Below are 114560 nucleotides of genomic sequence, written 5' to 3'. Positions count from 1 at the left end.
TGTCTTTAAGTGGGTCCCGTTGGAGAAGTTAGATGATTATGTGTTGTATCCCAGAGTGGTGAAGGAAAAGTTGAAAGAAGGTTCATTAGAGCCAGACTATTTCTTAGTAGACCAATCTAGATGAGTTGGTATGCGTCCTTAACAGAAGCGTGAAAATAAGGTGAGCAGCGAGGTTAACATGTGTTTAACCTTACGCTGCTTACCTTGTTTTTTACCCTAATCAGATTCTTCCTCACTGCTGTTCTTGTTGTAAGCTAATCCACAAGAGCAGCGACAATCACCGAACAATAGATGATAAGCAGCTGGGAACTCCTGATTGACTAGCTGTACGCCGCGTGCAAATTCTTTTACGTCAGTAGGTACACGGGGGAGTGCATCGGCTTTCTTTTGAGAATCAATATAGGCTCCAGGCGGGACGAACCGATTCTTCCGAATATGCACTCCGTTCGTAACTACTGCATTGTAGGAAATAAAGCTTCCTTTCTCCACTGTAGCGTTATAAACGATTGCCTTAAAGCCTACGAATACTTTTTCTCCAATAAAACACGGTCCGTGAACGAGTGCTCCATGCGCGACAGAGACTTCATTGTCGATATAAATGGAATACTTTCTACCATCTATTTTGACGAACTGATTTGTTAATCCATGAAGAATGACGCCATCTTGGAGATTTGTGTTAGATCCGATGTAAAATGGCGTTCCTTCATCTGCGCGAATACTCACGAGTGGTGCGACATATACGTTCTCTTTAATTCTTACATCACCGATTACACTTGTAAATGGACTGAGAAATGAACTTTGATCAATAGTTGGTGCGATCTGAATTGGATTAAATGTCGTCTTAGGATTAGGGCTAACAAAAGGTTGAAATCCCTCTCCGCAATCATTGTGTTTCAAAACTACCCACCCCTTACTTTTTATCTTCTCAGCGTATGCAGAGAAGAAAGAAGTGGAAACCACTTCTATAGACCAATCTCTTTGTTTGAATAATAGTTATATGTCCACCCCACTTGTACATAGTGGGGGTTTTGTATTTGTGTGGGGTCAGACCCCACTACGCCTCGAGGCTTATCTAAAGATACAGCTACGGCCAGTTTTGAGAAAATGCTGAGGGAGGTAAGCTAAAGATACGAAAGGAGGAAGCCAAATGAAAAAATTAGGCTTGCTTGTAGTTGGAGGAATTGCAGCAATCGTTTTGATCGCAAATCTTGGCCCGATGGTAGGTCTTGCAATCGGTCTGGCCGTCATGTATTACGCATTTAAGAAGGCGATGGCTGCAAACAGTGGAGGAAAGAAATTTTGGTGGGGTGCTCTATCGGTAGTCGGGCTTTGTGTATCCGTTAGCAACCTGCCTGCGATATTAGGTGCTGTCGCGATCTATGTTCTCTACGTGGTTTATAAGAAATGGAATCAATCAGCTGTACTAGATGAGAACGACAGTAATGACCCTTTCACCAACTTTGAAAGAGAATGGGCAAAACTTAAAAATAGCTAAAAACAAACGCAAAAAGGAGCGAATCATTATGAATTTATTTGAACGTATCAAAAACTCAATCTCAGCAGATGTACATGAGCTTTTAGATCAAAAAGAGGAAAAGAATCCGTTATCTCTTCTGAACCAATATTTGAGACAGTGTGAGTTAGAGGTGAACAAAGCTCATAAGCTAGTTGAGCGTCAGCAGCTGTTAAAAGACCAGTTCGTACGAGAGATGGAAGAAGCAGAGGCAAAAGCAGCTAAGCGTGCTCATCAGGCAGAAATCGCTCAACAAGCGAATGAACAAGAGCTGTATCAGTTCGCACTCCAAGAAAAAGAACAACATGCATTACGTGCAGCGAATTTAAAAGAATCTACGCTGCAAGCAGAAAAAGATCTTGTAGAGCTCGAGCAAAAATACGAACAGATGAAACATAAGCTAAAAGATATGCAGATCAAACGTATGGAATTGATGGGTCGTGAAAATGTAGCACGTGCTCACCAGAAAATGGACCGTGTGATCGACCCGACTCACTCCATAAAAAAATCGGCTTTCCGTTTTGATGAGCTAGAAAGCTATATGGATCGTCTTGAGCAGAAAGTTAACGCTGATTATCATGCAAGTTCGATGGAAGCGAAGCTAGCTAAACTTGAAAAAGATTGGAAAAAAGAAGAATCATCTACTACTGTTTAAGGCAGTATGTGATACGATAAAATAAGTGACAAGGCGCAAATTGCTGCGCCTTTTACCTCGTTTATGACAGAAAGTGAGTGAGTGCAGATGCTGAATCGGAAAAGAAGTGATTTCATAAGTTGGGGGCTTTTATTAGCGGTTGTTTTGGTATTATTAGAAGCTACCTTGAACGGAGGAGGAATCTTATTTTCTCTCTTATTTAGTGCTGCACTCTTGTTTTTTGGACGAAAACGAATGCCGAAGCGCTCCGGCAAGGTCATGTTTTGGCTAGGTGTTTTTATCGCAGTCATGAACGTTTTAAGCATGTTCACCTTTAAGCTTTTATTAGTAGCATTCGTTATCTATGTGATATATGAATTTTATCAATCTAAACAAAATCCAGTTTTCGTGACGCCTCAGTTCGCACAGGTTCCAACTATGTCACAAGACGATGTATACAGAAAAGAAACGCTGTTAAAAAATATCCTACTAGGCACTCAACAAACACCAGAGCATGTGTATGAATGGAACGATATTAACATCCAATGTGGTCCTGGTGATACGATCATTGATTTGAACCAAACGATTTTACCTGACGGGGAATCCGTTATTTTGATCCGTGGTACGATCGGAAATATCACGATCTATGTCCCTTATGAGATGGAGGCGGCAGTCAGCCATTCTATGATCATGGGGAATTCAAGAATTTTTGACCGAAGTGAATCTAAGCTGTTCAATCAGACGCTTTTTTACCGAACGAAAGGGTATGGAGAGGCTGAGAAAAAAATAAAAATCGTTACAAGTATGTTTGCCGGCAGTCTGGAGGTGAAACGGGTATGAGTACTGTTTTACGTCATATGTTCTCCGGTATCGTAGCTGCATTTGCTGTAGCAATTCTTTTAGGCTCAATCGTTTACACAACATTTCCGATCGATAACTGGGACTTTTTATTACAGAAAAACTTACTTGATATCCCTTTAGCTTTTGTTTTGCCTTTTTTCGTGTTTATCATGGGCGCTTTCTTTGGCTTAAATTCAGGAATCACCTCTCGTAAACAATTAAACTCCATCAATCGTACACTGAAGTCCATTGAAGACGGCAGGCAAGTAGACATGAAAGAAGTCAGGAGTCTTGAATTACGAACGATTGCCAAGCGTATGGAGGGCATACAAAAGCAATTAGGGGAAAAGATTCGTCAGTCTCAAAAGATGGCTACGGAAAAAGCAGTAGATCAAGAGAAGCGCATTCAAGAGATTATTTCCCAAGAAAGAAATCGTTTGGCGAGAGAACTGCATGATTCTGTGTCTCAGCAGCTTTTTGCTGCAAGCATGATCATGTCTGCGGTAAATGAAACGCGTTCAGAAGATGACACACGTGAATCTAAACAGTTAAAACTAGTTGAAGAAACGATTCATCAGACACAGCTTGAGATGAGAGCACTTCTTCTGCACCTTCGTCCAGCAGCATTAAACGGAAAATCATTGCAGAAAGGGATGGAAGAGCTTTTACAAGAGCTTCTGCAAAAAGTGCCGATCGAACTGAAATGGAAGATTGAAACGATTCCTCTTGCTAAAGGAGTCGAAGATCACCTGTTTCGTATTCTTCAAGAATCGGTGTCTAACATTCTAAGGCATGCACAGGCAAATAAAGCGCAAATCTTGCTCGTCCAAAGAGATGATCTGATTATCCTTCGCATTGAAGATGATGGTGTTGGCTTTAAGATGGATCAGGAAAAAACAGGTTCCTATGGTCTACAAAACATGCATGAACGTGCATTAGAAATTGGCGGCACACTGAAGATTGTGAGTTTGCCAGGTGAAGGAACGCGGCTTGAAGTAAAAGTACCTATTTTGAAAGCGGGAGATGAGGGTAATGATCAAAGTATTATTAGTGGATGATCATGAGATGGTGCGTATTGGGGTATCGGCTTACCTTTCTGCGCAGCCTGATATAGAAGTAACGGATGAAGCGGAGAACGGAAAAGTAGCCATAGAAAAGGCACTAGCGCTGAAACCGGATATTATATTAATGGATCTTGTTATGGATGAGATGGATGGAATTGAAGCAACGCGGGAGATAACAACGGCATGGCCAGAAGCGAAAATCATCGTTGTTACCAGTTTTCTTGATGATGAGAAAGTATATCCGGCTCTAGAGGCGGGTGCTTCTAGCTATATGTTAAAAACGTCAAAAGCAAGTGATATCGCCCAAGCTGTTCGCGATACATATCACGGGAAATCTGTTCTTGAACCGGAAGTAACAGGAAAGATGATGAGCAAGATGCGTAAAAAGCAAACGCGCGAGCCACATGAAGAGCTGACTGCGCGCGAGATGGAGATTCTTTTATTGATGACGAAAGGGAAGACAAACCAGGAGATTGCCGACGATCTGTTCATCGCTTTAAAAACAGTCAAAGTGCATGTAAGTAATATTTTGAGCAAGTTGGATGTCCAAGACCGTACGCAAGCTGTTATCTATGCCTTTAACCATTCACTCGTGTAACACTTTATTCTGCCTGCACAGGGATATGCTGAAAGATTTTGAAATCAAAGAGACCGAGATCTGTCAGCTTGATTTCCGGAATTACAGGAAGTGTTAAGAAGGATAGGGTCAGAAACGGATCAAAATCTCCGTTGAATCCAATCTCCTTTAACTTTTTCTTTAAATGGATGATCTGTTGATTGACTTCTGTAAAGGGGCGATCTGACATCAATCCCGAGATCGAAAGCGGGACAGACGCGAGCACAGCACCGTTTTTCACGATTACATAGCCGCCTTGCATCTCGCGGATCGCCTCTATCGCGACCAGTATATCTTCATCATTCGTTCCGGCAACGACTAGATTATGTGAATCATGCGCAACAGTTGAAGCAATCGCACCGTTCTGGATCAGAAGGCCATTTACCACGCCTAGACCAATATTTTCAGTCTTATTGTGGCGTTCGATCACAGCCATTTTTAATAAATCGTTCGTGGTAGAGGGTGTGAATTTTCCGTTTTCTGCTGTTGCCGCTACAATCTTCTTTTTTGTAACAATTTGGTTCGGGATGATTTCGATCACATGCATGGGCTTACCATCACTTAAAGGAATAGAGAGCTTTTCAGAATCTATCTTCGTCATGTTTACAGACTGAGTTAGCGCGACTGGTGGCTGCGAACTACTTGTTTCTGAGCCTTTATACTTCCCGTTCTGAGCAACCAATTTTCCTCCTACAAAAACATCGGAAATGGCAATGGAATTCAAATCATCGAGCAAAAGAAAGTCTGCTTTATACCCTGGAGCGACAGCACCTTTTTCTTTTAAACCATAACATTCAGCGGCGTTCAACGTTGCGAGCTGGATCGCTTGTAGAGGATCCATCCCTTCCTGAATAGCGAGCCTTACGTTATGATCCACACTTCCTTCTGCGACAAGATCATCTAGGTGCTTATCATCTGTACAGAATAAAAAGCGACGAGCGTTATTTGGTGTTACTGCTTTTGTAAGTGCTCTTAAATTTTTGGCAACAGACCCTTCGCGTATCAACACGTACATTCCTCGAGAGATTCGATCTCGTGCTTCTTCCACTGTCGTACATTCGTGGTCCGTCGTGATCATTGAGGAGCGATACACATTGATTCCATTAGCGTCTAGTCCTGCCGCATGGCCGTCGATCATCCCGTTTTGATCAGCTGCAGCAATGATTTTTTGAAGCATATCACCATCTCCTCTAAAGACAGCCGGAAAATCCATCACTTCCGCTAAACCGAGGACACGAGGATGAGCTAAGAAAGATTCTAGGTCAGATGCTTTTAAAACAGCACCTGCATTCTCAAAAGGGGTTGCAGGAACAGATGAAGGAAGCATCACCCGTACGTCCAGAGAAAGCCCTTCAGACTCATTCAACATAAAAGAGATTCCTTCAGTTCCTGAAACGTTACCGATCTCATGAGGGTCCGTTATGACCGTTGTAACGCCATGAGCGAGCAGGACTTTGCTGAATTCTCCTGGCGTCACCATAGATGACTCGATGTGCACATGACCGTCGATGAAGGCAGGGGAGATAAATTTACCCGCTGCATCAATAATTTCATGTCCTTCGTACTCACCAATTCCGGCAATATAGCCATCAACGATCGCAACATCACCTTCAATGACTTCAAGATTAAACACATCAATAATTTTTCCGTTCTTCACTACAACATCTGCTGGCAATCTTTTTGTACTCACATCAATTCGTTTCTTTAAAGCATCTATATTCATGAAGTGATCTCCTTTTAAGAAAAATCTACCAACTAGTATACGGATAACCCATGTATTACATGTAAAGTAAAAACGGTCCCGAGTAGGTGACCGTTTTTTGTGTTATGCATTCAAAATGTCGATGACTCGTCCAACTTGACCGTCTTCAAGGCGCACCTTGATGCCGTGTGGATGAGTAGGTGAGTTCGTTAAGATATCTTTTACGATACCTTTTGTTTTCTTACCTGAACGCTGATCTGCTTTTAAGATCACGTTCACGGGTAGACCAGGGGTGATATTTGCTCGCTTACGATGCATTAAACACCTGTTCTCCGCGCTTGGTTGTTTGCTTTTTTGGTTTGTTGGTTTTTAAGCTGGTTAGCCACTTTAACTGGCCCCTTGCTGAATGATCCGCCTGATTGCTGTGCTTTCTTTTCAGCTAAGCGCTGTTTCGCGATTTCTTGAAAGCTTAACTTCTTTTTCTCCTCAGCCATCTTAGTCACCTCTATTTTTTCTTTTTAAAATCTGCTTCTTTTAAATAACCTTCTGCTTCTGCATATGTTTCAAATGCAGCTTCTAGTGCATCATCTTCATCAAAGATGAACCACATGCCATCTTCTCCTACGAGACGAATTTCCTCGTGGCTGTGGCTGTACCAGTGTTCTTCTTTACGCTCTTCGTCATCAGAGCGATCTTTCTTCGGCTGCTGCCAACCATGTTTTTTTGATAGAAACTCCATGGATTCTTGGATTAGAGCGATCAGTTCTTCCGCTTCGTAGTCACGGATGTTCACGTAGCCTTTTTCGTTTTTTACGCTTTGTGGCAGGTGTCCGCCATAAACGAAGCCATTTCCGTTCGGGTGAAGGTGGTACACGACGATTTTTTTGTCTTGTACACTTTCTTCGAAGTGGAAGTTCAAGCGGCCAAGGGATACCTCGTGCATGTCGAGCTCTGGGAAGTTTTCTTCGATTAAGGCAATTTTATCTTCAAATGAAAGCATGTTTATACTCTCCGTTTCTTTGTTGTGATTGGTTGATTATATCACACTGAGGGGTGAAAACGAAAAGGTCTCTTGTGGGAAATTATGTGTTGTGGTTGGGGGAGTTGATCTCCGTTTCAGGTGCTTCGCTTTCCGCGGGGCAGGCGGTGAGCCCCTTGCCGCTTTGCGCCATTAAGGGTCTCACCTGACCGCTTGTCCCGCAGGAGTCTCGCACCTTCCACTTCAATCAACTTGCAAGGGTGTCTAATAATCAAAGAACAAATTCAAAACACACGCCATGTTTCAATCCGAGTAAAAAAGCTGACAAGATTTCTTTCCTGTCAGCTTCATCTGTTTTATTTTGTTGTTGTTTCTTTTTGGATGGATTTTTCGAGTTCGAACCAGTAGTCTGCTAGTGTTTCCATGCCTTTGTCGAAGTTTTCGAGATGGAAGTGCTCGTTTGGTGCATGGAAGTTTTCTGTTGATAGTCCGAAGCCCATCAATACGACTGGGATGTTCAGCATTTGATCGAACGTTGCTACGATTGGAATCGATCCGCCGCCACGTGTGAACGCTGTTGGTACACCGTACACTTTTTCATAAGAACGTGCAGCCGCTTGGATGGCTGGGTGATCGAACGGCGTTACGTATGGAGCTCCTTTATCAAACAGAGTAACCTTCACATCAATGCCTGCGGGCTTATGCTTTTCAATGTGCGCTTTTACTTTTTCAATGATTTCATCTGGCTCTTGGTTTGGTACGAGTCGGCAGCTGATCTTTGCGTGTGCTTTCGCCGGGATAACGGTCTTGATGCCTTCACCTTGGAAGCCTCCCCAAACGCCGTTTAACTCTAATGTTGGGCGGGCCCATGTGCGTTCAATATGACTGTATCCTTCTTCACCTGTGAGCTCTGTCACCCCAAGCTGATTCTTAAGAGCTTCTTCTGTTAGAGGAAGAGCGCGGAACGCTTCTCTTTCTTCTTCCGTTAATTCTTGTACATTATCATAAAATCCATCTACTAAAATACGTCCGTTCTCATCACGGAACGATTGAAGAAGCTCTGTGATCGCGTGTAATGGGTTCTGGACAGCTCCACCATAAAGACCGGAATGCAGGTCACTGTTTGGTCCTGTAACATCTATTTGCATCGCACACATGCCGCGAAGTCCGTAACAGATTGCTGGTTTTCCGCGATCTAGCATACCTGTATCAGAAATGACGATAACGTCTGCTGCTAGCAAGTCTTTATTTTCCTCAATGAACTTCGGAAGACTTGGACTGCCGATCTCTTCTTCACCTTCGATACAGAACTTGAAGTTAAGAGGCAGTGTACCTTCTGATTTTAGTATGGCTTGTAGTACTTTTACGTGCATGAACGTTTGGCCTTTGTCGTCTGATGCTCCACGTGCATAAAGTTTGTTATCGCGGATGGTAGCTTCATAAGGCGGAGATTCCCATAGCTCAATCGGATCAACAGGCTGAACATCGTAATGACCATAAACGAGTACAGTTGGTTTGCCTTCTGCTTTTAACCAGTCTCCATAAACAACAGGGTGTCCGTCTGTTTCATAGATTTTTACGTTTTCCATGCCGGCATTCGTAAGGCTATCTGCGATCCACTCTGCCCCTTTTCGAACGTCTTCTTTGTGCTCAGGAAGTGCACTCACACTGGGAACAGCAAGCCAGTCAGTTAATTCTTTTAGATGCGTATCACGGTTTTCTTTTAAGTAGTTTACGATTTTATCTGTCATATCAAAATCCTCCTTATGTACGTTATGCTCTACATCCTAGTTTAATGGAGTTCAGCTCGGAAATGAAATATTCTTTTTTACTAGCCCTTATTTGAGTGTTAACCTCTCCATCCATTTCACACGCCTTATGTATTTGTGGTTTACTAAAGGTAAAGCTATCGGTATGAGTATTCTGTAAAAGTGAACATTTCCCTTTATAAAAAATAGAAAGAAGTGCATATAGTATGGAGAAAAAAATAGGTTTTATCGGGTTTGGAAAGATGGCGCAGGCTATGGCAGGAGGTATGATCAGTTCAGGTTTGATCAGTCCTGACCAGATCATCGCGAGCATGCGAACGGAAAAGACTCGTCTTTGTGTCGAGAAGCAATTTGGTATCCACACATTCTCGTCAAACAGTGACGTTGCAAAAGCGGTTGACGTGCTGTTTCTTGCTGTAGCGCCATATTCCTATCTTGAAGTGATTGAAGAGGTAAAGGAATTCGTAAAATCTGATGCGATCATCGTAACGATTGCAGCGGGGATAACAACAGAAGACGTGGAGCAGGCTTTCGGCAAACAAGTGAAAGTGGTACGTACGATGCCGAACACGCCATCACTTGTCGGAGCGGGTATGACGGCTGTTTCTGTTAATGATGAGATAAAGGATGACGAATTACAGACGGTTGAGGAGTTGCTGGGCAGCTTCGGTAAAGTAGAGGTGATCGTAGAATCTCAGATGGATGCGATTCCTGCGATCAGTGGTTCTTCGCCTGCTTACGTGTACATGATGATTGAAGCGATGGCAGACGGAGGAGTCGTACAAGGCTTGTCACGCGATCAATCCTATCGTTTAGCCGCACAAGCTGTTTTAGGAGCAGCGCAGATGGTGCTTGAAACAGGAAAACATCCTGGCGAGTTAAAAGATCAAGTAACGTCTCCAGGTGGAGCAACGATTGCGGCCGTCGCAACGCTCGAGCAAGAACGCTTTCGTGGTGCAGTGTTAGCGGCGATGGAAAGCTGCACAGAAAAAGTAAAGAAATTGGGGAAAAAGTAATGGGCTTTAAAGAACTAGGCATTCATGATGAATTTATAGATATATTGTTGCAAAACGGAATTGGTGAACCAACGCCTATTCAAAAGGAAACGATTCCTGTCATCTTAGAAGGTAAAGACGTTGTGGGACAAGCTCAAACGGGTACGGGAAAGACACTTGCTTTCGTGCTTCCTCTTCTGCAAAAAGTTGATGCTGAACGTGATGCGGTTCAAGGGTTGATCGTCGCCCCGACGCGCGAGCTTGCTATTCAGATTACAGCTGAAGTACGTAAACTTACAGAAGCTCTTGGTGAGATTAACGTGCTTGCTGTCTACGGTGGGCAGGACGTGATCGCGCAGATGCACAAGCTAGAGAGCAAGGTACATGTTGTTGTCGCAACACCTGGAAGGCTGCTCGATCATATTCGACGAGAGACGATCGACTTATCTCATGTTTCAACGTTCGTGCTAGATGAGGCGGATCAGATGCTTCATATCGGATTTTTAGATGATATAGAAGACATCATGTATGAGGTGCCAGAGGATCGCCAAACGTTACTTTTTTCTGCGACAATGCCTGATGAAGTAAAGAAGCTGGCTGAAACGTATACAAACGATCCTCAAGATATTCATGTGAAAACGAAACAAATAACGTTAAAGGAAATCCGCCAGCGAATTGTGGAAACTACAGATAGAGGGAAGCAGAACGACCTTGTTCAAACGATCAGACTGCTGCGTCCTTATCTAGCGATCATTTTTTGCCGAACGAAAAGAAGAGCTAGCAAGTTGAACGAATCTCTGCAAAATATGGGATACAATTCTGATGAACTGCATGGCGACCTTTCGCAAGCGAAGAGGGAAGACGTGATGCGGCGCTTTCGTGAAGGAGAGATTCAATACCTTGTAGCAACGGATGTGGCGGCACGTGGACTTGATGTTGACGGAGTCACGCATGTTTTTAATTACGACATCGCGCTCGATGCCGAAAGCTACATTCACCGAATCGGAAGAACTGGGCGTGCTGGCGGAAAGGGACTAGCTGTGACCTTTGTTGCACAAAAAGACCGTCGTTTGCTGCAGATTATCGAACGAGAGACAGATCAAAAGTTGAATGTTTTAAAACTTGAATATATGTAAGGTTATTTCTTTAGAAAGTGGGCTATCCTTCAGGATGGCTCCTTTTTTTTGTGGGTACATAATACCAACTGTTATTACCAGGTAACAAAAATAGTTGCTTCATAAAACAAACCTTGTTACGATTGTATTGTACGAGAATTCGAAAGAGTCAGATTAGAGGAGTTGAGCAAATGAAAGATCTACAATCGTTTGGCTGGTATGCAGCAAAAATCGCTCCAAAGCTGCCGAAAGAAGCCTTTAAGCCAGTGCCTTCAAGATTATGGGGTGGGCTTGTTTACTTACTGATCGCAATCGCCGGTATTTTAGTTATCGGGTTATTAAATAATTTACACCCTTGGTTAGGGATTGGAATCGCCGTTATATTAGGAACGTGTTTTGCGGGTATGGGCTTCTTAGGCCATGAGATTCTGCACGGAACAGTGATCCGAAAGCCGTGGCTTCGTGACTTTTTAGGAGCGGTAGCTTTTTGGCCGTTAAGCGTTGGACCAAAGCTATGGCGTAAGTGGCACAATACGACGCATCACGTTCACACTCAGCATGACGGGAAAGACCCGGATGCGTGGCCGACATTAGAGAACTTGTCTCACAAACCATTGCTTCAAAAAGTGTACAAGCTTCCGATGTGGATGCGTTCGATCGTAAGCTTTGCTTTTTTATCTGTTTCGTTTACGCTGCACGGACTTTTCATGTTCAAACGATTTATTAAAGAATTCAAACCGAGTAAGCGTCCTTCCGTGTGGATTCAGTTGCTATTGCCGTGGGCGATGTGGCTAGGATTGCTCGCGTGGCTAGGACCTGTTAAATGGTTCTTTGCGGTATTGCTGCCATTATTGATCGCCAACGCAATCGTAATGAGTTATATCTCAACTAACCACCGCTTGAACCCAATGACAGACGTGAACGATCCGTTAGCAAACAGCTTAACGGTTACGGTTCCAAAATGGATCGATGTGATTCATTTTAACTTCTCTTACCATACGGAGCATCATTTGTTTCCTGGGATGAGTCCGAAATATTACCCGCTCGTGAAAAAGCACATTAAAGAGATGTGGCCAGAGCGCTATCACGAGATGCCGCACTGGAAAGCACTTGTTGCTCTATGGAAGACACCGCACGTGTACTTTAATCAAACTCAGTTTGTTGATCCAGCACCGGGGAATTTGTATCCTTCGCTTGGACATGGGATGAATGAGACCGTGGACGAGCAGAAGCGGGAACGAAAGCCAGTGAGCCGCACGTCGAAAAGCATCCATTAATTTGGATGTTTTTTTGTTTGGGTAGAAGTGGGTTTTGAGATTGGACAGATTAATTGCTGAATTGGACAGATTATATTCAAGATTGGACAGATTGTGGCCCCAATCGGACAGATTAAATATGCAATCGGACAGATTCCCCACTCAATTGGACAGATTCTTATTTCTGAAGGTCTTTTAGTAAGCTTAAATCGTATGTTCGCCCTTTTGTTGCACCTGTATAGGGCAGTTGCATGGATACTAAGAGCTTTGATGCTATCGAAATAGAAGAAAGCTTCAGAAAATCACGTGCTTGCTGGTTGGTTATCATAGTTTGGATGAAAAGAGAGTAATCTTTGAGCGCTCTTATGTGGGGATTCCTGCTTGAATGTGAACAATGCGGACAATTCCATGTACGATAGCCTTTTTTCATATCGAAAGCCAAACACCCCGTACACTGCACCCCCTTAATAATCATCTCTTTACTAATCTTATAACGCTCCATTACATTCACATCCCGTGGAGTGTGTTCCTTGGTCAACTTCCTAGTCATCTTATTCATCACATCTCTCGAAACAACCACATGCTGTTTATATTTTCTTTGAAGCTGCCGGATACGGTCTAGCAGTTGGACACTATGAATCACTTTTTTCGATATGCGGCTCGACACATCGTTCGTTTTCAAGACAGATTGAGAATGAGTCATAACTACGAGAGTCTCGATGGGAACGGTGGGAAATTTATTTTTCCTAAGCCAGTGTTCAAGCTGGTATTTTTGGCGTTCAACTTGTGGGATTGGGTCTTGAAAGGGTTCTTCTATACCGTTTTTGGTGCGCAATAGTTGGTTGAAGGTATGATCGAAAAAAAGGTTTCCGGAGATGTTCTTTACTTCAATAATGAGAAAGTAATTAGGATTCAAAATAAGTGTGTCGATTTGAAAAAAAGTAGATTCATGGGGAATTCGGAGGTCGTGCAGCACGTGGCATTCTTTCTTGTTCGGAAGCATGTTCAAAAAATAGTTGATAGAGTCTTCACCGCGAAAACCGGCCGTCATCTTACCGATTTCTAATTCAAGACTCTGTTTAACAAGATCGTCCTCTAAACGGTTCATCAAGAGTTGAAGTTTATTCATATAGATTGGCTTCAACCTTACCTTTTTTTATCATAGCATCACTCCTCACGTTAAAATTCTCCTTTCATCGCAAAAAGTCCTTTTAAAAAGCTATAGCATTGATTAAAGGATTGGTAGAATGGAGGGAGAGTGATTTGCTAATGAAGGAGAAGAAATGATGAAAAAAGAACTAAACTGTGATAGCTGTTTGATGCCGATCAAACAAAGAGACGAGCTGCGTACGGTGTGGGCCTTTTTTAAGTTGCGACCGTATCATAGATCGTGTTATGAAAATTCCTTAAGAGGGGCGGGGCTTGTAGGAACTCAGCCGATCAATGGATTTTCAGGGAATTTTACAGCGCTTGTTGCGTTTATTTTAGCGTGGTTACCTCTATTCACGAATATATCGCCCGTTTTAACGATCGTCGGGACGTTGATTGTCCTTCTCAGACTGTATTCTTTTATTCGTTTTGAAAAAAGACTGCCACATTAAAAAAGCGTGCTCTCCCTAATCGGATAGCACGCTTTTGTTTGTTAAGCTTTCACGCGATATACGCGCGCTTCATACGGCTGTAATGTTAAGCTTGTCACATCGTCATGATGTACAACTTCTTTGTTCGCTAACAACAATCCATTAGCGTTCAGCTTCAATTCAGATTCAAACTTCGCTTCAGTTTTAGAAAGGTTCGTGATCACAACGACTTTTTCATCACCAAGTGTACGTGTATACGCATAGATCTGTTCATCTTCTTCAAGGATCAGATCATACACACCGTATGTGAAGACTTCGTTCTTTTTCTTTAATGCGATCATTTTCTTATAAAAGCTTAAAATGGAGTGCTCGTCTTGTTCTTGCTTTTCCACGTTGATCTCTGTGAAGTTCGGATTTACTTTCATCCAAGGAGTACCCGTTGTGAATCCAGCGTTCTCATCGCTGTTCCATTGCATCGGAGTACGGCTGTTGTCACGAGAAGATGCCCAGATCACAGACATGATATCTTCGTGTGAAACGCCTTCTTCGCGCTTGATGCGGTAACGGTTTTTGTCAGCGACATCATCATAGTCTTCGATTGAGTCAAACTGTACGTTCGTCATACCAATCTCTTGACCTTGATAGATGAACGGTGTTCCTTGCATCAAGAAGTACATCGCACCGAAGCTTGTTGCACTTTCATACCAAAACTCATCATCATTGCCCCAAGTAGAAACAACGCGAGGTTTGTCATGATTCTCGATGAACAGTGCGTTCCAGCCTTCTTTTTCAAGACCTTTCTGCCAGCGAGTTAACACTTTTTTCAGTTCAACGATATCTACTTCCGGATTGGTTTCCGCATCCCAAAGGCCAAGGTGTTCGAATTGAAAGATCATGTCCATCTTTCCGTTTTCTTTTCCTACCCAAAGGTCCGCTTCGTCAATCTTAACGCCGTTTGCTTCACCAACCGTCATTACATCATAGTTTGCGTATGTGCGGTCTTTGAACTCTTGTAAAAACGTATGAATTCCTTTTTGGTTCATATGCATGTCGAAGGAAGACACGTACTTTTCGTTCTTCGGGTTCGGCATGTCAGGGAAGCCATCACGCTTTTTAATGTGACTGATCGCATCGATACGGAAACCGTCGATTCCTTTATCTAACCACCAGTTGACCGTATCATAAAGAGCTTCACGCACTTCAGGGTTTTCCCAGTTCACATCTGGTTGTTTGGTCGAGAAAACATGGAGGTAATATTGATCTGTCTTTTCATCATATTGCCAAGCAGACCCGGAGAAAATACTTTCCCAGTTGTTTGGCTCTTTGCCATCTTTACCGTCTCTCCAAATGTACCAATCGCGCTTTGGATTTTCTTTAGATGAACGAGACTCGATGAACCATTGGTGCTCGTCACTCGTATGGTTAAGAACTAGGTCAATGATCAGCTTCATATCACGCTTATGAACTTCCTCCATCAGGAGATCAAAGTCTTCCATCGTTCCAAAGTCGTCCATGATATCTTGATAATCGGAAATGTCGTAACCATTATCGTCATTTGGCGATTTGTACATTGGGCAGATCCAGATCACGTCGATACCAAGGTCTTTAATATAATCTAAACGTTGAATGATCCCTTTTAGATCGCCGATTCCGTCTCCATTAGAATCTTGGAAACTGCGAGGGTAAATTTGATAGCCAACGGCTTCTTTCCACCAAACTTTTTCCATAATGTTACCTCCATGTTTTTCTCTTTAACAACACGCCAGGGGATACCGAAAAACGGCTCCCCATGGTTTGTTTGATTTCTTTATTGTCTTTATAAAATAATGCTGCTTTCTGATCGGTTTATTGTTTATGCATCACTGAAAAAGTTGATTGGAGTGCAAGGTGCGAGACTCCTGCGGGACAAGCGGTCAGGTGAGACCCTTAAGGGCGCAAAGCGGCAAGGGGCTCACCGCCTGCCCCGCGGAAAGCGAAGCACCTGAAACGGAAATCAACACTTTCAAGAGAGCAACAAAGCCTAAATCTTAACCGTAACAGCCACACCTGCATGATCGGAGACCACCGGTGTTTCTTTTCCGTTAAAACGTACAGATGATTGAAGAACGTCAACGGGCTTGCTGCTTAAAATATAATCGATTCTGCGGCCAGCTTCGTTGTTGTCCCAGCCAGCAATAGATCCGATGATCGTTAAACCGTCATCTTTCTCTGCAGCCAGTTCGTACGTATCGTAAAGCCCTTTTTCTTTTACGTAGTCAAAGCCTTCGCGACAAACGTTCGCATCGTTGTTTAAGTCACCCATGATAAAAGAAAGACCTTCTTCAGGAATGTACTGCATCAAACGATCGAACTGACCTTTAAAGGGTTCGATGTCATCTTCCCACCAGCCAAAGTGCCCGGAGAAGAATTGAATATCTTGTCCTTCATAAGAGATGGTTGCTTTTACGATTTTGCGTGTTTTCCAGTTGTGCATATCTTGTAGATCAGAAACAAAAAAGCTTTCATGAGACGTAATTGGATGGCGGCTGATGATCGCCAATCCTTCTTCGTACGTTACATAGCCATAGTGGGCCATGTCCCAGACAAAGTCATAATCTTCAACGCCAAGTTTCTTCAATAGCTCTAAAAGAACAAGGGCATAATTATCTTTTTTGATGTTATCTTTGACAAGAGAAGAGTCGATCGACTGCATGACCTCTTGAAGTGCGATAACATCATAACGCTCACTCGCGATATCGCGAGCAAGCATCTCTAATTTCTCCATCTGGTTCTCTTCTTGCCAAGCATGAACGTTTAACGTTAATAGCTTCATGAATTACATCCCCAAACGATCTTGAATATCAGATTTTAATACGTCTGCTTTTGGTCCGTAAATCGCTTGAACACCTTTATCTTTGATAATCAGACCAAGTGCTCCGTTCTCTTTCCACTCTTTTTCTGTGCCAACGCCAGTTGCATCTTTAACCGTTACACGAAGGCGAGTCATACATGCGTCAACGTCTTCAATGTTGTCAGCTCCACCTAAAAGCGTGATGATCGCTGAAGCTTGAGAGTTGTCGGATCCTGTTGCTGCCTCGTTTTTAGCAGGTGCAGCATCAGCTTCTGTTGTTTCAATATAGTTACCTGCACGACCTGGAGTAGGCAGGTTGAACTTTTTGATCAATACGTAGAAGATCGAGAAGTTTAATCCAAAGAATACGATACACGTTACAGCAAAGTTGATTAAGTCACGTGTTAATCCTGCTTTTACAAGCAATGGTGTACGAGTCAACAATTCGATAAAACCGAATGCGTGAACACGTACGTGGATTAGATCCGCTACTGCGAACGCAAGTCCAGTTGTGATTGCGTAAACAACATAAAGAAGTGGAGCAGCAAACATGAACATGAATTCGATCGGCTCTGTTACACCTGTTAAGAATACAGCGAGTGCTGCAGATAAGAACATAGACTTGTACTTTTTGCGCTTGTCTTTATCAACGTTCATGTACATCGCAAGTGCGATCGCTACAAGTGATGCTGTTGAAAGAACAACTTGCCCCATTTTAAAACGAGCTGGTACTACATCATTTAAAAGTGCTTGATACGCTTTTGTATCTCCAGCAGCTAAGAAGTTGTTAAGATCGTTGATCCAAGCCAACCATAGTGGGTCTTGTCCAGCTACAGAAGATCCTGCTCCTGAACCTGTCATAATCTGATATGTTCCACCGAGCTCCGTATAGTTGATCGGAACCGTTAACATATGGTGAAGACCAAATGGTAACAATAAACGCTCTAGTGTACCGAACACGAAAGGCGCGATAACTGGAGCCGTGTTACGTGATGTTGCGATCCATTTCCCAAAGTCATTAAGTAGAGATTGGATAAACGGCCAAATTAAAGCTAGTAGTAAAGCTGTTACCACTGACCATAAAATAACGGCGAATGGTACAAAACGTTTTCCGTTAAAAAATGCTAATGCATTTGGAAGCTTGTTGTAGTTGTAGTACTTGTTAAATAGAACAGCACCTAGGAAACCGGAAATGATTCCGACGAATACTCCCATGTTTAGAGCAGGAGCACCTAGAATAGATGTGAAATAGTCACCAACAACGAGTTCGCTGCCAAAAAGTGATTTTACTTTTGCGCCTTCTTCAAGCATCATCGCGCTGTTAACGCCGAAGATCGCTCCTGTGATACGGTTGATTAGGATGAACGCGATTACGGCTGCAAATGCACCACCCGCACGTTCCTTCGCCCAAGATCCACCGATCGCTACCGCAAATAAGATATGCAGATTTGTTATAATTGCCCATCCGATGTCTTCCATAACACGAGCAATCGTTTGCACTAATGTCATGTCGCCACCGAACATAGCAATAACTTTACCTAGTGATATCATCAAACCGGCAGCCGGCATAACCGCTACTACTACAAGAAGCGCTTTACCTAGCTTTTGCCAGAAATCAAATGAAATGAGTTTTCCACGTTGTTTCAAAACGATTTCCTCCTTAAAGTATATATCTTTCGTTGCATTTTTGAAATCGCATTCAATAGATTGCGAAAAAAAGTTGAATCGCTTACAAATTTGTATATGCACGTTGGTGCAATCGTTTGCATTAGTGATTGTAAAATAAAACGGTTTCATTTACAAGTAATATTACTAAAAAAGTGAGTAAAAAAATTTTTCCAGAGGGTTTGTAATGTTTTTCGTAGGGTAGCCAAGAACAGTTCGACCTTTATAAAATTTTGTAGAGTAGCAGGTTATATAAGGAATTGGAAGAAAGAGGTATATAGAATAAACAAAGCAAGGGGAGAAGGATATGAGTAAATCATTTATTGAGCAAGTACATTATATTAGAATTCCTGTAAAGAATTTAGAACGATCAGCACATTGGTATAGAGATGTATTAGGGCTCCAGTTATTAAATAGTACAGAGGAGCTGGCAATTATAAAAATAAATGAAGGACCTTTCTTACTTATCTTAGTTCTCACCGAAGATGAAACTTTTGCTCATTTTACAATTAACAATGAACAAGAGTTTAGCATTGGCTTTACGAGTCCGGAATTATCTCAATTTCATCAACACTTAATTGATAATCAAGTTAAGGTCGAGGATATCAAAGAAGATAATGGTCATGCATTTTTTCACTTTTATGATCCAAATGGTAATAAGTTTCAAGTACACTGGTAAGATTTCAGTATGATGACCGTATTGAAGTTTATTAAAGGGGGTTAGTCAAAATAAAAACTTTAGTCGTTCCATATAAACAAAGTTGCCTCGTTATTACGAGCCAACTTTGTTAAACGTTCTCAAATTCTTTTTAACCGTTTCTACCTTTCGCATACCGATCATCGTGGACAAAATACCAGGGGTTTTTAAAACAAACGACATCAGCTCATCTACATTCTTGTGTTGATGATTAGTAAGCCTGCCACAATCTAATGGAGCACTTGTTGTAACATGAAGCCCTAACTCTTCTGCAGCTTGAAGCAGCGTTCTCCATTTACCATTAACTTGCTGGTTCAGATCTGTTGCAGCTATCTGATTCAAGTGGTTGAACGGGGTTTGAATAAAACTAAAATGATGAGACTGACCGGCAACAGAGTGGGCAACATTCATTACTTTCTCTAAAGAAATATAACCAGATGTCTCGGGAGACTCTGTAAAAGCTGCCCAGACAGCTAAGCCGTAATATCGGATCAAACCTCTATCCACTTGTTGTTCATAAAACGCAAACAGTTTTTGGAGCTTATGATCAAAGGCTTCCTCACCTAAAACGATCAAAGAGACCTCTGGGTTATGAATGTAATGGACGTCTATGAAATCTACATGCATGTGTTTTAAACTTTGTTCAATAGCAAACTCATAATAAGAAGGTTCCATAACGTGTTTGTGATGGTCGATAATCTGTATATCAGAACGTTGCAGGATTCCTTTTCCTACCAAAATTCCTGCAGGTAGTTATCAGGACGAAGTTGAGCATCAATATCACCTGGTATGATGCCTGCTTTCGTAGACAAAAAAATATTTTCTCTGTCGATCTGCTTTTTCTTTTGAATGAGTTTTGATAAAACACTTCCAATATCGCGCTCAGAGCGCATGCCTCGATAATTAAGAGCGGTATCAATAAAATTGATTCCATGGAACAGCGCAAATTCAATCGATTCTTGATAGGAAAGCGAATCTTCATCATTCATTTCTCCTAGATGTGTGCCGATGGCTATTCTCGAGACCTCACCATTATCCAAATTATAACATTATTTATCCTTATATATTTATGAACGGTTCTTAATAAGAATAAAGAACTATGAATATTTACTCATTTATTTTTCTTTGCATTTTTTATAGAGGTATCTAAAAGGTGCTATTGAATATTAGTTCTGGTGAAATGATTCTCAAAAATAGATTGAATAAAAATTCATAGTTTAGTATAATTATTTTGTTTTTTTGGATTAAGGAAGGGGAGAAACAATATGTTAAAAAAACATTGGGTAGCCGGTGTTATGAGTTTGAGTTTATTGACATCAATGCCTTTTGCCGTAACAGCAGAAGCGCCTCAAAAGAAGTGGACGAACGTTAATAACTTTGAAGAGGCTGATGGAAGTCCGTTCAACTCTGAGCATTATGATTTTGTGAAGTATTCAAAGATTGGTTCAGTCTTAAAGAAGATTGATAGAGAAAGCCAACGAGTAACCCTTGAACAAACAGGGGTTTCATCTAAAGGGTATCCGATGTATGTGGTCACGATCTCTAATACTGGGGATAAGGCTAAGTATGGACATTATAAGAAACTCCGAAAGGAAATGTTCAAAAATCCTCAAAAAGCTCAAGATTGGATCGCTGAAAATCCTGATTTTAAAGTACCGGTGATGATCAATGGATCCATTCATGGAACTGAATACATAGGATCTGATGCTGTTCTTCAGCTGATCGATCGTTTTGCGTATGATGATGACGCAGAAACAAAAGAGATTCTAAACAGCAACATACTTATCTTTAATGTGGTAGCGAATCCTGATGGTCGTGTTGACGGTACTCGTTTTAACGGAAACGGTATCGATCTGAACCGTGACTTCATCACACTTTCGCAAGAGGAAACAAAACAAACCGTTGATCTGATCACAGAGTGGAATCCGATGGTCTTCTTAGATCTTCACGGCTATGTGAACAGTGATGATGGAAAGCCTGGGTTGATTGAGCCATGTACGCCGCCTCATAATCCGAACTATGAATATGATCTGTTCTCTAAATGGGCGTTAGATCAAGCAAAAGCGATGGAAGCAGAAATCGTGGGTAATAAAGCAAACTATGAAACAGATCTCTATAAAAATATGACGGGTACTTATATTCCGCAGCGAGATGATAGTGCGGGTTGGGACGATTATCCACCGATCTTCACACCGATGTATGCGATGTATCATGGGGCATACGGCTACACGTTAGAAGCACCAACAAACAACTGGGATGGTGTGAGATGGGCAAACGATGCTGTGATGGGAGCATTGAAGTTTGCTGTTCAGAACAAACAAGGAATGCTTACCGATCAAATTGAGATCTTTGAACGTGGCATCAACTTTGATCATCCGTATCACGAGGAAGGATTCTTCCCGAATGCTTATGTGCTGCCTGTAGATGAAAAGGATCCGACTGTTACCGAAAAAGCGGTAAACCATCTTATTGAAAATGACATTTCTGTAGAGAAAGCGGTCAAACCTTTTTCTGCTAACGGACAAGCTTATCCGGCGGGTACGTACATCGTCGATATGAGCCAGGCCAAAGCCGGACTTGCAAACACGATGCTGTGGGATGGCGAGGATATCACGAACGATACGCCTGCGATGTATGACATTTCAGCCTGGAGTCTACCAGAATTATGGGGCTTTGAAGCGATAGAAGTGGATGAAAAAGTGAATGCGAAAACAAAGCCTGTTAAAGAGGCTGAATATGAAGGCTCCTTACAAGGGAAAGGGCCATATGTATTTTCCAACAGCTCTGTCCAAGCGGTAAAGCTAGTGAACGATCTTATGAAAAAAGGTGAGCGTGTTTATAAAGACGATGCAGGAAATTTCTATATCGAAAACCTCTCATCAAAAAATAAAAAGCTGGTAAAAGAATCCGGAATCAAGCTGCAAGCAGCAAAACTTCCAGCACAAAAAGAAAAGCTATCTGCACTGAATGTAGCTGTATTAAAAGATGGTGGCATAAATAAAGCGCAAAGTCATGCAGGTACGAAGCTCGCATTAGAGCGACTCGGTTTCTCGGTAACAGAAGTGACACCAAAAGAAGTGGCAGAGAAGGGTCTATCCCAATACGATGCGTTCCTATATGCAGGAACGGACGCATTGCTGCAATACGAGAATGTGAGAGAAGCAAATAAGCCGTTCGTGATCGGCAGCAAACAAGCTTATGATAATTTTAAAAACAACGTACAAACATTTATCAATAATGGCGGAAAATATATTTCAGTAGGCGCTGGTGGCGCTAAAGCTTCAAGCCAGCTCGGATTAACAACGATAAAAGTTAATACTGGCGGCTCCAACAGCAATGGAATCGTAAAAGTAAACTATGAAAAAGATGAAGTAACAGCGGGCTATAAAAAAGATGATCTTGGATTTGTCTATCGACCAGTTTGGTTTACAGACTTAGGAAACTCGAGATCTATCGCAACTTTAGGAGACGGTAACTTTTTTGTTGCTGGACACTGGAAAAACAATCAACAAGCGGCGGGGCAATCTGTCATTGTAGAAGAAGCACAAAAAGACGTTACGTTGATCGGACTCGAAGCAGGATTCCGTGATCACACGGATTATCTTTTCCGATTATTATCCAATGCGCTATATCAGTAATAGAGCCTTTCTCGTTGACAACCAGATAAGCACTGCATTACTTTTATAGGGAAAGTTTACCCTGTTTAATAGGACCTGAAGAGCATTGAACTTGTTTCTTGCTCTTTGGTCTTTCTTTGTATCAGTAAGTATGTATCTGAAAGATTGTTTTTGGGTTATTTTTATACCTCATTGACAAGTTGATTGTAGTGCAAGGTGCGAGACTCCTGCGGGACAGGCTGGCAGGTGAGACACTTAAGAGTGAAACGTACGAATGTGGCTCACCGCCTGCCCCGCGGAAAGCGAGCAACCTGGAACGGAAATCAACCACCTTCAAGTACAACACAAAAAATGCCCAAATAAAGCTGAAATGTTTTAAAGCGTTCAGACAGGTGTAAATTATAAAAGTAAAGCAAACTGAAAGGTGAGTGAAAAATTATGTTCAATAAACTATTTGGAAAAAAAGAAGTTAAAAAAGAAGAAACACTAATCGCTCCATTAACAGGAAAAATTGTAAACATTGAAGAGGTGCCAGATCCGACGTTCGCTCAGAAGATGATGGGCGATGGGATTGCGATAGAACCAACAGAAGGTGTTGTTGTCTCTCCAGTTGATGGAGAAATCGTTCAGTTCTTCCACACGAAGCATGCAATCGGTATCCAATCAGAAGCTGGTGCAGAAATTCTGATCCACGTTGGTCTTGAAACGGTTAGCATGAATGGTGAAGGTTTCGAGGGACATGTGAATGTAGGAGATAAAGTAAAAGCCGGAGATAAGCTTTTAAGCTTTGACCTGGAATTGATTAAAGAAAAAGCCGCTAGCACGGTAACGCCGATCGTAATCACAAACGGTGATGCGGTTGAATCTTTAGACAAGCGTGCTGCTTCTGAAGCAACAAAAGGTGAAACTTCATTATTGCAGGTTAAAATGAAATAAATCGGGAAATCAGGCTAACCATGCCTGATTTTTTTACAAAAAGGGGGCGGATACGATGAAAAAAGGCGTAATTTCTTTAGGAGAAGCACTTGTTGATTTTATTCCAACCGATGAAACGAACACGACTTATCAGAAAAGTCCTGGTGGTGCACCAGCCAACGTAGCAGTTGGAATTGCGCGATTAGGCTCAGCATCTACTTTTTTAGGAAAAGTTGGGGACGATGTTCTAGGATCGTTCATGATCGATACATTGAAGAGCTACGGCGTGAACGCGTTTCATGTGTACAAGACGGAAGAAGTGAGAACAGGAGCCGTGTTTGTGACGCTCGATCCGAACGGTGAAAGATCGTTCGACTTTTACATTAATCCGAGTGCAGACCGCTTCTTAGAAGAAAAAGATGTACAACCGAGTCTCTTTAAAGAGCATAAGATTCTTCATTTTGGTTCGATCTCGTTAATTGGCGAGCCCTCTAAAAGTGCTACTGAAAAAGCGGTAAGACTCGCAAAAGAAAACGGCATGTGGGTTTCGTACGATCCGAACTTACGATTATCGCTCTGGAAGACGCCGGCGCAGGCCCGCGAGACGATTCTCTCCATGCTGCAGCACGCTGACATCGTTAAAATCTCAGAAGAAGAGCTCGAATTTATAACGGGTTTAAAAAAGGTCGAAGAAGGCATTAAAGTGCTGCAAGAATATGATATTCCTTTACTCTTCATCACGCTCGGTGATGACGGAAGCTATGTGGTGACGAAAGAGGGCGGCGAGTACATTCCAGCTAAACGTGTTTCTTCGGTAGATACAACTGGCGCGGGTGATGCTTATGTGGCGGGAGTTCTGCATCAACTGAATGAATATGAGGGCTCACTCCAAGAACTGACTCTTGATGAAGCGAGCGACATGGCGTTGTTCGGAAGTGTTTCTGGAGCACTTGCCGTTTCTGTTAAAGGAGCAATGACCGCACTGCCCACTTTAGAGCAAATTGAGAATGAACTGGCACAAAATAAACAATAACTGCATATAATAGGAAAATATTTTGACTAATGTTTTTGTTTTTTGGTAATATTATTTTATTATAAAAGATGATATGCAGCTGTGAAGGATGAATAGTAGCTAAATGTACACTCTTTTTAGCGAGCTGGGGATGGTGAGAGCCCGGTAAGAGACATTAGTGAAACGGCAATCCGGAGTTGCTTTTTGAAAAGAGGATTCGTTCTTTACATACGGATCAACTAGGGTGGAACCGCGGGAGATACAACTCTCGTCCCTGGGCATAGCGCCTTGGGACGGGAGTTTTTTATTTTTTAAAAAACGGCCGACCCATAAGGCAAAACCTAAATGGGAGGAATTAAAATGACAAAAAACATGGAAACCATCACAAATCATGCGAAACACCGCGGTTTTGTATTTCCTGGATCTGAAATTTACGGAGGTCTTGCGAACACGTGGGATTATGGTCCGCTTGGTGTTGAGCTGAAGAACAACGTAAAAAAAGCATGGTGGAAAAAATTCGTTCAAGAATCACCTTACAACGTAGGTCTTGATGCAGCGATCCTGATGAACCCTCGTACGTGGGAAGCATCTGGTCACATCGGTAACTTCAACGACCCGATGATGGACTGTAAGAACTGTAAAGCGCGTCACCGTGCAGATAAACTGATTGAAGATGCTGCTGAACAAGCTGGAAAAGAAATTATCGTTGACGGACTTCCGTTTGAAAAGATGGAAGAGTTAGTGAAAGAATACAATATCGCTTGTCCTGAGTGCGGAAGTCATGACTTCACAAGCATCCGTCAGTTTAACCTAATGTTCAAAACACACCAAGGTGTAACAGAATCAAGTTCAAACGAAATCTACATGCGTCCAGAAACAGCACAAGGTATTTTCGTTAACTTTAAAAATGTTCAACGTACGATGCGTAAAAAATTACCGTTCGGTATCGCGCAGATCGGTAAGAGTTTCCGTAACGAAATCACGCCTGGTAACTTCACGTTCCGTACACGTGAGTTCGAACAGATGGAGCTTGAGTTCTTCTGTAAGCCAGGAAGTGAGATCGAGTGGTTCAACTATTGGAAAAATACAGCTGAAAACTGGCTGAAATCATTGGGTATGACGTCAGAAAACCTTCGTCTTCGCGACCATAACGAAGATGAGCTTTCTCACTACTCTAATGCGACAACTGACTTTGAGTACAAGTTCCCGTTCGGTTGGGGCGAGCTTTGGGGTGTTGCGTCTCGTACGGACTTTGATTTGAAGCGTCACATGGAATTCTCAGGTGAAGACTTCAACTATATCGACCAAGAAACAAACGAACGTTACGTTCCATATTGCATCGAGCCTTCTCTAGGTGCTGACCGCGTAACGTTGGCATTCTTAATTGATGCGTATGAAGATGAGCAGCTTGAAGATGGTACTTCAAGAACAGTTATGCACCTGCACCCTGCACTTGCTCCTTATAAAGCAGCGATCCTGCCTTTATCTAAGAAGCTATCTGAGGAAGCAACCGAAGTGTTCAGTGCACTTGCAAAAGATTTCAATGTGGACTATGACGAAACAGGATCAATCGGTAAACGTTACCGTCGTCAAGATGAGGTAGGGACACCTTTCTGTATCACGTATGACTTTGATTCCAAAGAAGACGGCATGGTAACTGTACGTGACCGTGACACGATGGAACAAACGCGTGTGAAGATTGCAGATCTTAAGAGCTTTATTGAGGAAAAAGTTCAGTTCTAATTAAACGCTTGTGATTCAGAGATGTTTTTTGAGTAGTTGATTTCCGTTCCAGGTGCTTCGCTTTCCGCGGGGCAGGCGGTGAGCCTCTTAGCGCTCTGCGCTGTTAAGAGTCTCACCTGACCGCTTGTCCCGCAGGAGTCTCGCACCCTACACTCCAATCAACTTTTCAATGAAGCATAAAAGATCGAAAAGCTTAATAAAAAGCACACATTTGCGGCTTGCGATGTGTGCTTCTGTTTTTTCACGAGAGTTTATTCTACAATAGAGTATGAGAGATTAATTTATAGCCCTCGGGCTTTTATTGGAGGTATATACATGAACGAAGGACGTATTCAAAAGGTACAGAACTGGTTAAAGCAAGAAGGGCATACTTTCGCGTTCATCCACACGACAGCAAACGTGTTCTATCTATCAGGATTGTATTCGGATCCGCATGAACGTGTGTTAGGTGTGGCTGTACTTGCAGAAGGAGAGCCGTTCATGATCTGTCCAGGCATGGAGCGTTCGCAAGCTAAAGACGCAGGCTGGACTTATGAGATTGTTGGTTACAGCGATTCTGAAGATCCTTGGACGAAGGTACAGGAAGCTTTGGCTAGCCGCGGAGTGACTGAAGCATCATCGATTGCCGTTGAAAAAGAAACACTTCCATACGCGCGTGGCGAAAAGCTACTTGGTATGTTTGATGGTGCGAGCTTGGTCGGCGCTGAAGAACTGATGAACGAGCTTCGTCTCATAAAAGAAGAGAGCGAGCTTAAAACGTTGCGTGAAGCGGCAAGACTAGCGGATTACGGCGTTGAAGTTGGAGTTGCGGCACTTGGTGAGGGTGTAACAGAGATGGAAGTACTCGCGAAGATCGAATACGAACTGAAGCAAAAAGGCATTAGCGCAATGTCGTTTTCTACAATGGTGTTATTCGGTGAAAAAGCTGGACAGCCTCATGGGAAGCCAGGCTTGAGAAAGCTACAGCACGGCGATTTTGTTTTATTCGACCTTGGTGTAGTCCTTGACGGTTATTGTTCTGACATCACGCGTACTGTAGCGTTTGGCGATTTGGACGAAAAGCGTCGCGAGATTTATGATACTGTGCTGCAGGCACAATTGAAGGCGTTAGAAGCTTCTAAGCCAGGAACGCGCATCGGTGACATTGACTTGATCGCACGCAATCACATTGCGGAAGCAGGATACGGAGATCACTTCCCGCACCGCATCGGACACGGCCTTGGGATCGATGTTCATGAATTCCCGTCCATGAGTGACAACAACGATGGCGTGCTTCGTGAAGGAATGACGTATACGATCGAACCAGGCATCTATATTGATGATGTCGGCGGTGTACGTATTGAGGATGACGTCTATGTAACGGCAGATGGACACGAAACATTGACGAAATATCCAAAAGAGCTGCAGATTATTAAGTAAAAGTAGATAAATAATGAAGGGTGGCACTTGTGGGGGCCATCCTTTTCTATTTTACGTGCGAAGAGAGTAGTGAGATAGTCACTTTAGTAGATGCTTAGAGGTGCAATCCACAAGTTTTGCCTTTAAATCCACGAAAAATGACGTTCAATCCACGAGTTTTGTCCTTCAATCCATAAATTTGAGGAGAATATCCACGAGTCTACAAACCTAGACAATTATCGACAGATTGATAGCCTTATTTTCTTTAAGTTTTCAGTAATGAAACCCCAACCTGTTTGTTTTTATGATCATCCCACACCCGTTGAATCTCAAAAGTACCTTCTTCAAAGAACAACGGAAACCTTTCTTTGAACCATTCTTGCATCGGAAGATCTAATGCTTCATTTATCGAGACCCAAACCAATTCGCCTTCAGGTGGATCTAACAAAAGTTCACCTTTAAAAGTATTCGTCCAATAGTTGAACACCATGTATCTCACATTCTTTTGAGGATTTACATACTCATCGATTCCTTTGAATACTAAATTCGAGACACGTAATCCTGTTTCTTCCTCAACCTCTCGACAAGCACCATCCACTAAGCTTTCAGGAAAATCAATTTTACCTCCAGGAGCTAAAAAGCCTGGGAAGCCACGGCTGTCTGGCCGATTAATCAACAGCACTTTATCTCCGTTCTGAACCATGCACATCGTATAAAGTCGGTGCTCAATAGAAATCGTCACAAGTCATCCTCCAAAAAAACATTTTACTTATTTTAACATACACTTTATAATAATGATTGATTAACCAATCATCCATAAAAAGGAGATTACTCAATTGCCTTTATCATATAAACAAATAAAAGCGATGGAACAAAAGCGTGAAAAGATTTTAGAGCAGGCGATCCTATTATTTGCAGAGCAAGGGTATGAGAGCACCACCATTGCAAAGGTAGCAAAAGCGGCAGGTGTTAGTTTTGGAAGTGTATTTACGTACTTTGAAAACAAGGACCAGCTTTTTTTTCATGCTGTTACAGAGCCTTTAGAAAATCGATATAAAGAAGCGATGTTAGATTTTAATCCGGATGCTGATGATCTTTTGTCTGAGATTAAGAGCATGATAGACAAACATATTACGATTTTTATCGAGATGCGTACATATCTGCAGCTGGTGGTTCAAGTGATCGGACAGCATACGAAATTTCCTGAACCTTTTAAAGTTCTGGACGAATTTAGTCTGGCGTTTATTTTAAAACTTCAAGAGATCATACGAAATGGTCAAAAAAGTGGAGTTCTAGAAGAATCTGATGAAGACTTAACAGCAACAGCATATCTCGGCTTTCTACTAGGAATTCGATTAACGTTTACTGACTATGCGGTATCACGGGTAAGAGAAAAGTTTAAGATTCCAGCACTCCAACTGTTATATCCGAAACGCTAAAAGGTGTTTCGGTTACTTTTAATCATAATAATGATTGATTAATCAATCGTAAAAGGAGAGAAAATATGAATTTCTTTTCGTTTCATCGCAACATCCAGCTAAGGTTAGTGCTCCAATTTATTACGACTTTTGCTTCTTCAGCCGTAATCCCATTTCTAGCTATCTTTTTTTCTAATCAGGTAGGGGCGTTTTCAACGGGTTTGATGTATATCGGGGTCATTCTATCCGGAATATCGGGAGCGTTAGTTGGCGGAAAGCGTTCGGACCAATTCGGAAGAAAGAGAATTATTCTACTGAGTGAGAGTATGATTGGTCTCGGTTACTTGATTGCTGGAGCTCTCAATCTGTTATTTCCTCTTTCAGCATATGTGAACTTTGTACTGTTCATCGTTATTCTCTTTTTTACAGGTATGGCTGGACCTGCGTATGGCGCAATCATTATTGATTCAAGTACGAAGGAAAACAGAAAAGCTATTTATACGATTTCCTATTGGCTAGGGAATTTAGCGGTTGCTGCAGGGGGAATAACAGGGGCTATCCTTTTTAAGACCTATCCATATGAATTATTCTTAGGAATCGCATTGGTTACATTTTTCACGTTGGTGGTGACTTGGTTATGGCTTGAGGATGTGCGGTTGCCGAGCGCTGTGAATCAGGATAACAACGTATCTAAAAGCTTGCAGGGAAGCTATAAAGACATTTTTTTGAACCGGAAATTTATCCTATTTACGGTAGCAGGGCTGTTTCTTTTCACTTTAGAAGGGAGTCTGACTACATATATCGGTATAAAACTAGTAAGCGATATGAAGGACCCGGTTGCGTTACTGCCTTTCACATCATTATTTGAGGTAGATGGTTTTCAGTTGATCGGTTTACTAAAAGCAGAGAACACCATCTTAGTTGTCGTCTTGAGCCTTTTTATAACTTCAATGTTTAAGCGTTTCAAAGATCGCTCCTTAATGCTCGGAGGAGGGTTTGCATACGCTTTAGGTTTTGTGGTAATCAGCTATAGCGCGAGTCCGATCGTATTAATCACAGCTATGTTTATTGCGTCTGTTGGTGAACTGATTCATATTCCAGCAAAGCAAGCTTATGTCGCATCGATCATACCGGATGATGCTCGAGGCTCTTACATGGCGATCTACGGACTGTCGTTTCATCTGTCTGGAATGATTGCCGCACTATTTGTCATGCTGAGCGAAATCCTCTCAGCAAATATGATTACCTTGCTGTTTAGTTTGATGGGTCTTACAAGTTTGGTTATTTACCACATTTTATTTCGTTCTGAGAAATCAGCAGAAGTCAAGGTCGTTAAAACCACAGCATAAAAAAGAAGCAGAAAATTTCCTGCTTCTTTTAAAATATTATTTTTAGTTAGGCAACACATAAAACATCATGAGAAAATGCATCACACTGCCAGCTAGAACAAACAAGTGCCAGACGGCGTGGTGGAACGGAAAGCTGCGCCATACATAAAAGATACTGCCGAGCGTGTAAATAATTCCGCCTGCAACTAAGAGCTGAATGCCTGCTGGCGGCATGTTTGCCGAAATATCCTGAAAGGCAAATGTGATCAGCCATCCCATCGCTACATAACCTAATGTTGATAACACAACGAATTTTTTCGTAAAAAAGACTTTAAACACAACACCAAAGATCGCGAGCCCCCAAACGACTCCAAATAATGTCCAGCCGAGTGCTCCGCCTACGACGATCAGCACGATTGGGGTATACGTTCCAGCAATAAAGAGATAGATGGCCGCGTGGTCCATAATCTCAAATAAATCCTTAACCCGTCCTTTAGGAAAAGCGTGCACGAGGGTTGAAGCTGAATAAAGTGTCAGCATCGTTCCTCCGAATACGGCGAAGCTAACAATATGAACCGCTGTTCCTTTCCATACGGCAAACACGAGCAGAATGGAAGTAACCGCTACACTAAGAAGGACACCGAGTCCGTGTGTGATGGCATTTGCTATCTCTTCGCGTTTTGAAAATACATGTGTACTCATTTCGTTCACCTTCCTTTACGTTATGGTCAGTATATCAGAAAATGGCATCCTTTAACCAATTAAAGAACATTAAAATCGCAAATTCCTTCAGGGATATGAATGTAGTTGATCTCCGCTCCAGGTTGCTCGCTTTCCATGGGGCGACCGGTGAGCCCCTTGAGCTTTGCGCCGTTAAGGGTCTCACCTGACCGCTCGTCCCATAGGAGTCGGCAACCTTCCGCTACAATCAACTTGCAATGAAGGGAGGAATTAGAAAAAAATTCTTCAAGCGAAAGTGGACTTTTGTAAAAAGATTGTTGCTTGTCTTTCTGCCAGTTGATTGGAGTGGAAGATGCGAGACTCCTGCGGGACAGGTAGGCAGTCGGAAGAGTGGAAATGGCTCGTTCAGCCCCGACCAGCAAAAGTTGAATGGGCTATGAAGGCGCAATTTGCCTTCTTGAACGTTTAACTTTTGACCTCGAGGGGCTAGCCATTGCAACTAGACAAGTGAGACACTTATACGTGAAACGTACGAATGTGGCTCACCGCCTGCCCCGCGGAAAGCGAGTGTCTGCAACGGAAAGCAACTACTTTCAAAAGCAACAATGAATACACAATGAATACGAAAACTACTCTAAGAATTAATCTCTAAAAAGAAGGAATCTTTCTCAAAGGAGAGGAAATAGATAAGATTACAGACTTAATAGATAAAGAGAGGGTCACGATTATGGAGGTCACGCGTTATTCGTCTATAGCAGCTTTTTATAGGGAAGTAGAAGAATTCCTGTTGTGTCAGGAGGATCGGGCAGGGATCATGCTTGGCAACTGCCTGCGTTTTCAAGATAAAGTTTGGGAGGGCGAGCAGCCTTTTCTCGCTACCGTTAAACAGAATGGAAAAATCATGCTATCAGCCATGCTTATCCCGCCATACGCCTTATTGCTTTTAGAGAAAGAAGAATCAGATGGTGTTGCAGCTGTGCCATTTTTGGTTCGTTATTTGATCGAAGAAGATTATTATATACAAAAAGTAATGTCACCGAAAGCTATTGGAAAGGTGTTTGCAGAGAAGTGGACGACCGCTCATCATCTAGAAGAAAAACTGTTGATGGATCTTCGTCTTTACACGCTTCCTTCTGTTATACAGCCTGCAGCCCGACCCGGCCGTTTAAGAATAGCGACAGAAGCTGACTTATCTTTCTTACCGCGCTGGATCGTAGAAATGACGGAAGAAACGAATCAGATTATGACGATGGCAGAAGCTGAAGCGTATGCCAAAGTGCGTGTGGAGAACAAGTTTCTTTTTATTTGGGAAGAACACGGAAAGCCCGTTTCGATGGCAGCTAAGACCCGGCCGAATATTAAAGGTGTATCGATCAATTTGGTTTATACACCTAAGAATCTTAGAGGGAAAGGATATGCGAGCGCTTGTGTTGCTGCATTAAGTGATCACCTATTGAATGAAGGATTTACGTTCTGCACGCTTTATACAGATCTCTCAAACCCTACTTCAAATAAAATCTATCAAAATATCGGTTATGAGCCGGTATGCGATTATATTGAACTAAAATTTAACGAAAAAAGAACAGAGCGACCGGCCTGATTACCGGTAAGCTTTGTTCTGATTCTTCATCTCTATATAGTTTGTTATGTATTTTCGTGCACCGCCTAACGTGTCTTTAGGAAGTTGATCATGTTTAAAATATTGAAAATCATGTGATTCATTGTGATCGATGGTCAGTTTGCCACTTACAGAATGAGCCGTATACACTGCGGTCACGGCATATAGTTCATCACCGTTTGCATTCTTTATATAATGATCTTGGCCCGAATAGACATGAAGCTGGGTCAAGCCCTCAACATCGAGTCCTGTTTCTTCTTTTACTTCACGAATCGCCGTTTCTTCAAAACTTTCACCAAGCTCCATCAGGCCACCAGGTAATCCCCATCCGCCATCGGTCCGATGCTGTAATAATATTTCATCCTTTTCATTCACAATAATAACAACAGAACCAGGTAAGATGAGTGGTGCGGTTCCTACATATTTCCGAAGATCTTCATAGTAAGCCATCAAATCGCTCCTTCCTAACCAACATTTTACAGAAATTATGTTAATAATTCATCTAAAAGTGGAACACTGATAAAAAGATCGAGGGGAGTTTTGGAATGGAAGCCTTCGCTAGACCACGTGTAGTTGTAAGTAAGTGTCTTGAATTTGAAGCATGCCGCTATAACGGTGATGTCATATATAATGATGTGATCAAAAAGCTGATGGACTATGTGGATTTTGTTCCGGTATGTCCAGAAGTAGAAATCGGACTTGGAACGCCACGAGAAACGATTCGTATTGTGAAAAAGGGTGAGGATCATTTTCTTCTTCAGCCTTCAACGCAGCGCGATGTAACGAAGGAGATGCGTACGTTTTCAGATGGTTATCTGGCTGGAATCATTGATACAGACGGTTTTATTCTTAAAACGCGTTCTCCTTCTTGTGGGTTAAAAGAAGTGAAGGTGTATGCTTCTACTGAAAAGGGTCCTGCGATTGGGCATTCGAGCGGGTTGTTTGGCGGCAGAGTTGCTGAACTTTATTCACATTTAGCGATTGAAGAAGAAGGAAGGTTAAATAACTTTACGATTCGTGACCGTTTTTATACGAAGCTTTTTACGCTCGCTGCCTTTCGAAACATCCTGCCACAGGGGCTCCAAGCTATTAAAAGCTTTCATCAAAAAAATCAGTTCCTGTTTATGGCCTATAGCAATCCAACGCTAAAAGTGATGAATCGAATCTTGAAAAAAGAAGAGGAAAATGGGGAAGAACGGACGATACAACTGTATGCAAAAGCGATGAACAAGTTGTTTAATCGTACGGCAAGAAGCGATTCTAACAGAAAAGTGGCTTACGAGATCTTCAAAAGGTTTCAGCCACATCTGTCTGCAAAAGAAATCGCCTTTTTTGAAGAGCTTCTTCAAAAGTACGCAAATAAAAAAGAACCGTTTTCAAGTGTGGCTACGATTTTAAAGTCGCACGCTATACGTTTTGAAGACAGCGAGATTCTTGGTCAGACGTTCTTTGCACCATACCCTGAAATTCTGCTTGAAATCTCAGACTCAGGCAAGGGACGAGATTATTAAAACGAGCGCATACAACAGGGGGATGGTTAGACAGGAAAGAATCGTACTTAACATAACACCTGCTGCCGCAAAAGAGGCATCCTCTCCATAACGCTCTGCATACATGGAGATGGTTGGAGCGGAGGGCATCCCAGCGGTTAGAACAGCAACTGCTATTAATTGAAGTGGTAACGAAAAGAAAATAAAAGGCAGTAATAGAACCGGAAAAAGCAGCAGCTTGTAATAACTCGCTAGCCATAAGTGGGAACTTTTTAGAAAGCTCATTACACGTTGCAACGGTAAAGCCCCTAAGAGAACGCCAATCAATAACATAGAAAGTGGAACAGTAGGTTTTCCTAACATTTCTAAAGTGTTGGATACAGCACTAGGAAGTGTACCTGGCAGGAGCATAAGGATTAAGCCAACGAATGTGGAAATCACACCTGGATTTAAAAAGACGCTTCGCCATGGCAAATTCTTGGAATGCCGAGCAAATAGATAGATGCCGTACGTCCAGATCCACAACAGATAAACAAAATTAAAGAATGTAGCAAAAAGCACTCCAGTTTTTCCGAATAATATAAAACAAACTGCAATGCCTAGAAAACCTTGATTTCCAAAAATCATGATTCCTTCTAAGGCATTTTTCTGTGTGTTTTTTATCGTTAGCCGCTTTACTGTCCACCAAGAAAAGAGTGAGGAAATCATTAATACGATTGCAGACATCATAGAAAGCAAACCGAACTGTTTAAGATTTTCAATGGAAAAGGAAACATCCATTCCGAAGATGATCAATGCAGGTAACGTTACATTTAATAAAAGTGCTGAAAGAGTACGTTCACTACCAGATGGTAAGATCTCTTTCTTTCGAAGGATATAACCGATAAGAGCAATGCTGTACAATAGGGTTAATTCTTGCATAAAAGGTGCAAGTTTCATTCGATCTTCACCCTCCTTACCTACAAGCATATGGAGGATGTGTAGAATAGGTGATACATACGATATACGTACGCAGGAGGAAGAATCATGCTGATGGCAAAAGGCGAGATTTTATTCAGGCAAGGAGAAGAAGGTCCGTTATTTCGGTTAGAAAGCGGCTTATTAAAGATCGTTAGAGTTCATGAAGATGGAAGCCAAGTTTTGTTGAATTTAATTATTCCAGGCGAAGTGATTCCACATCATTCATTAAGTAGTCCAAACGAATACAACGGAACCGCAATAGCGCTGTTACCGTGTGAGATCACGCGCATTGAACCGCAGCAATGGTATCGTTCACTGGAAGAGGAACCATACAGATACAAAGAAGTGGCATTAATGCTAGAAACGAAACTAAGGATGATGCAGCAACGCGTCAATCAGATGTCTACCTTAACACCAGAAGGAAAAATAAAAAAACTTCAAGAGTGGTTCGCCAATTATTTTCCGAATATCCAGATCGAAAAAGTGCTGACTCAAGAAGAAATCGGGCAGTTTGTTGGCCTAAGACGAGAGACGGTCAACCGTGCACTTAAAAAGTTATGAAGAAATGTCAAAGAATTTACATACATATGAACGTAAGATTTTCGCTCCTTTAACAAATGATACCTGTATAAAAGTTAAAGGAGTGAGTGTGATGAAAAAATTTATCCCTCTTGCACTGGCGTTTTCAGTTCTAACGAGTGGTGCAATTACGGTGTCGGCTGCCAATCAAGAAAAGGTTCAAGTGGAGGCACATAAGAGAGGTCAACACTTTAAGCAGATGAAAAATTTTGAGGAGCAGGTTCATAAAGCGAACGCTCTTAAAATTGAACGATTAGAGATTCAAAAGGAGATCGTTAAAAAGAAAGACCAGCTTTTTGACATGCACGTTAAAGCTGGGAAGCAGAAACTAAAAGAAAAACGAAGCGCGAACAAAGCCGGCTGGCAGGAGATGAAACAGATTCATCAAGAGTTAAGGACTCTGCAAAACCAAGCACATGAAACGAAAAAAGCGATGCACGATGCTTTCCGAGCAAATAATGAGAAGCTTGCATTAGAGAAGATGAACCAGTGGCTGAGTCTCAATGAAGAAATCAATAAAAAACTTAGTGAAAAATCCGCGAAGCTCGATGAGGTTTTGGCTAAACATAAATAAATCACAAAAAGCATGGAAGTTTTGGACTTCTATGCTTTTTTATTGTTAGATGGTAATAAGAAAAAATAGCCATGGGGGGATTAGATGAAAGAGTTTGACAGAATGCTATCCGGAGAGTTTTATAACACCCGAGATCCTGAACTTTTACAAATGTCGTTCGATGCCAAAAAGCTTGTGGAGACCTTTAATACGACAAGCGTTGATGAGATCGAAAGGAAAGTACAGATCTTAAAGAAATTATTAGGCAGTTTAGGAGAAGGGGTTTGGGTTGAGAAACCTATTCAATGTGAATTCGGAAAAAATATTACTATAGGACGTAATACCTTTATCAATTTTAATTGCGTTTTGTTAGATAATAACAAGATTACGATTGGGGAAAACGTATTGATCGCACCTAATGTCCAAATCTACACGGCTTCGCACCCTATAACCGTGTTGGAAAGAATCAATAAGCATCCACAGGCAAACGAAGCTCCATATCGAACGAATACCAAACCTGTGACAATCGGAAACAATGTTTGGATCGGTGGAAATTCCGTTCTCTTACCGGGTGTTTCGATAGGTGACAATACTGTAATCGGAGCGGGAAGTGTTGTCACAAAATCTATTCCAGCTAATTGTGTAGCTGTAGGTAACCCATGCAAAATAATCAAAGAGAATATTAATTAAGTAAAAAAGTGTTGAAGCAACCCATAGCTTCAACACTTTTTATAATCATTTATTTTGATTTATGCTTTGGCGTGTAATCCGGATAATCGGTGATAATGCCATCAACACCTGCATCTAAGAGCGGCTTGACTTCTTGTTTGTTTCGAACTGTCCAAGCCATGATGCCCATATGACGCTCATGCACCTCATCAACGATTGAAGAATTAACAAGGGTTCTGCTAGGGTTTACAAATTCAGCATATGTAGCGAACTCATCGAGCTTTGCTTCACTTAAGTCGGTTGGATTGGAAGTAAGTACGCCAACAGGCACTCTAGGAAGCAACTTGTCTATCTGTTGCATAGAACCAAACTCAAATGATTGAATGATAATCTTATCATGAGCGGGTAGATGCATGTTTCGTTCCTTTATAGCTGCAGCTACTTTTTCTTCGATCTCGGGATAGTAATATGTTGCTTTTAATTCAATTAAAATGCCTGTTTTTCCGCGGAATTCATCAAGTACTTCTTCAAAAGTAGGAACTTTCTCTCCTATAAACTTCTCCCCAAAGTAGCTTCCGGCATCAAGCTGACGGATCTCTTCTAACGTATGATCTTTTACATATCCCGTTCCGTTCGTTGTTCGATCGAGTGTAACATCATGAATGACAACGAGCTCACCATCTTTTGTTTCTTGTACATCAATTTCAATATAATCGGATTTCATCTCTACACCTTTATGGAACGCGGCCATCGTATTTTCTGGCGCATAGCCTGAAGCTCCGCGGTGTGCGACGGTTTGAACGCGATCAGACGGGTCGTAAGCAAGTGTGGAAGTACTATAGATCGAACCGATAATCCCCATTGAAAGTAGTGATGCAACTGCTGTCTTCTTCATGCTCATGTCATTCATCCCCTTGTCATTGTATGGTCCGTGAACCTGCTCGCCTCATGCAACAATCAGGTTCACATTCATTATGCTAACAAAGGAAAATGGGGAAAGAATGGTCAAAATCTCCTTAGTATTTTAAAGAAAAAAAGGTCTATATGAGGGGATATCTTAACAAAAGACTGTTCTGTAAAGGTGGGGTGAAGGAGATGTCGCCACTGTAAAGGAAAAGAAAAAACCAGGCATTTTAAACGCCTAGTTTCTGAAGGTCTTCTTCCGGATGGTTGAAGCTTCTTGCAATATAGATAAACGGCGTGGAAGCCGCTGACACTACAAATTTAATCACATACGTTGTAAAGAAAATCTGAATCCAAACATCCCATGAGAACACACCAGCAAAAGCAATCGTACAAAAGATAACCGTGTCGATAAGCTGACTCACCATCGTACTACCGTTATTACGAATCCAAAGCTGATCAGGACGTGAAAACTTTTTCTTCAGTTTCGCAAAAAGTTTAACGTCTAGATACTGACTGATTAAGTAAGCAGCGAGACTACCGATTACTAGGCGTGGCATAAATCCAAAGATTGCTTCAAGATGCGGCTGGAAGATGTCACTTTCGTGCGGTTGAAACACGAGCACCATCTGCATGATGATCGTCGTCATAATGAGAGTAAAGAACCCGAACCAAACGGCTTTTTTCGCTTCTTTTTCTCCGTACTTCTCATTGATTAGATCTGTTGCTAAATAAATAGTTCCGTAGATCACATTACCGAGAGTCATTACAAGACCGAACATCTCGATCGTTTTAACAACTTGCAGGTTAGCAAGAATGGTAGCTGCTGCGATCCAAGCAAACAATCCCATACGGCCAAACCACTTATAGCACGTTAAAAACAATATAAAATTAACCAGTGCAAAAGCTACACCAAAATAAAAATTAAACATAAAAATTCCTCCTAGTTTTGATAACGCGGGAGTTTGCGAACCGCGAAACACTTTTAACACAACAGTTCCCCATTATAAGGCAGTTTTTGTAATTAATCAATAAACCATATAAATATATAGTACAAGAGTAGTTTACATTCTCTTTCTTTGTGCAATACATAGTGTAGATTGATTATTGATTACAGAAAAAACGGAAATACTGCTTGTAATAGATAAAGCACACTAAGGAGCAGGTGTATGATAACTTTTGATAATGTTTCTAAAGAATACCGTGATGGAACGTCTGCGGTTCGCGATTTGAATTTAACGATACAGCCAGGGGAATTTTTTGTCGTGATTGGTCCGAGTGGTTGTGGAAAAACGACGATGCTTAAGATGATCAACCGGCTGATAAGCCTTACAAAAGGCACGATTTCCATCGATAACAAGAGAATCAGTGATTACAAAATTGATGAATTACGTTGGAATATAGGGTATGTACTGCAGCAGATCGCTTTATTTCCTCATATGACGATCCTAGAGAATATTAGTATCGTTCCCGAGTTAAAAGGATGGGACAAAGAGAGAATTCGTAAGAGAGTGGACGAGCTTCTTGAGATGGTCGGTTTAGATCCGAAGACGTATCGAGATCGAAAGCCTAAAGAACTCTCTGGGGGACAGCAGCAGCGTGTTGGTGTCGTGCGAGCACTAGCTGCAGATCCTAACATTATCCTTATGGATGAACCTTTTAGTGCACTCGACCCCATTAGTAGAGAAAAGCTGCAGGAAGATCTTTTTAACCTTCAAAGAAACATCAAGAAAACCATTGTTTTCGTGACGCATGACATGAAGGAAGCAATCAAACTTGGAGACAGGATCTGTGTGATGAATGAAGGTTCTATCGTACAGGTGGGAACGCCAAAGGAGCTGCTCGAAAACCCTGCCGATGATTTTGTAAGAAATTTTGTAGGAACAGAGAGTGTAAGTTCTGTTGAAAATATAGATCTTCGAAAGCTTGTCATTCCATTGAAAGCAGATGAAATTGGTCTAGATTATCAATTACCTTCCATTTCAGTGAAAACGAGTATGAAGGATGCACTAGATATTTTAATTCGTGAAAATGAAGTAACGGTTGAAGATCATGGTGCGATTATAGGAACGCTGAACAGACAGGCTGTTATTCAATATCTTGCAGATCACTTGCAGGAAAGAGGTAGCAGAGATGAATAATTTCATGCAAGTATTTCAAGATCGAAAAGGTGAACTTGCAAGTGCACTGATCGAGCACATTCAAATTTCGTTTATCGCTCTTCTATTTGCTGTGGTCATCACAATCCCTCTAGGTATCTATCTAACGAAAAAACCAAGAGTGGCTGAACCGATTATCGGAGTGACGGCTGTGTTGCAGACTATCCCGTCACTTGCTCTTTTAGGACTTTTGATTCCGCTGTTTGGGATTGGGAAGGTCCCTGCGATTATCGCTCTTGTTGTTTATGCTCTGCTTCCGATTTTAAGAAACACGTATACTGGAATTAAGGAAGTGGATTCTTCATTAATTGAAGCAGCGAGAGCGATGGGTATGAACACGAGGAAGAGATTGATGAAGGTTGAACTTCCTTTAGCGATGCCAGTTATTATGGCAGGAATCAGAACGTCCATGGTCCTAATCATTGGAACCGCTACGCTTGCAGCTTTAATTGGAGCAGGTGGACTTGGTGATATTATCTTGCTCGGTATTGACCGCAATAACACGATGCTGATTGTACTTGGAGCTGTTCCAGCCGCATTGCTTGCGATCTTATTTGATTTTCTGCTCAGAAGGTTCGAACTTTTGTCGTTTAAACGAGCGCTAACAACCGTCAGCGCATTTTTGATAGCGGCTCTTTTAGTCATAATTGTTCCTTTTGCAATGAAAGGTGGACAAGAAGATATCGTTATCGGTGGTAAGCTAGGTTCTGAGCCTGAGATATTGATCAACATGTACAAACTTTTAATTGAAGAAGAAACCGATCTAAATGTGGAACTGAAGCCAGGGCTTGGTAAGACTTCCTTTGTATTTAATGCGCTAAAATCAGGAAGCATAGACATCTATCCGGAATTTACAGGAACTGCGATCGCAGAGTTTTTAAAGGAGAACGCAACAAGTACTGATAGCGAAAAAGTATATGAACAAGCTCGACGTGGGATGGAAAGTAAGTTTGATATGCAGCTGTTAAGCCCAATGAAATATAACAATACGTATGCGCTTGCTGTTCCTGAACAGTTGGCGAAAGAGTACAACTTAAAAACGATTTCAGATTTAAAAAGTGTCAGCCAAAGCTTAAATGCAGGCTTTACGCTAGAATTTTCGGATCGTGAAGATGGCTACAAAGGAATTCAGGAACTGTACGATATTCAGTTTGCAAATGTAAGAACGATGGAGCCGAAGCTAAGATATAATGCGGTGAAAAAAGGCGAGATCGATGTTGTAGATGCTTACTCAACAGACAGCGAACTGCGTCAATACAAACTTACGGTACTAGAAGATGATAAAAAGCTGTTTCCTCCTTATCAGGGTGCACCGATGCTTCGTAAAGAAACGGTAGAGAAGTACCCAGAACTAAAGGATGCGTTGGATAAGCTAGCAGGGAAAATTACAGACGATGAAATGCGCGAGATGAATTATAAGGTGAATGTTGGAGGAGAATCACCTAAGAAAGTCGCGGAGGATTTCTTGAAGAAGGAAGGACTTCTATAAGCTTCTACCATCATACATTAAGATTCGACAAAAATTTCCCGGAAAATAAAAAAACATCCATGCAGAGCTATTCCTGCATGGATGTTTTATAGTCTAGAAATCAACATTAAAGGTTAGAGGATTTGAAATTGATTTTTTCTGATCGTTAACGACTTCGCTGGATGTTATGGTGATGGAATTCAATTTATCTGAATTGGTTTTGTTCAGAATAAATCCAAGGCTTCCTACTTTTTCTTCCCCTGGTTTGATCTCTCCGTTTAATTTCTCCAGGTAAAAGTCATCTTCCCACGTTACGGTTTCCCCTTGATCAGTTTTGATTGTTGATACGGGATTGAAATGAACGGTCTCTTTTCCTTGATTAGCAATCTTTACGTTTACACGTACATAAGGAAATTCATCTTGTTTTGTATAACCATGAAAGAAATCTATAAGATCTAGAGATGGTGCATAGTGTAAAACTTTTACTTCATCAATGGTTAGGGATATTGAATCTGCCTGTTGTTCCTTATTTACTCTCGCATATTTCTTTAAAGTGATTGTTCCATCTTGGTCTGCAACTTTTTTGTTGATTTCCGTTAGTCCTGTATCATCTGAAGCTTGAGAACTGTCTGTGAAGGTTTGTTCTCCTGACTGTTTTTTAGATTCCTTTTTATTGGACTCGTTTTGTGGTGTACTTGTATCCTTGTTCGTATCTGCTGAACAGCCAGTGATTAACGCAGCTGATAAAACAAGCGTTATCCAACCTTTCAAAGGCATGGATCCACCTCCTAAAAGATAAGCACCCCGTATAAACGGGATGCTTTTTTGTTAGAATTACCTATTGAGAAAATATTATTTCTCTAATGCAGATTTGCTTTTCTCTAAGATAGAGAAAATTTCTTTTGCTGTATCCGTATTGTCGATCTTTCCAGTGAATTTCTCCAATCCTGGTCCGTATGCATAAACGTTAACATCTTCTCCCGTATGCCCATCTGTTGTCCAGCCTGTTCCTGAGCGGAGATCAAAGATTTTTTCGATAGCGTTATCGATTTCTAATACATCACCGCTTTTTTCTTTTGCATCCTTAACAGATTGAACTTCCTCAGGTGTTAATTCAAGATCGATATATTTCTTTAATGTTTCTTCTACAGGTGCACCTTTTGCGATTTGCTTCGCGATATAGTCAGGTGTTTTCTTTGCTGCTTTAATTGAAGCAGGATCCCATTTGTAATCTCCGTCACGACCCATTGTCATCCCACCTGTTGAGTGGTCAGCTGTTGTGATTACAAGTGTGTGCTTGTCTTTTTTAGCAAATTCGATTGCAGATTGGAAAGCTTGTTCAAAGTCTTCCATTTCACTCATTCCTGCAACAACATCGTTGTCATGTCCAGCCCAGTCAATTTGGCTTCCTTCCACCATAAGGAAGAAACCATCATCATTTTTATTCAAACGATCCAATGCAGAGTTTGTCATCTCTTTAAGGGATGGCTGCTCTTTTGGACGGTCGATTTTTTTGTCTAGCTCTTTTGGAGCAAATAAGCCTAGAACTTGTTCGTTGTCGTCTTTCAACATTTGGTCACGGCTCGTAACGTAAGAGTAACCATCTTTTTGGAATTCTTTTGTAATGTTGCGGTCTTTACGTTCAAAATAGCTAGTGCCTCCGCCTAAAAGCACGTCAACCTTATGCTTGCCATTCACCATATCATCGTAATAGTCATCAGCGATTTGGTTATAATTTTCACGAGATTCATCATGCGCACCGAATGCAGCTGGTGTAGCATGGTTAATTTGAGATGTTGCGACTAAACCAGTTGATTTACCGTTTTCCTTCGCTTGTTCCAAAACGGTTTTTACATCCTTCTTTTCCATATCAACGGCGATTGCACCGTTATAGGTTTTGATTCCTGCTGACATTGAAGTAGCTGCAGCAGCAGAATCCGTTACACTCTCTTTTTCATCATGAGAATATGTGGATTGCATCCCTACCAAGTACTTATCAAGTTTTGTTTCTTCCATCATTGGTGTTTTTGTATCATCTTTAAAAGCGCGATAGGCAGTCGTGTATGTCGGCCCCATGCCATCACCGATTAAAAAGATTACGTTTCGAATTTCATTTTCTTTATTTTTATCATCAGCTGATGCTTGATTTATTGCTAAACCGCTTATAGCAAGAGTTCCTGCCATTGCAACAGATAGTACCTTTTTTGAAATAGCCATAATAGCCTCCTGTTGTTTTGAGTTGTCTTACAGTGAGGAATTATACTCCGATAATATTTTAGTAAGGTTATGAGAATGTTAAGATTGTGTAAACAAATGGGAAAATGGTTCTATGAAGATGGTGGATAGTAGGGATTTTTAATAAAAAATCGATGTGACGTTTGTCGAGAATTTATGACCTCTTATAAGAGACTGGGCATCTGTCTAAAACGGATAATTACCTTCACTAGGAAAACACAAAAAAGAAGCTAAGGCTCAGAATTATGAGCCTAGCTTCTTTTCATTCGATCCATTATACCGTTTGAACGGCTTTTTCTAATGCAACTTCAGCTGAAACATAGTCGTAGCCAAGGTCAGTTGCAACTGCTTCATATGTTACGAAACCACCAGCTGTGTTAAGACCCGCTTTTAAAGAAGGGTTTTGAGCGATTGCTGCTTGTGCACCTTTGTTAGCGATTTGTAGTGCATAAGGAACTGTTACGTTTGTAAGTGCGATCGTAGACGTACGAGGAACCGCACCAGGCATGTTTGCTACTGCATAGTGAACAACTCCGTGCTTATCGTACGTAGGGTTGTCATGTGTAGTGATGCGGTCAACCGTTTCAAAGATACCACCTTGGTCGATCGCAACATCAACAACAACAGATCCTGGAGTCATGGATTTAATCATTTCTTCAGTTACCAATTTAGGTGCTTTTGCTCCTGGAATAAGAACAGCTCCGATTACTAGATCAGATTCAGCTACAGCTTGTGCAATATTTAATGGGTTAGACATTAATGTTTGAATGCTGTTTCCGAAGATATCATCAAGTTGACGAAGACGATCTGGGCTAAGGTCAATGATCGTAACGTCAGCGCCAAGTCCGATTGCAACTTTTGCTGCGTTCGTACCTACAACACCGCCACCGATGATTGTCACTTTACCGCGACGAACACCTGGTACGCCTGCAAGAAGGATACCTTTTCCGCCTTTTGGCTTTTCAAGGAACTGCGCACCAATTTGTGCAGACATACGTCCTGCAACTTCACTCATTGGTGTTAATAGAGGAAGCGTACGGTTAAATTCAACTGTTTCGTAAGCGATCGCTGTTACACCGCTCTCTGTTAGTGCTTTTGCCAATGCTGGCTCTGCAGCTAAGTGTAAGTAAGTGAAAAGGATAAGATCTGAACGGAAATATTTGTACTCAGATGCTAAAGGTTCTTTAACTTTCATAACCATTTCAGCTGACCATGCGTCTTGTGCTTCTGCTACGATTTCAGCTCCTGCTGCCGCATAATCTTCGTTCGTAAATCCGCTGCCAACACCTGCATTGTTTTCTACAAGTACTTTGTGGCCTGCTGCTGTTAGTGTAATAACACCTGATGGCGTAATCGCTACGCGGTTTTCATTATTTTTAATTTCTGCTGGAACTCCAATAATCATTTGTGAATCCTCCTATATGAATAAACTCTTTGAGTGCGTTTTCAATTGTGATTTCAGTATAGTTCTAGGGATTGAGCTTTTCATTGTTGAGAATCTAGAAAATGAAAAAAAGCATTTGTGATAATTCACAAACGCTCTTGTTTAAATAACCGATTCATCTTGAAATCAAGATAGATCATGATTTTTTGATGAGGGCTTTTCATATCAATATTCGTAAGCTCGCTGATCCGTTTAAGACGATAAAGTAATGTGTTCATGTGAATATGAAGCACTTCTGATGCTTTGTTCAGGTTTTCATCTAACGTCAGATACGTTTCTAATGTGTGATAAAGCTCTGTCTTATGTTGACGGTCATATTCCTGAAGAGTTCGAATCATTTCATTATGATAGCTCTGTCTTTGTTGTTTTTCATAAATGGCATCTAAGAATTGGTAGATGCCGAGTTCGTGATAGCCGTTCAAGGTTAATGTTTCTCCGCCGAGCTTTTCCTGAACAGCTAGTACACTTGATGCCTCTTTATAACTTTTTTCCACGTGAGAAAAGGAAGTGACAAGACTTCCATATGCCGCTTTAATATCTGACACAGAAAACCGCTCTTTCATATGTGTAAAAAAGGATTCTACAAAAGACTTTGCAAGCTCCAAAGGTGGCTCTTTTCCAACAGGTGAGGCGAGGAGGAGCATTTGATTCGCGTCAGCCGCTGATAAGAGAACATTGATTTTTTGGTTGACTGCAGCGAGGTATAAAATATCTTTTTCGATAGCTGGTGTGATCTCTTCCTCTAGCTGCAGAATAAATACAGCTGCTGGGAGGACCGGCAGTATGTTAAGTTCGTGCAGTTTTTCTAAAATATGCTCTTCTTGAGGAAGGTTACCGGTAAGCATCTTCCAGAAAAGCTCTTGCCGATTTTCTTCTTTCTTTTTTGTGCCGATCTGCATTTGAAGAAGCTGACTTTTAGCTGAAGCAGCAGCAAGCTTTAACAATTGCATATCATCTGATGTTAATTGTTTTTCCACTTCAAGAACCCAAATGTATCCGAGAACTTCATTGTTCTTTCGAATCGATATCGCCACACGGTCGCCAAGTCCAACATTTTGTATCGTGCCAACACGAACAGGGTCATCGCTTTCTTGCAGTCTAGGAATCACACCATCTTTCCACAGACTGTTCACTACTTTTTCCGGTACGCGCCGCCCGATGATGGTCGCGATACGCGCAGGGTCTGTTCCGTCTTCATGTGTGCTGTAAGCAAGGAGTCGGTGATTCTGATCTTCTATCGTTACAGGGCACGACAAAACGTCGCTAATCTTGTCTGCTAAATTTTCAAGACTGCCGAAAGTTCCTTTAAAAGGATCAGATTGATAGTTCTTCATTACTTTTATCTCCCGCCATTAGTTTATCTGTCTATATTCTATCGAAAAAGGGAAATGGATTACAGGAGAAAAGAGATAGATTGTAGAAATGGTAATACAGGAATGGATTGTAAATGAATGGGAGGCCTATCTAATGAAGTTTAGTGAATTTACATATGAACGTCCCGATGTTGCAAGTTTGAAAACAGAGTTTGAAGAAGCGGTAAAGGTTTTTAAAGACGCGAGTTCAGCTGATGAGCAGAATGAAGCGATGAAAAAGGTCGTAGCGCTTCGTAACAGTTTCGAATCAAAAGCAAGGCTAGCCAAAATCCGCCACACGATTAATACAGAAGATGTTTATTATAAGGAAGAGCAAGCGTTTATGGATGAAAATCTGCCCGTTTATCAAGGAATGGTTACGGCTTTTCATGAAGCGCTTGTCCAATCTCCTTATAAAGATGAGTTAGAGCGTAAATGGGGCGGTCAGCTGTTCCGCTTGGCTGAATTAAAAGTGAAGACGTATTCTGAAGATGTATTAGAGGACCTCAAGCAAGAGAATAAGTTGAGCTCGGAATATGTAAAAGTGATGGCTTCAGCTAAGATCGAGTTTGACGGAAAAGAGCTGAACCTTGCGCAACTCTCTCCATACGTTCAATCTGCAGATCGCGAAACACGAAAAGCGGCGAGTAAGGCCGCGAACGCTTTTTTGAGTTCCAACCAAGAAAAGTTCGATTCCATCTATGATGAACTCGTTCATCTACGAACAGGAATCGCTAAAAAGTTAGGGTACAATAATTTTACGGAACTTGCGTATGACCGTATGGGAAGAACGGATTATAACGCCGCTGATGTCAAAGTGTTTCGTGAGCAAGTTAAAGAGATCATCGTTCCGCTTTGTACAACGTTAAAGAAACGTCAGCAAAAGCGCATCGGGATCAATGAGTTTAAGTTTTACGATGAGCCGTTCAGCTTTACAACAGGCAATCCTAAGCCTCAAGGAGATGCAGAGTGGATTGTGAATCAGTCGAAGCAGGTCTTTAGTGGGCTATCACAAGAAACTGGAGCGTTCTTCAACTATATGGCAGAAGATGAGCTCATGGATCTTGAAAGTAAAAGCGGAAAAGCGCCTGGCGGATATTGTACGTATCTACAGGACTACACGGCACCGTTCATTTTTACAAATTTCAACGGGTCCGATAACGACGTTCGCGTATTGCTGCATGAGATCGGTCATGCATTCCAGATGTATACGAGCAGAGGGTATGAAGTTCCCGAATACCAGTTCCCAACCCTTGAAGCCTGTGAAATCCATTCAATGAGTATGGAGTTCTTAACGTACCCTTGGATGGAAAAGCTGTTTGGTAAGGACACAGAAAAATATTTATACTCTCACTTAACAGGTGCGGTAGAGTTCATCCCGTACGGTGTTGCGGTTGATGAGTTTCAGCACTTTGTATACGACAATCCGGATGCGACGCCAACTGAACGTCGTTCAAAATGGAGAGAGCTTGAGAAAACCTATTTACCACATCGTGATTATGATGGGCTAGAGTACTTAGAAAACGGTGGCTTTTGGCATAGACAAGGCCACATTTTCCGCTCGCCTTTCTATTATATTGATTACACGCTCGCTCAGATCTGTGCACTTCAGTTTTGGAAGCGTGCTGGCGAGAATTCTGAGCGTGCATGGGAAGATTATTTCGCCCTTTGTCAAAAGGGAGGAAGTCTACCTTTTACAAAGCTGGTTGAGGAAGCAGGCTTGATCTCTCCTTTTGAAAAAGGTTGTGTAGCGTCGGTTGTCGGCGAAGTAGAGAAGTTCATTGCTACAGTGGATGAGGAGCAATTTGTGAAAGCTTAAATGATATAGTGATTTGTTTGAGGAGAACCGGCCGTGTGCCGGTTTTTCTTTTTTGTGAGCGATGGAGACGGACACGGGCAGGGGGTATTACTGCTGCAGAAAATGTCGAAAAATGACATCTCGTGGATAAAACGCCAAAACTTTTGGATTCAGGCACGAAACTCGTGGATTCAACGCAAAATCTTCTGGATTGATGGCGCAAACTTCTGGATTGGTCTTTATTCGCAATCGTAAATACCCTAGGGTGTATTCCTGCTAAGTTTCTCATTTTTTGAAGAATTATTGACACTTGTATGGGGAATGCTGTTTTCAGCTGCCTATATGTTTGTGAATAGGGTCTTGAGTGGTAAAATAATAAGGAATCTTAGAAGTTTTAAAGACTTTTAGTGGAAAAGGAGTAATACCAAATGGCTGAAACGAAACAGCGTAACTATACACCGCTAATTATCGGACTATCTATTGCGATCAACGTACTTGTGGCCGTGTTGTTCTTCCTGCCAGAGTATGAGGGAGAAATTGCTTTTGATGTAACGTTGCTGCCGCGTTTGAATGCGATCTTTAACAGCTTTACTTTCGTATTTTTGCTCGCTGCTCTTTATTTTGTTAAACAAAAGAACATCACGCTGCATAAGCGCTTTATCTTGGCGGCATTCACGAGTACAACATTCTTTTTGCTGTCGTATGTAACGTATCACTATTTAACAGAATCTACGTCTTATGGTGGTGAAGGTCCCCTTAAGTACGTTTATTTCTTTATCTTGATCACACACATTTTGCTTGCGATCGTTATCGTACCTCTAGCGTTAATCACCGTTACGAGAGGCTTCAACATGCAAGTGGAGAAACACCGTAAGATTGCACGTTGGACGATGCCCCTATGGCTTTATGTGAGTTTGACAGGTGTTATTGTTTATTTGATGATCGCGCCGTATTATTCATAAAAAAACAGAGGACTTTTGCTGATCATATGAAAACAGCAAAAGTCTTTTCTGTACCGAGAGGAAATGAGAGATGAGCTGGTTTTGGATCATACCTGTCGTTCTTTGCGGATTCGGAATTGCTGTTATCGTATATGGCATCCGTTATCAAAAAGAAGAAATTGAGCATAAAAAGCAGTATGACGCAAGTTACAAAGGTGGCCGTGTTTCAGAAACGTTCTTCGGTGCTCTGGTAGAATTCATCTTTGTAACCTTTATTGATAAGCTGGTAGGCTTTTTTCCGAAATGGTTCATCAAGTTTTTTATCTTTATTATCGGAGTGGGTTTCTTAAGTCTTGGTGTCTACTTTTTTCAAGATATGCCTCGAAGGTTTTAATATGCGATTCCTACACGTGACGCTGGAAAGTCATTCTTTCTTAAAAGAGAGAACGCAAAATGAGCGGTGTCTCCGGTACTGATCTTAGAACCGTCGATCGGTAAAACGTCTTTTTCCGTTCGGTACGTGCCAGTAGGTTCTCCGTCTGGCAGATAAGTGGGACAAACGATCGTCCAATTCAGCCCGCTTTCTTGCAGTTGAGTAAATGCTTTCTGATGATCTTCCGCCGCTCTTGTTAACTTACGCTTTGATTCAGATGATTGGTAGCGAAGTAGGTGAGGTTCTGTGCGGCTTTGTAAAATGCCTGCTGTACCGATCGTGATGATACGAGAGATGCCTTCCTTTTTCATTGCTTCGATAATTATAGGCATACCCTCGGAAAGGACATTAGCTCCGTCTGTTGATAGACCGCTGAAAACGACATCACATCCGGCCATGGCTTCAGTTACGGATTCCTTACTTAGAACGTCTCCTTTTGTAAAAGAGATCTGACTCAAAATAGAGTGCGGCAACTTTTCGGGGTCACGTAAAAGTGCAGAAACCCTGATTTCATCCTGGAGCGCCATTTTAGTAAAATATTGTCCGACTCTTCCTGTCGCACCTAGTATGCATAGTTTCATAAAATACCTCCTGATCGTTCTTTTCTTATCATATCATTTAATGTTAACCATCAAAAAATCCCTTACCGAAAGCTCGGCAAGGGATTTTTTTTATTGAAGGGTGATAACATCCGTGTATCGACTGTCGAGTTTATCGCCTCTTTCAGCGAATGCGACAACGCGATATTTACCTGGTGCAACAGCTTGTCCAGAGATCTTTCCGTCCCATTGGAAGTCATTATACTGTTTTGGAACATCTTCGTAGCTGCCGATCAGACCGATTTCTTTCGTCAGGTTGCTGTCGTATAGAAACAGATCGACTTTGTCGGCTTCAGCTGGGAAGTAAGCTGAAAAAGTGAATGCATTATTTCCTAATGCTGTAGCGCTGATGCTAGTGATCGAAGGGAAGTCAGGCTCTTGTACAAAGAGAATCGTCGGCACAACTACTTCTTTGCTTCCGTCATTGATGGTAATCGTTCCTTCGTGGTAGCCAGCTGCCAACTTAGAAGCGTCCACTTGTACGTTAAACTTAACGTCTTTTGAGCTGTTACCTTTGATCTTTAAATTCTTGCTTGTCGTTACTTTTACGCCTTCAAGATCTACATCAAAAGAATAATCTTTTGACTTGTTGCTTAAATTCTTAATCGTAAAGTGCTCGCCTCTAACTTCCTTGCCTTTCTTTTTGGAGAAAACGCCAAAAGAATGGCTGCCAGGAGATACAAGTGTCTCAGTTTCAATCGCTTCGACTACACGGATACTTCCTGCTCCTTGTGTATTATGCGGATATAGCTTTCCAGTAGCATCGAAAAGATCTTCCGCTGTATTCATAAGAGCTGCTTTAATATCGTCAACACCCCAGTCCGGATGTGCTTCTAATAAAAGAGCGGCAGCACCTGCAACGTGTGGAGAGGCCATACTTGTTCCTTGCTTCGCGCCGTAGCCATGCGGATTTGCAGGGTCATGAGTCGGTACAGTACTTACGATGTTTACACCAGGTGCAGAAACATCTGGTTTGATCATCCACGTATCCATTACAGGACCTCGGGAGGAGAAGTCAGCCATCAATTCACCGACCTGTTTATCAAACTTGGTGCCAAGTGTTACCGTTGTGTTTGGGTTAGAACTTAATAAGCTTTTAAGTTGAACGCCCTCAGCATTCGTTAGCTTGATGGTTGGTACTGCCATTCCAGGCACATCAACGATCTCGCCCGCAACATTGTTGTAGATGACCATTCCGATGGCGCCAGCGTTCTTCGCATTCGTTGCTTTATCTACAAACGCATACGTACCGCGTTGTGCTAAAACGAGCTTTCCTGCTACATCTTTTCCTGCAAAGTCAGCTGTTCCGGCTAAGCCAACATCGACGATTGGCAACGTTTTTCCGTTAAGTGCTAAAACGGATTCTTCAGACGGAAAGCCCATTACTTTTGCGGATGAAAAACTAGCATTTCCTGCTTTTAATGTAGCTGCATAAACGTTATATGGAAGCTGTGTAGCTCCAACAGAAATCGCTTCTCTAGATGTACCCGGTGAGCCGACCGTCCAGTTGTTTGGTCCGCTGTTTCCGTTAGACGTTACCGCTACAACGCCGTCAGACATCGCTTGATCAAGCGCTATACTCGTTGCCCAGTCAGGGTTGTTTAACGAGTTTCCAAGAGATAAGTTCATAACGTCTGCGCCGTCTTCTACCGCTTTTTCAACCCCGGCAATTACGTTCTCAGTGGAGCCGCTGCCTCCAGGTCCTAATACGCGGTACGCTAATAAAGTGGCATCAGGTGCTACACCTTTAATGCCGCCATCTGCCGCAACAGTACCCGCTACGTGCGTGCCGTGAGTAGTTTCAGCTCCTCTTGGATCGCCTTTAGGTGTTTCTTGTGGATCATTATCATTATCAACAAAGTCATATCCTTTATAGTCACCGAATGCTTGATCCAAATCCGGGTGTGTATAGTCCACTCCCGTATCAATAACGGCAACCGTCACACCTTCTCCCGTATAGCCGGATTCCCAAGCTTGGTTGGCACCGATAAAAGGCGCTGAATTCATCATCTGAGGAGAAACATCATCGAATGATTGGTCACCCATGTCATCACCTGTTGTGTGGTATTCAACATCAGGATAAACGGCTTTTACACCGGGCGTTGATAAAAGGTTTGGTATTTCGTTTGCTGCAATCTCTAGTGAAAACCCTGAGAAAACATGATCATACTCATTTTTTACTTTATATGTTTTGGAGCGTGTGGAGATTTCTTTCACCACTGCTTCACGTTTGGATTTCAAGTTTGCTTTCGTTTGTTTCTGGCCCTTCTTTTTTGCTTCTAGTACAGAAGGTTCTTTTAATTCAACCATTACTTTTGTAACATGAGAAGAGTTTAAATTGTACTTCCCGTAAAGTGTTGCTAGTTCTGGTTGTGAATCGGTTGAAGATGGAGCAGCAGATACACCAGAAAAAGCAGAAAAAACAAACGTACATGCTAATGTGAAGCTAGATGTCTTGCGTAAAAAGCTTTTCATTCAAGCGTACACCCCTTATTTTTAATATCAAGGTAATATTCTACTGCCATGTTTAAATCCCTTGGCTTTATGGTAAAAACAGATAAAAAGTCCTTATTTTGGAAAAAACAACATTGGTCTTTTGGTCTGAAAGATTCATGAGCAAATCGTAACGCTAATTCTATAGACCCATGATAAGATGGGAATATTGTTTTTTAGAGAAGGCTGTACTATAAACATTTGTTGCTTATGACTTACTAAAAGAACATCCATGAGAAGTTGATTGTAGTGTAAGGTGGGAGACTCCTGGGGGATCAGCGGGACAGGTGAGACAACTAAGGGCGCAAAGCGTCGAGATGGCTCACCGCACGCCCCCCGGAAAGCGAGCACCTGAAACGGAGGTCAACAACTTTCAAGAGCAACAATGTATAAGGAAACAGGATTAGAAAGAAGGTGAACGAATGGCTAAAGAGGAAGGTTATGGAACGATTCAGGAGAACCGGATCATTCCATTATGGAGTCTAACTGTATGGCTTGTAGTCATGAACACGACGATGTTTAACGTGGCATTACCGAGTGTTATCTCGGAATTTGATCTGAGTCCGACTGCAGGATCATGGATTGTTTCAGGCTATTCGATCGTGTTTGCCTTATCGACTATCACATTCAGTAGATTGTCAGACTTTATACCGATTGGAAGATTGTTATTTACAGGTGTCATCATATTAGGAATCGCCTCCATCATCGGGTATTTTTCAAATAGTTTTGAGTTTGTATTGATCAGTCGTATGGTTCAGGCAATGGGAGCAGGTGCGGTGCCAGGGCTAGGCATGGTGCTTGCCACAAGATATATTCCGATTTCAAGAAGAGGGCGTGCCATGTCGTTGATCTCATCAGCAGCGTCTCTTGGTTTCGGGTTAGGGCCCGTAATCGGAGGCGGTATCACACAATTGTTAGGGTGGAATTTTCTTTTTATCGTAACAGGCCTTGTGCTGCTGTTGCTGCCAGTATTTAAGGTCTATCTGCCTGTTGAACAAAAACGGGAAGGATCGTTCGACTTTGTAGGTGCACTGTTAACAGGTGGGGGAGTAACTTCATTATTACTCTACCTATCTTCATTTTCATGGTACTTGATGGGCTTGAGTGTACTCTTCTTTGGCACACTCGTATTTTATTCAAAGAAAAAGGAAGATCCGTTTATCCGTGTGAGTTTATTTAAGAACACGCTTTACGTATCGCTCTTAATCATTGGACTGATCGCGTTCATGACCCATTTTGCGCTGTTGTTCGTGATGCCGGTCATGTTGTCGAACTTATTTGGAAAAGAACCAGCTACGATCGGGTTTGTTATTTTTCCAGGTGCCATGCTTTCGGCGTTAGCCGCAATTTATGTGGGACGCTGGATTGATCGATTTGGAAATCTGCCTGTTATGCGAACGGGACTTATAGCACTGTTGGTATCCGTCGTGCTGTTTTCTCTTTTTGCAACGAAGGCATTCTATCTGACAGCGATTTTTTACATGTTTACGAGTATCGGGTTTTCTAGCTTAACGTCAAGCTTAGCTAATGAAAACTCTAGAATATTAAGCGAGGATGAAGTGGGTTCTGGAATGGGTATGCTTCAGCTTGTGCAGTTTTTTGGTGGTGCGCTTGGTGTAGCTGTTGCTGGACTGTTAATTGAGGGACAGCAAGGGATTGCGTTAGAAGCTATTTATCGTAACGTGTTTATCGTGTATACGATTCTGGTCGTCATCTCAATCGTTATTTATCGAGTGAAAATAAAAAGAAATGTGAGCCTGGAACTTGAATAAGTTCTAGACTCACATTTTTTTATTTCAGCATTCTAAAGTCATAGGAATAGATGGACTTGCCTTTGATCGATTTTAGGATATCGTTTAACCCTTTAATTTTAATATCTTCTATTTTCTTTCCTTCGGTTAAGGAATAGTGTTCGATGTAATATTTTTCTTTTAGTTTTTCGTCATGTCTTACGACGTAAAGGTGATCGTCTTTATAGAAGAGTTGCTCATGAAAGCGAACTCCGTCTTTTCGAACGTTTTTCATGGTAAATTTTTTGCTCATTTTATCCGTCTTTGTATCAAATGAGAATACCTCACCTAAACCGTTTGCGTAGTACAAGACGTTGTTATACAAGTGTGCAGAGCTTTTTGTATTGAAAGGGTAATGTGCTGTTAAGTTTTTTTCGTTTCGATAAGTAGTGATGGTAAATTCATCTTGTTGTAACGTCTTCTTGTTGATGCGATAAAGAATAACGTCTGAATTTAAGACATTAGATACGTCGTTCTCGGATATTTTTTCTAAAATCATATAATAGTATTGGTTGTCTGCAAGGATGGGGGAAGATCCACTTAAGCTAGAATTCTTAGGCTTTTTTATTTGAATGATATCTTGAATTTCCATATTATTTTTTGAGGGCGTTATTTTTCGTAAAAAATATTCACTTGCCTCAATATTTTCTGTTAGTGCGATGATCTCATCCTTATCCACCCCGGAAGTTCCAATATAATATGGAATATTATCTTTATGAAATCCCTTTTCATTACCGTATAAAATATTTGAATCATAGCCACCGTTCGAATTAAAGCCAGAATTAAAAAGAGTAAAAAATAAATTTTCTTTCTCGAGATAACCTGTTCTTTCACCCGTGTACTGTGATTTCTTCATATTAAACTCTTTATAGGTATCTCCGACTAATCGAATCTTATCTCTATCGACTAATAGAACCTCGTTATTTCCTGCAGCAACACTTCCAAGCTCTAAGCCGTTCATCTTAAAGGCATCTGCTTCCCCTTTGTCATTGATGAAAACAGCAAGGCTGATTCCTCTACCATCCATGTCTTGGTCCGCAGTCGTTGAAAAATAGAGAACAGCTTTTTTATCAGATAAGAAATCTTTTTCCTTTATTGCCTCCTTTTTGACTGAAAGTGAAGCACTGATATGTTGGTTAAAGAAAAATTGATAAACAAGGCCTCCAACGAAAAGAATGACTAAAGAAAAAAACAATAATTTCTTCACTGTACTCTCCTTTTGTAAGAAACAAGGCAATAAGTTCGTAGTTACACGTCCTTATTGCCTTATTATTTTTTATATATTCCGGACGAGCTGTGTGGCTGGTGCATCCCGGACATCTCGAGGGTAAACACCTAACCCGCCATCTACGTCTAAATCTAAGTTTCCATTTAATTTATAAGCCGACCAGACCAGTTTGGAACAGTTCTTATCACCAATATGTGAAGTTGAACGGTTGGTCACGAAGTTATAAGAATACGCATCAATGCCAACGCGGCTAAACGCCCAGTTTGCAGCATTATTACGGTTTGACGAGCTTGTTGTAACAGATTTGACCTGTGCATCTCCTTGATCCACTTTTCGTAATGTGGTTGAGATCGTCCGCACACCTGTTTCAGGGACAGATTCAACAATGACGTCGCTCGAGTAATACATGCCCACGTGTCCATGGTTCATGTAGGCGGTTTGAGATGCGGTGTAATAGAAGTTTCCTTTCGAACTTGGTCCAACAGAAACGGTTCCTCCACTGCTACCCATTGTGCCGATCTTACCGCTTGGTTGCTTTTCTTTCTTGCTCTTTGTTTGATCCTGTTTTAATTCTTCGTAGATCTGTTTAAGAAGTGCATCCTCTGTATCGCCTGTGTTTTTTGCGATAGCCTGAACGCTAGAAAGCAACTCAGCTGATGTTAAATCTGGCTGCATACTTAGGATTTCATCTTTGTACGAAATTTGATCTTGAGCAAAAGCACTTGGTACCGAAAAAGCTGCGAGACAGAATGCTAAAACACTAGTAACTAGATGTTTTTTCATATTCCAAACCTCCTGCCGTAATACGGGACCCCTTTGTCGACAAGTTCAATTTACCATTTATATACAGGTGAGTAAATGCGAAAACGAATAAACAGTAGGGTGGACTTATGAGGGAAATGAAAGATACCCCTAAAGGACTGTGCAGGATTTACATAAAAGGATAAGAAACAGGTCAAAAGGTATTGCAAAGTACTAGTAAGATTGGATGCATTTCATGTTTGTTTAAATTACCGAGATCTTGAAACGAGGAATGTGGATGGCCGTAAATGGAGTATTCTCTTAAGAGCTGTTGAGTAAATGGGTGCGGGAAATAAATTGTGTGGGGTCAGACCCCTCATTAAACTTTCTATGAAACTGCCGATATTTATTATGAGATGCCTAAACAGGCGAAACTTTAACAAAGTAACACAATTTCGGAGAAAGATGAGGGACGAATTCGTGGAAAGAAACAAAGAACTGATTGATTCATTATTGAAGCTTCAGGAGCTATTAGACACAGTACCAGACACTGTAGAGGCCATACCCGCTTTCACACAATACATCCGCTCTTTTTTACGTATTAAACCAACAGGCAGAACGTTACCGACTATCGAGATTATGACCATGATCAAGAGACGAAAGCCAAACTTGTATCAACTGTTAAAACGGCATTCGAACGATGACATGCTATCGATGTTAACGAATCTAGATATGGATTATGAGTTAGCTCAATTAAAGATCGAACGCATTCTTCAAGGAGAGGTCATCGCTTAAGCGGTGTCTTTTTTATTTTTGTTAATCTTCGTTATAATGAGTGAAAGGAGTGAGAAATTTGCAAAGTGTTGGATTTATCGGAACAGGTGTAATGGGAAAAAGCATGGCCGGTCACTTGATGAATGCAGGTTATCCAGTCCATGTTTATACAAGAACGAAAGCAAAAGCAGAAGATCTTCTTGAAAAAGGAGCTAAATGGGCAGACACACCAAAAGAAATCGCTCAAAACTGTGATGTGATCATCACGATGGTCGGATATCCGAAAGATGTAGAAGAAGTCTACCTAGGTGCAGAAGGGTTAGTTGCACACGCAAAGGAAGGTTCTTACTTAATCGATATGACAACTTCTAGTCCACAGCTGGCACAAAAAATTGAACGAACGGCAGCTGAACGGAAGATTGCTACGCTTGATGCACCTGTTTCTGGCGGTGATATCGGTGCCAGAGATGCCAAACTATCCATCATGGTAGGTGGTTCGGAATCTGCATTTCACGATATGGAGCCGATTTTCTCTAAAATGGGTACGAACGTTGTCTATCAAGGAAAAGCCGGATCTGGTCAGCATACAAAAATGTGTAATCAGATTGCGATCGCCTCAGGTATGATGGGCGTTTGCGAAGCGATTCTTTACGCGGAAAAAGCAGGATTAGACCCAGAGAACGTGCTGAAAAGTATCGAATCGGGTGCGGCAGGAAGCTGGAATCTTAGCAACCTTGGGCCAAGAATTCTAAAAGGAGATTTTGCTCCTGGCTTTTACGTAAAACATTTTATAAAAGATATGAACATCGCATTGAAATCAGCGGAAGAGATGGGCTTATTGACGCCAGGATTGCAACTCGCAAAGAAACTATACGATGAGCTTGCTGAGATGGGTGAAGAAGATAGCGGTACACATGCATTATATAAACGTTTAGCGAACCAAGGATAATTCACCTTGGTTTCTTTTTTTGCTCTTTACAAAGCGTAATAATTACGATTAAATATAGGGTGCATTACTAAAACACTTGAGACGAGATACTAGACTTCATTCATAACGAAACTAGTATACTAATAAATAAAAACAGATGGAGTAGAGGAGCGTTAGACGATGAAGGACCTTGCAACAAGAGATGTTATAAGAAAAGAGATGATAGGGCTTTTATTGCTAGCTATCTTTATTATTTCTTTTCTATTTATGGAAGAAATTAAAAATGATTCTGTTTTTGATAACTTGCCGAGTTCCATCATGCATGTGAACACGGTGTTTTTAAGTATTTTAATAGAAGCTGTTCCTTTTATTTTACTAGGAGTTTTCGTTTCTGCACTAATACAGACCTTTGTAACAGAACAGCATATCCAGCGAATAATTCCAAAGAATCCGTTCTTAGGAATCGGTGTTGTTCTATTTATGGGAGTGATTTTCCCAGTCTGCGAGTGTGCGATCATACCTGTCGTAAGACGCTTGATCAAAAAAGGACTTCCACTGCATCTTGGAACGGTTTTTCTATTAACCGTTCCTATCGTGAACCCAGTCGTAATTCTATCCACTTTTTATGCGTTTCGTAACAATATGGCAGTCGTATATGGCAGAATTGGACTGGCACTTCTTGTCGCAATCATCATCGGATTGATCGTATATTGGGTTTTTCGCAATAAAGATCAACTCAGATTACACGTAGAGCATGGCGCTCACGATCATTCACATGGTATTACGATGAGCCGTTGGAAACAAACGGTGTATCATGCATCTGATGAGTTCTTTGATACTGGGAAGTTCCTTATTTTTGGTGCGTTTTTAGCAAGTATGTTCCAAGTGTTCATCAATCGTAATGACCTTTTGGCGCTAGGAGGCAATGAGTGGTCATCAACAGGTCTGATGATGGGACTTGCTTTCTTGTTATCTATTTGTTCAGAGGCAGATGCCTTTATCGCGGCTTCATTCGGAAGTACGTTTACGGTAGGATCGATCATTGCGTTCTTGGTTTATGGACCGATGCTTGATGTGAAGAACATGCTTATGATGTTTGCTTATTTTAAAACACGTTTTGTATTTGTATTAATGGGATTAATAACGCTAACCGTTTTTGCTGTAACGATGGTGTATCAATTTGTGGTATAGAAAGGGAGGGAAGAAACAATGAATAAAGAGAGTCGAGATTTTCATACGTACTTAAGAGGTATCATCTTAATCGGTTTCATGCTCCTGCTGATCGGATTAATCACAACTGGGAAGCTGAATTATTATGTAGCACCGAAAATGCATATCTTCGTCTATTTTGCGATCGGCATTTTAGGAATTTTAGGTGTGATGCAGTTCTTTAGACGATCGGATGAACAGCATGATGACGCATGTGGATGTGGTGTGGATCATACACCTAAGGGTAGGCCGCTCAAGCATTTCTTTATCTATATGATCTTTGTGATTCCTCTTCTTACAGGGTTCATGATTCCTGAAAAAGCGATGGACAGCTCTGTTGCTGAGAAGCGTGGCATTCGTTACGGAACGGGATTATATGCAAAACCAGCTCAAAAAACGGAAGAAGGTAAAGTAACCACAACACAGAATATTGATGTGGAAGCCTATTTAGATGATCCTGAAGGTTACATTAAAGAGATGGAAAAGAACGTAAAGGAAGAAAATCCGGTCGAGACTTATGATGTAACGGAGTATTATAAAAAGTTCGGAAAAGAACAGTTAGCGAAGGATAAAGTGAAAGTAACATCTGATCACTATCTCGATACGATGACTGTTTTGGATATCTACCTTGATAAGTTCAAAGGAAAAGAAATCGAAACGACAGGATTTGTGTATCGTGAAGACGGAATGAGTGAAAATCAAGCCGTTATTGCGCGCTTTTCAATGAATTGCTGCAGTGCGGATGCCGTGGTATATGGAACCATTATTGAAGGCGATGGAGTATCCAAACTTAAAGCGGATGAATGGTATACCGTTACAGGAACTATTGATGAAACAGAATTGAACAAAGTGCGTCTGCCATTAGTGCAGGTTGAGTCTTTAGAAAAAATTAAGCCAATTAAAGATCCATATGTGTATCCGAGCCCTGAGAGTTTGGGAGCTTATTAATTTACAATGACAACGTTAAAAGGACCTCTAAATGGGGTCCTTTTTAATTTTACTTTGTATGATGTGCAAAGTTAGTGAATGCATATGTCTTATATTCTCCATTATCAGATGAGTATCTTAAAAGATTTCGATCCTGTGGAATACCGTGAAAATAAGCCCCAATACACCCTGTTGTACATCTGTGTCCATATCAGAACGATAACTAACCTCTAATTCGCGTAAGAAGCTAAACACGCGTTCTACATAGCTATTAATATTTTCTACTCCTTTGTACCGATTAGGATCAGGAATAAATCCATCAAAAATAACTTCGCTTTTTTTCAACTGATCGGCTTCTCCTAAGTCAAAAACGTCAAGTCTGCTATCGATTCTCGCTTTTTTTCCAGTTGCTATCTCAGCTGTCTGAATGGCTCGTTCTTGTGGAGAGGAAAAGACATAATCAAACCTTGTATCTTTAAGCTGTTCTCTTAAACGTTCTGCTTGTGTGATTCCTATTTGATTTAAAGGCAAGCCCATTCTACCTTGCAGCCTTTTTTCTTTGTTTAAATCTGTTTCTCCTTGCCGAATAACATATATCATTAATTCAGCTCCCTATCTCCTTAGTATGCTTGTGAACCCAAAGAAATATTAATCGGACAGATTACTTCTTCAATTGGATAGATTAATGAAGCAATCGGACAGATTATTACATGAAATGGACAGATATTCATTTGAATTGGACAGATTATCCCGTCAACCCGCTAAATTACTGGAGGGATAAATCCTTAGTACACGTACGTTCCAACAACAAAGAGTTCGAACAATACGGTAAGTCCGATAAAATATGAAACTTGTGCAAACAATCCCCAATCCTTATCTCTAGCTACCTGCATCACCCACAGTGCTATCGCGGAAACAATCATAGGAATGATGAATGAGCTTCCGGTAAAGGTAAGGTATTTCGGTGCTAGTGTATAGAATGTGTTGTTGAACAATGATTGAATCACATAAAGCTGTGTAATAACAAAAAGTGCGATCGCAGTCCATTTCGCCCAAGGTTTTTCATCCTCAATGACATCAATACGTACAAAATAAAGAATTCCTAAGAACAATACTGACGGCACTACCCAAATGAATGCGTTCGTCATAGCGATGAACGATACAACGAAAGCCGTAAACGCGTCAAACGTGGCAGTATATAAATCTTGTTTCCCCATTTTTTTACTCGCACTCTTAATCTCTGAATCTTGGCTTGCTAAATAAAGTCTATAATCACTGACAGATTCTGCTTTTAACCAAGCAATCGTCTTTTCATCCACCTGTATCGGATAAACTGAAAAATCACTCGTTGTACTGATTCGTGCTGCTTCCCACTTGTCGCCATTTAAGGTTGCTTTGTAAATGTTGCCCGCTTCCTTTTTAGTAGAAATCGGTCCTTTCGCTGCAAATAGAATGATAGGCTTGTTGTTTTCTACGTTTAACTGCTGGTAAGAAGGGTTTTCGATCTCATAACCAAGCTCTGAGCTGTATAACTTAACATTGCTGAAATCAATAGCTTTAAGCTGGTCCGTAGGTGCTGCACCATAAAACGTTTTAAACGTCTTCGTTCCTTGTTTAGAAGAATAAAAGGTATACATAAAATGAACTTGATCATCTGCTTCAGCAAAGCGGAAGTTATAGATTTTATCTGTCGGTGTTTTGCTGTATCGCGTGATAGATTGAGCGCTATATTTTCCGTCTGCTTCTTTTAAATAAAATGCTTCCATCTCTACTTTTTGACCAACCGTTGCGATAAATGATTGAGATGCTGGATGACCTGATAGCTCTGATAGTTTTTCCTTAGCTGTAAATATGGATTGACTCTTCCCAACTTCAGGGTTAAATACAAATACTTTATTACCTTTTGAATAAGCAAATCGGTCTTTAGCATCAGCTAAAAGTTCCACTTCTTTATCTACAACGGTTTGTTTACCTTCTTCATACAGAATAAGCTCACCACGCGAGATAAAGGCAATCTGTTTTCCGTTTGTCCAATAGTTCGCTCTTTCATCGAGAGGAAGGTTCTCTGTCTTTTCAGAGACTAGATTTAGACTTTTATCTAAAGTCGTCACTTGTAAACCGTCTTTTTGATGGGTATACACATAATATTGGTCATCTCTTTTTATAACAGTTGGTTCAGCGCTAATGGATTGTGCAGGTGTCTCCACAGAACGGCTCCAATCAGGATCAGGAAGCCTCGTCTCTTGACGAACATTATTCCAGATCACTGCCCCGATCAGGATTAAAACGACTATGAAAGGAAGTAATAAAGCTCTGTAATTAGATTGATTTCTTTTCTTTTTCTTTTTTGTTTTTACATTCGTATTCATGCTGATTAATCCCCCTATTATCTATAAAACGACAAATTAATACTATTCGTTATATCAGTCGTGTTTCCCTGTAAAAGATTCTCAATTTTTTCATAAAAAGATTTTGTTGAATGAAACAGAATTATTTTTAGTGGATCTGTGTGAATTTTTGTAGAATAACAAACATTCCCCCGGAAATATTGTCGAATATCATCAACGGATTTTTAAAGTGATAGAATAGAACTGGTGGTATAATTTGGATTATATACTATTTATAGAAGGTAGGGAGAAGGCTTGGAACAATTCATACATATTTATGTGACAAGTGATATTCATGGCTATGTTCTCCCGTTAACGTACGGTAATAATGAAAAAGCGGACATAGGATTGGCTAAAACTGCAGCTTCATTAAAAGAACACATGTCTAACCGCCCCAACACCCTCCTCATTGATAACGGAGATCTTATTCAAGGAACGCCGCTAACTTACTATCACACTAAAACAGATCAAGATGATGTTAATCCAATGGTACTTCTTTTAAACGAATTGCATTATGATGCTGCGATAATAGGAAATCATGAGTTTAATTATGGTCTTCCTTATCTATATAAAACGATTGAAGAATCTAGATTTCCTTGGCTCTCAGCTAACATCGTACACCAAGGAACAGAGAAAGCGGTCTTTGGACAACCTTATATCATCAAAACTTTTGAGTGCGGGATAAAAGTGGCGATCTTAGGATTAACTACACAATATGTACCGAACTGGGAGAATCCAGAACATATTAAAGGACTTTCTTTTCTGGATGCGGTGGAGACGGCAAAAAAATGGGTTCCTTATCTACGATCGAAATCAGATGTCATGATTGTTTCTTATCATGGTGGTTTTGAGAGAGATCTCAAAACAGGGAAACCAACGGAAACGCTCACGAAAGAGAACCAAGCGTATCAACTGTGTATGGAGATCGAAGGAATCGATGTGCTAATCACCGGTCATCAGCATCGCTTGCTTGAAGGTGAAGTGAACGGAGTCACGATCATTCAGCCGGGGACACAAGGAACTGAACTGGGGTATGTAGAAGTAAAAGTTAAAGGTGAAGGTGATTCATGGAAATTGGAAAATAAACGAGCGAAACTTCTTTCTGTGAAGGACTACGAACCTGATCAGCAGGTGTTGGATCTGATTCAGCCGTACGAAATTAAAACTCAAAAATGGCTAGATCAGCCTTTAGGACAAGTAGACGGGGATATGAAGATTACCGATCCTATGTTAACGAGGCTAGTTGATCATCCGTTTATTGAATTTATTAATAAGGTGCAGATGGATGCAGCGGGTGTAGATATTTCGAGTACAGCTCTTTTTGATGATCATTCCAAAGGGTTCTCGAAACATGTTACGATGCGCGACATCGTTTCAAATTATGTGTACCCAAACACGTTAAAAGTGATTGAGATTACAGGGCGAGATATGAAGGAAGCGTTAGAGAGATCAGCTTCTTATTTTTCTGTAAACGAAGCGGGTGATCCGGTGATTAACCCAGCGTTTTCAATTCCGAAGCCTCAGCATTACAACTATGACATGTGGGAGGGTATTGATTACACGATTGACCTGTCAAAGCCGCTCGGACAGCGAATTGTGAGTTTACAGTATAAAGGAAAATCGATTGAATACGACTCCTTATACAAAGTCGTTATGAACAATTATCGTGCAGGTGGAGGCGGTGATTATCCCATGTTTAAGGAAAAACGTGTGGTGAAGGATATTCCGATCGATATGTCTGAACTGATGGCAAACTATATCTTGAATAGAGGTACGATACAAGCAACGTGTGATCACAACTGGCGTGTAATGGTTTCATCCTCCTTAAAATAATAAGAGAAGCAGGTGAAGCGGATGAAAAAGTGGGGTTGGTTCGTATTTGTAGTCATAGCAGTTTTGCTTGCTGGATGTTCGAGTGAGGAAAAAAGAACATTAAACGATAAAAACTTAACACTGCAAGATCATCCAAAAGGCGCTTATCCTCGTTATTACGATCAAGTTTCTAAGAAAGAAACACTAAAAGCCGTTCCATTCTCACTGGAACTGCCTGATCAATTGCCGTTTAAGGTCGCTCTTTCAACGTTTCAGATCTCCGATTGGGGTGAAAAACGAAATATCCTTGTAGATTCTGTTTTTTATCCGAGACAAGAAGGGCAAAATGTTTATTTAGCTTATCGAGTATCTAATTTTCTCCCGAAGACCGAGAAGTTAGAAACGAAAGACGAAGTGGAGTTAAGGGATGGTACAGATGCTTATTTTTCGGGAAGTGCAGATCTGCCTATCCTTGCTTGGAAAAAGGATGGTCTATTCTATAAAATCGAGTACTTAATCAAGGAAGATGCAGACAGAAAAGCGGAGAAAAAGAAGTTGATCGAAGCGGCAAGTTCTGTCTTTGAATAATTTTATAGAGAAATGAGGCCGTGGAGCGACTGATCTCTTGCGGCTTATTCTTTGAAATCGAGTGGTTTACAAAAAAATATGATAATATGGTTCAAAGGAGGGGATAATCTTGCAAAAACTGGAGTTTGAATCTGCATGGGACAAGACTATTGCCCACCAAGACAGAGAAGAGATAAAACGGGTCTTCTCTGAATTAAGTGCTGAAGAACATGTGAGACAGCAGGCTGTAATTTTGAAAACAGCTTATAATCATAAGGAAGAATTTTTAGTGACGGTGCTTGTAAATAATTATTCAACAGAGCCTTTATCTTTGATCGGCAAAAAAGTGCTGTATCAAGAAGAGGGGTATACGATCGGTGAAATGGATTCCCGTTATACGTTAGAAATTCCTCCGGAAACGAGTATGCCTTGGACGTTTATTTTTCCAGCAGCATCACTAAGAAGAAATCCATCTCGAGAATATGGAAAATTAATCATCATGTAAAGCGGGGGAAACGTGTGAGAACGATTATTTGGTTTATTTATTTTTGGGGAGTTTTATTAAAGTTGATTCCCTCATTAAACCGTGTAAAAAAGTTTTATAAAGCTGGAAAGATAGAAGAGCGTGACCGGTTGGTTGACCAGAAAGTAAAAGAGTGGTCAACATCGCTCGTTAAACTTAGTGGAACACGTGTTACAGTAAGCGGTGAGGAAAACATCCCGAAAGACACAGCTGTTCTTTTTGTCAGCAATCATCAAGGTAACTTCGATATTCCAATTCTTTTAGGCTATATCCAAAAACCAAAAGCCTTCATCTCAAAGATCGAGGTCAAGAAGATGCCTTTTATTGGGACATGGATGGAGCAGTTAAACTGTTTGTTCATGGACCGTAAGAATGTAAGGCAGTCTGTGCAAGCGATCAATGAAGGAGCTAAACTGCTGAAGAACGGAACATCTCTTGTTATTTTTCCTGAGGGAACGAGAAGTAAAGGCAACGAAATGTCAGAGTTTAAAGCAGGAAGTTTTAAACTAGCGACTAAATCTGGTGTGCCGATCATTCCCGTTACGATTAACGGTTCTTATAAAATTATGGAACAACAAAAGTTTTGGATCAAGCCAGCGGACGTTCACCTTACTGTTCATCCACCGATCTATCCAGATCAACATCAAGATGCAAAAGAATTAGCAAGGTTGTCAGAGGAAATTATCAAGAACGGTGTAAAAAAAGCCGTTTCTTAAGAGCATCCTATTGAGGGAAGTGCGAATGTTGGCGAAAACAGCTTAACGAATAACCTGTACGAATAGCATTTATATTTGTTATTATTGGGTTAGAAGGTAATAATTTCTAGGAGGAATACCATGACAGGAACAATCACGGTCATTATGATATTCTCGATCCCCATTATTGCAATCGTACTAGGTCATTTCCAACAACAGACGAAACTTAAACATAAGATGCTACAAGATGAGATAGAACTGGAACGTTTAAAGCATGACAACTATGTGATCGAAACCCAAAAGATGAGAATTGAACTCGAACAGATGAAACTGCTCGATTCACCTGATCAGAAAAAATCCGTATAAAAAGAGGATGACTCAATAGCTAATCGCTTTTGAAGTCATCCTTTTTTGTTGGAACCTTTTTATCTGTAATTGATGAACTGCACATCAATCGGCAGGTTTGCTTCTTTAACTAGCGCAATAATCTGCTGCAGATCGTCTCGGCTCTTTGCTGTTACACGAACTTGATCATCTTGAACTTGGCTTTTCACTTTTAGTCCAGAATTCTTGATCAGCACATTGATTTTTTTTGCGTTGTCTTTATCAATTCCAGTTACAAGCTTTGCACGTTGGCGAACAGTTCCGCCTGAAGCTTGCTCAACCTTGCTGTAATCTAAGTTTTTTGTTGGCACACCGCGCTTGATCAGCTTTGTGATCAAAACGTCTTTTAGCTGCTCTAGCTTGTACTCGTCATCAGAAACTAAAACGAGCTCTTCACTAGATTTGTCTAGTGTGATCTCACTTTTACTACCCTTGAAATCATAACGAGTTGTAATTTCTTTTGTCGCGATATTGATTGCGTTGTCTACTTCTGATAGATCTACTTGTGAAACGATATCAAATGAACTTTCTTTAGCCATTTTGTGAAACCTCCTGACGATTACTTCGTTTATATAGTTACAGTATAAATACATTGTGGTTATGTTTCCAGTTTGTACACATTTCTTTCCGTGGAAACGGGTACAAAATATAAGATTTTATGTTAAAATGAAGGCTGGAAAAATTGACAGAATGTTTGAACCACTAGGAGGAGTACTTGTTGCTTCATTACAAAACGTACACACACGAAAAAAATCATCAATGGGTGATTTTTGTCCATGGAGCTGGGGGCAGTTCATCCATATGGTATAAACAGCTAAGAGAATTTAAACAACATTTTAATATTTTGCTTGTGGATCTAAGAGGTCACGGTAAATCACAATCTGATAAATTTTTATTAAAAAAATATTCGTTTAAAGAGGTCAGCCTTGATGTGCTTGAAGTGATGGATCATTTAAAAATCCAAAAAGCTCATTTCGTAGGGATTTCTTTGGGGACGATTTTAATTCAAACGATCGCAGAGCTTTACCCTGATCGGGTTGCTTCCATGACGCTTGGGGGTGCGGTGACAAAGATGAATTTCCGCTCAAGGTTCTTAATCGCGATGGGCAATCTTTGTAAGTCGTTCATTCCATACATGTGGCTGTACAGCTTATTTGCTTGGGTGATCATGCCGAAAAAGAGACACGAAGCTTCACGTTCTTTGTTTATTGGAGAAGCCAAAAAGCTTTGTCAAAAAGAATTCAAGAGATGGTTTAAGCTTACATTAAAAATTAATCCATTTTTGCAAAGTCTGCGTAAAAAAGAGATACCGATTCCAACGCTTTACATCATGGGTGAGGAAGATTATATGTTCTTACCACCGATTCAGGCGTTCATCGATAAGAAGAAGCATTCGAAGCTTTTAACCATTAAAGATTGCGGACATGTATGTAATGTTGACCAGCCAGAGCTTTTTAACAAAAGTTCGATTGAGTTTATTCGTAAGCAGATTGCTGCTGCACCGAATGCGTCTTAAAACTGTTTTCGGATACAGTGTGGTCTTTGGAAGTTGTTGATTTCCGTTTCAGGTGCTCGCTTTCCGGGGGGCGTGCGGTGAGCCACCTCGTCGCCATGCGCCCATAGGTGTCTCACCTGGCCCGCTGATCCCCCAGGAGTCTCACACCTTACACTCCAATCAACTACTCAATGATGTCTTTTTTAGAGACGAGAAAAAGTTAAACATATGAAACGACCCTTTAATCAGGGTCGTTTCTTTGCGTTATGTTAGTTTTAGTTTTGCCAATTATCCTGAAGATGGGGTGGTGAACGTATGATTTGTTTCACTTTCCCAGACTACATTTCCTGCGGAATCTTTTTTGATGAACCTGAATTCTAGTGCTTTACCCGTGGGCACGCTGATGTCGTAGTACCATGTCGGATACGCTGCGATGATTTGATTGTAAAATGGTCCTACTGCTTTGGCGGCATTCAAGTTTTCTAAATCTCGTCGTTGTGCCATGATTCAAAGCTTGCATTCACGGAGCCAATCTTTACATAACCAGCCGAGTTCCGCAGGGCATACCTCTTACGGTGAGTGTTTGCTCAGTTCTATAATAGAAGGTAGGATCACCGCGTGATGTAAGCATAAGTTGTTTAAAACTTGAAGGCCAAAGATTGATTATTAGAGGGAAGACAGAATGAAAAGGATTCAAAAGTAATTTTTAGTGAGTAGAAGGTATTTAGACTTAGATTTCATTTAAAAATGATTGATTTTCCTCTTCACTTTTTTCATCAAACTATTATTTAGAGTGTTCACATGCTCCTCGTTTTTGACCAATATTCGATAAGCATCAATGATGGATAGAGTTCGAACCAAAATGTAGACCCCTATGCCGATTAGTGCAATAACGATCGGGGTGTACGGAATTAAAACGTCTACCTCCACCCATTCTTTTTTAACGATCAAAAAGAAGATGGCTCCTCCGACAATAGAACAAATTCCGATCATCATCACTGCGGTATACTTTTTCTTAATCTCTTCGTATCTGATTTTCAAATCTTTTAAAGAATGTTGGTCAAAAATCAGCATTTCTTTCTTAAGTAAGCTGTATCGATCTTCTTTTATGATCCCAGCTGTAATGGTTCCGATTCCGAGAACGGCTATTAGTATCGTTAAAAGGGTAAAAGTGATCGGCTCTTCCTTAAATAAGAAGTAAGGGATTGATGAAAAGATAACAAGACTAAATCCAAGGGCAAGGTATTTGGAAACTTTGTTTTGAGATAGTAGATATCCTTCTGCCATCTCTTTGCTCACATAATATCCATTTTCATTACTCTGCTCAACAGTATCTTTCAATAAGTAATCAATGGAGACTTCAAAAATGTTACCGAGCATCAATAGTTTTTCCGTTTCAGGAAAGCCCTGCCCGTTTTCCCATTTACTAATTGCTTGCCTAGTCGTGTTTAATTGTTCGGCCAGTGCTTCTTGCGAGAGGCCATTTTGTTTTCTAAGCTTAAAAAGTTTTTCACTGAATGTCATAGATGAGCTCCTTTCATTTACTAATTTTATTGTAGTAAAACAATGTATGATTTTCTATATTTTAGCAGGTGCACTTTGTCAACTTGAGGTTGCACCTATGTTATATCCACTAAAATAGGTGTGAAGGCATAACAAAAACGACCAAGTAAATTGGTCGTTAAAAGGGTGTTGATCGTTTCTTAGTCAGGTTGATGGTGCGAGCATCCTTTAGCGGCAATCAACCACTTACAAAAACAACGAACTATACAAATCGTTTTTTTTTATAAACTTACAGCGCGTGCAATCGTGAACAGACGTGAAGCGGGGTGGAAGCCTTTTGTGATTAAGTCTTTGATGATGGTTGCGCCTAACATGCTGTAGACAGTACCGTTACCGCCAAAACCTAAACAATAATACTCGCCAAGACGGTTCGGGTGTTCACCGATATATGGCAGTCCGTCATGCGACTCACCAAATGTGGCACACCAAGAATGAGAAATTTTTGGCGATAGATCCGGAAAATGTTCTTTGATCTTTTGGAGAATACGCTCACCGCGCTCTTCGATAAGTCCTTCATTTAACGGCGCTTCTGCTTTGTCTTCATCAAGACCGCCGGCAACGATTCTTCCATCCTTAGTCGTTCTCATATAAAGGTAAGGGCGTTTCGTCTCCCAAATCATCCATTCTTCATACCACGTTTTCAGTGATGGAAGTGGTTCTGTTACGATGGCATACGAACGGTTTAGGTCCGCTCCTAATTGCTGAGCTAAAAAGTCGTTCTCATAACCAGTCGCAAAGATAACATAGCGCGCTGAAATGGTGCCTTTTTCGGATTCGCAGGTAAAGCCGTGAACGGTTTTGGTTTTACGAATAAGAGGTGTTTGTTCAAAGATTCTAACTCCTGAAGCAGCTGCATCCTTTAGTAAGATCTGTACACACTTGTACGGGTTCACATCTGCATCACCACTCGTAACGAGAGCGGCGGGTTTCGAAAAAGGAAAACGTGAAGAAATCTCTTGAGGCTCTAAGTACTCAACTGGAAAATCGTACTTCTTTAACGCCTCGTATTCACGCTGGAGTTTTAACGTATCTTCTGGAGAGCTAGCATAATACAAGCTCTTCTGTTCACGGAATTCAGGGTCTTCGGATAATCCAGACGTCATCTTCTTCAAATCTTCTAACGCTTGTAAACAAAGCTGATAGAAATAGACGGCGTCCTGTTCACCTTGCTGTTCAATGAGTTCGTGAAGCATCTTATCACTTGAGAATTGCAAAAGCCCTGTGTTTGCTGATGAGCTTCCTGCACCGGGGTGCCTTCTATCGATCAATACAACATCTAATTCCTTTTCTTGACCGAGCACATGGGCACAAAGCGCACCTGCCATGCCTCCACCAACAATTAGTACATCACACGATATATCTTCTTCAAGAACCGGGTACTGACCCGTGTTTGTATAGGTTTCAGGCCAATAGAGCTGACCATTGTGTAAATTCATAGTGACTCCTCCTCGTCTTCTCTTCATTCCCCCTATCTTCTGTAAAGAAACGCATGAGAAGAAACTTTTTCAAAAATATGGATTTTGTGTGAATACTCCTGCTGCAAGAGTTAAATTAAGAAAAAAATTTTATAAAAAATGAGTAAGTAAGCAAAAAAAAGAGTTGCATGCCCGATTGGACATGCAACTCTCCTCTTCAACTTATGGCAGAGTATTTACTTTATCTTCTTCTTTTACAAACAATAAAATCTTACCCATGTCGAGCTTCTTTTCATATTGATCTGCTTCTACATCAGATAACCCTAATTCTGTCATCTTGTTGCGAAGCTCATCGCCTCTGGACTCAAATACATTGCTGAGTGCCGTGCCGAGTCCTTCTTCTTTTAAACCGATTGTATTAACATCCGCTTCATGAGCGAGATCTTTTGTGTCATCCTTTTCGTGGGATAATACGTATAAGTTGTCTTCGTGAATACCTCGAGCTTTCAAATCACTTGCAGCTGCAATTAATTCTTGTTGAGAGTTAAATTCATGTACGATAGGTTTTACCATTTACTATCCTCTCCTTTAAACGAAGTTATAGTGTGTATTCACGAAATCGAACAGGGTTAAACATCCTTTTTCAAATGCATACCGGGATAAAAGTACTAAATTAACGGCCGAAATCCAGCTGTGTAGGCATAAACTCCTTTTTTATTGGAATATAACGTTTTTACACCATTTTTACGAAAATCCTCTATCATTTTACATTTCAAAATATATACTTTTAATTGTTGAGTTTTTTTACAAAATGAGTGATAGGGGAGTTTGTTTAATGAAAAAGACATTATCAGCTTTAGCACTTGCTTTAGGATTAACACCAATCGGCGCAGGCGTACATGCAGAGGAACACGCCATCCAAAAACAAAAGGGACGTTACTTAGATGTTCAACTGCTTGGAGTAAATGACTTTCATGGACAGATTGATATTACACGTAAAGTGGCAGGGGAATCTGTTGGACGCGCAGACTATCTAGCAAGCTATTTAAAGATGAGAGAAAGAGAGAACCCTAACACGCTTTTAGTGCATGCAGGCGATATGGTAGGAGCGAGCTCTCCGACATCTGCATTGCTGCAGGACGAGCCGACAGTAGAGATCATGAATAAGATGGGCTTTGATGTAGGGGCACTAGGAAACCATGAGTTTGATGAAGGCGTAGATGAGATGATGCGTTTGATAGACGGTGGAACTCATGATAAGACGGGTTATTTTGAAGGTGCGGACTTTCCTTATGTGGCTGCTAATGTCATAGATAAAAAGACGAAGGAAAATATCCTTCCTCCTTATGTGGTTAAGAAGGTTAAAGGTGTAAACATTGGCATCATCGGAGTGGTTTTCTCTGATACGCCGGATATCGTCATTCCAAGTGGAACGGCAGGCGTTGAATTTATAGATGAAGCAGAAGCAATTAATAAAGCTGTGAAATCTCTTAAGAAAAAAGGCGTAAAGTCTATTGTTGTTCTAGCACATAATCCCGTTGAGCAATCAGCGACCGGAGAAGTGTCTGGTGAACTCGTGGATATGGCAAACAAAGTAGACGATGAAGTTGACGTAATGTTTGGCGCGCACAATCATAGAAATGTGAACGCTGTAGTAGATAACAAGCTGCTCGTACAAGCTTTCTCTTACGGAACAGCCTTTGCAGATGTGGATCTTAAAATTGACCGCCGCACAAAAGATATCGTAAAAAGTAAAGCAGAAGTCGTTACAGTATTGCAAAAAGGTGTAACACCGGATTCTAGTATTACAAAAATTATTAAGCAAGCCGAAGACCAAGTGGCACCAATCATCAATGAAGTCGTAGGGAAAACGGATCAACTGCTATCAGGAACAGAAGCGTATAATGGTGAGTCTGTGTTAGGAAATGTGATCGCAGATTCTATGACAGAACAGACGGGTACGGATTTTGCGTTTATGAATCCAGGTGGTATTCGTGATGTGATCAACCCGGGTGAAGTGACATGGGGAGAACTTTTTAACGTGCAGCCGTTTGGGAACGATTTGGTCACGATGACGTTAACAGGTGCACAGATCAAAGAACTTTTTGAATCTCAATGGGCAACGGATAAAGAGAAAATGCTTCAGATTTCTGGTCTGAAAGCTACGTTTGATCTTTCGAAACCAGTTGGCGATCGAACAGTTTCTATGGTTAAGAAAGATGGAACACCGATTGAAGCAGAGCAAGAATATACCGTAACCGTAAACAATTTTATGGCTGGCGGCGGTGATGGTTATACCGTTTTATTAGAAGGAAAGAATCCAACAGTAAGTGTTACGGATCTTGAAGCGCTAGTGAATTATTTTAAAAATCGCGATACCGTATCCGCACAGATTGAAGGACGAATTACGAAGATCAATCCTTAAAAAGAAAAAAGGCAAAGCGAGTAATGCGCTTTGCCTTTTATATTTCTATTCTCCGCGTTCCACAAGATCAAGTCTTCCTGTAGCCGGATCGATAACGAGACCGTGCACTTTAATATCTTCAGGAAGCAACGGGTGATTTTTCACAAGTTGCACACTGTTTCTCACAGAGTCCTCAACACTGTCAAACCCTTGAACCCATTTCTTCAAATCGAGTCCAGAATATTTTAACGTGTCAAACGTCGACTCTTCAATGCCACGGTCTTTCATCTTGGCAAGCAATCCATCCGCGTTTACATTGCTCATTCCGCAGTCATAGTGACCGATGACCATAACTTCTTCTGCTTTTAGTTCATAGATGGCCACAAGGATACTTCTCATAATAGAACCGAATGGATGCGAGATAACCGCTCCAGCCGATTTGATAACTTTTACATCACCGTTCTTAATATTCATCGCACTTGGCAACAATTCAGTCAGGCGCGTATCCATACAAGACACGATAACAAGTCCTTTATCAGGAAATTTAGTAGTTTGGAAAGGTTCGTATTCTTTGTTTTCAACAAATTGGTGATTGAACGCTAAGATTTCGTTAAGTACGGACATGATTCTCCTCCTTGTTTCTACAGAAAATAATTAATGAATAAAAAGATTTAGAAGTATACGTCTTTTTCTATCATATTCAGCTTAAACTCGCTAACATATTCACTTCTATATTCACTATTATACAAAAATGTGGGCCGAATCTGCTCTTTTTTGTATCTGAAGTGAATCTTTTGTTGATAGAAACTTTAAAACAAAAGCACATTGTGACAAACATTTTATTAAAAGGTACGTATAATCGCAATTAACACCACATACATTGGTAAGTTCGAAGGGAGGATGAAATAAAGAAAAACACTTGCCAGTAAAGTAGGGTTTAAATAGATCGGTACAAATCAATGAAAATTTGAAAGGGGTAGGGAAGATGGAAGTTATGACGTATGTGCTTTGGGTTCTGCTGTTAATGGGGTCGGTTATGAAGAACTACATGGTATCAGTTTCTATGCCGAAAACGGGACAAGTTATCGTGGCGAATGAACCAGGTGTGAACTTCTTTTCGTATGGGGAAGTGAGTAACAAGAATGCATCGGAAGTTATTTCTGCAATTGCCGTGCCTTTCGATAATCAGAATTTCAGTTGGGTGGATACGTCATAGATTACATAAGCGTCGAGAATAATTGTTTGTAGAGTGATTGGAGTGTAAAGAGATGGGGCTAAGGAGGTCTGCTGCTAAAAAGTAAATAGGGCTATTTTTCGCATTCACTATCATGCTCGCGGCAGGATCACCGTACGTGTGCTAGTGTATGAATATACTTGAGCGGAATTTGGAGCAAAAGGCAGCTTGTTTGAGCTGTCTTTTTTGGCATTTATTTTATTTATGTGAACGGGTTTGATAGAATAAGAAAAAAACAATTGTGGTGAAACCGATGAATATATCAGTAAGTCAGTTTGCAAAAAAAATAGAAAAGCATGTTGCTGAGATGAAAAGATTGGACGAAAACTCTCCTAAACTGCGCGAACATGTATCAGCCATTCAAACATTGTGCGAATTAATGCTAGAAGCGGATGACGATGATTCAAGTGTTGACGTAAAAGGCTGGGTACCGTCTTATCCCGTTCAAAAACCAGCAAGTCTAGTAACCGCTCCTCCTCCCGCAAAAAAACATCAAAAGTCTATGATGGACTTTGATATGGACTATGAGGATGACGATCAAGACGAAAAAGACGGCAACGGAGACTCTATTTTTGATTTTTAATACAAGTTTGTTGGAAAACCTGCTCTTTGTGAGTGGGTTTTTCTTTATTGTATTGGTTTGAATGAGTTGAGAGCACTTGTGGTGGGGTAGCAGGAGGGGGAATTCCGGAAATTCTGGAGATAATCCCGCGAGAAACAAGGTTAATTCCGCGAGTTCGCACAATAATTCCGCGAGTTTTCCCCACATTTCCCCGTTTTGATATTTTCACAAGGGTCTTCTCACAACGAACATTCTATTCCAAAAGGTTGTTGTTTTTAAATAATTTTCTACTTTGATAGTTGATTGTAGTGGAAGGTGCGAGACTCCTGGGGGACAGGCGGGCAGTCCCAAGAGTGGAAGTGGCTCGTTCAGCCCCGACAAGCAAAAGGTGAATGGGCTAGGAAGGCGCCCTTTGCCTTCTGGACCATTTACTTTTGACCTCGAGGGGCTAGCCACTGCAACTGGACAGGTGAGACACTTATACGAAAACCGGAAAGCGAGCACCTGGAACGGAAATCAACTACTTTCAAGGGCAACAATGAATGCGCAAAATATCCATAAAAAAAAACAGCACCACTATCAGCGCTGTTAGATCGATACATAAGTATTTTGGTGTTCCATTCTTGCATCTCTACGTTTTGCGATTTCAATTTTTTCGTTGATCTTTTTATTAGAAAAATAAATGGCAGTCACTGTTGCGATTAGACTTAGAGCAGCTAAACCAAGAATTGTATATATCATTGTAATAAGAAGTTCCATTTTATTGTTCCTCCTTTTATGTAATAATTTCTGTCTTATTTTTTGTTATTCCACTCCCTCATTTATTTAAACCTCTTTTTTGTATAGGTCCTTCGAATCAAAATAAAAATATGAGAAAGGAATGATGGTAAATAATCTCCGTTCGCATTATACTAAAATTACGAACATACGTTCTGTTTTGTTCGATAAAAAAAGAGGGGTGAATGGAAATGGTCGGAGCAAGTGAATGGTTAAACTTAGTTAATCTCCTCGGTAATGTGGGCTTCCCTATCGTCATTGCTGGCTACTTGCTTTTTCAGTTTGAGAGGCGTATTCAGAGTTTAGAGGGAATCATACGAGAACTTCACTCTGAATTAGTAGAGAAAGAGGAGCTTGAGCGTAAGATCGATCAATACGTCCGATTGCTTGACAGCGAACGTCAGCAGCCGAAAAAACGTTAGCGTTCGCTTTTTTTATCATGGACAACCATGTCCGCCAAAATATTTACAATCCTGTGGCAACCTTTGTATTGTCATTTTTCAATGGTAAGATAAAAGAAAAACAGGAGTGGAACAGGATGAAGCTTTTTCTTATATTAGGTGCGATTCACGCGATGCTTGCAGTTATGCTTGGAGCTTTCGGGGCACATGCACTCGAGGCTAAATTAAATGCAAGAAACATGTTAAATGTATACCAAACTGGGGTTCAATATCACATGTATCATGCGTTGGCATTGTTAGTCGTTGGTGTTTTACTTGGGAAATTTCCAGCTTCAACACTATTAACAGGAGCAGGGTGGTCATTTTTTATCGGTATACTGCTTTTCTCTGGAAGTCTATATGCCCTCTCAACCACAGGGATGAAATTCTTTGGTCCTATTACACCGCTTGGCGGCGTAGCATTCATCGTTGGTTGGGTTCTGTTGATCATCGCTGTTGTAAAAGCATAATAAAAGGCGCTCTCTTAAAAAATTTGAGGGCGCCATTTTTATAATTGCCTGAACCAGACAGGAATAATATCTATCAACGAGGGCTGTATTGTGACATTTGACCGCCTTGCTGTTGCTGCTGTTGCGTGCCATATGGATAGCTATAGTTGATCTCTTCATCAAACGTGACATAGTTTACATATACCATTAATAGTAGATAACGTTTACCTGTTTGCGGATCGCTTAAGATGATGTGATCGCGGCCAGCTGCTTCAATAATTCCTTTAAAAACTTTAGCGTTCCATTTTTCATTGTTCTCAAAGGTCATATAAACGGTCGCGACTTTCCCTTTGTTCATCCTTAAAATATTTTCGATGTAGGACTGCTCAAGCGGAAGCTGCCCGGGTGCACCAATATCTTGAAGAGGGCCGCCGCCCATTCCTGGTGCCTGCTGACTTTGGGCCATGTCTTGTGGAACGCCCATGCCTGCCATTCCTCCCATGCCGCCACCCATCATACCCATTCCATTCTGCTGTCGATAATAATCTTGGCCGTACGGATTAAAGTTGTTCATCAACAAACCTCCCTAAAAGGTGTTAAACACATTTGGACAATCGCTTTGTTTAGGCTGATAAAAACAGTGCGCCTTGAAGCTTCCTGCTCGCGGTTGATTGTACCAAGTTGCGGGACAAGGACCGCTTGGATCAAAAAACCATAACGAGTTTCGAGCGGGATGAAAACGCTGACCGTTAATAACCCTTTTGGCTAACCTTCTCTCATTCTCTCGCGCGCCTTGATAAAAATATCCTTTAATGGTCGCTTCAAATCCGCCTGGACGCTGAAACACCATCTGCTGCATAGTTCGGATATTTTTAAAATCAAGACAGTTGGAGCGAATCCGGTTCACCCCGGTATTACCTACAAGCAGCATGCCTTGATCGCCTTCACCCTCAGCTTCAGCACGTATGAGACGTGCGAGCAAGTCAATATCCTTATTTGTAGCTTTAATGACTGCCAATTGCCTTCCCCCTCTATGTTGTTAATCTTGATGTACAAGCAGGGAAACAGAACATTCGATATATGTGTATGAGCTGTTTTAGAAAACTAGACCAAATAAAAAAGATGACTCATCATAACAAATGAGTCATTTTCATCATTACACCTGCAAATAAGCGGGTACTGCTTCTTTTGTAAGGATGTTTCCAACATAGAAAGATCCGAACTCGCCATAGCGCGCACTTACTTCGTCAAAGCGCATTTCGTAAACGAGTTTTTTGAATTGAAGCATTTCGTTTGAGAACAGCGTTACGCCCCACTCCCAATCATCTAGACCAACTGATCCTGTGATGATCTGCTTCACTTTCCCTGCATACCCACGGCCGATCATGCCGTGAGAGTACATCATCTTCTTGCGCTCTTCCATCGGCAGCATGTACCAATTATCTTCGCCATCACGACGCTTGTCCATTGGATAGAAACATACATGCTTCCATTTTGGCAGCTCTGGGAACAGACGAGCTTTGATCATAGGATCCATCTCGCCGCTCTCGTTCTGCGGATTGTACGTACTTAACTCGACAACAGAAACGTAAGAGTATTCTTTTACTGTATGTTGTGCGAATGCTGTTTTGTTAAAGGCGTTTTCGATCTCGTTCAGTTCTTCCATCGTCGGACGAAGAAGCATCATCATAAAGTCTGCTTTTTGCCCCATGATGCTGTAAAGAGCATGACTGCCCACTTTGTTAGCTTCTACGTTCTCCCACTTCTCAAGGAACGTTAAAAATTCATTGATCGCATATTCTCTCTGGTCACCGGAAAGCGTTTTCCAAGCGGCCCAGTCCATCGTACGGAAATCATGAAGGCAATACCAGCCTTCTAATGTAATCGCTGCTTCACTCATCAATTATTCACTCCTTGCTAGATATAAACACGTCCCTACAAATATACCATAAGTAGGGACGAATCCAAAAAGGAGGAATTAGCTGTATTGGCGAAGCAACTGCTCGATCTTACTTTTAACACCAGCAGGATTTCCAAGCTCAGCGCGTGACAGTGTGAGGCGAACCTTCGTCTCATCCATGTCCATTGCTTCTGAAAGCATGCCGAACAAGCCTTTTCCTTTTTTATCGATTTCTAAGAACAGCTCGATGCTGTCTGTTTGTGGAACTAAGATCACTTCAAGTTCATCTAACTTTCCAGCATATGTTCCTGATGTTGGCACATACTCAAACTCTTGTAAAAACGGAAGTCTGCGGCGCATATAACGCGGTGCAGAACCGCAGTAAGCTTTTCTGAGGCGGAATCCAAGCTGCTCGATCGCATCAAAGATCGCAGACGTTTCAGCATCAGGCAGTACGCGAATCTGATCGTTATCTGTTGGGTCTACAGCCATCTGAATATCAAGCCCTGTTTTAATCCATACCGGCGTGTGGCCAAGTGTTAATGGAGCATCGTATGGAAGTTTAAGAGAGAAAGGAATCTCTTGCTGACTGCCTGCTTTAACAACAAGTGAGCTCGTTACGTTCGTTTTTTCAATCGCTGCAGTATCTCTCACTTTTTTGTCATCCACTTCTCGATAGTATTCTGTCATGACATAAAGAGTGATGTGGTCGATGTTTTGATCAACTTTACCGCCCTCGATTCTAATCTTTCCTGTAATGCTCTCACCAGGTGAGTACGTATCTTTATCTAAAATGGTGTCTACCTTTGCTGATCCAATTCCTACAGAAGCTAACATACGGTTTACAAAAGACATGTATAATTCCTCCTCAAAATTTTTCAAACAATTTTACGATAGATATTAGGAAAAGATTCATTTTCCAAAAAATAAATTTCATAGACGTAAAAAAATTCTAAATATAAGAACTTCTTTTATCAAGCGCTTACAACTGCATGGATAGGTTTAAAAGGTGTTAAAAAAGGAGTACCCTAATAGTGAGTGCAAAAAAAGTACAGTTTATATAGAAAAATAGGAGGCTAAATCATGAGTGATCTTTTTATAGATTTAAAGAGTAAAGTCCAGTCCGCAAACCCAACCATCGTTTTTCCTGAAGGAACGGATGAAAGAATTCTAGAGGCGGCGAGCCGTCTAGCATCTGAAAAAGTTCTACAACCGATTTTAATAGGAAATCCTGCTGATGTAACAGCAAAAGCACAATCTGGTGGATTTTCACTTGATGGAGTAGAAGTATTAAACCCTTCTGAATATGGTGAGTTCGATGCATTGGTTGATGCGTTAGTTGAACGCCGTAAAGGAAAAACAACAGAAGAACAAGCGCGCAAAATTCTATTAGATGAGAACTATTTCGGAACGATGCTTGTTTACACGGGGAAGGCTCACGGACTTGTAAGTGGTGCCGCACATTCTACTGCTGATACCGTTCGTCCGGCTCTACAGATCATTAAAACAAAAGAAGGCGTGAAGAAGACTTCTGGTGCGTTCATCATGGTTCGTGACGATGAGAAGTATGTGTTCGCTGATTGTGCAATCAACATTTCGCCTAACAGCCAAGATCTAGCTGAATCTGCTATGGTTTCTGCTGAAACGGCACGTGTTTTCGGTATCGACCCGAAGGTTGCACTTCTTTCTTTCTCTACAAAAGGATCAGCGGTTTCACCTGAGACAGAAAAAGTAGTAGAAGCGTTGGATGTATTAAAGGGAATGAACCCAGACTTCCCGTACGACGGAGAGCTTCAGTTCGACGCAGCATTCGTACCATCAGTTGCAGCGAAAAAAGCACCAGAATCACCAATTAAAGGGGAAGCGAACGTATTTATCTTCCCAAGCCTTGAAACAGGAAACATCGGATACAAGATGGTTCAACGTCTTGGCGGATTTGAAGCGATCGGACCGATCCTTCAAGGATTGAACATGCCTGTAAACGATCTATCTCGCGGATGTAACGCAGAAGATGTATACAAATTAGCATTGATCACGGCGATGCAAGCTCTGTAAGTTCATAAATAAGTTGAAGCCAGCTCTTTGCAGCTGGCTTTTTTTGTATGGAAAATGGAAGCCATGGTGGTGGAGCTGCAGCTGCAGCTAAAAATACACCATTACATAAAAATGGAGTCACATCACATAAAAAAGAGCAGGCATCACATAAAAATTACGGGTTATCACATAAAAATTGCCACTCATCATATAAAAATAAATTTCAACACATAACCTGTACACTCCAAAAAGACACCATCACCCTACAGTGACAGTGCCTTCTCATTACGATCCCACATTCGCTTAATATTCCCAGGAAGCAGCTCGCTTTCCTCGACCGTAAGCTGGCCGCTGTAAAATAGCTTGCTGTTTTTGTGAAGCACTCGTAATAATGAAGCGTGTATATCTGCCACGGTTAATGGGCGTCCTAATAGTTCAGCTAAACTAGCCATCACATCAGGCTTGATCTCTGGATATTGAAACTTTGTATCCTCACCAGCCAAACCTCGTTTATAAAACTCTCCGATCACCGCCGCGCGCTCTGAACCGCTGCCGTCCACGCATAAGTAAATCTGTACCGCAACACCGCCGCGCATACGCCGCTGAGAGATTCCCGCAAACTTTTTGCCGCCGATACTCAGGTCATAACTTCCCGGGCAATAAGAGCCGACGATCTCATACGCTTCAAACTTCGCGTTATACGGTGCAAGAAGCTCTTCCACAAGTGCTGTCATCGTGTCGTACCCTTGATTAATATCGATCGTTCCCTCTTTTTCAGGAAGAATAAGTGAGATGTTCAACACACCGCTATCGAGCACCACAGCAAGTCCGCCGGAATTCCTTACGATTGCCCGGTATCCTTCTGACTCTAAAAATTCAATCGCCTCTTTAAGGTGAGGAAGACGTGTATCTTGTATACCGAGCACGATCGTGTCGTGATGCACCCATGTACGTGCCGTTGCAGGAGAATCACCGCTGCCGATTGACGTGCAAAGGGTATCATCTGTCGCAAAAGACTGCCGCGCATCAAAAGAGGGACCGAGTGTGGACTGGTCAATCAGCCGCCAGACAGGTTGAGAGAGTAGATGATCTGTCATTAAAATTTCTCCGCCACGATAATGAATGACTTTGGAATGCCGCGGTCGAGTTCGTCTGGGTGTGGTTCCTCTACAAGTTGTTTGATCCAGAGTCCTGCCGAGCCGATCGCGGTAACAATCTCGCCGAGCGTCCATTGGCGGATCTGTACTTGGAACGGTGCACGTTCTTCTGATGTTGCGTACTGCAACTCAGGCAAGAATTTAGAATAAGCCACGTCAGTTGTAACAAGCTCTTCACTAAAATAATTCCCCGAAACTTTATGCTTTCTTACGGCTTGGCTTTTTCCTTGAGACTCTATCAACTTTGTAGAAACAGGGTGGAAGTCTTGCAGGATCAAAGTTCCTCCCTTTTTCAAAAGTCCTGTAACAACGCTGAAGTATTCGTTCAGATCGGCAAAGTAATGCAGAATGCCGTTTTCCATGAATGCCATATCATAATCGCCTGTCATTTCGGATTTTGGCAGATTTAAAATATCTTCTACCACATAGCGGACGTCAACGTTAGCAGCTGCAGCAAGTTCGCTCGCATATGCTGCATTCGAATCAGAGATATCGATCACTGTTGTCTCTGCTCCAAGAAGAGAGAGCGCGACTGCTTTACTGCCGTGTGAACCTAAGAGATTCACGATCTTTTTACCTGAAACTTCACCAATGTACTGATCTAATGGCTGAAGTCTGCGTTTCGGATCTTTTAGAATACGAGAAACTGCTTTCTCAGGCACACCAAAGCGGTTGACCCAGGCTGTATAAGAGCTGTTGCTCCATGCTTGTCCGTTTCTAATTCTTCGATCTTGATCCATGTTTTGTTCCTCCTGAAATCTATATAAAATCTATCATTTCCGTTATAAGCCTTATCTAGTATAACTCAAATGTGAACGGTAAGAAAATGGTGTGAATGTGGCGTCTTTTACCTATAAAAATGGAGTGCGGATAGAAAAAAATAGTGGTTGTTTTCAAAGTTAAGAACACGATACAATAGGGTATATTCTAGTAGTTACAACACGATACTTATACAGAAAATACCTTCTTAGCTAGACGGACCAAGGAAGGGATTTTTCTTTTTTACGAGAATTCTTACCTATAAATGCAGGTGAAGGAGCAGGGAAAAAATCAATGGCTAAACTCATAGGAAAGTTGCACGAAGAGAAAGTATTTAAAGACCCAGTGCATCGCTACATTCACGTGCGCGATGAGCTGATCTGGCGTCTGATCGGTACGCGCGAGTTTCAAAGACTGCGAAGAATTCGGCAGCTTGGGACGACATACTTAACATTTCATGGAGCAGAACATAGCCGTTTTAGCCATTCTCTTGGTGTTTATGAGATTACGAGGCGGATCATTGATATTTTTCAGCAAAAGAAAACATGGGATCCTGAACAGCGTCTGCTCGTTCTATCCGCGGCTCTTCTACATGATGTAGGGCACGGTCCATTCTCACACTCTTTTGAAAAGGTGTTCGGTGTGGATCATGAGGAATTCAGTAGAGACATTATACTAGGCGATACAGAAGTTCATCGTGTCCTTTTGCAGATGGGAGAAGATTTTCCTGTACAAGTAGCAGAAGTGATCGCGAAAACACATAGAGATAAATTAATCGTCAGTCTGATCTCCAGTCAGATTGATGCAGACAGAATGGATTACCTGTTGCGAGACGCTTATTTTACAGGGGTAAGCTACGGTAATTTCGATATCGAGCGAATCCTGCGTGTGATGCGTCCGACTGAAGAGGGCGTCGTCATAAAATCAAGCGGCATGCATGCGGTGGAAGACTATATCATGAGTCGTTACCAAATGTACTGGCAAGTGTATTTTCATCCTGTAACGCGAAGTGCGGAAGTGATCTTAAGTAAAATTTTGCACCGAGCGAAGGAACTGTATGAAACAGGGTATACATTCAAAAGAGAGCTGTCTCATTTTAAAACGCTTTTTGAAGGCAATGTTTCGCTTCACGATTACATTTCGCTCGATGAAGGTGTGATCCATTATTATTTCCAAGGATGGATGGAAGAAGAGGACACAATCTTAAGCGATTTATGTCATCGTTTCATTAATCGAAAATTATTTAAGTATACCGAAATGGTCTCATTTACGGACGGGCACCTGCTGTCGAGTTACTTTACAGAAGCCGGCATCAATCCGAAATATTATTTAGTAGTAGATTCATCGTCAGATCTCCCGTACGATTTTTACCGCCCAGGCGAAAAAGAAGAGCGTCTGCCGATCAACCTATTAAAACCAAATGGCGATATCCGCGAGCTGTCCAGAGAATCAGACGTGGTAGAAGCGATCTCAGGCAAACGCCGAACAGATCACAAACTCTATTATCCCCTCGATCTGATCGAAGCAATTGAAGATAAAACGCTTAAAAGTAAAATTAAAGAGATTTTGAATAGGTAGTGCATTAAACAGTCGATTTGACTATCAGATTCACTTCAAGTTGTTGTTTGTTACTAAAAAGACATCACTGACAAGTTGATTGGAGTGTAAGGTGCGAGACTCCTGTGGGACAGGTGGGCAGGTGAGACACTTAATGGCGCAAAGCGGCAAGTGGCTCACCGCCTGCCCCGCGGAAAGCGAGCACCTGAAACGGAAATCAACCACTTTCAAAAGCAACATTGAATAATCAGAAAGAAAAATAGATAAAAACGAAAAAGGATGTTAGGGGGAACGTACTGTGTTTGAGGATCATTTAAAGGTAGTCACCTTGATTCAAGAAGCCGGAGAAGTCGTCGGTCGGAAAAAGCTTCAAAAGATGGTGTACATCGCAAAAAAGCTAAACTTTCCTTTCCAAGAAAAGTATCAATTTCATTTTTACGGCCCATATTCCGAAGAATTAACACTTAAGATTGAAGAGCTTTGCAACATGGGATACATACATGAAGTGAAAGAAAAGGTGAGCGGCTATTCGCAGTACCGTTATGCCGTGAACGAAGAAGGACAGAATCTTCTTTCCACATATGGTGCGGAAATTGAAAAGCTAGGCAGTTGTGTTCGTTCAATGAACGAGCAGTCATCGAGGTTCTTAGAACTTGTTTCAACCGTAATGTATTTTGAGAAGCTTGAGAAGGACGAGATCAAGGAAAAAGTTCAAACAGTTAAAGCAAAACAAAAGTATACTGAAGAAGAGATGGATGAAGCTTTTAACTATATTGATTCATTAAAAGGCCAAGTTCAATAAAAATAAACCTGTTTAGTTAGCGTGAAGCATGCGCTGATGGACAGGTTTTTTACTTACCATTTAAATTGTAAGGGATGACCATTATTTGCAATACCATAAAAATAAACAAACACGATAAAGATTGTAAATGGAACGATAATACCCAGCAGCGTCATGAAAAAGCCTTTTGCCACACTTTTCTCATAAAGGCGCGTTGCGTAATAGCCGATTCCGAGCCCTGTAAACATGAGCGATAAAATTAATGCAACAAGCCAAATCTTCATGCTAGCGCCTCCTCTATTAACAGCATATCCAGCACATTCTCCTTATAAACCGACAGTTTATCTGAAACTTTTTTCGATGTGGTACGACTAACAGGGTAAAAGGAGGGCTTAGTGATGAAAAACATGAAGCTGATACTAATGGCATGTCTGCTCGTTCTCCTCGCCGCTTGTGGCTCGAAAGCAATGCCAGAAGAGGATAAGAAGAATGGAGCACCTCAAGTTAAGAACGAGATACCAGCTGAAAAAGAGGGTGTACAAGCTGAACTCGCACTCCAAGAAAATAGTGAAGAAGCAAAATTAACGTTGAAAAACTCATCCGATAAAGAAGCTGGTACAGGAACCGCGTATGCACTTGAAAAATGGACAGACGGTAAATGGGAGAAAGTAAACAACGATCAGATGTTTACCGAGCAGATGATCATGGTGAAAGCAGGATCAAACTATGATCAAGCGGTTGATCTAAAAGAACAGGATGCAGGAACGTATCGTGTATCGAAAGAGTTCTTTGTAGATGAAAAGAAGGAAAAAGTAGCCGTTGTGTTTGAGACAAATTAAGAAAAGACCGGTCAGCCCTTTATTGTGAGGGTTGGCCGGTCTTTTTTCTGTGTTATTAATTTTTTGTTCTCTTTATAAAAACTTCGTTGCAAAGTTGATTGTAGCGCAAGGTTGCCTGCCTGCTACATGAGAAGCTTCTCGCAAGGCATGCGACGAGGAAGTTCCCTTCGTTAGAATGAACTTGTAGACGCAGGAGCAGAGAGACGTTTAGTGAGGTAAAAACGCTAATTGATAGAAGAACAATACGGCAAACAAGTAAACCAAGAACGGTACTTCACGATATTTACCTTTTACAATTTTCAAAATCGGATACGAGATGAACCCTAAAGCGATACCTGTTGCGATAGAAGATGTTAATGGCATCGTTAAAATGATTAGAAAGGCTGGGAATGCTTCATCAAGTTCGTTCCATTTGATTTTGCTTAAAGAACCAAGCATCAAGCTTCCGACGATAATCAGTGTTGGTGCTGTAATTGCGGATAATCCAGAGATCGCACCAACAAGTGGTGAGAAGAACGCAGCTGCCACAAATAGGATGGCTACCACCACAGAGGTTAGACCAGAACGACCGCCTGCAGCTACGCCTGAAGATGATTCGATATAAGCACTCGTTGGGCTCGTACCAAACGCTGCACCAACTGTTGTCGCAACGGAATCAGCTAACAGTGCTTGACGTGCACGAGGCATCTTATTGCCTTTCATTAGTCCAGCTTGTTCTGCTACACCAACCATCGTACCAGTAGTATCAAAGATCGTGACAAGCAAGAAGGAGAACACAACAGCATATAATCCATATTGAAACACGTCAGAAAAGGCTGTGATCGGATCACCAAAGATGAAAAGTTCTGATGGTAAGTTTGGTGTAGATACGAAACCTTCTTTAAATTCTAAATGCCCTGTAAAGTAGGCGATTCCACCCGTAATGATCATTCCGAAGAATAATGCACCGTTCACGTTCAGTCCCATCAAGATCAACGTGATAGCAAGTCCACCAAGAGCAAGGAGTACAGTTGGTGAATGCATATCACCTAACGTTACTAAGTTATCTGGGTGGGCAACAATAATTTTAGTAAGACGCAAACCGATGAACGCGATAAATAGTCCAATACCAGCTGTAATACCGTGCTTCAAGTTTGCAGGAATGGATTCGATCAATTTTTCACGAAACGGTGTTAACGATAAGATGACAAAAAGGATACCTGCAACAAACACTGCCCCAAACGCGATACGGTAATCAATATCAGGGTGATTTCCTACAACAGAAAACGCGAAGTAGGCATTCAACCCCATACCTGGAGCAATGGCAATCGGATAGTTGGCCATTAATGCCATCCATAGTGTACCGACTACCGTTGCAATAATCGTTGCAATAAACACGGTGTCAAAAGGGACACCAGCAGAATGCAGGATAATTGGGTTGATTATGACAATGTAGACCATCGTTAGGAATGTAGTGATTCCTGCTAATATTTCTGTTTTGATGGTCGTACCAAGTTCTTTTAGTTTAAAAAATGAAGAAAGCATACGTGAGAACCTCCAAAATACGAACGATTTATAAGTACATGATATATAATATTCGTTTTTAGGGGTAATTTCAACAATTATCTTCAAACTTTCCAACTGAGAGTTTTTCCTGATTTGTGATACAATACGTGTTAACACTGAATGTTTAGAGGAGCTGGAAGTATGAAAGATTTTTTCAATTCCAATGATGCTGATAAAAAGAAAAAAGGAATGGGCTTTACTATCATAAGTGGTGACTCAACAGACGGTCATGGCGGTTATGGTGTTGGAAGTTTGACACTTGATCACGTAACGCCGGTAATCGTAGATGTTGAAGAGTCGATCGCTTATATCGATATGGGAGCGATGCACGCAAGAAGCGACGTTGAAAAACGTATTAAGTTTACTCCGAATCGTGAAGACACGCCTAACCCCCGTCTTTATTGGCTCGTTTGGGTTACGATCAATAGAAAAGCAGAAGGACCGTTTTACTTCGGATTGACGGCATGTGAGATGCAAGTAGATGTTGAAGCACGAAGAGGCTATAAAAGTCTTCCGGAACACGTGAACCGTATGGATAAATCCATGAAGGGTAAAGTGATCGTAGAGGATATGGACGTGAACGCTCGTCGTGTGCTTGGAAACTTCCTTAAAGAACATGATGAAGCGATGTTTAACCGTTCAAGTGACGAAATCAAGTCATTAGTGGAATAAAAATGGCAAAGTTATGAACCTTTTTTGAACATTTTGCAAATAACTTGTGACAAGAAAGCACTTCCATTAATATAGTAGGTAGCATTGTACACACAATGTTTCTAGGACAATAAAGTGCCCGGGGCTCCTGTAGTAGAGCTCCGGGCATTTTATTGTCCTTTTTTGAGTTTAGCGAATGATGCGAGATAGTCGGGATATGTCGAACTGTGTTGATTCGTGGATATTTAGCAAAAACTTTTGGAATACGGCTCGAAACTTATGGATTCAAGCTCAAAACTTATGGATTCAGACCTAAAACTTTTGGATTGAATGCTTCGTCTAGCTGGCTGGCAACGTCTAGCAGCGAGCCGACAAGGTTAACGTCACATCACCAAGAAAAAATCCGCTTGAAGAACCCTTTTTCCTCTTTTTTCTGCTCTAATTTTTCTTTTATTTCACTTGAAGCACCATGTTCATCACAATATTCTACAGGTTCTGTTCCTTTTTCATAATAAGAGATGCGTGTTACCGGACAGCTATCGGTTGCGAGTTTTCCGTTTTGCGGGTTGATCGTTACCGCTGTTACGCCTTCTGGTTGTTCAAACGATAAGATTTCTTTGTTTTTTAATGCACCCTCCATAAAATAAGCCCAGATTCGTTTGGAGTATCCTGTATCGTTCACATCGTGCAGTTCTTCATTGTTATCGTATCCGACCCAAACGCCTGTAACGAGTTGTGGAGAATATCCGACCATCCAGCTGTCATTTGGCGTTGAGCCGGATTTTCCAGCCATCGGACGCGTTAGGTAGTGATTGATGCTTGAACCAGTAACGCTCGTATAATCATTCAATTTTTCATCAAACGTACCAGCTAACAGATCCGTCATAACAAAAGCTTTGTTCTCGTCGATCACTTGTTTGCTTTTATATTCGTGTTCATAGAGAACATTGCCTTTTGAATCGGTGATCTTCGTTATGAAAACCGGCTCTACCTTCTTTCCGCCGTTCGCAAAAACACCGTATGCGTTCGTAAGCTCTAACACGCCAACTGCTTTTGATCCTAATGCGAGTGAAGGAATGCTAGCGAGCTCACTATTTATTCCAAATTTCTTGGCTGTTTTTACGAGCTTCTTAGGACCAAGATAGAGATTCGTTTTTACAGCATAAATATTATCGGACAGAGCGAGCGCCTGAGCCATCGTAATAAAATCATTGGCATAGCGGTTCTTAAAGTTCTTCGGCTTGTAATCACCTATGCCGTCTCCCATCGCGAATGTTGTTGGTTCTGACTTAATGGGAGTAGACGCAGTGTAGCCATGCTCGAGCGCGGTGTAATATAGGAATGGTTTAAATGTTGAACCCGGTGCGCGCTTGGCTTGAAGCGCACGATTAAACGAACTCTGCTCAAAATCTCTGCCGCCAACGAGCGCTTTCACATCTCCGCTTCTAGGGTCCATAGCGACTAACGCTGTTTGGATCGAACTGTTATCAATGATGCGATTTTCAATCGTGTGTTCAGCAACTTCTTGCATATGTGGATCGAGCGTTGTGTAAATACGAAGTCCACCGAACTGTATCGAGTTCGTGTTCACGTTCAGTTCCTTTTTTAAAGCACGCATCACAGCATCCTGAAAGTAAGGTGCGACCGTTGCGAGTTCTTCCTCTTCTTCTCTTACATACGTTAACCGGTCTGATGCTGCTTTTTGGACGGCCGACTTCTTAATCGTTCCATCTTCAGCCATCGCGTTTAAGATGATACCTTGTCTTTTTTTCGCATTCTCTTCATGAAGGATTGGAGAATAATAACTCGGGCCTTTAGGAATCCCAGCTAACATCGTTGCTTCGCCTAGTGAGAGCTCTTCAGCATTTTTGCCAAAATAATAGCGTGATGCGGATTGGATGCCGTAAGAGCCATGGCCGTAATAGATCGTGTTCAAATAACCTTCTAAAATCTCATCCTTTGAATAACTCATCTCTAGACGAAGTGTGTAGAACGCCTCTTGAAACTTTCTACGCCATGTTTTGTCGTGTGTTAAAAAAAGATTACGGGCATACTGCTGCGTGATGGTACTCGCGCCTTGAACTTTTGCGCCAGCTTTAAGGTCAGCGAGTAAGGCTCCGCCAATACGCTTCATATCAAATCCGTTATGTTTATAAAAACTTTTATCTTCAATAGAGATCGTGGCGTTAATTACATTTTTATCGATTTTTTCGAGTGGAACCCAATACCGGTTCTGACCGCCGTTGTTGATCTCACCCATTTTGGAACCGTCTGCTGCGTACATGATGGTCGTTTGTGGAACAAGCAGAGCGGGAGGGCCCATGAGTTTAGCGAGCAGCAAAAGCCCGACAAAGGATAATGCAAAGCATCCAGAGACGATAAGACCCCATTTTTTCATACAGCGTATTTTCTGCTGTTTCGTCGCTTCTTTATAGATCTGCCAAAACTTCATAATCCGCCCTCCTTAAAAACTCTCATTTTGTTATCTAGTATGGTGAAAAAAGACGCACCTTAAACGTGAAAGGAGAATGAAGTGCTATAATGGCTGTGAGAAAGAGGAGGTTCGAAACATGCTTATACAAAACATTCAATATATGACGACTTCGGCAGATGGAAAATGGGTTGTTAACACGGGAGACATCCTTATAAAAGATAATAGAATTGATTCAATAGGAAACTTTGAATGCGATGAATCGGTTGAAAAGCTCGACGGAAAAGGGATGCTGGCGCTGCCGGGCCTTGTAAACGGACATCAGCACACACCGATGTCTCTGTTGCGCTGCTATAGTGATGATGTGACATTGATGACTTGGCTCAATAAAAAGATGCTTCCGCTAGAGATGAAGATGAACGATGAAGATCGCTATTGGGGTGCCCTTCTTTCTATGGCTGAAATGATCAAGAGTGGAACAACCTCATACGCTGATATGTACATAGGGATTGATACGATTGGGGAAGCGGCTGTAGAATCGGGAATTCGTTCCGTCATAGCGCGTGGACTAATCGCGATGGACTCGGATTATGAAGGTCGGTTGAAGGAAGCGGCAGATGTGGTGGACCGCTGGCACGGAAAAGGAAACGGTCGAATCACAACGATGATCGCGCCGCATTCACCGTATATGTGTCCACCTGATTTTTTGAGTGCAGCTGTAAACCTTTCAAAAGAAAAGAACGTTCCGCTTCATATTCATTTAGCAGAAACGAAAGACGAAGAGAAGATGATTCAAGACAAGCATGGGCTGAGACCGGTTGAATATTTAAAACAAGCAGGGGTGTTCGACCGTCACGTGCTGCTCGCACATGGTGTTCATTTTAACGATGCAGATTATGAGACACTTAAGACAATACAGGGCGGAATCATTCATAATCCGGTAAGTAACGCGAAGCTTGGATGCGGAATTAGTGATGTGAAACGTTTGATGGATAGCGGTGTGAAGGTTGGTCTAGGAACGGATGGACCAGCGAGTGCTAGTTCTCTTGATCTGTTCTTAGAAATGAAAGCTGCTAGCTGGTTTCAAAAATTGAAGTACGAAGAAGCGGCGGTTCTCAGTGCGCATGATGTGTTATCGATGGCGACACAGAACGGTGCTGACATACTTGGAATCGGGGATGAGGTTGGATCCTTAACGGTCGGTAAAAAGGCAGATCTTATATTGATGGACATGAACAAGCTTCATCTGACGCCAAGTCATGAACCGGCTAATCTTCTTGTGTATTCCGCAACGGGACAAGACGTGGATACGGTAATCATCGATGGCAAAATCGTTATGCGTGGCCGCGAGTTGAAGACGATTGATGAAGAAAAAGTAATAGCAAACGCTAAAGAACGAACGAAAGAGCTCTTAGGACGATTGTGAGTAGAAAGGCGCCTCAAATTTGAGGTGCTTTTTTGTTATAAAAATGATTGACACCAAAAATAAAATCATGATATTATAAAATATTTGATTAAATTAGAGGGGTGTGGTACTCTTAGAAGGTTAGCAAATCTGGAGGTGGAGTATTTGTTTCAAATTGGCGATAACATTGTGTACCCAATGCATGGAGTAGGCGTAATTGAAGCCATAGAAGAAAAAGAATTCCCCGACGAAAAACAACAGTATTATGTTATAAAAATGTCAGTCAGCAACATGCAAGTTATGATTCCAGCGTGTAAGATTATGAATTCTAAGATACGCCCTGTTACAGAACTATTAGCATTAAAGCAGATTATGCACGATTTTCACAATGGAGAATCTGAAACATTACTAACGTGGAAAGAAAGATACAAAGTAAATTCAGATAAGCTAAAAACGGGTGAAATACGTGATGGTGCCGAAGTTGTACGTGATTTGATGCGTATGAAGAAAGAAAAAACACTGAATGCAAGCGAAAAAAAGATGTTGGAAAGTGCATATGGATTTTTACTCAGTGAACTTGAAGTAATCAAAGGAATCACTGAAACCCAGATTAAAAGTTTCTGTTAAGGTTTAATGGCATGGTATGAGGGCTTGAAACGGATCTCATTCATAGTCGTTACAGAGACAACACACTTCTTAAACTTACTTAGTTTAACCTCTTTAATTTCTACAACCATCTAATCCTTAATTTTGATTTTACTTTCCTCTATAACCTTATGAAGTTTTTCAAATATATTCTATTCAATAATCACTTGATCGTAGTAATACTGATTCACACTGGCACGGACAAGGAGCCGTAAGGATGGAAGAGAGGTAGGGCTTCCATTGTTTTAGGTATACCTCAGTGACTATTTTTTAGAAGATTTACTTATCCACCTCCACTAATACTGTTAATTGAATGTAAAATGAGAAAAGCAGCCGAGAGTGGATAACGCGGGTTGCTTTTTTTATTTCTGTTAAAATGTTCAGAAAATTATGTTAAAATGAATAGGGTTTTATTACCGCTAATTAAATAAAAGAAGGAGGCCGACACGTCATGATCATTAAATGGATCAAACTTCGTTAATGACAAGTGCAGGCCAAGATGACTCCGTTGAGTACTTATTGCTCTGCGCTTTACACAAGGCAAAAAAATAAAATCACGGAGGAAAAAAGAATGAAACAACAACTTTTACAAACAAATCAGGTGGATATCCATACAGAAAGCTTCGGTAAGCCTAGTGATCCTGCTGTTCTACTTATCATGGGAGCGATGTCTTCGCTCGATTGGTGGGATACAGAGTTTTGTGAGCGTTTAGCAGCAGCCGGGAGATATGTGATTCGGTATGACCATCGTGATCTCGGTCAATCCGTGGTCTATGAACCTGGCACTTCGAACTATACGATTGCTGACCTGGCTGATGATGCGTTTGGAATTCTAGATGCCTATTCCATAGAGAAAGTGAATATCATGGGAATGTCTCTTGGTGGAATGATCGGACAGATTATGGCGATCAAGAATCCTGAACGTATACTAAGCCTCACGATCCTGGCGTCCAGTGTTTTCGGAACAGAACAAGCGGAGCTGCCTCAGATGGATCAGAAAATTTTAGATTTCCATGGAAAAAGTGCTTCGATTGATTGGACTGATCGAGAAGAGGCTGTGGCTTATCTAGCAGACGGATGGGCAGTTCTTTCAGGATCTAAGCCTTTTGAAAAGAAAAGAATGTACGCTTTAGCAGAAAGAGAATACACGCGCGCCAAACAGATTCAAAGCCGATTTAACTATATGTATCTAGGTGGCGGTGAAGAGTATTTAGATCGTATGAATGAAATTGCAGTTCCGACAATTATCCTTCACGGAACAGAAGATCGGGCACTTCCGTTTGAACACGGTCAAGCGCTTGCGAGAGCGATTCCGCATGCTGAACTCGTCACACTCGAGGGCACGGGGCATGAGCTGCATACAGAGGATTGGGATATCATTATAGATTCGATTGTAAGAAATAGCTCTATAGGAAATTAAAAGTCGAGGAAGCCATGAACAACGGTTGGATGTTCATGGCTTTTTTTAGATTCTCCGAGTTCCAAGCATTTTGGTAAGAGGGGTATAATGCTGGGTGTTTAGAGTCGGATTTTGTCAACTCGCCGATATATGATCAAAACTCGCCGGAATAATTCGGAAATTTCTAGGATTAAGGCCTCAATTTCCTGAATTAGAGGCGTTAATACCCCGCCTGGTATAAGGTTAGATCACTTATAAGAGTAAGTGCTGCTCTATTTTTGTTCCTTATTATCCGTTTTTTTTAGAAACTCCACGAAAAAGAAATCGTCCGTGTACGAAACACGGACGAATGGGGCGCCAGAAGGGACACACGAGTCGGTAAAGCGAGGCCGGATTTTCTAAGACGAAAAGCCGGTGCTTTTACACGTGTGACAGAGGCCTATTTATTTTTAGACGTAAGGACAGTAACGATAAGCGAGCTGAAAGCGACCGCGAACATCAACGCCTCAAAGATCGTCAGAGGCATCACCCCCCTTAACTGTAAGCTGCGGATACCCGCAAGATGTCCAGCTTCAGTTTAAAAAAGGGAATGCGCCGACCGTCTGTCCTTCTGAACGCTATCTTCATTATACCACTTAAGTAGTCAGAATAGTCAGCCGAAAGAAACAGGGTAATCGACTCATTTTTAGTGGATATCGATTAGGAATACAGAATTGTGGTATGGATAAGAAGTGGTTATTTGAAAATAGCTGCATTCTTACAAAAATTGAATTGGAATCTTAGGTCCCAGAATGCTATAATCATTTTGTTTGTAAAATCTCGAAACAACGATGCCTGGCATTTCAAAATATATAGTAGGAGTGAGACCAACATGAGTATTTGGTTTACTGAAAAACAAACGGAAAATTTCGGAATTACGATGAAAATTAACAAAACGTACGTATCTGAGCAAACAGAATTTCAAAAGCTAGATATGGTTGAAACAGAAGAGTTCGGAAACATGCTGATTCTAGATGGCATGGTTATGACAACGCAAAAAGACGAGTTCGTTTACCACGAGATGGTAGCACACGTACCTCTTTTCACACACCCTAACCCGAAGAACGTTCTAGTTGTAGGTGGAGGAGACGGTGGAGTAATTCGTGAAGTCCTTAAGCACCCATCTGTTGAAAAAGCAGTTCTTGTTGAGATCGATGGAAAAGTAATCGAGTATTCTAAGCAATACCTGCCTGAAATCGCTGGGGACCTAGAGAACCCACGCGTTGAAGTAAAAGTAGATGACGGATTCATGCACATCGCAACAAGCAATAACGAGTATGATGTTATCATGGTTGACTCAACTGAGCCGGTTGGACCAGCTGCTAAGCTTTTTGAAAAAGGCTTCTATGAAGGAATCTCTAAAGCACTTAAAGAAGACGGAATCTTTGTTGCACAAACGGACAACCCTTGGTTCACGCCTGAGTTGATCTCTCAAGTATTCAGCGATGTAAGTGAGATCTTCCCGATCACGCGTCTTTACACAGCGAACATCCCAACTTACCCAAGCGGACTTTGGACGTTCACGATCGGATCTAAGAAACACGATCCGCTAGAAGTACCAGCTGATCGTTTCCACGATATCGAAACAAAGTATTGGACACCACAACTTCACACAGCTTCATTCGCGTTGCCGAAGTTTGTGAGTGACTTGATTAAAAAATAATCCTGAATTACTTATGCTTTGTTGCTTTAGAAAGTAGTTGATTTCCGTTTCAGGTGCTTCGCTTTCCGCGAGGCAGGCGGTGAGCCACATTCGCAACGTTTCACTCTTAAGTGTCTCACCTGCCCGCCTGTCCCGCAGGAGTCTCGCACCTTACACTACAATCAACCTTTCAGTGAGGTTTCCTTTTGGAAAGTGAGAGCAAAAGTAACCGATCATCTGTTAGAAAATATCAGTGATTAAAATATAAAAATGGGGGCCGTCAAAAGTGAGTTGTACCTTGCTTTCGCGACGGTCCTGTATTTTACATAAGGAGTGTAAAATCATGCGTTTTGATGAAGCTTATTCTGGAAATGTATTTATTTTAAGTAAGCCTGACTATAAGACGGCTGATGCTGTTCTTTATGGCATGCCGATGGATTGGACGGTTTCCTTCCGTCCGGGTAGCCGTTTTGGCCCTGCTCGTATTCGTGAGGCATCTCTTGGCCTTGAAGAGTACAGCCCATACATGGACAAGCACCTTGAAGAAGTGAACTATTTTGATGCGGGAGACATTCCGTTACCGTTCGGAAATCCTCAGCGTTCTCTTGATATGATTGAAGAGTACGTATCAACGTTACTCGCTGACAACAAGTTTCCGCTTGGAATGGGTGGAGAGCACCTTGTGACTTGGCCGGTTTTTAAAGCGTTGAAGCAAAAATATGATGACTATGTGGTTATTCATATTGATGCACATGCTGACCTTCGTGAGCAGTATGAAGGTGAGGTCCTTTCTCACTCTACACCGATTCGTAAAGTTTGTGATCTGATCGGAGCAGAAAACGTGTATTCGTTTGGAATCCGTTCAGGTATGCGTGAAGAGTTTGAATTTGCAAAAACAAGCGGCATGCACATGTACAAGTTCGATGTAGCTGAGCCGTTAAAAGAAGTTCTTCCAACATTAAAGGGACGTAACGTGTACGTTACGATCGATATTGATGTGTTAGATCCATCTGCAGCTCCTGGAACAGGAACAGCAGAAGCAGGCGGAATCACGTCTAAAGAGCTTCTTGAAGCGATTCAATTGATCGCAAAAGCGGACATTAACGTAATCGGAGCAGACTTAGTAGAAGTAGCTCCAGTTTATGACCACTCTGAGCAAACACCGATCGCAGCTAGCAAGTTTCTTCGTGAAATTTTGTTAGGCTGGGTAAAATAATTAAGATGTAACCCCTGTTTGAATGCTGTTGTTTGCAGCCGCCGAACAGGGGTTTTTTGTTTGGTGTGACTGTTGAGAGAATGTCGAGCTGTGTCGAATTGCCTTTATTTTGTGAATTAGACTTAATTGGTATGGATTTAGACTTAATTTTTTCTAATTAGACTTAATAGAACCATACTCCGACTTAATTACTCATCAAAACGACTTAATTGCCATCCGCCACCCTCATCACACAACGTCTAGCACACCTCACCAAATAAGAAAAACCGGCCTCGATACATCGAGACCGGCTTGCACTTAAGCTAATTCTTCAACTAATTTTTCTTTTTTGATCGATTTTGCAAACAAAATCGCTTCTACTACAAAATAAACCATTGATCCGATGCATACATACGTCCAGATTTCTTGAAGCTTAGCGTTTTGCCACAGATCGAGCAGCATGAATAGAGAAGGTAGCGTTAACGTCACCCATGACTGAACGAAAGCGACTCTTCCGATATAATTTTCGTACGGTTTTTTAAGTGCGGACGATAAGAAGAACAGAAACCAAAGGAACGCCCACAGCACCCACGTTAGAGCGTTGACAATGTCATTTTCTTGAACGTAAAACACAAGTGCGTAAACGATGGCCATCATCGATACCCATAGGGAGTACCATCCGAGCCCGCTGGAATCGAACCCTTTTAAGATCGTTACTCCTAGATAAAGGTACGTGAATCCAAACAAGAAGACAGCGCCGTTGTTGAACATCGACCAGTTCGATCCATCAGACGTAATAATGAGATAGATCGGCGTGATAACTTGAAGTAATCCGACTAATATATTGAAAAACGCGACACTTTTTTCTTCAGCTTTTCCAAGCAACATTAAACTGTTTAAGAATAAAGCTCCACCTGAAAACAGCAATCCTATAGCACCCATTTTATTCCCTCATTACTTTTTATAAATTCGTTATAGAGGTCAGACCTCTTACATTAATCAAATATAGTAAATTCTTAAGTGTAAAGCAATGGAAATCTTAAGAAAAATAGTAGGATGGAACTGACTTCAGCTGTTTTTAGCTAAATTTGTCGAATTTTGTTATATCATTAAGTCTTTTTTGCTATAGTTACAGTAGAGAATTAGATGGATAAAGGGGGGACAAATGGAATGACAGCGATTTCAGTAGAGATGGAATATTTTCAAACGTTTATTGATCAGCTTTCTGAAGCGGTTGTGGTTGTAGATCAGAATGAAGTATTAACAGCAGTGAATCAACATTTTTTAAACCTGACAGATCAGGCAGCTTTTGAAACAGGAAAGTCAGTGAATGAAGTGCTTTTACGTCATTCAGATGGTGAAGAAGGAACATTGCTTGCTGAGAATGGTTTTATTTCGGTAAAAGTGAGTGAAGGAACGTTGCCGTTTGTTGAGAGTTCTTTACGCTATTATATCTTGAAAGAACTGCCGGCTGTCGTTCATTCTTGTCAGGAACCTCTTATGAAAACGTTAATGAACATCGTTCCGGATTTTATTGGCATTAAAGACGGAGATGGGCGCTTTGTGTTTGCAAATGAATTCGTAGGTGAACTATTTGAACTGCCTGGATTTGATTTTACTGGGAAGACTGATGCCGACTTAGCGGAGATCACGCCTGACTTTCGTGATGTTTTTCAATATTGTATCGAGACGGATGAACAAGTGTGGCAAGCAAAAGAGATTGTTCGGTGTGAAGAATTCGTGCCTGCGCAAGACGGCAGCACACGTTTTTTTGATGTTTATAAAATTCCAGTGTTTCACCCAGATGGATCTAGAAAGAACTTGCTTGTATTCGGTCGGGAGGTAACGGAAAAGATCGAGTCCCGACAGCTGTTAGAAGAGAGTGAAGCGAGGTACAGGCTGCTCGCTGAAAACGCGATGGATATGATCACAACACATAAAGCAGATGGTTCATTTACGTACATTTCACCTGCCTCTTATGCGTTATTAGGGAAAAGACCTGAAGAAATTTTAGGAGATACAGGCTATGGAATGCTTCATCCGGATGATGAAGAGATTTCAAGAAAAGCACATGAAGATTTAATTTCAGGACCATGTACGAAAACTGTTCCATTTCGATTACAGCATAAAGACGGCCATTATGTGTGGCTCGAAACATCGTGTAAAAGCATCACGGACGATACAGGAAAAGTAGTCGAGATTATTGGAGTTACGCGTGACATCTCTGATCGAAAAAAATCAGAAGATATGCTTCGACAGTCTGACAAACTTTCCATCGTTGGTCAGCTAGCGGCTTCGGTTGCTCATGAAATCCGAAATCCGCTAACCTCGCTAAAAGGATTTATTCAGTTTTTACATGATAGCAAAGAGATTGATCCTTCCAACTATTACAGCATTATGGATAAAGAACTGGACCGCATCGATCAGATCATGGGACAGCTGTTATTGTTGGCAAAGCCCCAAGTCCGAACGTATAAAAAGACATGTTTGAACGAGATTGTGGAATTTGTAGAAATCCTTTTACAGCCTGAAGCTCTCCGACAAAATGTTCAGATCAAGAAGGAAATGTCCGAAGATTTACTATGGATTCATGCTGAGGAAAACGAACTGAAGCAAGTTTTGATCAATCTCTTGAAGAATGCGATCGACTCTATGGTGAATGGCGGAGAGATTGTGATTAGAGGAGAACAGATCGACGAAAACATTCACGTGTCAGTCAAGGATCAAGGCTGTGGTATTCCAGCAGAGCGAATTCAAAAAATGTGCGAACCTTTTTACACAACAAAAGAAAAGGGTACTGGATTAGGGCTGATGATCAGTTCGAAAATCATGAAAGAGCATAATGGGAAATTACATTTTACAAGTATAGAAGGTCAGGGCACGACTGTCTCTATGATCTTACCTGTTTAATCGGCGAGCTGGCTTTATTAAGGAGTCAGCTTATTTTTATTTTGAAATTTCTCATTACTCTATTCATTAACTTTTTTATTTTTTTAATTATCCAAAAATTATAACTTTTAAATGATATACTTATCTCAAGCAAAATGTGCTTTTATTAAGGGAGGGAAGATAATGGCTGATGATTACGAGAATGAGATTACTAATTATTATTCGTTGAAGTCTGTTTCCCGCAAAATGTTTGACTTAATTAGTAAACAACTGAATGTCAAAACTACATATGTAACAAGAAAGGGAAAGAGAGCGATTACTGTCCTAAGCTCTTTTAATGAGGATGAGGAGATTATTACGGAGGGTTACAGTGTAGAATATGGAGAAACGTACTGCCGGTTAATTATAACGAACGAAGGCAGTACAATGAAGACAAAAAACTTAATGACTGATTCAAGAACACGGGAGTTAGAGGTAACAGGTGAACTTAAGATCAAAGGATTCTTAGGCGTTACACTAAAAGATCTAAAAGGGAATGTATTTGGAACGCTTTGTGTGATGGATCGAAAGGAAAGAGAGTTTTCGGAAGATGATGTAAACTATCTTCACTCCATAGCAGGTATTGTCTCATATCATTGAACTGGATGAAACGAAACATCATATGGGATTCTTGAGTGTCCCGATCATTCCACTTACAGATGGGGTTTCCATCCTTTCCCTGCAAGGTATTGTAGATGAGGTCCGCTCAGAACAAATAATTAGTGATGTCCTACATAATGCAGCAGAAAGTGATATTGATTTCTTTATCATAGATTTATCAAAACTATATATTCAGGATAACCGTTTTCCAAAAGAGTTGTTTACGTTGATCAATGCCCTTTATTTAATAGGAGTAAGAACAATCATTACTGGAGTGACTCCAGCGTTTGCTCATGAGCAAGTCGATCATTTTGATTTAACGAATGCGAAAACAAAGTATGTGAACAATATTCAATCAGCATTGGATTATATCGGCTATCATTTAATAGAAAAATAAAGTTATGATACAGACGATTAGTCTGTTTATAGAGGACCAGATTTCTTATAAGGAGTCGGTCTTTTTTCATTTAAAAAATCCCTGTAATTGTTTATATCTGCGTTATCTATCTTTTCTTGTAGAATGATAATTTTTGAAATGTTTCCAAGAGCAACATGCTATTTTATAAAAAAGAGCTTTCCACCTATAAAGGGTGAAAAGCCATAAAAGTTTGAATAAAAAATTTTACACATTCTCCGGCTCAGCTACTTTTACTAGCTGCTTTCCTGTATTTTCACCGGAAAACAGTCCTAAGAACGCATCAATTGTATTTTCAAAGCCATCAATGATATTTTCGCTATAAGAAATCTTACCTTCTTTTACCCATTTTGCAAGTTCAATCGCGCCTTCTTCAAAATGAGCCGCATAATCGCTCACGATGAAACCTTTCATCAGCGCACTGTTGATCAGAATCTGACTTTGCATGCGTGGACCAACATCTGCTTTTTCAAGGTTATATAGTGCGATCTGACCACAAACAGGGATACGAGCGCCTTTGTTGATGAGTGCCAACACGCTATCAGAGATCTCACCGCCGACGTTATCAAAATAAACATCAACACCGTCTGGACAAGCAGCTTTTAATGCTTCATACACATTTTCCGTCTTGTAGTTGATCGCAGCATCAAACCCTAATTCGTCTTTCAAGTAGGAGATTTTTTCATCTGAACCTGCGATTCCGACAACACGTGCACCTTTAATCTTAGCGATTTGGCCAACAATCGTACCAACAGCGCCAGCTGCACCACTGACAACAACGGTTTCGCCTTCTTGTGGGTTACCGATATCAAGCAAGCCGAAATATGCGGTTAAGCCCGTCATGCCTAACACACCTAAGTTTGCAGTGAGTGGAGCAAGAGATGGATCTAATTTACGAACTTCAGCATCGCTTGCTACGTTGTATTTTTGCCATGCTAAATTACCGATCACAAAGTCGCCTTCTGCCAGTTCGCCTGAACGAGATTCAACAACTTGTCCAACGATTCCACCAGAGATCGGTTCGTTCAACTGAAATGGAGGCACGTAAGATTTACGATCACTCATGCGTCCTCTCATGTACGGATCTACAGATAGATAAATCGTTTTTAAAAGTACCTGATTGCTTTCTAGTGCAGGGGTCGAAGTTTCCTCAAAGCGAAAATCGCTTTTTTGCGGAGCGCCTTTTGGACGATTCACGAGTAAAATTCTTTCGTTTTTCATTAAGATCCTCCTCATTTCTATTTGTTCTTCTCGAGTGTATAATACGTCATTCACTACCTTCATTCCAAATCATCCACTCATGAAAACGTGTTTTTAGGATAAATTTACCTAATTAGAACATGAATTTTTAAAAAGATACCCATAAGGTTGAAGGGAAGCAGTGAAATCTTTTATAATAGGTAAGTTAAAGAGGTACATCAAAAAAGGAAGTGTTGTTCGCATGGATCAAGATACGGAATTGTCTGTTGCGCTTTCGATAAGTTCAGAAGTACATTTTAGCGGTGAACAAGAGAAGCATTTCACCGAGACAGAAGGTAAGCTCTATAAACGGGGGGACGTCACCTATCTTCAGTATAAGGAAGAGATAGAAGGTGCAGGTTCTGTCAATAATGTGATTAAGATTACGCATGCTGGTATTCTGATTATCCGCTCAGGCAGTGTATCTATGAAACAGAAATATTTAATCGGCCAGACGACAAAAGGCATGTACGACAGCCCATATGGCCAGCTTTGGATGGAAACGACTACACACGAAATGAATTTCCGCTGGAATCAGCAAAAACAGACGGGAGATCTAAGTCTCGCTTATGAGCTGGTTCTGCAGGGTGAACATACAGGAACACATCGAATCAAGATTAATTTTCAGGAGGCAAAAGCATGAATATCCTTGACCAAGTCAAGCAGCTGTTAAAAGAAGAGATCGAAGAAGCAGTCGTAAAAGCGGGACTCGCTAAAAAAGAAGAATTGCCTGCAGTCGTTCTTGAAGTACCGAAAGATAAAGCGAATGGTGACTTCGCGACAAACATGGCGATGCAATTAGCACGTGTCGCAAAAAAAGCACCTCGCATGATCGCAGACGATCTTGTAGCGAATTTTGATAAAAGTAAAGCATCTATCGCAAAAGTTGAGATCGCAGGTCCTGGTTTCATTAACTTTTACATGGATAACTCTTATTTAACAGAGCTTGTACCGACTGTTTTAAAAGCGGGCAAGGATTACGGACGTACTGAGCATGGCGGCGGTAAAAAAGTTCAAGTCGAGTTCGTATCTGCGAACCCTACAGGCACGCTTCACTTAGGACATGCACGTGGTGCGGCTGTTGGTGACACGATCTGTAATATTTTAGACTATGCAGGCTATAACGTTTCTCGTGAGTTCTACATCAATGATGCTGGAAATCAGATCAACAACTTAGCTACGTCGATCGAAGCTCGTTATTTCCAAGCGCTAGGCAAGGATAAAGAGATGCCTGAAGATGGTTATCACGGAGCGGATATTATCGAGTTTGGTAAGGACCTTGCTGAGGAGTACGGCGATTCTTGGTTAGATAAAGACGAGAGCGAGCGTGTAAGCTTTTTCCGTGAATACGGTCTTACGCGAGAGCTTGAGAAACTAAAAGCAGATCTTGCTGAATTCCGTGTAGATTTTGACGTATGGTTCTCTGAAACTTCTCTTTATAAAAACGGAAAAATTGATGCAGCACTCCAAAAGTTAAAAGCTAAAGGTGTTGTTTATGAAGAAGAAGGTGCGACGTGGTTCCGTACGACAGATTATGATGATGACAAGAACCGTGTACTCATCAAGAACGACGGATCTTACACATATTTAACGCCAGATATCGCGTATCATAACGACAAATTTGAACGTGGTTTTGAAAAGCTGATCAACATTTGGGGCGCTGACCATCATGGATACATCCCTCGTATGAAAGCGGCGATTCAAGCTCTAGGTTATGACAAAGAACAACTCGATGTTATGATCATCCAGCTTGTTTCTCTTTTCCAAAACGGTGAAAAAGTGCGTATGAGTAAGCGTACGGGTAAAGCTGTAACACTGCGTGAACTGATGGAAGAAGTGGGCATCGACGCGACTCGTTATTTCTTTGCGATGCGTTCTAACGATACTCACCTTGATTTTGACATGGACTTAGCTGTTTCAAAATCGAACGAAAACCCTGTGTTCTACGTACAATACGCACATGCGCGCGTATGCAGCATGCTTCGTCAAGGGGAAGAAATGGGTCTTTCTTATGAGGGAGACGTGGATCTTTCTCAGATTGATTCTGAAAAAGAATTCGAGCTGTTAAAGAAAATTGGGGAATTCCCTGCTGTGATTAATGAAGCAGCAGAAAAACTTTTGACGCATCGTGTAACGAACTATGTGTTCGAGCTGGCTTCCGCTCTTCATAGCTTCTATAACGCTGAGCGTGTACTGGATCCTGAAAACAAAACAAAATCACAAGCGCGCTATGCCTTGATGAAAGCAACTCAAGTAACGATTGAGAATGCATTGAACATCATCGGTGTAGAAGCACCAGAGCGTATGTAATATATAGGGAAAACCTGTCTGCGGACAGGTTTTTTCTTTTTGGAATAAGTTTGTGAGCGTGGTTTCTTTGGTTTGTGAGCGATTCTAGGGATTTGTGAACGATTCGAGAGGTTTATTAGCGATTCCAAAAACTTCTGCTCGATCCCCCATAATTCACGTTCCTAGCAAATCAAAAAAGGGATTTCCAAGCTTTTCTTGAATTCTATTGAAGCACAAGAATGCTTAGGAGGTTCATAAAATGACATCATCCAACAAAAGCCCTTTTGTTATCGGACAGATTGAAGGATACTCGAAAGAATTTTCGAACTTGATCTCCATGATGGACTACACGAGGGAAACGACGATCTGGGACGTGCAAGATCTTTCTGTTAAAGAGCTTGATTACCGAATCAACGGAATCGGAAATTCTATCGGAATGCTGCTCGCTCATCTTGTGGCTGTAGAAAAGATTTATCAATTTATCACTTTCGAAGGAAAAGATATGCCAGAAGAGGAGATCGACCGTTATGCAGAAACACTCCAGCCTGCCCTCGATCTAGGTGAAGCAGCGACAATTATTCATGGCAATACAGCAGAATTTTATCTAGAAGACTTAAGAAAGACCCGTAAAATTACATTAAATCATTTTCAGAAGCTAGAAGATTCATGGCTCTATGAAACAACACCGTGGTGGGGCAATGAACTTGGTAACAATTATTTTAAATGGTTTCATGTGTTTGAGGATGAACTGAGTCATCGCGGTCAAATCCGTATTATTAAAAAACAGTACGAACTCGCGGCAACAAAATCTTCTGCACAATCTTGATTGCAACGAAAATAGGGATAATGTAGGGATAACATGCCATATTAATAAGAGATAGGTTTGGAAACTCGTTTGAAAGAGGGGGTACATATATGAAGTTGATCGTATTATCACTGATAACAGGCGCCCTCGTAGGCTTTGTTTTTGCCCTGTTAAAACTACCGATTCCGGCACCACCCGCATTACCTGGAATCATGGGTATCATCGGCATCTACTTAGGCTACCAAGCTTACATCTGGATGGCAGGTACTTTTCTAAAGTGAGGAAAACATGGCATTAGCCGGACTGACCTCTGAGTTACAAATCTATTATGAAAAGTTAGGAACCGGTGCTCCGATCGTTTTTTTACATCCGCCCGGTATGAGTCATCTTGTGTTCAAGTATCAAAGAGAACTAGCAACTGATTATCAGACGATCTTTCCTGATAGTAGAGGACATGGCCGATCGTCTAGCAAAGACCCTGAAACGTTTACGATATGGGACCTAGCTGATGATGTAGCCTTATTATTAGACCATTTATTAATAGAAGAAGCGTATATCTGTGGGTATTCAGCAGGTGGCTCGGTCGCACAAGCGTTTGTTCAAAAATATCCACATCGAACAAAGGGGCTTATTTTAAGTGGAGGCTTTTCTCAAGTTTCTACATTCGCACTGAAAAAGCAGTTTCAAACAGGAATAAGGCTGGCCAAGAATGCACCAGCCCTTTTAAATCAGATTCTTGTCAGCACACATTCAAATTCTCCGGAAGATCGAAAAGAAATGTTGTCTTACCATAAGCAGACAGATCCTAAAATGTGTCAACGGTTCTATCAAGAAAGCTTTTCATTTCATTGTACGGATCAACTAAAAGAGTGGCGTTTTCCGTTGTTGTTCATATATGGTGAACAAGCGGAGTATATGCACCCATATAGAAGGATTTACGCAAGAAATGTTCATCCGAAAGCAAAGTTCGTCCTCTTAAACAAAGCGCTGCATCAGCTTCCGATCAAACATTACGCAAGCTTTAATGCAGAGATTAAAAAATTTATTCCATGCCTTACATAAGGATGGTTCCACCGCTCATCCTCTTGAAGCCGCGTACCTTCTCTAGCTCAGCAACGAGTTGAAGAACGGCGCGGTCTTTTTGTTTCGCTTCAATCATTACATCCAGCTCATCTGTGTAGTTGGACATCAATTTAAAAAACGGCAGCACATAGTCCAGACTAACGAAGTCATGATGGCTTCTGTATGCTTTTTCGTCTTTTGGTGATGAAAGATGTACTTTAGGTGGTCGGCCTGTATTCTCCCAAGTTTTCACGAACCTCGGTAACAATTCCTCTAGCGAACCATCGTCATCAGGATTCGCCATGTAATGATGATAATCAAACATTAGTGGAATGCCTTCATTCTCACAGACTTCTAATGTCTCTTTTGTTGTGAACGTTTTATCGTCGTTCTCAAGAGTCATCCTCGCTTTTACGTCAGCCGGGAGAAGTTTAATATTTTCATAAAAACGTTCTATAGCAGACGGCTTATCACCATAAGCTCCGCCGATATGAATATTGATATAGCTTCGATCCTCAATGCCCATCCCTTTAAGCAGATCGAAATGATATTGCATATCTTTCACCGCGTTTAACGTCACCTCTTTACGAGGGCTCGTAAACAGCGTGTATTGGTTAGGATGCATGCTCGTTCTGATGTTGTATTTTTTCACGAGCTTTTCGATCTCTTTGCACTCTTTCTTCGTCTCCTTTAAAAAATCCCAAGCCGCTTCAGGATGGGTAGCTAAAGGAACGATTGAAGACGACATGCGGTGAAGAGGAAGTTCGTGTGCGATACAGTAATGTAAAACGCGTAGTGTGCGCTCTAGATTGTTTTTCGTGATGGCAAGCAGCTGTGCGGTGCGTTCTTTCTCATCACGTTTTTGATAAGTAGCATAAGTCATCGTTTTTGCAGGTGAGGCCTCATATAAGTTGAGAGCCGTAGATACAAATCCGAAAGATGTTAACATGTTTGGCCCCCTGTTGTGTTGTATGTTTTTTAATCATTAAATTGGTGATGAAGAATGGCTTTTTGATTGGCTTCAAAGACAGGTTGATTGAAGTGCAAGGTGCGAGACTCCTGCGGGACGAGCGGTCTGTCCGAAATGTGGAAGTGGCTCGTTCAGCTCCGACAAGCAAAAGATGAACGGGCCAAGAAGGAGTACTTTGCCTTATTGACCGTTTAACTTTTGACCTCGAGGAGCTAGCCACTGCAACTAGACAGGTGAGACCCTTAAGGGCGCAAAGCGGCAAGGGGCTCACCGCCTGCCCCGCGGAAAGCGAGCATCCTGAAACGGAAATCAACCACTTTCATATTCTACAGAGCAATTCACTTCAACTTATAGAAATGGCGATAGCACAAAACCCACCACTTCTTTTAAACGAACTTTAACGGAACTGCGCGTCTTCTTTAATCGTGCTAGCGTCAGTTTCTCAGAACGCTCGAGATCTGAATCGAGCACCTTTTTAACGGCTTGTATCTCTGATTTGTCTGTAAAGATGCAATTTAGCTCGTCGTTATAAAAAAAGCTGCGAAGATCGAAGTTAGCGGTGCCAATATCGCAGATCGTATCATCGAACATGACGATCTTGGAATGATAAAACCCTTCATGAAATTGATAGATCTCTGCACCAGCTTCCAAGAGCGGTTTAATGAAACGATAAGAAGCTTCCTGTACAAAAGGATGATCGGGGTTCATTGGAACGAGCAGCTTTACGTTGACGCCGCGATCTAGTGCTGACAAAAGCTCTCTGTTCATCTTTTTACCCGGAATAAAGTAAGGCGAACCTATAAAAATGCTTTTTTGCGCATGTTTTATTTTTTTATAAAAATACTTATAACCTGCCTGTCCTTTTGAAGGAAGAAGTAACAGCTCTTTTGCTTCTTCTTCCTTGGTAAGAGATGGAACACTTTTAGTCACCTTTTCATTCGTTGAACCGTTCCAATCGTCAACAAATAGACGCTGCAATTCGATCACAACGTTTCCATTTAATTTTAAATGATAGTCGCGCCAATCACCAAACCGTGTGACTCTGCCAATATATTCATTTCCTACGTTGTACCCGCCTAAGTATGCGATCTCGGAGTCGATAATTGTGATTTTGCGATGATTTCGGTGATTGATGCGGTACAAAAGATAAGGAAATTGAGGCTTGTTGCTATATTCAAAATGAACGCCCGCGTCTTTAAGACTGTGAACGGTCTTTTTTTTCAAACCGTAACTTCCCATGTAATCAAGCAGCAGTCTAACTTCTAAGCCTTGCTGTGCTTTTGCGATCAACTTCTTACATAGCTCTTGTCCGAGTTCGTCATCACGCAATATGTAGAACTGTATGTAGATTGTCTTCCTAGCTTCATCTATGTCAAGGAACAGTGAATCAAAAAAATGAGAACCCGTCGTTAAAAGAAGCATGTTACCTGTCGTGTTTACAGGAGGTTCTTCTTTTGCGGTCGTTTGTTTATGTCCTAAATAAAAGTCGATCCAAGTCAGAATCCCCACAGCTACAATCAACAAAACGATCCACATCTTCGTCTCCTCCTTTTCAACAAACTTTTATATAGTATACCCCCACCATATAAAACCACTAAAAATTTTTTTTGATTGGATGTTGACTGAATGCTCATTCATTTATTTTTTTATGCTATAATGAAGTCAGAAAATTAATTTCATTTAGAATTATTAAAAGAGAAAGAATTAGGGAATAGCAACATTGGAAGGGAGAGAAAGCGATGAACGGCTTAATGGTAGCAAACTGGCTTGCATTTCTTTTTGTAACCGCTTACGCACTGTTTTTATTTGCTTATGTTGTAAAAACAAGATTTGAATTCATCAAGCTCGGTAAGAAAGTGGAGTTTGATCATACGGTTCAAGAACGAATAAAAGCAGTCTTAGTGAATGTATTTGGTCAAAAGAAGCTGTTGAAAGACAAGAAGAGTGGAATTATCCATATCATGTTCTTTTATGGATTCATTCTCGTTCAGTTCGGAGCGATTGATTTTATATGGAAGGGACTCGCACCTGGATCTCATCTGCCTTTAGGTCCGCTTTATCCAGGGTTTACGTTTTTCCAAGAAATCGTAACGACGATGATCATGATCGCGGTCGTATGGGCTTTTTATAGAAGGTATGTCGAAAAGCTTGTTCGACTGAAGCGCGGATTTAAATCCGGATTGGTTCTTCTCTTCATTGGTGGCTTGATGCTCTCCGTATTGGTTGGAAACGGAGCAGAGATCATCTGGCATGGCCTTCCGTATGAGTGGACGGCACCAATTGCATCCGTAATCGCAATGGCTCTTGGTTTCTTAGGGAAAACGGGTGCTGCAGTCGTATTCTTTATCTCATGGTGGATTCACTTATTATTCTTATTAACGTTCTTAGTCTATGTTCCGCAATCAAAGCATGCTCACTTGATCGCAGGTCCACTAAACGTTTGGCTTGGCCGCAAAGATAAAGTAGGAAAGCTTTCTTCGATCAATTTTGAAGACGAGACACAAGAAGTTTTCGGTGTGAATAAAATTGAAGACTTCAATCAAAAGCAGCTTGTTGATCTCTATGCATGTGTAGAGTGTGGGCGTTGTACGAATGTTTGTCCGGCAACAGGTACTGGTAAGATGCTATCACCGATGGATATGATCGTTAAACTGCGTGACCATCTAACGGTAAAAGGAGCAGCGGTAACATCACGCACACCTTGGATGCCAGCGTTCGCTTTCTCGAACACAACAGGCAACCAGATCGCTTTTGAAGCGAGAGGGAAGGGCGCTGAGGAAACAGCTGCAACAACAGACGGATCATCTGCACTTGCTTATGATGTAGAGATGATCGGTGAAGTCATGACAGAAGAAGAGATCTGGGCATGTACAACATGCCGTAACTGTGAGGATCAGTGTCCGGTTATGAACGAACACGTAGATAAGATAATCGACATGCGCCGTTATCTTGTTCTTACTGAAGGTAAGATGGATGCAGAAGCGCAGCGTGCGATTAAAAATATCGAGAAGCAAGGTAACCCTTGGGGAATCTCGAAAAAGGAACGAGAGAACTGGCGTGAGCTGAAAGAAGATATCGTGGTTCCGACAGTAAAAGAGAAGGAAAAAGCGGGTGAAGAGTTCGAGTACCTGTTCTGGGTAAGTTCGATGGGTGCTTATGATAACCGTTCACAAAAAATCGCGCTTTCTTTAGCAAAAATCATGAATGAAGCGGGAATTACGTTTGCGATCTTAGGAAACAAAGAAAAGAACTCAGGTGATACGCCTCGTCGTCTTGGAAACGAGTTTTTATTCCAAGAGATGGCGAACGCGAACATCGAGTTGTTTGAGAAGCATGATGTTAAGAAGATCATCACGATCGACCCGCATGCGTATAACACGTTTAAGAACGAATATCCTGAGTTTGGTCTAAAAGCAGAAGTGTATCACCATACCGAGCTTTTAGCAGAGTGGATCAAAGAAGGAAGAATTAAGCCGAAGTTTGAAGTTAATGAAACGATCACGTATCACGATTCTTGTTACCTCGGCCGTTATAACGAAGTATATGAACCGCCTCGTGATATCTTAAAAGCGATTCCGGGTGTGAAGGTTGTTGAGATGGATCGCAACCGTCAGAACGGAATGTGCTGTGGAGCAGGTGGCGGAATGATGTGGATGGAAGAAAAAGCAGGTTCTCGTGTGAACGTTGCGCGTACAGAGCAAGCTCTTGCCGTAAATCCAACCATGATCGGAAGCGGATGTCCGTATTGCTTAACGATGTTGAGTGACGGAACGAAAGCGAAAGAAGTAGAAGAGCAAGTACAAACGTTAGATGTTGTTGAAATTCTAGAAAAATCGATGTTTGGCTCACAGAAACAAGAGGTTCTTCAGTAGTTAACGAGCATGTGAATAAGCTGCCTTGCGTATGAGCTGGCAGCTTCATGCTTGGAAGTTGGTCGACTGAGCGTTCGCTCGGCTTGTCTGAAACTAATTTTGTAAGCGTTAACAATAAATGTTCAGCTTCAGCATTTCAAAACAGGAGGTCTTTCACATGACAAAATCAGTAATCGTAAGCGGTGTACGTACGCCTGTCGGAAAGTTTGGCGGTGGTTTAAGTTCTCTTACAGCATCAGATTTAGGTGGAATCGCGATTAAAGAAGCGCTTCAACGAGCGAACGTTGCTCCAGAATCGGTGGATGAAGTCATTTTAGGCTGCGTTCTTCAAGGTGGGCAAGGGCAGATTCCTTCTCGTCAAGCGGCTGAAAAAGCAGGATTACCTTGGAAGACGAAAACAGAAACGATCAACAAAGTATGTGCTTCGGGACTTCGTGCGATCACCATGGCAGATCAGATCATCCGCGCGGGTGATGAAGAGGTCATCGTAGCAGGCGGAATGGAGTCGATGAGTAACGCGCCTTACATTTTACCGAAAGCGCGCTGGGGTCTTCGTATGGGAGACAGCTCAGTGAAAGATCTCATGGTCCATGATGGACTAACGTGTACGTTCACAGGTGTCCACATGGGTATCTACGGAAATGACGTAGCGAAAGAGATGGAGATCTCACGTGAACGTCAAGACGAGTGGGCGTACCGCAGTCACAGCCGTGCGATCGAATCTATTGAAAAAGGGATTTTTGCAGAAGAGATCGTTCCGGTGGAAGTGCCTCAACGAAAAGGCGAGCCGATTGTCGTGTCCCAAGATGAATCACCGCGTAAAGATACGTCTGTCGAATCTCTTGCAAAATTAAGACCTGTTTTTTCACAAGATGGAACGATTACAGCAGGAAACGCACCAGGCGTAAACGATGGTGCAGCGGCAGTAGTCGTGATGAGCGAAGAGCGTGCTGAAAAAGAAGGCAAAGAAGTGATGGCGACAATCCTTGGTCATACAGCACTTGCTGTTGAAGCGAAAGACTTCCCGAAAACGCCAGGTCTTGTCATTAATGAGCTGTTGAAGAAAACAGGAAAATCGCTTGAAGACATTGATCTTTTTGAAATAAACGAAGCATTCGCAGCAGTTGCACTAGCGAGTTCTGAGCTTGCTGGATTAGATCTTGAAAAAGTAAACGTGAACGGTGGAGCAGTCGCGTTAGGTCACCCGATTGGGGCGAGCGGCACGCGCATCGTACTAACGTTGATCCACGAGTTGAAAAGACGCGGAGGCGGACTTGGCATCGCTTCGATCTGTTCAGGCGGCGGGCAAGGTGACGCGATTCTAGTAGAAGTTAAGAAATAAAGGAGGAGCAATATTCATGAGCATTCAAAACATAATGGTGATCGGCGCAGGACAGATGGGTTCTGGAATCGCGCAAGTTTGTGCGCAAGCGGGCTATTCTGTTGTTCTGCATGACATGCAAGAAGAGTTCGTACAAAAAGGAATTGGAATCATCTCTAAAAACTTAAACCGCTCAGTGGAAAAAGGACGTCTGGACGAAAGTGAGAAAGAATCCATTCTTTCCCGCATCACAGCTTCTGTTTCTCTAGAGAACGCGTCAAATGCAGATCTTGTGATCGAAGCGGTCATAGAAAATATGGACGTGAAGACACAGCTCTTTAAGATGCTCGATCAATACGCGCCAGCTCATACGATCTTAGCGTCGAACACGTCTTCCCTTCCGATCACAGAGATCGCGGCTGCAACGAACCGACCTGAAAAAGTAATCGGCATGCACTTCATGAACCCTGTTCCTGTTATGAAACTCGTAGAAATCATCCGTGGACTTCAAACAGCGGATGACGTATACGCGACGATCGAGTCGGTATCTAAGAAGCTGCAAAAAGTACCTGTGGAAGTGAACGATTTCCCAGGTTTCATCTCGAACCGCATCCTTATGCCGATGATCAACGAAGCGATCTTCTCGGTGTATGAAGGAGTGGCAACCCCTGAAGCGGTTGATGAGATTATGAAACTCGGAATGAACCATCCGATGGGTCCGTTAACCCTAGCAGACTTCATCGGGCTCGACACGTGCCTCTACATCATGGAGACGTTGCATGAAGGCTTCGGTGATGACAAGTACCGTCCATGCCCATTGTTGAGAAAGTACGTAAAAGCCGGCTGGCTCGGCAAAAAATCAGGCAGAGGGTTCTACAACTACGGGGTCTGACCCCACACAAAGACAAAAATTCCATTTTTGTCTTTGTGGAAGAGACAGCCAATAGAGAGACAGCGATAGAGAGAGAACAAAAATCAAACCAGAGATAACAAATAGATAGAGAACTCACGGAGAGAGACACAAGTCGGCATTTCACTATAGGAATGGGGAGAGACCATGAACCTCGTATTTACAGAAGAACAAAAGATGATGCAAAAGATGGTACGGGATTTTGCGCAAAAAGAGATAGCACCGGCCATTGAGCATATGGAAGAGACAGAAGAGTTTCCGCGTCATCTGATCACGAAGATGGCGGAGCTCGGACTGATGGGAATACCGATTCCAGAAGAGTACGGCGGAGCAGGGATGGATTTTACGTCCTACATCATTGCGATCAATGAGCTTTCAAAAGTGAGCGCGACGATCGGCGTTATTTTATCCGTCCATACGAGTGTCGGAACAAATCCGATCCTTTATTTCGGGAATGAAGAACAAAAGAGAAAATACATTCCTAAGTTAGCGAGTGGAGAGTACCTTGGTGCGTTCGGATTAACAGAACCGAGCTCGGGTTCTGATGCAGCAAGCTTAAAGACAAGAGCGGTTAAAAAGGGCGATCACTACATCTTGAATGGCTCGAAGATTTTTATAACAAACGCAGGTGAAGCGGATGTGTACATCGTTTTTGCTTCAACAGAACCTGATAAAGGGAGCTACGGAATCTCGGCCTTCATCGTAGATAAAGATACACCAGGTTTTTCAGTAGGGAAGAAAGAGAAAAAAATGGGGTTGAACGGATCAAACACGTGCGAAATTATTTTCGAGGATGCACGTGTAC

112 protein-coding genes and 2 pseudogenes (2 of these 114 running past the window's edge) are annotated in these 114560 nt (G+C 41.5%); 66 read left to right on the top strand and 48 right to left on the bottom strand.

Annotated elements, in window-relative coordinates:
• Positions 1-124 carry the 3' portion of an NUDIX hydrolase gene (locus tag I5J82_RS16740; protein ID WP_198768788.1) on the top strand. 350 nt of this gene lie to the left of the window's left edge, so only the last 124 of its 474 coding nucleotides appear in the window; its start codon lies off the left edge, out of view; the stop codon is at positions 122-124.
• A gap of 92 nt (positions 125-216) precedes the next feature.
• Here I5J82_RS16740 and I5J82_RS16735 read toward each other — a convergent pair whose 3' ends face one another.
• The gene (locus I5J82_RS16735; RefSeq protein WP_198768787.1) at positions 217-897 is read right to left on the bottom strand and encodes an LbetaH domain-containing protein; all 681 of its coding nucleotides are present in this window, start codon (positions 895-897) and stop codon (positions 217-219) included.
• 250 nt (positions 898-1147) lie between these two features.
• Here I5J82_RS16735 and I5J82_RS16730 point away from each other — a divergent pair, with 250 nt between their 5' ends.
• From I5J82_RS16730 to I5J82_RS16710, 5 genes are all read left to right on the top strand, one after another.
• Positions 1148-1495, top strand: coding sequence for a lmo0954 family membrane protein (locus tag I5J82_RS16730; RefSeq protein WP_198768786.1), 348 nt, complete (start codon positions 1148-1150; stop codon positions 1493-1495).
• 28 nt (positions 1496-1523) lie between these two features.
• The gene (locus I5J82_RS16725; protein WP_233096514.1) at positions 1524-2168 is read left to right on the top strand and encodes a PspA/IM30 family protein; all 645 of its coding nucleotides are present in this window, start codon (positions 1524-1526) and stop codon (positions 2166-2168) included.
• A gap of 87 nt (positions 2169-2255) precedes the next feature.
• Positions 2256-2987, top strand: coding sequence for a cell wall-active antibiotics response protein LiaF (gene liaF / locus I5J82_RS16720; protein ID WP_198768785.1), 732 nt, complete (start codon positions 2256-2258; stop codon positions 2985-2987).
• A complete protein-coding gene (locus I5J82_RS16715) occupies positions 2984-4045 on the top strand; it encodes a sensor histidine kinase (protein WP_198768784.1) in 1062 nt (353 codons plus the stop codon). The genes liaF and I5J82_RS16715 overlap by 4 nt, the downstream gene beginning before the upstream one ends.
• A complete protein-coding gene (locus tag I5J82_RS16710; RefSeq protein ID WP_197195402.1) occupies positions 4020-4649 on the top strand; it encodes a response regulator in 630 nt (209 codons plus the stop codon). The genes I5J82_RS16715 and I5J82_RS16710 overlap by 26 nt, the downstream gene beginning before the upstream one ends.
• A 4-nt stretch (positions 4650-4653) precedes the next feature.
• Here I5J82_RS16710 and ade read toward each other — a convergent pair whose 3' ends face one another.
• The 5 genes from ade to I5J82_RS16685 form a co-directional block, all read right to left on the bottom strand.
• On the bottom strand, positions 4654-6390 hold the full coding sequence (gene ade, locus I5J82_RS16705) for an adenine deaminase (protein ID WP_198768783.1): 1737 nt from the start codon (positions 6388-6390) through the stop codon (positions 4654-4656).
• 102 nt (positions 6391-6492) lie between these two features.
• Positions 6493-6687 (bottom strand): YwbE family protein, encoded by a 195-nt coding sequence (locus tag I5J82_RS16700; RefSeq protein WP_066399319.1) that lies wholly within the window; start codon positions 6685-6687, stop codon positions 6493-6495.
• Entirely contained in the window at positions 6687-6863 is a 177-nt protein-coding gene (locus I5J82_RS16695) for a hypothetical protein (RefSeq protein WP_171005587.1), read from the bottom strand. Before I5J82_RS16695 ends, I5J82_RS16700 begins: the two co-directional genes overlap by 1 nt.
• Positions 6864-6874: 11 nt before the next feature.
• Complete coding sequence (locus tag I5J82_RS16690) at positions 6875-7369, bottom strand: hypothetical protein (RefSeq protein ID WP_198768782.1); 495 nt, start codon at positions 7367-7369, stop codon at positions 6875-6877.
• A gap of 335 nt (positions 7370-7704) precedes the next feature.
• Positions 7705-9099: a dipeptidase gene (locus I5J82_RS16685; protein WP_198768781.1), complete on the bottom strand. Its 1395-nt coding sequence runs from the start codon at positions 9097-9099 to the stop codon at positions 7705-7707.
• A gap of 224 nt (positions 9100-9323) precedes the next feature.
• Between I5J82_RS16685 and proC the strand changes: the two genes are divergently transcribed.
• The 3 genes and pseudogenes from proC (at position 9324) to desB (ending at position 12504) form a co-directional block, all read left to right on the top strand.
• Positions 9324-10133, top strand: a complete 810-nt coding sequence (proC, locus tag I5J82_RS16680) for a pyrroline-5-carboxylate reductase (protein WP_198768780.1) — start codon at positions 9324-9326, stop codon at positions 10131-10133.
• Positions 10133-11203: pseudogene (locus I5J82_RS16675) on the top strand (DEAD/DEAH box helicase); the annotation flags it as partial. The gene proC and the pseudogene I5J82_RS16675, both read left to right, overlap by 1 nt.
• Positions 11204-11418: 215 nt before the next feature.
• Positions 11419-12504 (top strand): Delta(10) desaturase DesB, encoded by a 1086-nt coding sequence (gene desB / locus I5J82_RS16670; protein WP_198768778.1) that lies wholly within the window; start codon positions 11419-11421, stop codon positions 12502-12504.
• 157 nt (positions 12505-12661) lie between these two features.
• Here the strand turns inward: desB and I5J82_RS16665 are convergent, their stop codons facing one another.
• Positions 12662-13612, bottom strand: a complete 951-nt coding sequence (locus I5J82_RS16665) for a nuclease-related domain-containing protein (protein WP_198768777.1) — start codon at positions 13610-13612, stop codon at positions 12662-12664.
• A gap of 157 nt (positions 13613-13769) precedes the next feature.
• On the opposite strand from I5J82_RS16665, the gene I5J82_RS16660 reads away from it, so the two are divergent.
• Positions 13770-14084 carry a hypothetical protein gene (locus I5J82_RS16660; RefSeq protein ID WP_153236776.1) on the top strand — a complete coding sequence of 105 codons (315 nt, stop codon included), beginning with the start codon at positions 13770-13772 and terminating at the stop codon, positions 14082-14084.
• 41 nt (positions 14085-14125) lie between these two features.
• Here I5J82_RS16660 and I5J82_RS16655 read toward each other — a convergent pair whose 3' ends face one another.
• The 3 genes from I5J82_RS16655 to I5J82_RS16645 form a co-directional block, all read right to left on the bottom strand.
• A complete protein-coding gene (locus tag I5J82_RS16655; RefSeq protein WP_198768776.1) occupies positions 14126-15790 on the bottom strand; it encodes a glycoside hydrolase family 13 protein in 1665 nt (554 codons plus the stop codon).
• Positions 15791-16083: 293 nt separating this feature from the next.
• Positions 16084-16875 (bottom strand): endonuclease/exonuclease/phosphatase family protein, encoded by a 792-nt coding sequence (locus I5J82_RS16650; protein ID WP_198768775.1) that lies wholly within the window; start codon positions 16873-16875, stop codon positions 16084-16086.
• A gap of 3 nt (positions 16876-16878) precedes the next feature.
• The gene (locus I5J82_RS16645; RefSeq protein ID WP_228116107.1) at positions 16879-18540 is read right to left on the bottom strand and encodes a PTS transporter subunit IIBC; all 1662 of its coding nucleotides are present in this window, start codon (positions 18538-18540) and stop codon (positions 16879-16881) included.
• A 325-nt stretch (positions 18541-18865) separates the two neighbouring features.
• Here I5J82_RS16645 and I5J82_RS16640 point away from each other — a divergent pair, with 325 nt between their 5' ends.
• Positions 18866-19237 (top strand): VOC family protein, encoded by a 372-nt coding sequence (locus I5J82_RS16640; protein ID WP_198768773.1) that lies wholly within the window; start codon positions 18866-18868, stop codon positions 19235-19237.
• Positions 19238-19330: 93 nt separating this feature from the next.
• Here the strand turns inward: I5J82_RS16640 and I5J82_RS16635 are convergent, their stop codons facing one another.
• Together I5J82_RS16635 and I5J82_RS20555 are read right to left on the bottom strand one after the other, a co-directional pair.
• Entirely contained in the window at positions 19331-19993 is a 663-nt protein-coding gene (locus tag I5J82_RS16635) for an aldo/keto reductase (RefSeq protein ID WP_198768772.1), read from the bottom strand.
• A complete protein-coding gene (locus I5J82_RS20555) occupies positions 19987-20295 on the bottom strand; it encodes an aldo/keto reductase (protein ID WP_269819580.1) in 309 nt (102 codons plus the stop codon). Before I5J82_RS20555 ends, I5J82_RS16635 begins: the two co-directional genes overlap by 7 nt.
• 225 nt (positions 20296-20520) lie before the next feature.
• Between I5J82_RS20555 and I5J82_RS16625 the strand changes: the two genes are divergently transcribed.
• The 5 genes from I5J82_RS16625 (at position 20521) to I5J82_RS16605 (ending at position 27961) form a co-directional block, all read left to right on the top strand.
• Positions 20521-22893: a M14 family zinc carboxypeptidase gene (locus I5J82_RS16625; RefSeq protein ID WP_198768770.1), complete on the top strand. Its 2373-nt coding sequence runs from the start codon at positions 20521-20523 to the stop codon at positions 22891-22893.
• Between the two features lie 417 nt (positions 22894-23310).
• Positions 23311-23808 (top strand): PTS sugar transporter subunit IIA, encoded by a 498-nt coding sequence (locus tag I5J82_RS16620; RefSeq protein ID WP_066399283.1) that lies wholly within the window; start codon positions 23311-23313, stop codon positions 23806-23808.
• A gap of 55 nt (positions 23809-23863) precedes the next feature.
• The gene (locus I5J82_RS16615; protein ID WP_198768769.1) at positions 23864-24820 is read left to right on the top strand and encodes an aminoimidazole riboside kinase; all 957 of its coding nucleotides are present in this window, start codon (positions 23864-23866) and stop codon (positions 24818-24820) included.
• Between the two features lie 339 nt (positions 24821-25159).
• Positions 25160-26542, top strand: a complete 1383-nt coding sequence (locus I5J82_RS16610) for a glycine--tRNA ligase (protein ID WP_198768768.1) — start codon at positions 25160-25162, stop codon at positions 26540-26542.
• 315 nt (positions 26543-26857) lie between these two features.
• A complete protein-coding gene (locus I5J82_RS16605) occupies positions 26858-27961 on the top strand; it encodes a M24 family metallopeptidase (RefSeq protein WP_198768767.1) in 1104 nt (367 codons plus the stop codon).
• A 244-nt stretch (positions 27962-28205) separates the two neighbouring features.
• Here I5J82_RS16605 and I5J82_RS16600 read toward each other — a convergent pair whose 3' ends face one another.
• Positions 28206-28649, bottom strand: coding sequence for an 8-oxo-dGTP diphosphatase (locus I5J82_RS16600; RefSeq protein ID WP_198769052.1), 444 nt, complete (start codon positions 28647-28649; stop codon positions 28206-28208).
• Between the two features lie 127 nt (positions 28650-28776).
• Here I5J82_RS16600 and I5J82_RS16595 point away from each other — a divergent pair, with 127 nt between their 5' ends.
• Together I5J82_RS16595 and I5J82_RS16590 are read left to right on the top strand one after the other, a co-directional pair.
• Positions 28777-29379: a TetR/AcrR family transcriptional regulator gene (locus I5J82_RS16595; RefSeq protein ID WP_198768766.1), complete on the top strand. Its 603-nt coding sequence runs from the start codon at positions 28777-28779 to the stop codon at positions 29377-29379.
• 65 nt (positions 29380-29444) lie between these two features.
• Positions 29445-30707 (top strand): MFS transporter, encoded by a 1263-nt coding sequence (locus tag I5J82_RS16590; RefSeq protein ID WP_198768765.1) that lies wholly within the window; start codon positions 29445-29447, stop codon positions 30705-30707.
• Between the two features lie 42 nt (positions 30708-30749).
• On the opposite strand, the gene trhA is transcribed toward I5J82_RS16590, so the two are convergent.
• A complete protein-coding gene (gene trhA, locus I5J82_RS16585) occupies positions 30750-31388 on the bottom strand; it encodes a PAQR family membrane homeostasis protein TrhA (RefSeq protein ID WP_066399265.1) in 639 nt (212 codons plus the stop codon).
• 793 nt (positions 31389-32181) lie between these two features.
• On the opposite strand from trhA, the gene I5J82_RS16580 reads away from it, so the two are divergent.
• Positions 32182-32967 carry a GNAT family N-acetyltransferase gene (locus I5J82_RS16580; RefSeq protein WP_198768764.1) on the top strand — a complete coding sequence of 262 codons (786 nt, stop codon included), beginning with the start codon at positions 32182-32184 and terminating at the stop codon, positions 32965-32967.
• Here I5J82_RS16580 and I5J82_RS16575 read toward each other — a convergent pair whose 3' ends face one another.
• Complete coding sequence (locus tag I5J82_RS16575) at positions 32968-33435, bottom strand: NUDIX hydrolase (RefSeq protein ID WP_066399261.1); 468 nt, start codon at positions 33433-33435, stop codon at positions 32968-32970.
• Positions 33436-33530: 95 nt separating this feature from the next.
• Between I5J82_RS16575 and I5J82_RS16570 the strand changes: the two genes are divergently transcribed.
• Positions 33531-34496, top strand: coding sequence for a YbgA family protein (locus tag I5J82_RS16570; RefSeq protein WP_198768763.1), 966 nt, complete (start codon positions 33531-33533; stop codon positions 34494-34496).
• On the opposite strand, the gene I5J82_RS16565 is transcribed toward I5J82_RS16570, so the two are convergent.
• Positions 34473-35414 carry an AEC family transporter gene (locus I5J82_RS16565; RefSeq protein WP_198768762.1) on the bottom strand — a complete coding sequence of 314 codons (942 nt, stop codon included), beginning with the start codon at positions 35412-35414 and terminating at the stop codon, positions 34473-34475. The two genes, I5J82_RS16570 and I5J82_RS16565, sit on opposite strands and share 24 nt — an antisense overlap.
• Before the next feature lie 87 nt (positions 35415-35501).
• Here I5J82_RS16565 and I5J82_RS16560 point away from each other — a divergent pair, with 87 nt between their 5' ends.
• From I5J82_RS16560 to I5J82_RS16550, 3 genes are all read left to right on the top strand, one after another.
• Positions 35502-35996, top strand: coding sequence for a Crp/Fnr family transcriptional regulator (locus tag I5J82_RS16560; RefSeq protein WP_198768761.1), 495 nt, complete (start codon positions 35502-35504; stop codon positions 35994-35996).
• A gap of 91 nt (positions 35997-36087) precedes the next feature.
• On the top strand, positions 36088-36588 hold the full coding sequence (locus I5J82_RS16555) for a hypothetical protein (protein ID WP_144696742.1): 501 nt from the start codon (positions 36088-36090) through the stop codon (positions 36586-36588).
• Between the two features lie 84 nt (positions 36589-36672).
• Complete coding sequence (locus tag I5J82_RS16550) at positions 36673-37257, top strand: sugar O-acetyltransferase (RefSeq protein ID WP_144696744.1); 585 nt, start codon at positions 36673-36675, stop codon at positions 37255-37257.
• 49 nt (positions 37258-37306) lie between these two features.
• Here the strand turns inward: I5J82_RS16550 and I5J82_RS16545 are convergent, their stop codons facing one another.
• Entirely contained in the window at positions 37307-38137 is an 831-nt protein-coding gene (locus I5J82_RS16545) for a glycerophosphodiester phosphodiesterase (protein WP_144696746.1), read from the bottom strand.
• 232 nt (positions 38138-38369) lie between these two features.
• The gene (locus I5J82_RS16540) at positions 38370-39071 is read right to left on the bottom strand and encodes a queuosine precursor transporter (RefSeq protein ID WP_198768760.1); all 702 of its coding nucleotides are present in this window, start codon (positions 39069-39071) and stop codon (positions 38370-38372) included.
• 237 nt (positions 39072-39308) lie between these two features.
• Between I5J82_RS16540 and I5J82_RS16535 the strand changes: the two genes are divergently transcribed.
• Together I5J82_RS16535 and opuFB are read left to right on the top strand one after the other, a co-directional pair.
• Complete coding sequence (locus I5J82_RS16535) at positions 39309-40280, top strand: ABC transporter ATP-binding protein (RefSeq protein ID WP_198768759.1); 972 nt, start codon at positions 39309-39311, stop codon at positions 40278-40280.
• Positions 40273-41787 carry an osmoprotectant update ABC transporter permease/substrate-binding subunit OpuFB gene (gene opuFB / locus I5J82_RS16530; RefSeq protein WP_198768758.1) on the top strand — a complete coding sequence of 505 codons (1515 nt, stop codon included), beginning with the start codon at positions 40273-40275 and terminating at the stop codon, positions 41785-41787. The genes I5J82_RS16535 and opuFB overlap by 8 nt, the downstream gene beginning before the upstream one ends.
• 93 nt (positions 41788-41880) lie before the next feature.
• On the opposite strand, the gene I5J82_RS16525 is transcribed toward opuFB, so the two are convergent.
• The 4 genes from I5J82_RS16525 to I5J82_RS16510 form a co-directional block, all read right to left on the bottom strand.
• Positions 41881-42543, bottom strand: coding sequence for a DUF4352 domain-containing protein (locus I5J82_RS16525; RefSeq protein ID WP_198768757.1), 663 nt, complete (start codon positions 42541-42543; stop codon positions 41881-41883).
• Between the two features lie 75 nt (positions 42544-42618).
• Positions 42619-43983, bottom strand: a complete 1365-nt coding sequence (locus I5J82_RS16520; protein ID WP_198768756.1) for an alkaline phosphatase — start codon at positions 43981-43983, stop codon at positions 42619-42621.
• 292 nt (positions 43984-44275) lie between these two features.
• Entirely contained in the window at positions 44276-45406 is a 1131-nt protein-coding gene (gene ald / locus I5J82_RS16515) for an alanine dehydrogenase (RefSeq protein ID WP_153236744.1), read from the bottom strand.
• Positions 45407-45531: 125 nt separating this feature from the next.
• The gene (locus I5J82_RS16510) at positions 45532-46779 is read right to left on the bottom strand and encodes a PucR family transcriptional regulator (RefSeq protein WP_198768755.1); all 1248 of its coding nucleotides are present in this window, start codon (positions 46777-46779) and stop codon (positions 45532-45534) included.
• Positions 46780-46912: 133 nt separating this feature from the next.
• On the opposite strand from I5J82_RS16510, the gene I5J82_RS16505 reads away from it, so the two are divergent.
• The 3 genes from I5J82_RS16505 (at position 46913) to I5J82_RS16495 (ending at position 49930) form a co-directional block, all read left to right on the top strand.
• Entirely contained in the window at positions 46913-48616 is a 1704-nt protein-coding gene (locus I5J82_RS16505) for a M3 family oligoendopeptidase (RefSeq protein WP_198768754.1), read from the top strand.
• 407 nt (positions 48617-49023) lie between these two features.
• The gene (locus I5J82_RS16500; RefSeq protein ID WP_066399222.1) at positions 49024-49557 is read left to right on the top strand and encodes a DUF420 domain-containing protein; all 534 of its coding nucleotides are present in this window, start codon (positions 49024-49026) and stop codon (positions 49555-49557) included.
• A gap of 70 nt (positions 49558-49627) precedes the next feature.
• Positions 49628-49930 carry a hypothetical protein gene (locus tag I5J82_RS16495; RefSeq protein WP_198768753.1) on the top strand — a complete coding sequence of 101 codons (303 nt, stop codon included), beginning with the start codon at positions 49628-49630 and terminating at the stop codon, positions 49928-49930.
• Here I5J82_RS16495 and I5J82_RS16490 read toward each other — a convergent pair.
• Together I5J82_RS16490 and I5J82_RS16485 are read right to left on the bottom strand one after the other, a co-directional pair.
• Positions 49927-50550 (bottom strand): NAD(P)-dependent oxidoreductase, encoded by a 624-nt coding sequence (locus tag I5J82_RS16490; RefSeq protein WP_198768752.1) that lies wholly within the window; start codon positions 50548-50550, stop codon positions 49927-49929. The genes I5J82_RS16495 and I5J82_RS16490 overlap by 4 nt on opposite strands.
• A 90-nt stretch (positions 50551-50640) precedes the next feature.
• Positions 50641-53043, bottom strand: coding sequence for a S8 family peptidase (locus tag I5J82_RS16485; RefSeq protein WP_198768751.1), 2403 nt, complete (start codon positions 53041-53043; stop codon positions 50641-50643).
• 440 nt (positions 53044-53483) lie between these two features.
• Between I5J82_RS16485 and I5J82_RS16480 the strand changes: the two genes are divergently transcribed.
• On the top strand, positions 53484-54833 hold the full coding sequence (locus I5J82_RS16480; protein WP_198768750.1) for an MFS transporter: 1350 nt from the start codon (positions 53484-53486) through the stop codon (positions 54831-54833).
• A gap of 19 nt (positions 54834-54852) precedes the next feature.
• Here the strand turns inward: I5J82_RS16480 and I5J82_RS16475 are convergent, their stop codons facing one another.
• Together I5J82_RS16475 and I5J82_RS16470 are read right to left on the bottom strand one after the other, a co-directional pair.
• Positions 54853-56058 (bottom strand): hypothetical protein, encoded by a 1206-nt coding sequence (locus tag I5J82_RS16475; protein WP_198768749.1) that lies wholly within the window; start codon positions 56056-56058, stop codon positions 54853-54855.
• Between the two features lie 69 nt (positions 56059-56127).
• Entirely contained in the window at positions 56128-56862 is a 735-nt protein-coding gene (locus I5J82_RS16470; protein ID WP_198768748.1) for a YiiX/YebB-like N1pC/P60 family cysteine hydrolase, read from the bottom strand.
• A gap of 438 nt (positions 56863-57300) precedes the next feature.
• Between I5J82_RS16470 and I5J82_RS16465 the strand changes: the two genes are divergently transcribed.
• From I5J82_RS16465 to I5J82_RS16450, 4 genes are all read left to right on the top strand, one after another.
• Positions 57301-57615 (top strand): hypothetical protein, encoded by a 315-nt coding sequence (locus I5J82_RS16465; RefSeq protein ID WP_198768747.1) that lies wholly within the window; start codon positions 57301-57303, stop codon positions 57613-57615.
• Positions 57616-57673: 58 nt separating this feature from the next.
• The gene (locus tag I5J82_RS16460) at positions 57674-58543 is read left to right on the top strand and encodes an NAD(P)-dependent oxidoreductase (protein ID WP_269819579.1); all 870 of its coding nucleotides are present in this window, start codon (positions 57674-57676) and stop codon (positions 58541-58543) included.
• A 159-nt stretch (positions 58544-58702) separates the two neighbouring features.
• On the top strand, positions 58703-59713 hold the full coding sequence (locus I5J82_RS16455) for a permease (RefSeq protein ID WP_198768746.1): 1011 nt from the start codon (positions 58703-58705) through the stop codon (positions 59711-59713).
• Positions 59714-59731: 18 nt separating this feature from the next.
• A complete protein-coding gene (locus tag I5J82_RS16450; RefSeq protein WP_198768745.1) occupies positions 59732-60679 on the top strand; it encodes a TIGR03943 family putative permease subunit in 948 nt (315 codons plus the stop codon).
• Positions 60680-60728: 49 nt separating this feature from the next.
• On the opposite strand, the pseudogene I5J82_RS16445 reads toward I5J82_RS16450, so the two are convergent.
• Both I5J82_RS16445 and I5J82_RS16440 read right to left on the bottom strand, forming a co-directional pair.
• Positions 60729-61258 (bottom strand): annotated as a pseudogene (locus tag I5J82_RS16445) (histidine phosphatase family protein).
• A 185-nt stretch (positions 61259-61443) separates the two neighbouring features.
• The gene (locus I5J82_RS16440; protein ID WP_198768744.1) at positions 61444-63027 is read right to left on the bottom strand and encodes a hypothetical protein; all 1584 of its coding nucleotides are present in this window, start codon (positions 63025-63027) and stop codon (positions 61444-61446) included.
• Between the two features lie 273 nt (positions 63028-63300).
• On the opposite strand from I5J82_RS16440, the gene I5J82_RS16435 reads away from it, so the two are divergent.
• From I5J82_RS16435 to I5J82_RS16415, 5 genes are all read left to right on the top strand, one after another.
• Positions 63301-64878 (top strand): bifunctional metallophosphatase/5'-nucleotidase, encoded by a 1578-nt coding sequence (locus I5J82_RS16435; RefSeq protein WP_198768743.1) that lies wholly within the window; start codon positions 63301-63303, stop codon positions 64876-64878.
• 21 nt (positions 64879-64899) lie between these two features.
• On the top strand, positions 64900-65445 hold the full coding sequence (locus tag I5J82_RS16430; protein ID WP_198768742.1) for a hypothetical protein: 546 nt from the start codon (positions 64900-64902) through the stop codon (positions 65443-65445).
• Between the two features lie 109 nt (positions 65446-65554).
• Positions 65555-65929, top strand: coding sequence for an SLAP domain-containing protein (locus tag I5J82_RS16425; RefSeq protein WP_198768741.1), 375 nt, complete (start codon positions 65555-65557; stop codon positions 65927-65929).
• A gap of 14 nt (positions 65930-65943) precedes the next feature.
• On the top strand, positions 65944-66663 hold the full coding sequence (locus I5J82_RS16420; protein ID WP_198768740.1) for a lysophospholipid acyltransferase family protein: 720 nt from the start codon (positions 65944-65946) through the stop codon (positions 66661-66663).
• A gap of 120 nt (positions 66664-66783) precedes the next feature.
• Positions 66784-67008 carry a hypothetical protein gene (locus tag I5J82_RS16415; protein ID WP_066399175.1) on the top strand — a complete coding sequence of 75 codons (225 nt, stop codon included), beginning with the start codon at positions 66784-66786 and terminating at the stop codon, positions 67006-67008.
• 59 nt (positions 67009-67067) lie between these two features.
• On the opposite strand, the gene I5J82_RS16410 is transcribed toward I5J82_RS16415, so the two are convergent.
• Positions 67068-67565: a YajQ family cyclic di-GMP-binding protein gene (locus I5J82_RS16410; protein ID WP_198768739.1), complete on the bottom strand. Its 498-nt coding sequence runs from the start codon at positions 67563-67565 to the stop codon at positions 67068-67070.
• A gap of 179 nt (positions 67566-67744) precedes the next feature.
• Between I5J82_RS16410 and I5J82_RS16405 the strand changes: the two genes are divergently transcribed.
• Positions 67745-68542, top strand: coding sequence for an alpha/beta fold hydrolase (locus tag I5J82_RS16405; RefSeq protein ID WP_137791191.1), 798 nt, complete (start codon positions 67745-67747; stop codon positions 68540-68542).
• 267 nt (positions 68543-68809) lie between these two features.
• Here the strand turns inward: I5J82_RS16405 and I5J82_RS16400 are convergent, their stop codons facing one another.
• The 4 genes from I5J82_RS16400 to I5J82_RS16385 all read right to left on the bottom strand — a co-directional run bounded on the left by I5J82_RS16400 (position 68810) and on the right by I5J82_RS16385 (position 72072).
• Positions 68810-69025, bottom strand: a complete 216-nt coding sequence (locus tag I5J82_RS16400; protein WP_198768738.1) for a carbohydrate-binding module family 20 domain-containing protein — start codon at positions 69023-69025, stop codon at positions 68810-68812.
• Between the two features lie 237 nt (positions 69026-69262).
• Positions 69263-70045, bottom strand: a complete 783-nt coding sequence (locus I5J82_RS16395; RefSeq protein WP_198768737.1) for a helix-turn-helix domain-containing protein — start codon at positions 70043-70045, stop codon at positions 69263-69265.
• A gap of 260 nt (positions 70046-70305) precedes the next feature.
• On the bottom strand, positions 70306-71520 hold the full coding sequence (locus tag I5J82_RS16390) for an NAD(P)/FAD-dependent oxidoreductase (RefSeq protein WP_198768736.1): 1215 nt from the start codon (positions 71518-71520) through the stop codon (positions 70306-70308).
• 201 nt (positions 71521-71721) lie between these two features.
• The gene (locus tag I5J82_RS16385) at positions 71722-72072 is read right to left on the bottom strand and encodes a YflT domain-containing protein (RefSeq protein ID WP_066399166.1); all 351 of its coding nucleotides are present in this window, start codon (positions 72070-72072) and stop codon (positions 71722-71724) included.
• Positions 72073-72334: 262 nt separating this feature from the next.
• Here I5J82_RS16385 and I5J82_RS16380 point away from each other — a divergent pair, with 262 nt between their 5' ends.
• Positions 72335-73924, top strand: coding sequence for a bifunctional metallophosphatase/5'-nucleotidase (locus I5J82_RS16380; RefSeq protein ID WP_198768735.1), 1590 nt, complete (start codon positions 72335-72337; stop codon positions 73922-73924).
• A 45-nt stretch (positions 73925-73969) separates the two neighbouring features.
• On the opposite strand, the gene I5J82_RS16375 is transcribed toward I5J82_RS16380, so the two are convergent.
• Positions 73970-74527 carry a beta-class carbonic anhydrase gene (locus I5J82_RS16375; RefSeq protein ID WP_198768734.1) on the bottom strand — a complete coding sequence of 186 codons (558 nt, stop codon included), beginning with the start codon at positions 74525-74527 and terminating at the stop codon, positions 73970-73972.
• Positions 74528-74888: 361 nt separating this feature from the next.
• Here I5J82_RS16375 and I5J82_RS16370 point away from each other — a divergent pair, with 361 nt between their 5' ends.
• Positions 74889-75119 carry a hypothetical protein gene (locus I5J82_RS16370; RefSeq protein WP_198768733.1) on the top strand — a complete coding sequence of 77 codons (231 nt, stop codon included), beginning with the start codon at positions 74889-74891 and terminating at the stop codon, positions 75117-75119.
• Positions 75120-75390: 271 nt separating this feature from the next.
• Complete coding sequence (locus I5J82_RS16365; protein ID WP_198768732.1) at positions 75391-75720, top strand: YwdI family protein; 330 nt, start codon at positions 75391-75393, stop codon at positions 75718-75720.
• Positions 75721-76287: 567 nt separating this feature from the next.
• On the opposite strand, the gene I5J82_RS16360 is transcribed toward I5J82_RS16365, so the two are convergent.
• Positions 76288-76458: a hypothetical protein gene (locus I5J82_RS16360; RefSeq protein ID WP_153236725.1), complete on the bottom strand. Its 171-nt coding sequence runs from the start codon at positions 76456-76458 to the stop codon at positions 76288-76290.
• A 203-nt stretch (positions 76459-76661) separates the two neighbouring features.
• On the opposite strand from I5J82_RS16360, the gene I5J82_RS20625 reads away from it, so the two are divergent.
• Together I5J82_RS20625 and I5J82_RS16350 are read left to right on the top strand one after the other, a co-directional pair.
• Positions 76662-76898 carry a YvrJ family protein gene (locus I5J82_RS20625; RefSeq protein WP_332873668.1) on the top strand — a complete coding sequence of 79 codons (237 nt, stop codon included), beginning with the start codon at positions 76662-76664 and terminating at the stop codon, positions 76896-76898.
• Between the two features lie 116 nt (positions 76899-77014).
• Positions 77015-77386, top strand: coding sequence for a DUF423 domain-containing protein (locus tag I5J82_RS16350; RefSeq protein WP_144696801.1), 372 nt, complete (start codon positions 77015-77017; stop codon positions 77384-77386).
• A 73-nt stretch (positions 77387-77459) separates the two neighbouring features.
• Here I5J82_RS16350 and gerQ read toward each other — a convergent pair whose 3' ends face one another.
• The 4 genes from gerQ to I5J82_RS16330 form a co-directional block, all read right to left on the bottom strand.
• Positions 77460-77939, bottom strand: a complete 480-nt coding sequence (gene gerQ, locus I5J82_RS16345) for a spore coat protein GerQ (RefSeq protein ID WP_233096513.1) — start codon at positions 77937-77939, stop codon at positions 77460-77462.
• A 12-nt stretch (positions 77940-77951) separates the two neighbouring features.
• A complete protein-coding gene (locus I5J82_RS16340; protein ID WP_198768731.1) occupies positions 77952-78383 on the bottom strand; it encodes a cell wall hydrolase in 432 nt (143 codons plus the stop codon).
• Between the two features lie 138 nt (positions 78384-78521).
• Complete coding sequence (hemQ, locus tag I5J82_RS16335; protein ID WP_198768730.1) at positions 78522-79265, bottom strand: hydrogen peroxide-dependent heme synthase; 744 nt, start codon at positions 79263-79265, stop codon at positions 78522-78524.
• A 78-nt stretch (positions 79266-79343) separates the two neighbouring features.
• The gene (locus tag I5J82_RS16330) at positions 79344-80120 is read right to left on the bottom strand and encodes a sporulation protein (protein WP_198768729.1); all 777 of its coding nucleotides are present in this window, start codon (positions 80118-80120) and stop codon (positions 79344-79346) included.
• A gap of 228 nt (positions 80121-80348) precedes the next feature.
• Between I5J82_RS16330 and pta the strand changes: the two genes are divergently transcribed.
• Positions 80349-81320, top strand: a complete 972-nt coding sequence (pta, locus tag I5J82_RS16325; RefSeq protein WP_198768728.1) for a phosphate acetyltransferase — start codon at positions 80349-80351, stop codon at positions 81318-81320.
• Between the two features lie 242 nt (positions 81321-81562).
• Here the strand turns inward: pta and lipL are convergent, their stop codons facing one another.
• Complete coding sequence (lipL, locus tag I5J82_RS16315) at positions 81563-82396, bottom strand: octanoyl-[GcvH]:protein N-octanoyltransferase (RefSeq protein WP_198768726.1); 834 nt, start codon at positions 82394-82396, stop codon at positions 81563-81565.
• Positions 82396-83196 carry a class I SAM-dependent methyltransferase gene (locus I5J82_RS16310; RefSeq protein WP_198768725.1) on the bottom strand — a complete coding sequence of 267 codons (801 nt, stop codon included), beginning with the start codon at positions 83194-83196 and terminating at the stop codon, positions 82396-82398. The genes lipL and I5J82_RS16310 overlap by 1 nt, the downstream gene beginning before the upstream one ends.
• A gap of 313 nt (positions 83197-83509) precedes the next feature.
• Here I5J82_RS16310 and I5J82_RS16305 point away from each other — a divergent pair, with 313 nt between their 5' ends.
• Entirely contained in the window at positions 83510-84793 is a 1284-nt protein-coding gene (locus I5J82_RS16305; RefSeq protein ID WP_198768724.1) for an HD domain-containing protein, read from the top strand.
• A gap of 277 nt (positions 84794-85070) precedes the next feature.
• Positions 85071-85574: a YwgA family protein gene (locus tag I5J82_RS16300; RefSeq protein WP_198768723.1), complete on the top strand. Its 504-nt coding sequence runs from the start codon at positions 85071-85073 to the stop codon at positions 85572-85574.
• Positions 85575-85627: 53 nt separating this feature from the next.
• Here the strand turns inward: I5J82_RS16300 and I5J82_RS16295 are convergent, their stop codons facing one another.
• Positions 85628-85837, bottom strand: coding sequence for a hypothetical protein (locus tag I5J82_RS16295; RefSeq protein WP_198768722.1), 210 nt, complete (start codon positions 85835-85837; stop codon positions 85628-85630).
• 114 nt (positions 85838-85951) lie between these two features.
• On the opposite strand from I5J82_RS16295, the gene I5J82_RS16290 reads away from it, so the two are divergent.
• Positions 85952-86392, top strand: coding sequence for an immunoglobulin-like domain-containing protein (locus tag I5J82_RS16290; RefSeq protein WP_198768721.1), 441 nt, complete (start codon positions 85952-85954; stop codon positions 86390-86392).
• Positions 86393-86599: 207 nt separating this feature from the next.
• Here I5J82_RS16290 and I5J82_RS16285 read toward each other — a convergent pair whose 3' ends face one another.
• A complete protein-coding gene (locus I5J82_RS16285; RefSeq protein ID WP_198768720.1) occupies positions 86600-87916 on the bottom strand; it encodes an NCS2 family permease in 1317 nt (438 codons plus the stop codon).
• A gap of 162 nt (positions 87917-88078) precedes the next feature.
• Here I5J82_RS16285 and I5J82_RS16280 point away from each other — a divergent pair, with 162 nt between their 5' ends.
• Entirely contained in the window at positions 88079-88609 is a 531-nt protein-coding gene (locus I5J82_RS16280; RefSeq protein WP_198768719.1) for a YwhD family protein, read from the top strand.
• Positions 88610-88976: 367 nt separating this feature from the next.
• Here I5J82_RS16280 and I5J82_RS16275 read toward each other — a convergent pair whose 3' ends face one another.
• Positions 88977-91040, bottom strand: a complete 2064-nt coding sequence (locus I5J82_RS16275) for a transglycosylase domain-containing protein (protein WP_198768718.1) — start codon at positions 91038-91040, stop codon at positions 88977-88979.
• 118 nt (positions 91041-91158) lie between these two features.
• Between I5J82_RS16275 and I5J82_RS16270 the strand changes: the two genes are divergently transcribed.
• From I5J82_RS16270 to speB, 5 genes are all read left to right on the top strand, one after another.
• A complete protein-coding gene (locus I5J82_RS16270) occupies positions 91159-92445 on the top strand; it encodes an amidohydrolase (protein ID WP_198768717.1) in 1287 nt (428 codons plus the stop codon).
• 144 nt (positions 92446-92589) lie between these two features.
• Complete coding sequence (locus I5J82_RS16265; RefSeq protein WP_198768716.1) at positions 92590-93051, top strand: CarD family transcriptional regulator; 462 nt, start codon at positions 92590-92592, stop codon at positions 93049-93051.
• A 589-nt stretch (positions 93052-93640) separates the two neighbouring features.
• Complete coding sequence (gene mle / locus I5J82_RS16260) at positions 93641-94489, top strand: alpha/beta fold macrolide esterase (protein ID WP_198768715.1); 849 nt, start codon at positions 93641-93643, stop codon at positions 94487-94489.
• 850 nt (positions 94490-95339) lie between these two features.
• Positions 95340-96170 carry a polyamine aminopropyltransferase gene (gene speE, locus I5J82_RS16255; protein WP_198768714.1) on the top strand — a complete coding sequence of 277 codons (831 nt, stop codon included), beginning with the start codon at positions 95340-95342 and terminating at the stop codon, positions 96168-96170.
• 322 nt (positions 96171-96492) lie between these two features.
• Complete coding sequence (speB, locus tag I5J82_RS16250; protein ID WP_066399100.1) at positions 96493-97365, top strand: agmatinase; 873 nt, start codon at positions 96493-96495, stop codon at positions 97363-97365.
• Between the two features lie 297 nt (positions 97366-97662).
• Here speB and I5J82_RS16245 read toward each other — a convergent pair whose 3' ends face one another.
• Positions 97663-98286 carry an AmiS/UreI family transporter gene (locus I5J82_RS16245; RefSeq protein ID WP_198768713.1) on the bottom strand — a complete coding sequence of 208 codons (624 nt, stop codon included), beginning with the start codon at positions 98284-98286 and terminating at the stop codon, positions 97663-97665.
• A 228-nt stretch (positions 98287-98514) separates the two neighbouring features.
• Here I5J82_RS16245 and I5J82_RS16240 point away from each other — a divergent pair, with 228 nt between their 5' ends.
• The 3 genes from I5J82_RS16240 to I5J82_RS20405 all read left to right on the top strand — a co-directional run bounded on the left by I5J82_RS16240 (position 98515) and on the right by I5J82_RS20405 (position 101269).
• Entirely contained in the window at positions 98515-100254 is a 1740-nt protein-coding gene (locus tag I5J82_RS16240; protein WP_198768712.1) for a PAS domain S-box protein, read from the top strand.
• 162 nt (positions 100255-100416) lie between these two features.
• A complete protein-coding gene (locus tag I5J82_RS20410) occupies positions 100417-100872 on the top strand; it encodes a GAF domain-containing protein (RefSeq protein ID WP_233096512.1) in 456 nt (151 codons plus the stop codon).
• Positions 100856-101269, top strand: a complete 414-nt coding sequence (locus tag I5J82_RS20405) for an STAS domain-containing protein (protein WP_233096511.1) — start codon at positions 100856-100858, stop codon at positions 101267-101269. Before I5J82_RS20410 ends, I5J82_RS20405 begins: the two co-directional genes overlap by 17 nt.
• 225 nt (positions 101270-101494) lie before the next feature.
• On the opposite strand, the gene I5J82_RS16230 is transcribed toward I5J82_RS20405, so the two are convergent.
• Positions 101495-102508, bottom strand: a complete 1014-nt coding sequence (locus I5J82_RS16230) for an NADP-dependent oxidoreductase (protein WP_233096510.1) — start codon at positions 102506-102508, stop codon at positions 101495-101497.
• 220 nt (positions 102509-102728) lie between these two features.
• Between I5J82_RS16230 and I5J82_RS16225 the strand changes: the two genes are divergently transcribed.
• The 5 genes from I5J82_RS16225 (at position 102729) to I5J82_RS16205 (ending at position 106682) form a co-directional block, all read left to right on the top strand.
• Positions 102729-103169 (top strand): YwiB family protein, encoded by a 441-nt coding sequence (locus I5J82_RS16225; RefSeq protein WP_198768711.1) that lies wholly within the window; start codon positions 102729-102731, stop codon positions 103167-103169.
• The gene (gene argS / locus I5J82_RS16220) at positions 103166-104836 is read left to right on the top strand and encodes an arginine--tRNA ligase (protein ID WP_198768710.1); all 1671 of its coding nucleotides are present in this window, start codon (positions 103166-103168) and stop codon (positions 104834-104836) included. The genes I5J82_RS16225 and argS overlap by 4 nt, the downstream gene beginning before the upstream one ends.
• Before the next feature lie 238 nt (positions 104837-105074).
• Complete coding sequence (locus I5J82_RS16215) at positions 105075-105641, top strand: DinB family protein (protein ID WP_198768709.1); 567 nt, start codon at positions 105075-105077, stop codon at positions 105639-105641.
• 89 nt (positions 105642-105730) lie between these two features.
• Positions 105731-105901, top strand: a complete 171-nt coding sequence (locus I5J82_RS16210) for a DUF1427 family protein (RefSeq protein WP_066399082.1) — start codon at positions 105731-105733, stop codon at positions 105899-105901.
• A 7-nt stretch (positions 105902-105908) separates the two neighbouring features.
• Complete coding sequence (locus I5J82_RS16205) at positions 105909-106682, top strand: alpha/beta fold hydrolase (protein WP_198768708.1); 774 nt, start codon at positions 105909-105911, stop codon at positions 106680-106682.
• Here I5J82_RS16205 and uvsE read toward each other — a convergent pair.
• Together uvsE and cls are read right to left on the bottom strand one after the other, a co-directional pair.
• Positions 106675-107631, bottom strand: coding sequence for a UV DNA damage repair endonuclease UvsE (uvsE, locus tag I5J82_RS16200; protein WP_198768707.1), 957 nt, complete (start codon positions 107629-107631; stop codon positions 106675-106677). The two genes, I5J82_RS16205 and uvsE, sit on opposite strands and share 8 nt — an antisense overlap.
• Positions 107632-108000: 369 nt before the next feature.
• Positions 108001-109188 (bottom strand): cardiolipin synthase, encoded by a 1188-nt coding sequence (cls, locus tag I5J82_RS16195; protein WP_198768706.1) that lies wholly within the window; start codon positions 109186-109188, stop codon positions 108001-108003.
• Positions 109189-109391: 203 nt separating this feature from the next.
• Between cls and I5J82_RS16190 the strand changes: the two genes are divergently transcribed.
• From I5J82_RS16190 to I5J82_RS16175, 4 genes are all read left to right on the top strand, one after another.
• On the top strand, positions 109392-111524 hold the full coding sequence (locus tag I5J82_RS16190) for a (Fe-S)-binding protein (protein WP_198768705.1): 2133 nt from the start codon (positions 109392-109394) through the stop codon (positions 111522-111524).
• A 157-nt stretch (positions 111525-111681) separates the two neighbouring features.
• A complete protein-coding gene (locus tag I5J82_RS16185; protein ID WP_198768704.1) occupies positions 111682-112866 on the top strand; it encodes an acetyl-CoA C-acetyltransferase in 1185 nt (394 codons plus the stop codon).
• Positions 112867-112882: 16 nt separating this feature from the next.
• Entirely contained in the window at positions 112883-113737 is an 855-nt protein-coding gene (locus I5J82_RS16180; protein ID WP_198768703.1) for a 3-hydroxybutyryl-CoA dehydrogenase, read from the top strand.
• 165 nt (positions 113738-113902) lie between these two features.
• Positions 113903-114560 carry the 5' portion of an acyl-CoA dehydrogenase gene (locus I5J82_RS16175; RefSeq protein ID WP_198768702.1) on the top strand. It continues 482 nt past the right edge of the window, so only the first 658 of its 1140 coding nucleotides appear in the window; the start codon lies at positions 113903-113905; its stop codon lies beyond the right edge, outside the window.

The organism is Fictibacillus halophilus (assembly GCF_016401385.1).
GTDB classification, from domain to species: domain Bacteria; phylum Bacillota; class Bacilli; order Bacillales; family Fictibacillaceae; genus Fictibacillus; species Fictibacillus halophilus.
This window is presented reverse-complemented; position numbering and strand designations above follow the sequence as displayed.

What these genes read in the sequence shown, in the direction of transcription:
- I5J82_RS16280 (WP_198768719.1), top strand. Translation starts at nt 88,079, where the DNA reads ATGAAAGATTTTTTCAATTCCAATGATGCTGATAAAAAGAAAAAAGGA.
- I5J82_RS16550 (WP_144696744.1), top strand. Translation starts at nt 36,673, where the DNA reads ATGAAAGAGTTTGACAGAATGCTATCCGGAGAGTTTTATAACACCCGA.
- I5J82_RS16455 (WP_198768746.1), top strand. Translation starts at nt 58,703, where the DNA reads ATGAAGGACCTTGCAACAAGAGATGTTATAAGAAAAGAGATGATAGGG.
- trhA (WP_066399265.1), bottom strand. Translation starts at nt 31,388, where the DNA reads ATGAGTACACATGTATTTTCAAAACGCGAAGAGATAGCAAATGCCATC.
- I5J82_RS16450 (WP_198768745.1), top strand. Translation starts at nt 59,732, where the DNA reads ATGAATAAAGAGAGTCGAGATTTTCATACGTACTTAAGAGGTATCATC.
- I5J82_RS16190 (WP_198768705.1), top strand. Translation starts at nt 109,392, where the DNA reads ATGAACGGCTTAATGGTAGCAAACTGGCTTGCATTTCTTTTTGTAACC.
- I5J82_RS16600 (WP_198769052.1), bottom strand. Translation starts at nt 28,649, where the DNA reads ATGTGCATGGTTCAGAACGGAGATAAAGTGCTGTTGATTAATCGGCCA.
- I5J82_RS16305 (WP_198768724.1), top strand. Translation starts at nt 83,510, where the DNA reads ATGGCTAAACTCATAGGAAAGTTGCACGAAGAGAAAGTATTTAAAGAC.
- I5J82_RS16180 (WP_198768703.1), top strand. Translation starts at nt 112,883, where the DNA reads ATGAGCATTCAAAACATAATGGTGATCGGCGCAGGACAGATGGGTTCT.
- I5J82_RS16365 (WP_198768732.1), top strand. Translation starts at nt 75,391, where the DNA reads ATGAATATATCAGTAAGTCAGTTTGCAAAAAAAATAGAAAAGCATGTT.
- I5J82_RS16560 (WP_198768761.1), top strand. Translation starts at nt 35,502, where the DNA reads ATGCTGATGGCAAAAGGCGAGATTTTATTCAGGCAAGGAGAAGAAGGT.
- desB (WP_198768778.1), top strand. Translation starts at nt 11,419, where the DNA reads ATGAAAGATCTACAATCGTTTGGCTGGTATGCAGCAAAAATCGCTCCA.
- I5J82_RS16390 (WP_198768736.1), bottom strand. Translation starts at nt 71,520, where the DNA reads ATGAATTTACACAATGGTCAGCTCTATTGGCCTGAAACCTATACAAAC.
- I5J82_RS16350 (WP_144696801.1), top strand. Translation starts at nt 77,015, where the DNA reads ATGAAGCTTTTTCTTATATTAGGTGCGATTCACGCGATGCTTGCAGTT.
- I5J82_RS16525 (WP_198768757.1), bottom strand. Translation starts at nt 42,543, where the DNA reads ATGCCTTTGAAAGGTTGGATAACGCTTGTTTTATCAGCTGCGTTAATC.
- pta (WP_198768728.1), top strand. Translation starts at nt 80,349, where the DNA reads ATGAGTGATCTTTTTATAGATTTAAAGAGTAAAGTCCAGTCCGCAAAC.
- I5J82_RS16610 (WP_198768768.1), top strand. Translation starts at nt 25,160, where the DNA reads ATGACAAAAAACATGGAAACCATCACAAATCATGCGAAACACCGCGGT.
- gerQ (WP_233096513.1), bottom strand. Translation starts at nt 77,939, where the DNA reads ATGAACAACTTTAATCCGTACGGCCAAGATTATTATCGACAGCAGAAT.
- I5J82_RS16570 (WP_198768763.1), top strand. Translation starts at nt 33,531, where the DNA reads ATGGAAGCCTTCGCTAGACCACGTGTAGTTGTAAGTAAGTGTCTTGAA.
- I5J82_RS16685 (WP_198768781.1), bottom strand. Translation starts at nt 9,099, where the DNA reads ATGACAGATAAAATCGTAAACTACTTAAAAGAAAACCGTGATACGCAT.
- I5J82_RS16400 (WP_198768738.1), bottom strand. Translation starts at nt 69,025, where the DNA reads ATGGCACAACGACGAGATTTAGAAAACTTGAATGCCGCCAAAGCAGTA.
- I5J82_RS16270 (WP_198768717.1), top strand. Translation starts at nt 91,159, where the DNA reads ATGCTTATACAAAACATTCAATATATGACGACTTCGGCAGATGGAAAA.
- I5J82_RS16715 (WP_198768784.1), top strand. Translation starts at nt 2,984, where the DNA reads ATGAGTACTGTTTTACGTCATATGTTCTCCGGTATCGTAGCTGCATTT.
- I5J82_RS16290 (WP_198768721.1), top strand. Translation starts at nt 85,952, where the DNA reads ATGAAAAACATGAAGCTGATACTAATGGCATGTCTGCTCGTTCTCCTC.
- I5J82_RS16380 (WP_198768735.1), top strand. Translation starts at nt 72,335, where the DNA reads ATGAAAAAGACATTATCAGCTTTAGCACTTGCTTTAGGATTAACACCA.
- lipL (WP_198768726.1), bottom strand. Translation starts at nt 82,396, where the DNA reads ATGACAGATCATCTACTCTCTCAACCTGTCTGGCGGCTGATTGACCAG.
- I5J82_RS16395 (WP_198768737.1), bottom strand. Translation starts at nt 70,045, where the DNA reads ATGACATTCAGTGAAAAACTTTTTAAGCTTAGAAAACAAAATGGCCTC.
- I5J82_RS16575 (WP_066399261.1), bottom strand. Translation starts at nt 33,435, where the DNA reads ATGGCTTACTATGAAGATCTTCGGAAATATGTAGGAACCGCACCACTC.
- I5J82_RS16565 (WP_198768762.1), bottom strand. Translation starts at nt 35,414, where the DNA reads ATGAAACTTGCACCTTTTATGCAAGAATTAACCCTATTGTACAGCATT.
- I5J82_RS16370 (WP_198768733.1), top strand. Translation starts at nt 74,889, where the DNA reads ATGGAAGTTATGACGTATGTGCTTTGGGTTCTGCTGTTAATGGGGTCG.
- I5J82_RS20625 (WP_332873668.1), top strand. Translation starts at nt 76,662, where the DNA reads ATGGAAATGGTCGGAGCAAGTGAATGGTTAAACTTAGTTAATCTCCTC.
- uvsE (WP_198768707.1), bottom strand. Translation starts at nt 107,631, where the DNA reads ATGTTAACATCTTTCGGATTTGTATCTACGGCTCTCAACTTATATGAG.
- I5J82_RS16275 (WP_198768718.1), bottom strand. Translation starts at nt 91,040, where the DNA reads ATGAAGTTTTGGCAGATCTATAAAGAAGCGACGAAACAGCAGAAAATA.
- ald (WP_153236744.1), bottom strand. Translation starts at nt 45,406, where the DNA reads ATGATTATTGGAGTTCCAGCAGAAATTAAAAATAATGAAAACCGCGTA.
- I5J82_RS16615 (WP_198768769.1), top strand. Translation starts at nt 23,864, where the DNA reads ATGAAAAAAGGCGTAATTTCTTTAGGAGAAGCACTTGTTGATTTTATT.
- I5J82_RS16375 (WP_198768734.1), bottom strand. Translation starts at nt 74,527, where the DNA reads ATGTCCGTACTTAACGAAATCTTAGCGTTCAATCACCAATTTGTTGAA.
- I5J82_RS16480 (WP_198768750.1), top strand. Translation starts at nt 53,484, where the DNA reads ATGGCTAAAGAGGAAGGTTATGGAACGATTCAGGAGAACCGGATCATT.
- I5J82_RS16490 (WP_198768752.1), bottom strand. Translation starts at nt 50,550, where the DNA reads ATGAAACTATGCATACTAGGTGCGACAGGAAGAGTCGGACAATATTTT.
- I5J82_RS16430 (WP_198768742.1), top strand. Translation starts at nt 64,900, where the DNA reads ATGAAAAAGTGGGGTTGGTTCGTATTTGTAGTCATAGCAGTTTTGCTT.
- I5J82_RS16640 (WP_198768773.1), top strand. Translation starts at nt 18,866, where the DNA reads ATGAGTAAATCATTTATTGAGCAAGTACATTATATTAGAATTCCTGTA.
- I5J82_RS16690 (WP_198768782.1), bottom strand. Translation starts at nt 7,369, where the DNA reads ATGCTTTCATTTGAAGATAAAATTGCCTTAATCGAAGAAAACTTCCCA.
- speE (WP_198768714.1), top strand. Translation starts at nt 95,340, where the DNA reads ATGAGTATTTGGTTTACTGAAAAACAAACGGAAAATTTCGGAATTACG.
- I5J82_RS16330 (WP_198768729.1), bottom strand. Translation starts at nt 80,120, where the DNA reads ATGTCTTTTGTAAACCGTATGTTAGCTTCTGTAGGAATTGGATCAGCA.
- I5J82_RS16205 (WP_198768708.1), top strand. Translation starts at nt 105,909, where the DNA reads ATGGCATTAGCCGGACTGACCTCTGAGTTACAAATCTATTATGAAAAG.
- I5J82_RS16605 (WP_198768767.1), top strand. Translation starts at nt 26,858, where the DNA reads ATGAACGAAGGACGTATTCAAAAGGTACAGAACTGGTTAAAGCAAGAA.
- I5J82_RS16470 (WP_198768748.1), bottom strand. Translation starts at nt 56,862, where the DNA reads ATGAAAAAACATCTAGTTACTAGTGTTTTAGCATTCTGTCTCGCAGCT.
- I5J82_RS16500 (WP_066399222.1), top strand. Translation starts at nt 49,024, where the DNA reads ATGGCTGAAACGAAACAGCGTAACTATACACCGCTAATTATCGGACTA.
- hemQ (WP_198768730.1), bottom strand. Translation starts at nt 79,265, where the DNA reads ATGAGTGAAGCAGCGATTACATTAGAAGGCTGGTATTGCCTTCATGAT.
- I5J82_RS16665 (WP_198768777.1), bottom strand. Translation starts at nt 13,612, where the DNA reads ATGAATAAACTTCAACTCTTGATGAACCGTTTAGAGGACGATCTTGTT.
- I5J82_RS16210 (WP_066399082.1), top strand. Translation starts at nt 105,731, where the DNA reads ATGAAGTTGATCGTATTATCACTGATAACAGGCGCCCTCGTAGGCTTT.
- I5J82_RS16535 (WP_198768759.1), top strand. Translation starts at nt 39,309, where the DNA reads ATGATAACTTTTGATAATGTTTCTAAAGAATACCGTGATGGAACGTCT.
- argS (WP_198768710.1), top strand. Translation starts at nt 103,166, where the DNA reads ATGAATATCCTTGACCAAGTCAAGCAGCTGTTAAAAGAAGAGATCGAA.
- I5J82_RS16410 (WP_198768739.1), bottom strand. Translation starts at nt 67,565, where the DNA reads ATGGCTAAAGAAAGTTCATTTGATATCGTTTCACAAGTAGATCTATCA.
- I5J82_RS16555 (WP_144696742.1), top strand. Translation starts at nt 36,088, where the DNA reads ATGAAAAAATTTATCCCTCTTGCACTGGCGTTTTCAGTTCTAACGAGT.
- I5J82_RS16660 (WP_153236776.1), top strand. Translation starts at nt 13,770, where the DNA reads ATGAAAAAAGAACTAAACTGTGATAGCTGTTTGATGCCGATCAAACAA.
- I5J82_RS16440 (WP_198768744.1), bottom strand. Translation starts at nt 63,027, where the DNA reads ATGAATACGAATGTAAAAACAAAAAAGAAAAAGAAAAGAAATCAATCT.
- I5J82_RS16215 (WP_198768709.1), top strand. Translation starts at nt 105,075, where the DNA reads ATGACATCATCCAACAAAAGCCCTTTTGTTATCGGACAGATTGAAGGA.
- I5J82_RS16590 (WP_198768765.1), top strand. Translation starts at nt 29,445, where the DNA reads ATGAATTTCTTTTCGTTTCATCGCAACATCCAGCTAAGGTTAGTGCTC.
- I5J82_RS16285 (WP_198768720.1), bottom strand. Translation starts at nt 87,916, where the DNA reads ATGCTTTCTTCATTTTTTAAACTAAAAGAACTTGGTACGACCATCAAA.
- I5J82_RS16415 (WP_066399175.1), top strand. Translation starts at nt 66,784, where the DNA reads ATGACAGGAACAATCACGGTCATTATGATATTCTCGATCCCCATTATT.
- cls (WP_198768706.1), bottom strand. Translation starts at nt 109,188, where the DNA reads ATGTGGATCGTTTTGTTGATTGTAGCTGTGGGGATTCTGACTTGGATC.
- I5J82_RS16295 (WP_198768722.1), bottom strand. Translation starts at nt 85,837, where the DNA reads ATGAAGATTTGGCTTGTTGCATTAATTTTATCGCTCATGTTTACAGGG.
- I5J82_RS16225 (WP_198768711.1), top strand. Translation starts at nt 102,729, where the DNA reads ATGGATCAAGATACGGAATTGTCTGTTGCGCTTTCGATAAGTTCAGAA.
- I5J82_RS16485 (WP_198768751.1), bottom strand. Translation starts at nt 53,043, where the DNA reads ATGAAAAGCTTTTTACGCAAGACATCTAGCTTCACATTAGCATGTACG.
- I5J82_RS16580 (WP_198768764.1), top strand. Translation starts at nt 32,182, where the DNA reads ATGCTTGGCAACTGCCTGCGTTTTCAAGATAAAGTTTGGGAGGGCGAG.
- I5J82_RS16310 (WP_198768725.1), bottom strand. Translation starts at nt 83,196, where the DNA reads ATGGATCAAGATCGAAGAATTAGAAACGGACAAGCATGGAGCAACAGC.
- I5J82_RS16655 (WP_198768776.1), bottom strand. Translation starts at nt 15,790, where the DNA reads ATGGAAAAAGTTTGGTGGAAAGAAGCCGTTGGCTATCAAATTTACCCT.
- I5J82_RS16510 (WP_198768755.1), bottom strand. Translation starts at nt 46,779, where the DNA reads ATGAAGAACTATCAATCTGATCCTTTTAAAGGAACTTTCGGCAGTCTT.
- I5J82_RS16650 (WP_198768775.1), bottom strand. Translation starts at nt 16,875, where the DNA reads ATGAAGCTATTAACGTTAAACGTTCATGCTTGGCAAGAAGAGAACCAG.
- mle (WP_198768715.1), top strand. Translation starts at nt 93,641, where the DNA reads ATGAAACAACAACTTTTACAAACAAATCAGGTGGATATCCATACAGAA.
- I5J82_RS16245 (WP_198768713.1), bottom strand. Translation starts at nt 98,286, where the DNA reads ATGGGTGCTATAGGATTGCTGTTTTCAGGTGGAGCTTTATTCTTAAAC.
- I5J82_RS16360 (WP_153236725.1), bottom strand. Translation starts at nt 76,458, where the DNA reads ATGGAACTTCTTATTACAATGATATATACAATTCTTGGTTTAGCTGCT.
- I5J82_RS16695 (WP_171005587.1), bottom strand. Translation starts at nt 6,863, where the DNA reads ATGGCTGAGGAGAAAAAGAAGTTAAGCTTTCAAGAAATCGCGAAACAG.
- I5J82_RS16240 (WP_198768712.1), top strand. Translation starts at nt 98,515, where the DNA reads ATGACAGCGATTTCAGTAGAGATGGAATATTTTCAAACGTTTATTGAT.
- I5J82_RS16545 (WP_144696746.1), bottom strand. Translation starts at nt 38,137, where the DNA reads ATGAGCATGAAGAAGACAGCAGTTGCATCACTACTTTCAATGGGGATT.
- I5J82_RS16700 (WP_066399319.1), bottom strand. Translation starts at nt 6,687, where the DNA reads ATGCATCGTAAGCGAGCAAATATCACCCCTGGTCTACCCGTGAACGTG.
- I5J82_RS16495 (WP_198768753.1), top strand. Translation starts at nt 49,628, where the DNA reads ATGAGCTGGTTTTGGATCATACCTGTCGTTCTTTGCGGATTCGGAATT.
- I5J82_RS16520 (WP_198768756.1), bottom strand. Translation starts at nt 43,983, where the DNA reads ATGGCTATTTCAAAAAAGGTACTATCTGTTGCAATGGCAGGAACTCTT.
- I5J82_RS16730 (WP_198768786.1), top strand. Translation starts at nt 1,148, where the DNA reads ATGAAAAAATTAGGCTTGCTTGTAGTTGGAGGAATTGCAGCAATCGTT.
- I5J82_RS16185 (WP_198768704.1), top strand. Translation starts at nt 111,682, where the DNA reads ATGACAAAATCAGTAATCGTAAGCGGTGTACGTACGCCTGTCGGAAAG.
- I5J82_RS16710 (WP_197195402.1), top strand. Translation starts at nt 4,020, where the DNA reads ATGATCAAAGTATTATTAGTGGATGATCATGAGATGGTGCGTATTGGG.
- I5J82_RS20410 (WP_233096512.1), top strand. Translation starts at nt 100,417, where the DNA reads ATGGCTGATGATTACGAGAATGAGATTACTAATTATTATTCGTTGAAG.
- I5J82_RS16725 (WP_233096514.1), top strand. Translation starts at nt 1,524, where the DNA reads ATGAATTTATTTGAACGTATCAAAAACTCAATCTCAGCAGATGTACAT.
- proC (WP_198768780.1), top strand. Translation starts at nt 9,324, where the DNA reads ATGGAGAAAAAAATAGGTTTTATCGGGTTTGGAAAGATGGCGCAGGCT.
- I5J82_RS16385 (WP_066399166.1), bottom strand. Translation starts at nt 72,072, where the DNA reads ATGGTAAAACCTATCGTACATGAATTTAACTCTCAACAAGAATTAATT.
- I5J82_RS16230 (WP_233096510.1), bottom strand. Translation starts at nt 102,508, where the DNA reads ATGAAAAACGAAAGAATTTTACTCGTGAATCGTCCAAAAGGCGCTCCG.
- opuFB (WP_198768758.1), top strand. Translation starts at nt 40,273, where the DNA reads ATGAATAATTTCATGCAAGTATTTCAAGATCGAAAAGGTGAACTTGCA.
- I5J82_RS16620 (WP_066399283.1), top strand. Translation starts at nt 23,311, where the DNA reads ATGTTCAATAAACTATTTGGAAAAAAAGAAGTTAAAAAAGAAGAAACA.
- liaF (WP_198768785.1), top strand. Translation starts at nt 2,256, where the DNA reads ATGCTGAATCGGAAAAGAAGTGATTTCATAAGTTGGGGGCTTTTATTA.
- speB (WP_066399100.1), top strand. Translation starts at nt 96,493, where the DNA reads ATGCGTTTTGATGAAGCTTATTCTGGAAATGTATTTATTTTAAGTAAG.
- I5J82_RS16625 (WP_198768770.1), top strand. Translation starts at nt 20,521, where the DNA reads ATGTTAAAAAAACATTGGGTAGCCGGTGTTATGAGTTTGAGTTTATTG.
- I5J82_RS16505 (WP_198768754.1), top strand. Translation starts at nt 46,913, where the DNA reads ATGAAGTTTAGTGAATTTACATATGAACGTCCCGATGTTGCAAGTTTG.
- I5J82_RS16540 (WP_198768760.1), bottom strand. Translation starts at nt 39,071, where the DNA reads ATGTTTAATTTTTATTTTGGTGTAGCTTTTGCACTGGTTAATTTTATA.
- ade (WP_198768783.1), bottom strand. Translation starts at nt 6,390, where the DNA reads ATGAATATAGATGCTTTAAAGAAACGAATTGATGTGAGTACAAAAAGA.